We start from the raw sequence: 115343 nt of genomic DNA on the forward strand, positions 1-115343 counted from the left end.
GCCGGGTCCTCGGCAGCAGCCTCGGCGGCACCCGGCAAGGGCGTGTCATGGGTCTACCGCCGTCTACTGCTCGCCGCGACCGTGGCCGGGGCGCTGGCCTACGCGGTGGCGCAGGACGTGGGGGCGCTCGCCGGGACCGCGCGCCCCGGCTCGATGCTGGCCGCCGCGGCCGGGGGCACGGCTCTGGTCGTTGTCTACGTTTTGGCGGCCAAGGCGCTGCGGGTGGCGGAGGTGGAGCAGTTGACGCGGCGGGTGCGGCGCCGGATCACGGGGTTGATTCCCAAGCTGGGATGAGGTGATTGAACCGAAACGTCCTGACCTGCCAACCAAGAAGTTACCCACTCGTCAAAACTCGTTGGTAACTTGGCCTTCACAGGGTCCTGATGGGGTGCCATTCTCTTCCGCAGCGCACCCCCATCCACCCCCACATGGAGGTTTCCTGTGCTCCCTCGTCCCCACAAGCGGACGCGGACGCGACGCCCCGTGCTCAAGCGGACGCTGCTCGTCCTGGCCGCGGTGACGACCGCCTTCACGACCGTCCTGGCGACCAACGCCGCGGCCGCCGGCGGCGTGAACTACGTCGCGCTCGGTGACTCCTACTCCTCCGGCGTCGGTTCCGGATCGTACATCTCGTCCTCGGGCAACTGCCTGCGCAGCACGCTCGCGTACTCCCAGCTGTGGGCCAACGCGCACAGCCCGGCCAGCTACACCTCGGTGGCCTGCTCCGGCGCCACCACCGCGGACGTGCTGAACAGCCAGATCTCGGCGCTGAGCTCGTCGACCAACCTGGTGTCGATCACCATCGGCGGCAACGACGTCGGCTTTTCCTCGGTGATGCAGACCTGCGTCCTGCAGTCCGACAGCGCCTGCCTGAGCGCCATCAACACCGCCACCGCGGCGGCCAAGTCGACGCTGCCGGGCAAGCTGGCGAACACCTTCTCCGCGATCGCCAACGCCGCGCCCAACGCGCAGGTCGTCGTGATGGGCTACCCCGAGCTGTACGACCTGGGCAACTCCTGGATCTGCCCGGGCCTGTCCACCACCGACCGGACCGCGCTGAACAACGCCGCCGACACGCTCGACAGCGTCATCCAGACCGCGGCGCAGAACGCCGGCGACTCCTACGCCGACGTGCGCAGCAACTTCTCCGGCCACGAGCTGTGCGACTTCTTCAACGAGTGGCTGCACTCGGTGAGCGTCAGCGACGTCACCGAGTCCTACCACCCGACGTCCGCCGGCCAGTCCGGCGGTTACCTGCCGGCGATGGACTCCGTCACCGGCTGAGGCGCGCACGCACTCTGATAACAGAACCGCGCCGGACCCCTCCCTTGGGGCCCGGCGCGGTTCTTTGCGTGGTTTGTCGCCAGCGGCTACAGCTCCCGCAGAACGGCCGGCAGCCGGGTGTGCCGCGGCCGGTCCGGGACGTTCGCCACGGCCTGCGGCAGCGCCGAACCCGCGCCGTGCACGATCGACAGGTGCCGCTCGGCCAGCCCGCACAGGCCGTACACCAGGGCCCGGGTCAGGCTGCCGGAGGACGGGCCGTCCAGCACCACCACGGCCGCCGGCCACGTGCCGCCCATCGCCTCGCGCGCGGTCAGGGCCCTGACCTGCTCGGTGCCCAGCCGCTCGCGCAGTGCCCGGGTGACGGTCTCGGCGCCGGCGTCGCCGGTGGCGCGGATGGTCACCACCTGGATGTCGTCCGGCGTCATGCCGAAGGTGCGCGGGATCGAGTCCGCGGCCAGCTGCACGGCGCGCGCCACGGCCTCCGAGGCGTCGCGGACCGGCACGATCACCAGCCGCTTCTCCGGATCGTTCTCCGGCGGCGGCAGCTCGCCCTCGCGCAGCGAGAAGCGCAGGTCGGTGAGCGGGTGCGGCTCGGAGTCGGCGGCGCGCACGCGCGGGACGCGGCCGTCGGAGGTGTACGCCAGCAGCGCCTCCGAGCGGGTCTCGAGCAGGTCGCGGAACGGCTGGCCGGGGCCGGCCGGGCCGGGCTCGGCGGGGTCGCCGGCCAGCAGCACGCGCATGCCCTCGGGGACCGCGTCGAGCAGGGCGGCCAGGTCCTCGGCGTCGATCTGGTGCGCCGCGGAGACGACGACCAGGCCGGGCTGGGGGTCGGCGAACTCGACGGCGGGGGGTTCGGGCGCTTCGGCCTCGGCGCCGGCACCCGGAGCGGCATCCGCGCCGGCTTCGGCATCCGCGTCGGCCGTCGGCTCGGCGGTGTCAGAGCTCGTGGCTTCGGCGGCTTCGGCGGCTTCGGCAGCTTTGGCTTCGGCATCCGCCTCGCCGGTCGGGCCGGGCTCGGCGGCCGCCGCGCCGCCGCGCGGGCCGGGCACCGTCTCGGCGCTCGCCGCCTCCGCGTCCTCCCCGCGCCCCAGCGAGGCCAGGTACTCCCGCACCGACAGCACCGTCAGCTCGGTCCCGCCGAGCTCGCGGTTCAGCGTCCGCACGCTGGCCGCGTTCCCGCCGATTATCGCCACCGGCACCCCGGCCGCCGCCGCGGCCTCGGCGAACCCGGCGATCTGCGCCGTCTTGGCGATCCCCGGCGCGGTCGCGACCAGCGTCAGCCCGGAGGACCCGACGCTGTCGCGCAGCTCGCCGTGGATGCGGTCGCCGGTGACGTCCAGCCGCTCCCAGCCCTCGCCGAGCGGTTCGGGGGTGGCCAGCAGCCGCTGGATCGCCTCGCCGACGCCCTCCTCGGCGAAGGCGTAGCGCTCCCGGCTGATCATCAGACCGGAGGCGCCGCCGGGCTCCTCGGCGGGACCGGCGCCGGAGCCGTCCTCGTCCTCCTCCTCGACCGCGTTGGAGAACGCGAGCATGTCGCCCTCCTCCAGCGCCGCCTGCAGCGCCCCGGCCGGGTCGCCGAAGCCGAGCGTGCCCAGCGCCGAGCACAGCACGTCGGCCGGCTGCGCGGTGTGCCCGTCCAGGGCCGCGCGGTCCAGCAGCCAGGCCAGCACCGCCCGCGCCCGCCGCGGGTCCTGCGGGCCCGCGGTCCCGCCGAGCACGCTGCGTGCGAAGCCGTCGGCGGCCTCGGGGCGCACGCCGGGCACCGACAGGATCAGCCACGGGTCGGCGGCCAGCCGGGCCGCGGCCTGCTCGCCGAGCGTCGCGGCCACCCGCGGGGCCAGGTCGCCCGGCGCCCCGGCGGAGGCCAGGAGCTGGTCCAGGGACGGTGCGTCCGGTTCGGTCATCGTCACTTCTCGTTCCATCCGTATCTGCGGTAGTGCTCTGCGGTGGTGCCTGTCACTGATTGTGCGTGTGCTGGCCGACCAGCCGCGGGCGGGCCGGCTGCCAGGTGTGCTCCGGGTACCCGATGTCGGGCTCGGAGACGTCGTCGAGCGCCTCGCTGATCTCGCGGGGCAGGGTCAGCTGTTCGGCGCTCAGGCAGCCGCGCAGCTGCGCCACGGTGCGCGGGCCGATGATCGGGGCGGTGACGCCGGGCCGGTCGCGCACCCAGGCCAGCGCCACCTCCAGCGGCGCCACCCCCAGGCCGTCGGAGGCGATCATCACCGCGTCCACGATGCCGTCGCCGGGGCCGTCCAGGTAGGGCTCGACGAACGGCGCGAACATCGCCGAGGCGGCCCGGGAGTCGGCCGGCACCCCGGCGCGGTACTTGCCGGTCAGCACCCCGCGGCCCAGCGGCGACCAGGGGAGCAGCCCGATGCCCAGGTCCACGGCGGCCGGCTGGACCTCGCGCTCGATCCCGCGCTGCAGCAGCGAGTACTCCATCTGCGCCGAGGCGATCGGGGCCCGGCTGAAGTCGGCGGACTGCCAGGTCGCGGCGCGGGCCAGCTGCCAGCCGGTGTAGTTGCAGACGCCGACGTAGCGGGCCCGGCCGGAGGACACCGCGGCGTCCAGCGCGGCCAGCGTCTCCTCCAGCGGGGTGGCGGCGTCGTAGGCGTGCAGCTGCCACAGGTCGACGTAGTCGGTGCCCAGGCGCTTGAGCGAGCCGTCCAGGGCGTTCAACAGGTGCCGGCGGGAGGCGTCGAAGCGGCGCGGGCCGAACGGGACGCTGACCGCCTTGGTGGCGATGACCACGTCGGACCGGATGCCCTCGACCATGCGGCCGACGATGTACTCGGCGTCGCCGTCGCCGTAGACGTCGGCGGTGTCGATGAGCGTGCCGCCGGCGTCCAGGAAGGTCTTGAGCTGGTCGGCGGCCTCGTGCTCGTCGGTGTCCCGCCCCCAGGTCATCGTGCCCAGCCCCAGCCGGGACACACGCAGGCCCGTCCGCCCCAGGTGTCGCTGCTCCATGACAGGTGACGCTATCGGTTGCCGGGGACACCGCGTGGGCGGCGTCACCATCGCGCCGCTTCCTACTGGCGAGTAATATCACCGACGACGGTGCCGCGATCGCGCGCGCCGAGGTGGATCTGGCGTCAATCATGCCACCGGCGGGTGGTCCAGCGGACAGGAGTGGGCGATGAAGCTCGGCGTGAACATGGGCTACTGGGGCGCGGGCAACGACGCCGAGAGCCTGGAGGTCGCCAAGGAGGCGGACCGCCTGGGATACGCGGTGTGCTGGGCCGCCGAGGCCTACGGCAGCGACGCCGCGACCGTCCTGACCTGGATCGCCGCCCACACCGAGCGCATGGACGTGGGCTCGGCGGTCTTCCAGATCCCGGCCCGCACCCCGGCCATGACCGCGATGACCGCCGCCACCCTGGACACCCTGTCGAACGGCCGCTTCCGCCTGGGCCTGGGCGTGTCCGGCCCGCAGGTCTCCGAAGGTTGGCACGGCGTCCCCTTCGCCGCGCCGCTGGGCCGCACCCGCGAGTACGTGGCCATCGTCCGCAAGGCCCTGACCCGCGAACGCCTCACCTACGACGGCAAGCACTACACGCTGCCGCTGCCCGGCGGCCCCGGCAAGCCGGTGAAGCTGACCGTCCACCCGGTCCGCGAGACCATCCCGGTCTACCTGGCCGCGATCGGCCCGAAGAACCTGGAGCTGACCGGCGAGATCGGCGACGGCTGGCTCCCGGTCTTCTTCAGCCCCGAGCACGCCGGCGAGCACCTGGAGCACATCCGCGCCGGCCGCGCCAAGGCCGGCAAGACCGGCCTGGACGGCTTCGACATCGCCCCGACCGTCCCGACGGTCATCGGCGACGACGTCCAGCTGTGCGCGGACCTGGTCCGCTGGTACGCGGCCCTGTACATCGGCGGCATGGGCAGCAAGGAACAGAACTTTTACAACCAGCTGGCATGCCGCATGGGCTACGAGAAGGAAGCCGACGAGGTCCAGCAGAAGTACCTGGCCAAGGACTACGCCGGCGCCGCCGCGGCGGTCCCGTTCGAGTTCATCGACCGCACGAGCCTGATCGGCCCGAAGGAGCGCATCGCCGAGCGGATGGTCGCGTACAAGGAGGCCGGCGTGACCACGCTGAGCGTGGCGGCGGCCTTCGGCGACCTGGAGACCCGGATCGGGATCGTGCGCACGGCGGTGGAGGCGGCCGAGGAGGCCGGTATCGGGTGATCCGGCGGTTGGATCCGGTGATCTCGGGGCCTGAGAATCGGGTAAGGACCCTGGCTGTCCAGGAGAAGGTCATCGACGTGCTACCGGATCGTCATTAAAATTTCGATGTGCCGACCGCGAGTTCCCCAGGTGTCGAGTCCGTGATCGACGCGATAGCCGAGTACGAGCTGAGATATCGCGACCGCACCGAGGAAGGGGAGTGCAGCGAGGAGGAGCTCCTGGAACTTCTCGACAGCTACCTGCCGGACCTGGTCTACGCCTTCGATAGTAAGGTCCCCCCGCCGCGCGAGCGCAGGGGGGCCTTGGCGCTGGACAAGGAGTACTACGAGTGGCACAAGATCACCAGCGGCGACCCCGAGACCCGCCGCGCCGCCGTGATCCGCTCCTACCTGGCCACCGAGACAGAGCGCCGGGGGCAGTTCCGCATCAGCCGCTCTCAGAACAGCCGCCTGGCCGACCACTTCGACGCCATGGGCAAGGAGTTCATAGAGCTCGGCATGCCGGGACACGCGGCAGTGGCATATCAGAGCGCGGCCGACCTGTACCTGCCGCTTCAACAGAAGTCACGGCGTGAACGTGCTCTGCTGAACTGGCGCCGGGCCCAGCACCTGGCGCGTCCCAGCGGCTTCCAGCGCTTCTTCGAAGGCATCTACGACGGCGTCTGCGGGTACGGATACCGTCCGTTCCGGATGCTGGGGTGGATGGCCGTCACGCTGGCGGTGTTCAGCGTGGTGGTGTGGCTGTCCGGCGGGCCCGGGTACGTGAGGTCGTTACACGGGTGTCTGATCGACTTCCTGAACCCGCTCTCGTTCGGCGACCTGGACAGTGCCTTCAGTGACCCGGCGCAGGTGTTGCTGATCATCGAGAGCTACGTCGGAAGCATCTCGATGGCCATCTTCTTCGCGTTCCTGGTCAGGGATTAGCAGGGTAAGGATTCTTCACCAGCGACCGGTGCAGCACCTTGCGGGGCTCGCCGGTCCCGTAGTAGTCCGGCTGTTCGTCACCCTGCTGAGCGAACCCGAACCTCTGGTAGAGGCGGTAGGCGGCTTGGTTGTCGGGCCGCACGGTGATGTAGGCATCGGAGACATGTGCCTCCATCATCAACTCCAGCGCCCGCTGCATCAGCTGCCGCCCCACGCCTTTGCCCTGGTCCCGTTCGCTGACCGCCAGGCCCATCAGCCAGGCCTCGGTGTTGTCCGAGTTCGGACACACCAGAGCGTAGCCGGTCAGGTCGCCCTCGTATTCCGCGACCCACCAAGTCCTGCGGAACAGAACATACAGCGACTTCAGATAGACCATCGAGTAGGCCACGTCCTTGAAGACCTCTTTGTCGAGAACCTCAAGGGCGGCCAGATCGTCCTCCGCGACGGGACGTAGGCGTACGTTGCCGGACGTTCTGGGATCGACAGAACTATGCGTCGCGGAGTTGGTGGTCACGCACACCTCGTCTGAAGTCGGACGTTTACAGGTCGCTGATAGGGGGTATGGGACCACCTTCAAGGGCATGCTACCGGCACGCGGCACCGCTGCGTAGGGAAGTCACTCTTTTCAGTGTCCGTGGCTCGGCTCACGCTTGGTTCGCAAGCGTCGCGCCCCTAGAAGCGCCGGGGCGGCCTGATCTTCACCTGGTCCCTGAGGTCGCGGATCCGCGCGACCTGACGCTCGAACAACCGCGTGTAGTGTGTCCGGCTCTCCATAGCTTCCCACAACGCCTTCATATCTGAGTTGAGGTGAGTGGGTGGCATCCAAAGTGGAACCAACTCGTTAAGGGCGAACAGGAGAGAATCCAGCGGATCGCGGTCGCGGGCGATGTCCGTCTCGGCCCGGGGCACGATGACGTCCTGCACGGTGGTCAACAGCCACTCGTGCAGGGCGAACTCCTCGCAGAAGCGGATCAGCGTCGGGAGATCCTCCGGTGCGCCGGTCAGCCGGATGACGTGGAAGTTCGGCAGGTCGCTCTTGGCTATGCCGACCGTCGGCTTGGCGTCCGGCGTCAGGGTCGCGGCCCACCGGACCACGGCGGTGCCGGCCCGCAGCGCGGTGGTGTGGTTCAGGGTCTCGCTCTGCTGCACGTCGTCGATGATGCGGTCGCTGATCGAGGCCAGGTCCAGGCCGCGGGCCGGCGAGATGTCGGCCAGGTAGCCGTCGATGACGTTGTGCGGGCTCGGCGAGCCCAGGACCTCCACGACACCCTGGTGCCGCAGGTAGTGCCGCCACTCGCGGCGTTCCTTGGAGGTCGCCTCGGTGAGCGCCACATGTGCGGTGCCCTGCAGGATCCGGCCGTTGGTGACCACCGCGTGGCTCAATACGGTGCCGATGGCCCGGCCCCGGCCCTCGCGGGCCACGTGCAGCCGGCAGTCCACCCCGGTGACCTGCTCCGGGGAGACGACGCGGCGGACCGGCCGGTCCACCTTGCTCACCGGGGAGCCCGGGGTGAGCTGCATCAGGGCGACGCTCGCCGAGGGGGACAGCGTGCCCAGGTTCTGGATCAGGCACGTGCGCACCTCGCCGAAGCCCAACCAGGGCTGCGTGCCGTCGTCGTGGACGGCCGGGCTCCGGTCCCGATCAGTCGTTGTGCGTGACATGGACGTCATCGAAGAACAAGTGGCTCACCCGACCGACGGGATTGTCGGGTAACGTGACCGGATTCGTCTCATCCCGGGCCCGGTCGGCGGTCTGCTTCAGGACCTTTCCGTCGAACCGCAGGTGGTCGACGATGATCTCGGCGGCGTGTTCGGCCGCCCGGAAGTGCGGCGGGAGTAGGGAAAGCACCTGATACGCGGCGAACGGGGCCGCATCCGGCGTCAGCTGGGTGATGCTCGGCAGCTGCGACCAAAGCTCCGGCAGGGCCTCGTTGGATCCGAACCGGTACGGTTTGGCCACCGCTTTACCGGCGTTGCGCAACAGGCCCAGCCGCAGCAGTTGCCACACCGCCGAAAGCAGTGAACACGAGTACTGCCGTTCGGCTTGCGGCATGGACTTGTCGACGCTCCACAGTTCGATGTCGACGAACACCGAGTGCTTGTACTTTCCGAACTCCTCAGGCGGATCCCAGTCCGGAGCATCCATCGCCACCGCGACGGCGGGGGAGCGTTCGCCGTTGGACAGCCAGCCGGTCTGCGCCGTCGGCGGCCGGGAACCGTTGGCACCGACCGCGGCCTCCTCCACGATCAGCCCGGCGACGATGTCCGCCAGCGCACTCCGGTCGCGCGGCCCGGAGTGCGGCCGCTCGCAGGCGATTGCGCAGCCGGCCTCCCGCGCCAGGTAGTCGATCCGGAATCCGGCCTGGTCGGCGGCGGCGGTGACGATGTCGACCACCTCCGAGGGCTTGGGCTGCTCCAGGCTCGAACTCGACGGCGTGTAGTCGTCGACCAGGAAGCAGGTGCTGATGCGGGCGTTGCGGCCGAACCGCTTGTGGATCCGCTTGCCCGCCGCCTCCAGCCACGGTGCCGCCTGCTCCAGCTGCCGGGCGATCTTGCGGTCGCCGTCGGCGAAGTCGTCCAGATACAGGTGCCCGGTCTCGATCGAGAGGTGGCCCAGCGGCACCGCTTCCACCTTCGTGCTCTGGGTCACCTCGTCGTATCTCACGTCCACGGCCGTCACAGTCCTTCCCAGAATCTCTCGTCCGACAGTTTCGCGGCGAGGTCCTCGAAGGCCTGCACGGTGGCCTGGTTGGCGATCTTCAGTCCGCTGACGTCGGAGTCGTCGATCACCTGCTCGCTCCACTGGAGCATCGGGTCGTAGGGGATCTGCCCGGCCAGGCGAGCCCGGCCCATGCGGAGCTTGTCGGCCTGCTCGCGCAGCCTCTGGTCGTAGCGGCGCAGCCAGGCGCCCTGCGCCGGGCGGGTCACCGACTCCTGATCCACTCCCAGGTCCACGACGGCGGTGCGGACGTAGCGAACGGAGTTGTTCAGCTTCAGGGGATCGTGGCCGCGGCGCTCGCCGGCCTTGAGTAGCCCCTTCTCGCCGAACACCAGGCCGTGCGCGGCCAGGATGTGCTGCTTGGTCCAGCGGTGGAAGACCAGCCAGCGGCTGGTCAGGGCCCTGAGTTCGAGCCGGGCGGTGGCTTCCAGGACCAGGTCGACGGCGTACGAGCGGCCCGCGGACAGGTCCACGATGCACAGGTCGAACTCCCGGTCCAACTTCAGGAACAGCTGCGCGCAGCGGGCCGGCATGTCGGCGCTGATCGAGAACTCCCCGCCGTCCTTGTCTCCGGGCAGCAGGACCAAGCGGCCTGCTCCGGAGATGCGCGGCAGGTCGCGCAGTGTGTCGCTGTCGGAGTGCAGCGCCGTGTCCAGCTGCTGGGCCTCAGTGTGCTTGGTGAAGTACGAGTGCAGACCCGAGGCGTCCACGCCGCGCTCGGCCTTCGGCACGTCGAAGATCGCGCCGGCGGTCGGCGATCCGAAGTCGAAGTCGAGATAGGCGACCGTCTCACCCTGCAACGCCCGTCGGTAGGCCATGTTGCAACTGGTCACCGAACGCCCCGTGCCTCCCTTGTCGGAGGTAGCGAATATCAGCACGTCATGCGCTCCTGCTCGCTGCCTGGCGGGCGAAGGCCAGTTGGTCCAGGTCCCTGAGCACCTTGTCGGCCAGCGCCGCGGCGGTGGCCGGCCGTTCGGCGATCAGCCGTTCGGCGCGGTTCAGTGACTGCTCCGCCTCCCGCAGCAGCTTCTGTTCCTGGGAGCCGCCGGCCGTCGGCGTGGTCAGCCGTTCCTGGTCCAGGATGTGCCGGGCTTCGGCGATCTTGGCAGTGGCCTCGTCGACCTGACCCTGGTCGGCCAGCGGCGGGGCGCTGATCAGCGTCGCGGCGGCGACGAAGACCTCGATGGCACGCTCGGTCATGTCCCAGGCGGGCGTGGCCGGCGCGGTCGCGACGCCGGGGTACAGGTTGGCGGGGTGGTCCCACAGCCCGTCGGGCTGCTGGTGTCGTCGGGCGAGCAGGTGCTCCACCACCGCGTCCGTGATCTCGATGAGGCGGGCCCGGTTGCGCCGGCTGGTGCTGACCCTGGCGACCCGCAGCGCGGTCTTGCCCAGCGTGGCGGCGAAGCCGTTGTAGGACCAGGCCAGCGCCGGCCCTTCCTTCTCCGATCCCTTCAAGGGCATCAGGACGCCGGGTTCGTGCAACAGGACCCCGCGGTCGTCCTCCGCCGCGCGCCGGCTCACCAGACCGCGCTGGCCCAGTTCCTCCAGCACCGCGACACTCTTCCCGATGGTGCCGGTGTTGCCGCCGCCCTGCTGGGACAACGCGACGATGGAGAGCACCAGCTCGGTGAAGTAGGGCGAGCTCTGGCCGTCGGTGGACTGCCACGGCACGTCCTCGATCGGCCAGCGGGGGCCGGCGCCGAAGGTCGCGATCGTGGCCCAGTACTGCAGGGCCAGACCCCAGCGCAGACTCAGGGCCTCACGCAGGGACTGCTGCTCGGACGTCAACAGCCCCTGGCGGGTGGTGCGGACGGAGAAGAGGTCGGACAGACCGTCGAGGGCGTTGACTGTGAAGTGCAGGACCGGACGGGATTCGGCGACGCCGTGCGGCTGGTTCACGCCTTCGGCGGATGGCAGATCGATGTCGGTGGCGTCCTGCGCCACCCCCCAGGCCCAACCGCACTCGAAGAAGCGCTCCGGATAGTCGCGCAGCATCCGCTCGTTCTCCGCCGGCAGCCCGAAGGTCAGCTCCGGGAGCTTGTCGCGCACCGGCTGCAGCTGGTCGCGCAGGTCCTGGGTCAGCGTGCGGCCCACGACCCGGCCCTGGCTGACCGTGCGCAGCAGGACGGCTTCGGCGACCGAGTCGGGGTCCAGGACGTTGACCACGAAGGAACGCAGCAGGCCCACCATGGCCGCGGTCAGGCGGGTGTCCATGGCCAGGATGGCGGTGTCGATCCGACTCTGCAGGTCGCGCCGCTCGACCGTGCGCTGGAACTCGCGCAGGAAGCCCTTCGCCGACAGACAGAGGGTGACGGAGATCGAGTACGACTCGGTGACGTCGAAGTCCAGCTGCTCGGGCTTCACCTCGGCGCCCGGCTCCTCGGTCAGCAGGTAGGAGCCGCCGCTGAAGGTCGGGCCGTCCTCGTCGGTGTAGCGCGCGACGTAGGTCTCCAGCGCCTCCAGCATCCGCATCGGGATGTCCAGGCCGCTGCCCATGGGCCTGAGCACCGCGAGCATGTCGTCCTCGATGGCGTCCGGACGGTCCAGGCGGAAGCCGGGGACTTCGGTGGCGGGGTAGAGCAGGACGAGGATCTGCTCGGCGTCGCTGATGCTGTTGGAGGCGTAGCGACCACCCCAGGCCCACTCCCCGCTGCTGAACGTCGAGCGCGCGAAAGCCCGCCACGTGTCCAGGATGTGTTGTCGTGGGTTCGTTCTCAAAGCTTCCGCCCCTGCCCTGACCTGCCCCGATTGCGCGTGCTCGGCCCCATGTCGCATGCGGGATCAGCACCGCGTTGTCTGCCAGCCAGAGCCCCTACCCACGATGACGAGTTCTGATACATCCAGGTGGCGGGATTCCGGTGAGTCGCGCGGGGCTGCGGCGTGCGCCTATAGCATGGTGACCAGGAAACAGAGCTCTGACATGGTGATCTTCTCGGCTGGGAGGCCGCGGTGCGGATCGAACCACGGAAGCAGATTCTGGATATCTGGCGCTACATGCTGGAGTACTGCTACGTCGACGGCGAGTGGGTTTGGGGCGGTCGCGCCAAATCCAATCCCATCGCCGACGCCGAGCAGTTACTGTGCTTGTTCTGGCCGATGACGCAGATCGCCACGTTCAGCGTGCACGATTCCGACGAGACACAGGCCGACGTGGCCGCCGCGCTGCGGCCGCTGGGTGAGGCGACCCGCATCCCGCGGACGCTCGTCGAGATCGCCCTGGAGTACTTCAAGAACCACACCGATGCGGACGACGAGCCCCGGTTCGGGGCCGGCAGCTATCTCCAGGCCCTGGACCCGAACGCCACGGTGCCGACGGACGCCTCGACGCAGGAACTCGAGGTCGTCGACGCGTATTCGATGTCGATCACTCTGTGCCTGTCGCTGCTGTTCTTCGTGGACTCGCGCCTGGAGCTGGAGATCCAGGCCAAGCACCGGGAGAACCTGCGGGACCTGCAACGCCGGGCCTCGCGGCGGCTGACCGCGGCGATGGTCGGCATGCTGCGCAGTTTCGTCATCAACTCGGTGACCGTCGACTCCGACCCGGGCCGCGCCATCATCGAGATGCTACGGCAGGGCGACAGCACCGACGCCGAGATGGCGAAACGGCTGGCTGAGCGCTTCGAGCGCCTGCGTACCCAGATCACGACCTCCCTGCGCCTGGGTTTGTCCGACGACGCGAAGCCCGAGAAGGACCAACTCTTCGAGTGCGGGTGGACCTGGGGTATCGCCAACGGTTCGAAGCCGATCGAGGAGGACTATGCCGTAGGGCTCAAGGTCTCGGAGAAGACCGGCTACGCGCAGTCCCGACCCTGGCTGTACTTCACCGTGAACGCGCTCGACGGCATCGTCGACTTCACCTCGCGCCGTGCCGCCGCCCTGAACGTCATGGACGACGGCCAGCGCGACCTCGCCGACGCGTTGTCCCTGCGCTGGGAGCTGACACAGCGCTATTGGTCGACGGTCGCCCGCTTCGACGCTGAGCGGTGGCCGCTGGAGGACATCCCCTGGCGTACCAGTGACGGCCAGGAGTCCGACTACTACTCGCTCCTGGTCATGTCCGTGCTGATCCAGGACCTGGTCGCGAGAACCGCCACCGACGCCGACCTGCTCAAGGCGATCGGCATCCTCCAGGAGCTGGCGCAGCGCGGCCGGATCACCCGCCGGATGTCCGAGGGCGACGAGGCGCTCGCGCTGCACTACCCGGGTGTGCCGCAAGGTCTGGGCGGCAGCGACGAGGCCGTCGGCACCGCACTGGTGTTGTTCACTTCGGACTACGCGCCGCTGATCATCAAACGGTCCCTCCAGGCCGCGCAGCTGACCGACGATGTCGAGGCCCGCGAGGCGCTCATGGGCCTGGCCGAGGCGGCGATGGACCACCTGTACGAGCGGCGGATGACGCGCAACGGCGACCCGATCGAGCTCTGGGACGATCTCAGTGCCTTCCCCGGGATGACGGGCGTCAAGTTCGAGCAGCCGTCGTGGTATCTGACCGAGCGCGTGGTCGAGGCGCTGGTCGCCACCGCGATCGCGTTCGAGCAGGAACCGCCGCGCAGCCCGGTGTTGTACGAGCATCTGCTCAGGCTCCTCAACGAGGCGGACCACGTCTACAACCGGGAGCTGCTGCGGTCGAACGTCTTCGAGAAAACGGCACTGCGTGACCGTCTGGAGGAGATCGGAACATTGATCGCGCGAGCTCGTGAGCTCAGCCGACGCCGCACGAGCACCGCGATCGCCAAGACGGAGGAGGCACTGCGGCTGCTGGACGCGCTGGAAGTGGCTCGTCTCGATGCCGGCCGGAGCCGCTGACATGATGGTTTTCGCCTCGTCCGACAAGGGCGGTACCGGCCGGTCCGTGACCAGCTGCAATCTGGCCTACCGGCTTTCGTTGCTGGGTTACGATGTGGCTTATCTGGATTTTGACTTCGGTTCCCCCACCGCCGGTGCGATCTTCGAGATCTCCAGTCTGGAGCGCGGCACTGCCGAGGGTGGTCTGCATTCTTATATCCTCGGCAGAGTCGCGAAGCCGATGCGTGTGGACATCAGGGCTGTCACAGAACGCAATGATATGAAGACGCGTCCTCCGGGTTCGGGTAAACTGATGCTGTATCCCGGCGATGACGGAGGTGCAGAGTTCGCTTTGACGAAGCCGCACATCAAGAAGGCTATAGCGCTCTTCGAGCAGGTCGAAAGAGAATTCGACGTCTGCATCGTGGACCTGAGTGCCGGACGGTCGTCGGCGCTCGACATGTCTTTGCAGGCGGTTTCCCCGAACGTCCGCCCGCGCAGTGCCGATCCGGTAAGGTGGCTGCTGTTCCACCGCTGGACCACTCAGCACGTGATCGCGGCCAGCGGACTGCTGTTCGGAACGAACGGGATCATCTCCTGCGCCGCCAACGCGGGATTCGGCGCGTCGGAATTCACGGATCTGGTCCGGACCATCCGCACCGCGGTACCCGACAGCACTGCCTTCGGCACCAACGCCGTGCCCGAGCAGGAAGCCTGGCTCCGCGAGAGTGATGACATCCTCAAAGGCCTGGCGAAGACCCGCCATCTCGGGCAGGATTTGCTTGCTGGCACCACACCGTTGGAGCCGATGCTGCTCTGGCGGGAGCAGGTCATCTTGGACGTCGACGTCAAGCGCAACCTGGCGAAGCAGGCGACGACCGACGCGTTCGACAAGCTGGCTCACAAGGTGATCAACAGCCACGCCTGGGAAGGCTTCTAAATGGTGACATATACGTCGTCCCAGGCCGCCGAACCGCCAGCTCCGGTCTTTAGCGAACATCATCGGGATATGGCGGTAAAGCAACTGTCGCTTTCTCATCTGTCGGTCGAAGTCGGCCATTTCTACATGGAAGACCTCGAGGGCGATGAAGAGCCGATCCTGACCCAGTTCGAGCGAGTCAAACCGTGGCTGGAAGCGGCCAAGGCATCGGTGATCTCCGGAGACAGCAAGCCGCGCGTCAGTACGTGTTTTCTTATTGACGACTATTTCCAGTCCTGGCCCGATGCTCCCGAAATTATGGAGAGGTTGTTGCGCCTGTCGATGCGGGCGGGAGTGACCATCGACTATGTCGCCAGGGAATCCGCGTGTGCGCGTCGCAAGGACGGGTTCGCCGTGGCCGAGCTGCTGGCCACCAGGCTGCTGGAAGAACCGGAACCGGATCACGACACAGGTGGCCGTCCGCCGACCATCGCCACTGGGTGGCTCTCCAACGGCAGACCCGCCCGTCAGGCCACCATCCTGAACGCGATGGAGGCCCACACCTGGGAAGCGCCGCTGGAGTACGGCAAGCGCAATCACTCGATCTACGTGGACGTCGAACTTTGGCGGGACGACGCGGAACCGGGAGCGGACCGCGAGGACGCTCTGAGTCGGCGGCAGTACTCCTGCCCTTTTCTGGCTGCGGTCTGGCAGCTCGTCCGGCTCGGACTGTTGCGCAAGGACGGCATCCCGGCGTTGGAAGTCACCGATTTCGACGGCGAGTGGAAGGCGGAGTGGAGCCATTTTCCCGACATCATCAAGGTGAACCCCAACGCCGCGCCGTTCTACGCGTATCAATCACTGAGCATCATGCCGCAGAACTTCCTGCCCATCGAGACCGCGGTGCGGAACATCGTCGACCATTTCGTGTTCGAGCGGGACGTCATGGCCAAGCTGGACCGGCGCGCACAGCAGGAGAACGTCTCGGTGCCGGACGTCATCTCCCAGCGGATGAGCCATCACTTCCTGCCAGGCGGGAAGTGATGGCGCGACCCGTTGCGCCGTCGTCAGAAACGACATCGCCGCACCAGCCGCAGGTCGTCCTCGGAGCGGTGACGACCGGCCTCCTGAACACCTCGGAGCCGCTTCCCCTGGATGCCGCTCGACAGGCGCTGGCGCTGGTCCCCGGTGTCGAAGCCGACTGGCGGCAGTATCCCGTGGAGCAGGTGGTGTCTCCTGACTTGTACCTCGGCTTGGACTGCCGGTTGGCCGTCAGCTCCGGTTCCCCACCGAGGATCATCGGGACCGCGCGCGCCCGTGCGGTCCTGACCGCGGGGCACTTCCTGCAAGGCTCGGCGCGCGTGGATGTCCTGCTCGGCGCATCGAAAAGACGACTGCCCTGGTCCCACTACATGGCCCACACCGGGGTTGCTGAAGCGATCAACAAGGCCCGCCCCGCCGACATCGTGACGGGATTCCTGGAGGACCGGCCGGCGAAGTCCATTCTGGACCTCGGCAACACCGGTGCGCACGTGATGTCTCTCCTGGACGAGGTGCCACAGATTGACAGACGGGCCCGGCTCAAGACGCAGACCCACCGGCTGCTGTGGGCGGCGCTGGTTCAGGAGGACGTCGAACCGGACGGTCACGTCGAGGCTGGTGACGACGGCGTTTTCCGGGTCCAGATGTCCATGCCGTCGGAACTGCTGCCGGATTTCATGGAAATGTGCGAGATCCTCGCACTGCACCACTGGCTGCTGGCCGCACTGAAGAATGCCTTCGATCGCTCATCGCGCACGGGACCGAGCGCGGAGCGCGAACTCGAGGCGGCGTTGAGCTATCTCGGGCATGTCTGGAACCCGAAGGCGCATCTGCCCCATGCGATGCGGTGGTTCTGGGACGCGTTGGAAGACGCGGCCCAACTGTCTTGGGAATGGCAGACAACTTTGACGCGTGTTAGGGACAAGGTGTCGCTGTTGACACGAAAAGCCATCGAAGAGACTCTACTCAGAGAGGTTCTATAGGGCTCTATAGTCAGGGGACGGGGTGGGGGACCCGCTGTCAGTACGGACGGCGTGTGAGAAGGATCTGCCGCGAATCGCAGAGCTCGAAGACCTGGTCTTCGAGGGGACCGGCTTCAACCGGTCCACTCTGACGCAACTCTTCGGCCCGTCGGGGGCGACCTGGCTGGTGGCGGAGGACGGGGAGGGCATGTGGGGCTATTCATTCAGCGTTCGGGCCACCGACGACCCCGAGGTCGGGTGGATCCTGGCGCTGGGAGTGCATCCCGAGCGGCGGGGGCTGCACATCGGTCTGCGACTGCTGGACGAGTCCATCCTGGAGTTGCAGAACAAGGGGATCAGCACGATCAAACTCACGGTCAAGCCGCACAACAAGCCGGCGTATGACATGTACATCCGCGCCGGATTCCAGGACACCGGTCAGTGGAAGGACGGCGACCTCGGTGACGGGAGCGTCGCAAGATACTGACCCTGCTTCTACCGGTCGTGTGACCGTGAGTCACCTTCAAAAGTGGCACGGTGGTCAGGGGGCGCGTGACGTGCGTCTTAGCTCTCATCGTCGCGAGGTCTCGACGGGGATACCTCATCTGACGCTTTCGGCAAGCCTGAACCGGGTACACCCGGAGAGGAGATCGTTTGGGCAATGGATGAGGACTCCTGGAGGAGAGACTTCGTGAACGAGCTTCCCTCTCCGCGGCTGCGCGGTGTCAAGAAGAATGACCTGCGCAGGATCGCCGAGTTGGAAGCGAAAGCGTTCGGTTCCTACGGCGTGATCGACAACGATCTCAAGGTGATGTTCGATCCGTCGGGGCCACTGTGGATGCTGGCCGAGGACGACGAGGCGATCTGGGGCTACTCGGTTAACCTCCGAGCCGCAGACCCGACCGTGGGGTGGATCGCGGGGATGGCCATCCATCCCGCCCGCCAACGGCACGGCTGGGGGCAGCTTCTGTTGCAGGCGACCATTGACCGCCTGCATGACTACGACATGAGAGTGATCCGGCTGCTGGTCAAGCCGAGCAACAAGGTGGCCCGCCGGCTTTACGAGAATTTCGGCTTCATCGACACCGGCGAGCGCGACAATCACTTCGGGCCAGAAGAACCGCGGATGCTCATGTCTTTGCTGCTCGACCATCCGGTTGCTTCGCCTCGAATCCGACCGGAAGTGCCGGCGGATCCGGATGCCTTCGCCGTCACAGGCGGAACCACTTGCGAATGAGCAGCACGAAGAACACGTTTCGTAGGATATCGCCGGTATAGGTCTCCACTTCCAGCGGCGTTTCCCACGTTGGCGAGATGCTCTTCACATCTCCCAAGCCTATCGGGTTCACGAAGTTCTGGAGAGTCATGAAAAGCGCGTCGCCGCGCGTGGCTCCCGGATTACGGGTCAGATGCAGCAGATAGACGGCGAACCCGGCGATGACGACCACGATCCAGACTAGCAACCGCATCGGCTTGTACCCATATCCGACCAACCACCGCAATGGCAACCCGACGAAGCGCATCGGATGCCACCACGGATACGTTCTGCGGTGTGCCTCGAGCTGCCAGTACTTACAGCGGTCTTCGGCTTGCGCGTCCCTGATACGCGAGTGGACGGTTGCTGCCTCGTCGAAGGCCCGCTCCGCGAACAGGGAAAACCCCATGGATAGCAGACTTTTACCGGTTCGCTCGAGTGATTCGGCGATGACGCGGCCCTCAGCGCGGCTCAGGAAAACTCGGCCGTTTGCCTCCGAGCGGGCAGCCAGCAAGGTGGCTATCAGGTCGGCGTACGGTTGGCTGAGGCGAGGGGTGCCGTCGTAGAACTCTTCGAGGACGAGTGGCCCCGGGCGGGTGGAGGACGCCGCCCTGGCAAAGCTTTGCTGCACCCTGACGTTGATGTGGTCGAACTCTGCGACCGCCTCCTGCTCCCTGGAGCTGCCGTGTACACGGCTGTAGTCCGCCGGCTCCGACCGTAGGCGCGGCAGCCTCGTCCGTTTGTAGCGCTGGCCGCGCTCCAGATCCTCAGCAATGCTGGCCGCGCGTGACTCGACCGCGGATTTGAACGTGGCCAGCCGTGCTTCGCCGCCCTGCTCGGTAGTCCCTACCACGTCTGGCCTGCGCGTCGCCGATCCACCGCATCCCCCTGCGAACAGCCGTGACCGACTTCGAGTATGTCAGAACCGGTACTCGAAAGGCGTCGTCACGCTCAAAGCCCGGAACCCCAGCCGCTCCAGGATCGGCCGGCTCATGTCCGACGCGTCCACCTGCAAGTACTCGCACCCCAGCTCCACAGCCACCTCCATCCGTCGTGCCACCAGCGCGCGGTAGATGCCGCGGCCGCGCCAGCCCGGGGCGGTGCCGCCGCCCCAGAGGCTGGCGAAGCCGGTGCCGGGGTGGAGGAGCATGCGGGCGGCGCTCACCGGGCGGTCGCCGGCCATGGCCAGCCAGGTCCAGACCGTGTCCGGGTCGTCGGCCAGGCGGGCCAGGGCGCGGGCGCGGGCTCGGTCGCCGCCGCTGCCGAAGGCCGCGTCGGCGGCTTCGGCGACCAGGTCGGCGTCGGCTTCGGTGGTGACCGGGCGGAGGGTGACGCCGTCGGGGAGGGGCACCGCCAGGCCGGCGGCGGACAGCTGTGTGATCTCCGCCACGAACAGGGTCTCGGGGTCGTCGGCCACGAAGCCGGCGGCGCGCAGGCGGGCGTCCAGGTCGGCGGGTTCGTCGTGGCGGTAGTGCTTCCACTCGAAGTCGGCGCCGAGGGTGCGGAAGTAGGCGATCTGCTTCTGGATCGCGGCGTCGGCGGTGGCGGCGTCCAGGTCGCTGTACAGGACTCCGTGCCAGTCCGTGGGGTGTGCTCCGAGCTGGCGGACGACGCCGTCGGCCTTCTCGACGCGCGCGCCGGGTTCGTCGGGTTCGGCGGTGGCCCGCATGCGCACGTCGAAGGTTGCGAGCAGGTCCTTGTCCGGGGTGGGGGAGGTCACGGGGCCAGCCCACCACTGGCGCCGGGCTACGGCAAACGGTTAACGGGATTAGAACAGGCGGTGGTGGCGCTGATACCGTCGTAAGTGCTGACTACCTCGGACGGGAGAGACCCCCCGTGGGGCGCCGAAGGAGCAACCCTCCCCGGAAACTCTCAGGCAAACGGACCGTTCGAGCAGGCAACTCTGGAAAGCAGGGCCGAGCAGCAGGGAAGCCCTCACCGAAGGTGTAAGCCGTGGGCGCGGCAGGACTGCCCGCCCCCGGTGAAACTCTCAGGTTCCATGACAGAGGGGGAGGCCGGATCCGCGGGAGGCGCGAATCCACCACCCGACGTCTAAGAGCGTCCGCCTGAGAGGCCACAACAGTGACCGCAGTGCTCACGGATCTGCACGGCGCGGCCGGAGACGATTCCGCCGCCGGTTCCGGCGGTACGGTGCCGGCCCAGCCCGCGACCGGCCAGGACTCCCACGCCACCGCCACCTCCGCCACCACCTCCGCCCCCGCAGCGCGTCCTACGCTGGTCGAGCTGGAGCAGGGCTCCCCGTTCGCCGACCGGCACATCGGCCCGGACGCCGAGGCCGCCGGCCGCATGCTCTCCCTGCTCGGCTACGACTCGCTCGACGCGCTGACCGAGGCCGCCGTGCCTGGCTCCATCCGCCTCACCGAGCGCCTGAACCTGCCGCCGGCGCGCTCGGAGTCCGAGGTGCTGACCGAGCTGCGCGACATCGCCGGCCGCAACCGCGTCTTCCGCCCCATGATCGGCCTGGGCTACCACGGCACCTTCACCCCGCCGGTGATCCTGCGCAACGTGCTGGAGAACCCGGCCTGGTACACCGCGTACACCCCCTACCAGCCGGAGATCTCCCAGGGCCGGCTGGAGGCGCTGCTCAACTTCCAGACCGTGGTCGCCGACCTGGCCGGGCTGCCGGTGGCGAACGCCTCCCTGCTGGACGAGGCCACGGCCGCCGCGGAGGCCATGACCCTGGCCCGCCGGTCCACCAAGTCCAAGTCGCACCGGTTCCTGGTCGACGCCGACGTCTTCCCGCAGACCCTGGCCGTGCTGCAGACCCGCGCTGAGCCGCTGGGCATCGAGCTGGCGCTCGCCGACCTGTCGGCTGACCAGCTGCCCGAGGGCGAGTTCTACGGCGTGCTGGTGCAGTACCCCGGCGCCTCCGGCCAGGTCCGCGACCTGAAGGCGATCGCCGAGGCTGCGCACGCGCGCGGCGCGCTGGTCGCGGTGGCCGCCGACATCCTGTCCCTGACCCTGCTCACCTCGCCCGGCGAGGCCGGGGCCGACATCGCGGTCGGCTCCACGCAGCGCTTCGGCGTGCCGCTGGGCTTCGGCGGTCCGCACGCCGGCTACATGGCGGTGCGCGAGAACCTGTCCCGCTCGCTGCCCGGCCGCCTGGTCGGGGTGTCGGTGGACGCCGACGGCGATCAGGCGCTGCGGCTGGCGCTGCAGACCCGCGAGCAGCACATCCGTCGCGAGAAGGCGACGTCCAACATCTGTACCGCGCAGGTGCTGCTGGCCGTGATCGCCGGCATGTACGCGGTGTACCACGGCCCCGAGGGCCTGACCGCGATCGCCCGCCGCACCCACCGCTACACCGCGGTGCTGGCCGCCGGGCTGCGCGAGGCCGGGGTCGAGGTCGTGCCGACCGCGTTCTTCGACACCCTGACCGTGCGGGTGCCGGGCCGGGCCGCCGAGGTGTGGCGCGCGGCGCTGTCCTCGGGCGTGAACCTGCGGCTGGTCGACGAGGACACCGTCGGTGTGTCCTGCGACGAGACCACTGACTGGGCCGACCTGCGGGCCGTTTGGTCGGCGTTCGGCGTCACCGGCAAGGAGGCGGCGGGCGTCGACGAGCTCGACCGCGGCACCGAGGACGCGCTCGGCGCGCACGTGCGCGGCACCGAGTTCCTGACCCACCCGGTCTTCCACGCGCACCGCTCCGAGACCGCGATGCTGCGCTACCTGCGCAAGCTCGCCGACCGCGACATCGCGCTGGACCGGTCGATGATCCCGCTCGGCTCGTGCACGATGAAGCTGAACGCGACCACCGAGATGGAGCCGATCACCTGGCCGGAGTTCGGGGCGATCCACCCCTTCGCGCCGCTGGACCAGGCCTCGGGCTACCTGTCGCTGATCGGGCAGCTGGAGGGCTGGCTGGCCGAGGTCACCGGCTACGCGCGGGTGTCGGTGCAGCCGAACGCCGGCTCGCAGGGCGAGCTGGCCGGGCTGCTGGCCGTGCGTGCCTACCACCGCGACCTCGGGCAGGAGCAGCGCGACGTGTGCCTGATCCCGTCCTCGGCGCACGGCACCAACGCCGCCTCCGCGGTGATGGCCGGCATGCGCGTGGTGGTCGTGGCCAGCCGCGAGGACGGCTCGGTCGACGTCACGGACCTGAAGGCGAAGATCGAGAAGCACCGCGACCAGCTCAGCGTCCTGATGATCACCTACCCCTCGACGCACGGCGTGTTCGAGGAGGAGGTCACCGAGATCTGCGACCTGGTGCACGCCGCCGGCGGCCAGGTCTACGTGGACGGCGCGAACCTGAACGCCATGGTCGGCCTGGCCAAGCCGGGCCACTTCGGCGGCGACGTCTCGCACCTGAACCTGCACAAGACCTTCTGCATCCCGCACGGCGGCGGCGGCCCGGGCGTCGGCCCGGTCGGCGTCCGCGCGCACCTGGCGCCGTACCTGCCGAACCACCCGCTGCACCCGATCGCGGGGCCGCGCCCCGAGGGCGGCGGCGTCGGCCCGGTCTCGGCGGCCCCGTGGGGCTCGGCGGGCATCCTGCCGATCCCGTGGGCCTACATCCGCCTGATGGGCGCCGAAGGGCTGCGCTCGGCGACGCAGCACGCGATCCTCGCGGCGAACTACGTGGCCAAGCGCCTGTCCGAGCACTACCCGGTCCTCTACACCGGCCCGAACGGCCTGGTCGCGCACGAGTGCATCATCGACCTGCGCCAGATCACCAAGGACACCGGCGTCACGGTCGACGACGTGGCCAAGCGCCTGATCGACTACGGCTTCCACGCCCCGACGATGTCCTTCCCGGTGGCCGGCACGCTGATGATCGAGCCCACCGAGAGCGAGGACCTGGCCGAGCTGGACCGCTTCTGCGACGCCATGCTCGCCATCAAGGGCGAGATCGACCGCGTCGCCAACGGCGACCTGGACCGCGAGGACAACCCCCTCCGCCAGGCCCCGCACACCGCCGCCACCCTGGTCGGCGACTGGAAGCACGGCTACGAGCGCGCCGAGGCGGTCTTCCCGGCCGGCGTGAACCCGGCGGACAAGTACTGGCCGCCGGTGCGGCGCATCGACGGGGCGTATGGGGACCGGAACCTGGTGTGTTCTTGCCCGGCGCCGGAGGCCTTCGAGGGCTGATGGTTTCGAGGGTTGATGGTTCGGTGAGCGCGGTGGCGTTCAGGTTGTAATGCGAGTGCTTGGCGCGCCGCAGACCGAGTTCGTGGTCTGCGGGGCGCTTTGCTGTCGGCGCGGGCCTCCGACGTGAGTTAGGCGGCCAGGGGCACAGCTTCGCCGTGCGCTTCGGCCGCGTCGACTGGCTGTGCGGCGGTGCTTCGGGCGCGCCAGGCGCGGGTGACGGTGGCGGCTAGGAGTACTGGGGCCGCGGCGATGGTGAAGCAGGCGGAGAGTGGGAGGCGGGCCAGGGCTGGGCCCATGGCCGCGTAGCCGGCGGAGGAGCCGGCGTTGAAGGCGTTGTTGACCCACATGCCGGCGCTGGTGCGGGTTTGGGTGGTGGCGAGTTCGTCGGCGACGAGGTAGGCGCAGGTCATCAAGGGGGAGATGAAGATGCCTGAGGCGGTGGTGATGGCGGTCAGGACCCAGACGTTCGGGGCCAGGGCCGCGGCTGCCACGGTCAGGCCGAGGGCGGCGGTCAGCAGGGGCAGGCGGCTGCGGTTGGGGATGCGCCAGGTGATCGTGCCGTAGGCGAGGCCGCCGAGGATGCTGCCGACGGACATGCCGGCGTCGGCCCAGGCGATCGCCGAGGGTTGGTGGTGGCGCATCGCGAACGCCACGATGGCCAGGCTCTGCGCGCCGAGGCCCAGGCCGAGGCCGGTGGCGGCGAAGACGGGCTCGGCGATGCGGGACAGGGTACGGCGCTCGGTGCGGTGGGGGCGGCCGGCCCTCCGACCGATGCGTGACGCGTCGGCTGGCTTGGGCTGAGTGGTGGCCGTGGTCTGGGCCGCGACCGTGCTGATCACCGGGGATGTCATCAGCGCCACCGTGCCGACGGCGACCAGCACCGCGCTCAGCAGCACGCCGAACGCCGGGTTCGCGACCAGGATCAGCACCCCGACCAGCAGCGGCCCGCTGACGCCGATCACCTCCTCGACGACCTTGTCCAGGCTGAACGCGCGCTGCATCAGCGCCTGGTCGTCGCCGCACATCGTGCGCCACAGGGTGCGCATCGTCGGGCCGAGCGGCGGAGCCGTGGCTCCGGCCGCGAGGGCCAGGGCTTCCAGGAGCCACAGCGGGGCGCCGGGGCGCCAGGTAGCGGCCGTCAGGCTCAGCAGTGCGCCGGCGTACGCCAGCGCCAGGGGGAGCAGGGCCGGACGGATGCCGTGGCGGTCGATCAGGCGGGCACGGACTGGTGCCAGGCCCGCGACCGACAGCGCGAAGACCGCCACCACCGCGCCCGCGCGGCCGACGGAGCCGTGGCCGGCCGCCAGCGCGAGGGTCAGGGACAGGACGACCGTGCCGTAGGACAGCCGTCCGATGAAAGCCGTCGCGAAAGTGCGCGCGGCAAAGGGCAGGCGGAGTACCGCCAGGTACGAAGACAAGGGAGTGGTTCCTCACCGGGAGATCATGTGCAGGGACGCCGACGGACCGCGTCACGGCCGGTGGCCGGGGCGGTTGACGTGGGCCCTTACGCACATGAGGTGTGGAACATGGTGCTGATGATAGCGAACCGCGGTGCGGAAGCGAGTCTTTTTGTCCGCGGGGTGCGCGGTAGCAGGGCTCAGGCATCGTGTCGTCCGATCAGGAACAGTGCGACGGCCAGCGCGACGGCTGCGTAGGCCGCGCACACCAGGAGCGAGACCGTCGGGGAGAAGGTGTCGGCCTGTGGGCGCAGCGACACCGCACTCGTCGCCGCACGTTGCAGCCCGAAGCGCATCAGCTCGTGCCGCATGTTCTGCGGTAGGTGATCCAGAACCTGCGGGAGCAGGAAGACCAGCGTGAACAGCATCGCGATCGCGCCGGCCGTGGCGCGCATGATGGCGCCGAGCGAGGTGGCCAGGACCGTGATCAGCATGAGGTAGAGCACGGCGTACGCCACGCCGCGGAACACCCCCGGGTCGCCGAGGGACACGCCGCCGTGGCCGCCGGACATCAGGGCCTGGCTCAGGCCGAAGGACAGGCCGAGGATGGCCGTGCCGGCTGCCAGCGCGACCGCCATGGCCACTGCTGCCTTGGCGATCAGTACCTTGCGGCGCTGCGGGGTGGTGGCGAAGGTCGTCCGGATCAGGCCGGTGCCGTATTCGGAGCTGATCGCCAGGACGCCCAGGACGCCGATGACCAGCTGCGCGAAGACCGCGCCGAACAGCGGCGCGGACACCGGGTCGAACGCGGCGCGGTCGGCGGCGGTCATCGTCGGCCAGTCGCGGCCGGTGCTGTCGGCCACCGAGTATGCCGTGGCCAGGACCAGCACCGTGGCGGCGGCCAGCGAGAGGTAGGTCGAGCGCACGGAGCGCAGCTTGATCCATTCGGCGTGCAGCAACTCAGGCATGGGTCACTCCTCGGTAGTCGACCGCGTCGCGGGTCAGGTCCATGAACACGTCCTCCAGCGAGGCATGCCGCGCGGACAGCTCGTGCACCGGCAGTCCGGCCGCGGCGGCCGCGTCGCCGATCTCGTCAACGCCCGCGCCGGTGACGATCAGGGCGTCGGCGCCCTCGTACTCGACGCCGGCGCCGCGGGCCCGCAGCAGCTCGGCCAGGCGGCTGCGGGCGGGGGAGCGGACGTGCACCCGGGCCGCGGCGTGCTCGGTCAGGAAGCGCTCGACGCCGGTGTCGGCGATCAGCCGGCCTCGGCCGATCACCACCAGGTGGTCGGCGGTCAGCGCGGTCTCGGCCAGCAGATGGCTGGAGACGAACACCGTGCGCCCCTCGGTCGCCAGCGACCTCATCAGGGTCCGGATCCACACGATGCCCTCCGGGTCCAGGCCGTTGCCCGGTTCGTCGAACAGCAGGACCGCGGGATCGCCGAGCAGGGCCCCGGCGATGCCGAGCCGCTGCTTCATACCCAGCGAGAATTCCCCGGCGCGCCGGGTCGCGGCCTGGGCCAGGCCGACCCGTTCCAGGACCTCGTCGACCCGGCGGCGCGCGACGCGGCCGGCCACCGCCAGCGCGGTGAGGTGCGCGCGGGCCGAGCGGCCCGGGTGCACGGCGCCGGCGTCGAGCAGCGCCCCGACCTGGTGGGACGGGTGCCGCAGGGTGGGGTAGGGGCGGCCGTCGATCAGGGCCGTGCCGTGGTCGGGGCGCTCCAGGCCGAGCAGGGCGCGCAGCGTGGTGGACTTGCCCGAGCCGTTGGGTCCGAGGAATCCGGTGACGCGGCCGGGGTGGACCGTGAACGTCAGGTCCTCGACCGCGGTGGTCCGGCCGAAGCGCTTGGCGAGTCCGATGACTTCGATCATGATGTCTCCCTTCGGATCCCAAGGTCCCAGCCGGATGCGGTCGGCCGCGTCGGAGTGTGGGGCGGTTTTTCTGCGTACCCCCGTGGTCGGATCCGCGGGCCCGTGTACTCCCAGGGGATGACGGCGCGCAGGCCGATGCCCGCCGCCCCCGCCCCGGGCTACTGTCGGATCATGACCAGCACGGCCCTGCCACCCCTGACCCGCCGCATGAGTCTGCGCGACCTCGTCGCCGTCGACTCCGCGGTCGGCGCGCTGGTGTGCGGGCTGGCGCTGCTCACCTGGTTCGAGGGGCACGAGCCGGTGGTCGAGATCCCGGATCCGGTGCGGGTGCTGCTCATCGTGGTCCTCGGCGCCGCCATCGGCGCGCGCCGGCTATGTCCGTGGGCTGCGTTGTGGGCGGTGTCGCTGGGCGCGCCGGTGATGTCGCTGGAGTCGCAGGCCTTTCCGTGGGCGGTGCCGCCGGCGATGATGCTCGTCCTGTACACGCTCGCCGCCGCGGTGCCCCGGCGGCAGGCCGTCCGCGCGCTCGGGATCATGCTCGGCTGCTCGGTCGCGATGCTGGTCGTGCTCGACGTGGGCCTCAGGCGGTGGGCCGCGGATCCGGCGCAGGCCCCGCACGAGATGCGGGCCGCGGTCTTCGCCGTGACCCTCCTGGCCCTGCCGCTGACCGGGGTGTGGATGATCGGCGTGGCGGTCGGCGCGAGCCGCGCCTACACCGCCGGGTTGCAGGCACAGGCCGAGCAGCGGGCCCGGGAGCAGGTCGTGGAGGAGCGGCTGCGGATAGCCCGCGAGCTGCACGACATCGTCGCGCACAGCATGTCGCTGATCACCGTCCAGGCCTCGGTGGCCGGCTTCGTCGGCCGGGAGCAGCCCGACGAGGCGGTCAAAGCCCTGGCCTCGATCGAGCAGACCGGCCGCACGGCCCTGCACGACATGCGCCGGCTGCTCGGCATGCTCCGCGACGGCGACGGCCGGCAACAGGGCCCGGAGCTGCTGCCGGCGCCGGGCCTGACCGACCTCGACGACCTGGTGGCCCGGACCGCCGCGTCCGGGATCCGGGTCGAGCTCAAGGTGTCCGGGGAACGGATCGAGACCTCGACCCCGCTCGAGCTCGCCGTGTACCGCATCGTCCAGGAGGCCCTGACCAACGTGATCAAGCATGCCGACGCGACCCGCGCCCGCGTCGTCCTCGACTACGGCGGGGACGCGATAGGGATCATCGTGGTCGATGACGGTCGGGGCGCACCCGCCGGCGTCGAAGCCGGCGTTGGGGCCGGGACCGGGACCGGGCCCGGGAACGGGGGCGGGGCCGCCGCGGCCGCCGTGCAGCCCGGCCACGGCCTGGTCGGCATGCACGAACGCGTCGCGGCCTACGGCGGCGAGTTCCAGGCCGGCCCGCTGCCCGGCGGCGGATTCCGCGTCGTGGCACGGATTCCCCTGGAGGCGGCCCGATGATCCGAGTCCTGATCGCCGACGACCAGACCCTGCTGCGCGGCAGCCTGCGGCTGCTGCTGGACTCGCAGGCCGACCTGACCGTGGTCGCCGAGGCCGCGAACGGCAACGAGGCCGTCGAGCGGGCCTGCAGCGAGCTGCCCGACGTGGTGCTCATGGACATCCGGATGCCGGAGCTCGACGGCCTGGCCGCGACCCGCGCGATCGCCGAGCGGCACCCTCACGTCCGGGTCCTGGTCCTGACCACCTTCGACCTCGACGAGTACGTCTACGGCGCGCTGCGGGCCGGCGCGAGCGGCTTCCTGCTGAAGGACACCCCACCGGCCGACCTCGTCGCGGCCATCCGCGTGGTCGCGGCGGGCGAGGCGTTGCTCGCACCAGGCATCACGAAGCGCCTGATCGAGGAGTTCGCCCGCATCCCGGAGCCGGGGCGCCGACCGACCACCGAGCTGTCGGTGATCACCGATCGGGAGAAGGACGTCCTGGAACTCATCGGCAGGGGCCTGACCAACCAGGAGATCGCGCTCCGCCTGATCCTCAGCCCGGCGACGGTGAAGACGCACGTCAGCAGGCTGCTGACGAAGCTCGGCGCGCGGGATCGGGCGCAGCTGGTGATCGTCGCCTACGAGAGCGGACTGATCGTCGCCACCCGGTGAGGCGCCGGAGGGCTGAGAAGCCGAGGCCGAGGGTCAGGGCTCAGCGGTGTGGCACGATCTTGGAATGACCGGCGAACCGATGACAGGCGGCGTGAACACGGTCCTCCGCATCGGCGACCGCGTGCACCGACCGGCAGGGGAGTGGACGCCGGCCGTGCACGCCGTGCTGGAGCACCTGGCCGCCAAGGGCTTCAGCGGAGCACCCAGGACCCACGGCTTCGACGCCGAGGGACGCGAGGTCCTCGATTTCGTGCCCGGCGACGTCCCGGGGTCCGAGGCCGTCGTCTCCGACGAAGCGCTGGCCGAGGTCGGAGCCCTGCTGCGCGGCCTCCACGACGCGACCGCCGACTTCGTCCCACCACCGCGAGCCACGTGGTATTTCGAGCCCCGCGAGCCGTCCGAGGTGATCTGCCACGGCGACGTGGCCCCCTACAACACCGTCTTCCGCGACGGCCGTCCCGTTTCCTTGATCGACTTCGACACCGCGCATCCCGCGCCGCGGGTCTGGGACGTCGCCTACGCGGCCTACCGCTTCGTCCAGCTCGTCGAGGACGGCGCACCGCCCAAGGAACAAGCCCGGCGCCTGGCGCTCTTCGTTGACGCCTACGACCTCGGCGCGCGCGACCGGACCGCGCTGCTCGACACCGTCATCGCCCGCCTGGAGCACCTGGTCGGCTTCATGCGCCGGCAGGCCGCCGCGGGCCATCCGGCGTTCGCCCAGCACGTCGCCGAGGGTCACGATCGCTACTACCTGGGGAACATCGCTCACCTCAAGCGGCATCGCGCCGTACTTGAAGGCGCTGTGAAGTAGCGCTATGCAGGGAATCAGAACTCTGATTCTCTATCGGCTGGAGAGCCTCCCATGGACGACCTGAACGCACCGGCGACCGGACAGACGAACGTCAACTCCAGGCGACGATCGCGAACCTGCTCGCCGCCCCCGACGGCGACGTAGCCACCGTCGACGACGTCGTGGCCCGCCTGACGGCCTGGGCCGACACCGGCCCCGGCCGGCGCTCGCAGTGGGTCCTCGGCTTCGGATACGACGACGCGATGCTGGTCGGGAAGAACCATCCCGCCGCCGTCGACCTGGACTTGGTCCCCACCGACAAACCGACCCTGGCCGTCCACCAGTCCTTCCACCTCGGAGCGGTCAACTCCGCCGGCCTGCGGCTGCTGGGCTTCACCCACGAGACGCCGGACCCCGAAGGCGGCGTCATCCGCCGCATCAGCGGTTCCGGCGAACCCGGCTGGGTGCCGCCGCACGGCGTCCCCAACGGCGTGCTGGAGGAATCCGCCTTCAACATCGCCTACGCGCAGGCCGGCGCGGGCATCGCGCTGGAGGACCAGGCCGGGTTCTTCGAGCGCGGGCGCCAGGTGGCGAACCGCTACGGCTTCACCACGGTCCAGGACGGCGGCGTCGATCTGCCGGTGCTGGACTTCATGCGCGACGAGGCGCGGGCCGCGACTACATCCACGGCGGCCTGCGTACCGCCGGCGTGAAGATGTTCCTGGACGGCTCGCCCCAGGGCCGCACCGCCTGGCTGACCAAGCCGTACCGCACTCCGCCGGCGGGACAGCCGGCGGGCTACCGCGGCTATCCGGCCATCGCCGACCAGGCGGCGGTCAACGCGCAGGTGAGGCAGGCCGGGACTCGGCAGCTTTCAGCAGGTCTTTGCGATGTCCAGGATCTGCTGATGAATGCTCGGGGCGGAGAACAAGGCAGTAATGGTGTCTCCGCCCCGACCCTCGGACAGCTCGCTGTAGGCGCCGCCGGCTTCCCGAACGATCGGCACGAGAGGGGCGACGTCCCAGGGCCCTGCGCCCGCCAGCAGGAAGGCATCGAGCCGGCCGGTGGCGACGAGTAGCGCACCGTGGCAGGTCCCGGACCCGGTCGAGGGCTTGCGGATGACGGCGGAAATGACAGAAGAGGCGGAGGCAGTCGGGCCGTCCCATTCCACTGCCGGAACCGTGCTCCGAGCCTGAGCGGCCACGCGCGCGGCGAGCCGCCGGTCGCCAGCGCTCAGCCGCGCGGGCGGAGGCCAGATGCCGATGGCGGCGTCTTGAAGGCTGGTGGCGGCTGTGACGGCGAGCGGGGAGGCCGAGGTGTGCGGGTCCATCGGCAGAGCGGCGCTCCAGGCTCCTGCTCCAGGCACGGCCCACCATCGCCTGGCACAGGCCGGGGCCGAGACCATGCCGAGCAGTACGGTGTCGCCGTCGGCCAGGGCGATCAGCGTGCCCCATTCGGGCTCGCCGGCCAGGAAGCTGGCCGTGCCGTCGATGGGATCGACGATCCAGCGTCGGCGGGACCGGCCGTGCGCGCCGAACTCCTCGCCGAGGAAGGCGTCCGTGGGGCTGGCCGCGGTGATCAGCGTGCGAAGGGTGTGTTCGACCTCGTGGTCGGCGGCGCTGACCGGGCTGCCGCCGGCCTTGGCCCGCTGCCAGGCGACGTCGCCGGTGCGGAAATGGCGCATGGCCACGGCATCGGCGCGGTCCGCCGCCTGATGGGCCAGATGAAGGTCGGTATGGGCGACGTTCATGGCGCTGCCCCCGGATCTGGGCCGTTCACGGATCCACGGGGCGAGCGATCGACGCGTCGAGCCCCGGGCCGGCCTCGAAGGGTGTGTGATCTCGATCGGGGGCGCCGCGGGTCCGTTTCTGGCCGGACCCGGATGTCCCCGAGGAGGTCGTTGCTGTGCGACGAGCTGTGGCGAACTGTGAGTCGAGCGGTAACAACAGTGGATCGATCGACGCGGCCTCAGGACGCGGAGCGGTCCGTCGGGCGGTGCGGCGCGATCGCCTGGCCGTCGGGGAGCAGTTCGCCGGTGTCGTCGAACAGCACGATCCCGTTGCACAGCAGCGACCAGCCCTGCTCCGGGTGCGCGACCACGACCAGCGCGGCGTCCCGGTCGCTGGCGGCGGCGCCGGGACAGCAGGGGTGGTGGTGGCACGCGTGCGCGGAGCCGGGTCGGGAGGCGGTCATCGTCGTCATGGTGGTTCTTCTTCGTCCTCGGGGCGGCCTTGCGGTGGGGCCGCCGTGGTGTGGTCTGAACCTCGGTTTTCGCCGGTGGTCTGAACCAGTGCTCCTAGTGTCGCGCGTCACACGGCTCAGCGCAGGGAAATCCGGTGAGGTGACTCGGGCATTCGGGGAATGTAGTGCTCTGGTGTGGCGCCGGAGCCCGGTCACGTAGTCACTACTGACTAGACGCGACCGAGCTGTCAGCGGTTCGTCGCTCTGAGCTCTCTTTGAGCTTTCTGCTGGTCGGTGTTTGCTCTTAGGGACGGCTTCCCTAAGGGTGATCCTGGGTTATCTGACGGACACACGGCGTGTCGCCGGACGTGCCGGAGGCGCGGGACGGATCGCCGCCCGCGCCACCGGATGGCTCATCCGGAGACACGGTGACACGAGACACGAGACACGGTGACACGAGACACGGCGGCTCGGTGCCTCACTGGTCCGACAGCCGCCCCGCGAAGCCCGCGATGACCGCCGAGCCGATGTCCGCCGGCGTGTCGGCGTGCAGCGCCTGGCCGTTCGAGGCCGCGGTGATCTTCGACAGGGTGGTGAGGTCCACGCCGCTGCCCAGCGCCACGATCATGACCCGCACCGGGTGGTTCGGGTTGGCCGTCTTCAGCGCGTCGAGCTTGGCGATGAGCTGGTCGGCGGTCATCGAGTTCAGACCATCGTCCTTGCCGTCGGTGAACACCACGATCGCGTTGGACTCGTTAGGCGCCCAGCCGGTCAGCACCGTCTTGTACGCGTCCAGGATGGTGTCGTACAGCCCGTTGCGGCTGCCCGGCTGGATCGCGAGCTGCTGCAGCGCCGCGTTCAGTGCCGCGCGCCGGTTCGGGTAATTGCCCACCGGCGCCGACAGCGGGCCCATCGGGACCAGCTCGTTGTGCACGGTGCCGCCGCCGTCGGCGGTGTCCTTGGTGGTGAACGTCCACAGCCCCAGCTGGGAGCTGTCGCCGAACAGCGGCAGCCCGGCCAGGCAGGCCGCGGCGGTGATCTGCAGCCGGCTCAGCGGGGCCTGGGAGGTCGGGTCGACCTGGCCGGGCACGGCCATCCCCATCGAGCCGGAGACGTCCATGACCACCAGGCCGCGGGTCTGCTCGCTGGTCACGTTCCACACCGACAGCGCGGTGCCGGCCGCGGTGTGCGTGGTGTCGGCCGGCGCCAGCGCGGGCACGGCCGGGTTGACGCCGTTCGCGGCGGTCAGGATGCCGCCCGCGGCGCCCTTCGGGTCCCGGAACCCGGCCTTCTGCAGGGTGTTGACGGCCGCCGGGCTCTGCAGCACGCTCTGGAACTCGGCCGCGGCCTTGGCGTGCGCGGCGTCCAGGTTGGCGCTGATCGTGTACGGATAATCCATCATCATCGTGCCCAGACCCGGGTCCGCGGGATACAGCGCGACCAGCGGGGTGGCCGGGCTGGCGGTGTTGTACGCGGCGATCTTCTGCTCCGTCGACGGGAACGCCGCCACGCCGCCGGCGCCCGCGGCGGTCGCGCCGTCCGAGGGCAGGCTGGTGAGCAACGCGCTCATCGAGCTGGACACCGAGGTGCTCATGACCCGGTAGACCAGCGTGAGGTTCTGCAGAGCCTGCGCCTGCTTGGTCTTGTCAGCTCCGGCCGGGCCCAGCACAGCGGCGCGCAGCATGGTGATCGCGGCGAGACCGGGCCCTGAGGTGGTCGGGTCCGGAACGGCGGTCTGGAGCTTGTTGCTCTTGAAGTTGGCGAGCAGGTCGCTCCAGCCGAACGGCTTGCCCGGCCAGCCGTTCGCGGCGGCCACCGGCTTGGGCATGCCGATCACCAGCGGGCTGGTCGCGATCGGCGTCGGGTTGGCCGCCAGCGACTTCACGCCGTTGCCGTGCGCCACGTCGATCCACATGCTGCTGTCCGGGATCCACACGTCCGGCGCGCTGGTGACGTCGCCGCCCTTGGCGGTGCCGGCCAGGAACGCCGCCACGGCCGAGGCCTCGGCGCTGGTGACGTTGACGTGCACGCACGGGTCCGACATCCCGTCGGCGACCGCCTTGACTGCGGTGTAGACGTCGGGGTTGGCGTCGACGTTCAGCGTGGTCGGCGCGGCGCACGACCCGCTGGAAGCCGCCGGGGTGTGACCGCTGCCGCCGGCGTTGCTCGTGGAGTCGTGCTTCTTCGTGTACAGCACGTATCCGCCGCCCGCGGCGAGCACGAGCGCCGCCCCGAGCGCCACGAGCCCGGTCGGGAACGACGATCCGCCGGAGCCGCCCCCGCGGCCGCGGGAGGAGTTGCTGGGGCCCTCATAGGACCGGTGCCTGCCTGCCACGGGGGTCACGATCCCTTTCGTTGCTGAATGTCCGACAGTAGTCTGAGTTTCTGAGTTGGTATGTCGGTGTGATGACGGCGTCCCGCGCTACTACTGCGGGCCAAGACGGCAAAGGGGCGCGCCTGTGGGCGAGCGTGTGGTCGCGACCGAATTCACCGGGGCGGATCGGACACGGTTCCGGGAACGGTTGCGCGCAGGCTTCGAAGTGTTCCGCCGCATGCTGGCCGAGGACCGGTTCGAGCGCGGCCGCACGCTGATGGGCGTGGAGCTGGAGCTGGACCTGGTCGACCCGATCGGCCGGCCGGTGATGGTGAACGAGGACGTGCTCTCGCGCATCGCCAGCCGCGACTTCCAGACCGAGCTGGGCCAGTTCAACCTGGAGGTGAACATCGCCCCGCACAAGCTGGTCGGGACGGTGTTCTCCGAGCTGGCCGAGGAGCTGCGCACCTCGCTGGCCTACGCCGACCGCCAGGCGCGCGCCGCCGGCGCCAGGATCCTGATGATCGGCATCCTGCCGACCCTGGACGAGGCGCACATGGTGGTCGAGAACTTCTCCGCCGAGGACCGCTACTTCCTGCTCAACGACGAGATCGCGCAGGTCCGGGGCGAGGACTTCCTGGTGCAGATCGACGGCGTGGAGCGGCTGCGCACCACGTTCGCCTCGATCATGCCCGAGGCCTGCAACACCTCGGTGCAGTTCCATTTGCAGGTCTCGCCGGAGACCTTCGCCCCGGCCTGGAACGCCGCGCAGGCCCTGGCCGGGGTGCAGGTGGCGCTCGGGGCGAACTCGCCGTTCCTGTTCGGCCGGGAGCTGTGGGCCGAGACCCGGATCCCGCTGTTCGAGCAGGCCACCGACTTCCGGGTGGAGGAGCTGGCGGCGCAGGGTGTGCGGCCGCGGGTGTGGTTCGGGGAGCGCTGGATCTCCTCGCCGCTGGACCTGTTCGAGGAGAACCTGCGGTATTTCACGGCGCTGTTGCCGGTGTCCTCCGACGAGGACCCCGAGAAGGTACTGGCCGAGGGCGGGATTCCGCATCTGCCGGAGCTGAAGCTGCACAACGGCACCGTGTACCGCTGGAACCGGCCGGTCTACGACGTGGCGCGCGGCAAGCCGCATCTGCGGGTGGAGAACCGGGTGCTGCCGGCCGGCCCGACGGTCGTGGACGTGCTGGCCAACGCCGCGTTCTTCTACGGCTGCGTGAAGGCGCTGATGGAGGACCCCGATCCGGTGTGGGGCCATCTGGACTTCGCCGACGCCGCGCGCAACCTGCACCACGCGGCGCGTTTCGGCCTGGCCGCCGAGCTGGCGTGGCGCACGGACCGGTACAGCGGCCCGGTTCCCGTGCGGGAGCTGGTGCTCACCGAGCTGCTGCCGGCGGCGCGCCGCGGGCTGGACGCCCTGGGCATCGATCCGCGCGACCGGGACGAGTTCCTGGGGATCATCGAGGGCCGGTGCGTCACCGGACGCAACGGGGCGACCTGGCTGTCCGGGGAGTTCCACCGGCTGGTCGACGACGAGGGCGTGGAGCGGGCCACGGCTCTGGAGCGGCTGACGATCGCCTATTCGGACCTGATGCTCACCGGCGCGCCGGCGCACACCTGGACGCCGGGCTGAGCCCGGGTCCGGGCCGGTTCGCCGCCGCCGCATAGGTGCGCCTCTCGTCTGGTCTTTCGGTGTGGTCAAGGCCGTGGTCAGAGCTTTAGTCAAGGGGTGTGCGTCCGCATATGCGCCGCTGCTGCGGAACAGTAGTTCGGCCGTGAACCGGCGGACAAGAGACAGCGGGTTTTACCGGTTGTCCGCGCCCACTTTGTTACTTGAAGGTAACCGTGGGTTCGGAAGCGGTGACGTCAGGTCTACCGATCATGGCCGAAGGCCCGTTCAGGGCCGTACAGGTCCGATCGGGCTCGTTCAGCGCTTCGGCTGCGATGATGCGTTACGGCAGTCGAAGTCGGCAGCCGACGACGGCGGTCGATGACGGCGGTCGGATACGTCAGTCGGAGACGACGCAGCGGACGAGGGTGAGGAGCCGGCGTGGCGGTGGTGGACGAGGGCGTGGTGCCCACGGGGGGCGGGCCGGTGTCCGAGGCGCGATGGCGGACGCTGCTGCGGTTCGAGGTCCTGGTGGTGCTGGCGCTGTCGTTCGGCCAGTCGGCGGTGTACTCGTTCGTGTCGATCATCGCGAAGCTGACCGCGAAGCAGGCGCTGAACCAGCAGGCGGCCGGGCTGAACGCCTCGCAGTCCTCGCGGCCCTGGCTGGACTTCACCTACCAGGTGCTCGACCTCGGGTTCAGCGTCGCGATCGTGGCGCTGGTGGCGTATCTGCTGCTGCGGGACAACGCCTCGCTGCGCACGCTCGGGTTCGACCTGTCCGGCGGCTGGCGGGACTGGGCCCGGGGCGCCGTGGTGGCGGCCGGGATCGGCTCGGCGGGGCTGGGGCTGTACGTGGTCGCGCACGCCCTGAACCTCAACGCGACGGTGATCCCGACCACGCTGCCGGACGTGTGGTGGCGGGTGCCGGTCCTGCTGCTGGACGCGTTCCGGAACGGGGTCACCGAGGAGGTCGTGGTCCTGGGGTACCTGCTGCGCCGGTTCGAGCAGCTGGGGTTCTCCCGGACCAGGTCGGAGATCATGTCCTCGCTGGTGCGCGGGTCGTACCACCTGTACCAGGGTTTCGGCGGGTTCGTCGGGAACTTCGTCATGGGGCTGATCTTCTGCCGGGCCTACCGGCGCTGGGGCCGGGTGATGCCGCTGGTGGTGGCGCACGGGCTGATCGACAGTGTGACCTTCGTCGGGTGGCTGTACTGGGCGCACTACCTCGGGATCCCGGGGGCTCCGAAGTGACGCCGGTTCGGCTAATCTGACGCATCGTCAGAAAAGGAGGACGCGATGGCGGACGCAATGGCGGACGAGAAGGCTCTGAGCGTGGCGTCGGTGTTCCCGGCGGCGCGGCTGGCGGACGGCGTGCGGTTCCTGGCGGCGGTGCTGGGCATCGAGCCGACCTTCGTCGACGGCGAGCGCTGGGCCCAGTTCGACCTGGGCGGTGCGCGCCTGGCGCTGGCCTCCGGGGCCGAGTCGTCGGGGGCGGCGCAGGTGATGGTGAAGGTCGCGGACGCGGCGGGGACCGCCGAGCGGCTGGCGGCAGCCGGCTACGACGTCGCCGGCCCGGTCGCCGGTCCGCATGAGGTGCGGTTCTCGGTGACCGGGCCGGATGGGTGGTCGGTGGTCGTCTACGAGCCGGTCTGAGGCCCGCTGTCCGGTCGACGGACCTCTGTGAGGCTCGCCGGTCGTGCTACTGGTGCGTCGAGCTCTAAGCCGCCGGAATGGCTGGCGCTTGTACTACCGGGGCGACCGGGGCGGTCTCGATCGTGGTGTCCAGCGGCAGCGGTTCGACCAGGTGCGGCTCGACGGTCATGACCGCCGGGGCCGGCTCCAGCGTCGGCTCCAGGGCCGCGGTGGTGGCGCGGTCGAGGTAGCGCTGCAGGCGGGCCTCCAGGTTGGCCTTCGCGGCCGGCCACTCGGCGCGGACGATGGAGAACAGGGCGCTGTCGCGCACGCCTCCGTCGGCGGCCGGGAAGTGCGCCCGCTTGATGCCCTCGAACTGCGCGCCCAGGGCGCTGATCGCGGCCCGGCTGCGGGTGTTGCGCACGTCGGTCTTGAGGCTGACGCGGTGCACGTCCCAGGTCTCGAAAGCGTAGGTGAGCATCATCAGCTTGGCCTCGGTGTTGATGCCGGTGCGCTGGGCCGAGGGGTGCAGCCAGGTGGAGCCGATCTCGGCGGCGTCCGGTCGGCCGTCGGGGTTGACGTGCCCGTGCCGGGGCGGCCAGACCCCGGCCCGCCAGTACTCGAGTTCGCGCAGGCGGGAGGTGCCCACGATGCGTTCCTCGCCGGTCAGCGGATCGATCGCGATGGTGGTGAAGGGGACGGCGACACCGGCGGCGAAGTCCGAGGTCGCCAGGGCCACGTACCGGACGACTGCGTCGTGGTCGCGCGGCACGTAGGTGAAGTCGTACGTGGACCGGTCGGCGACGGCCGCGAACAGCAGGCCGTCGATGTGGTCCGGTCGCATGAGCTCCAGGCGGCACAGGTTGCCGTGGAGCGTGACGGGGGAACGCATGCGCATATCATCCACGACCTGACGGTCTGCGTCGTGCGACACGACAGGTTGGCACTCTTGCGGGGTAACGGCGCAGGTCAGGGCGCTGGTTCGCGGGGCCGCCGGGAGCGCTCGGCGGGGGTCGGGGGCGGACCGCGGCGGGGCCGGCCGACCGAGGCATGTCGCGTGGGTTTCGGGTATGCGGCCGGTTGGTGTCCGGGGCGTGATCCGGCGGTACTTGAGGCTTCGGATCGGGGGCTGGCGCGGGGTTCGGCGAAGGTCCAGGTCGGACGCGGGCGGGTCGCGCGCGGGCCGCCGTACGGACTCGGTCCGGACTTGATCCGGTGTGGTGACTGGCGTGCGGCGGGGGTAGTGCCGGATACTCCCGTTGTCGTCCGGTTGTCGGCCGGTGTGATTTTCTTTGGTGGTTCCTCGGCGAGGGTCGCCGGGTGGGGATAGTGGCTCGATTTTTGGGAGAGGCTAGCGTGGCCGAGGTAGAGCAGCAGTTCGGCGGCGGGGCGGATGAGGCCGACGGGCTCCAGGTCGGTGGCGCCGATGCGGTGACGGAACTGGAGACGCAGGCGCCGTCCGCGGCGTTCGACGCCGACCCGGTGGTGGCGGCGGGGTTCGTGGCCTTCGAGGCCGGGGACCTGGAGGCGGCCGAGGCGGTGTTCGCCCCGGCGGCCGGCGGCGGCAGCCGCGCGGCGATGTTCGGCCTGGGCCTGGTGTATCAGGCCCGTGACGACTTCGACCAGGCGGTGCGCTGGTACGCGGCGGCGGCCGAACTCGGCGAGGCCGAGGCCGCGAACAACCTGGGCACGTTGCTGGCGGTGCGCGGCGAGAACGACGCCGCGGTGGCCTGGCTGAGCCAGGCGGTCGCGCTGGGCTCGTCGGAGGCCGCGGTGAACCTGGGGCGCATGAACCACTGGGACAACCCGGCCGAGGCCGAGTTCTGGTACCGCCGCGGCGCCGAGGCCGAAGTCGGCTCGGCGATGGCGAACATCGGCGTCCTGGCCCAGCGCCGCGGCGACCTGGTGCAGGCCGCCGAGTGGTACCGCAAGGCGGTGGAGGCCGGCGAGGTCCGCGCGGTGAACAACCTGGGCAACGTCCTGCTGATGCAGGGCGAGGTCGAGGAGGCGATGGACTGCTTCAAGCGCGGCGCCGAGGGCGGCGACGGCCACGCGCAGGTGAACTTCGCCCTGCTGTCCCTGGCCCGCGGCGAGGTCGAGGAGGCCCTCGCGGCCGCCGAGCGCGGCCGGGAGTCCGACGCGCCGGGCGCCGAGGTCGTCTACGGCCAGGTGCTGCTGGCCACCGGCGACCAGCAGGGCGCCGCGGAGGCCTTCCAGCGTGCGATGAACGCCGGCGACCCGTCGGGCGCCTACGCCCTCGGCGTGGTGGCGGCCCAGACCGGCGCCCTGATCGACGCCGAGCGCCTGTTCCTGGCCGCCGCCAACGCCGGACACGTCCCGGCGATGTGGAACTCGGCGGTGCTGCTCCAGCAGAGCGGCAAGACCGAGGCGGCACTGCCGTGGTTCGAGGCCGCCGCGGCCGCGGGGCACCCGGAGGCGCAGGCGGTGCTGTCGGGGGCGATCTCGGTCCAGCCCGGGGGCGACGGCGGGGGCGTGGCGACGGCTTAGGTCGCTGTCAGACGCGAGGGGCCGGCTGCGCGAGGGTTCGCGCGGCCGGCCCTTGACGTTGTCTCAACAGGCTTAGCCATGAGGGCTTAGGTGAGCTTCGACGCCGAGCGGCCTCGTCCGTTCTTCGTTGAAAGGATGCAATACATGGCAATCTGGGATCAGCGGACGCCCGAAGACGTCATCATGTACGTCGCAATGACGCAGGGCTATCTCAACGAAGCGATCACGCACTACGGAGCTCGGATCAGCTGGGCGGAGGCTGGAAACACCCATATAGGGAACCGCCTGACCTTCGAGCAGATGCAAGCTCTCGTCCCGCAGTTCGCCGCCTCGGCCGCCGATCTGATCAATCGCGACATGATCGAGGTTCGCGAACCGCTCGACGGCAACTGGGACGACGCGCCACAGCTCAGCCGCGCTGAGATCGACGCAGTACTGGCCGATCCCGCCACATGGCTGCAGTCTCCGGACACACACGAGAACATCCGCATGATCTGGGTCTTGACCACCGATCACGCTGACCGACTCATCGCCGAACGAACCCCGGCTCCGGGAGGCGACTCCCTCAGGGCATACGGGGCCGGGGCGGCTCAGGCCGCCGCCTTCCCCTCCTTGACGTCGGAGGCGTAAACCGCCCGGTACTCCTGCCCCGACAGCTTCTGGATCTCCTCGATCACCTCGTCGGTGATCGCCCGGCGCACCAGTGCCGGCTTCCCCAGCGCCTTGGCGGCGGCCAGGTCCAGGGGGGCGCCGATGCGGATGGTCACGCGGCTCAGGCGGGGGATCTTCTTGCCGGGGGGCTGGACGCGGTCGGTGCCGACGATGCCGATCGGGATGATCGGGGCGCCTGAGCGCAGGGCGATCTCGGCGATGCCGGTGCGGCCGCGGTAGAGCTTGCCGTCGGGGGAGCGTGTGCCCTCCGGGTAGATGCCGAACAGGTCGCCCGCCTCCAGGACCGCCACGGCGCCTTCCAGGGCCGCGGTGGTGGCGTTGCGGGTGCCGGAGCGGTCGATGGGGACGGCGCCGGCGAACCGGGCGTAGAAGTACTTGTTCCACATCCCCTTCAGGCCGCGGGTGTTGAAGTACTCGGCCTTGGCGATGAAGGTCACGTGGCGGGGGACCACCACCGGGATGAAGAAGGAGTCTGAGAACGACAGGTGGTTCGCGGCCAGGATGGCGGCCCCGGTGGCGGGGATGTTCTCCAGGCCCTCGACGCGCGGCCGGTAGACGAGCTTCACGAGGGGTTCGACGAAGAATTTCGCCGCCTGGTACACGGACATCTGCGCGCTGACCTCATTCTTCTTCGCCGCGGCGGGTCGGTGGGGACGCCGTCGAGACTAGCGGATCGCCTGGGGCGGTCGGGGCCGACCGCACGTGTGCGGAAAGGGTAGGGCGGGGGTGCTGCGGGGGTTCGGTCGGGGGTCGGTTTGCGGGGCTTGGCGCGGGGTGGTTCGCGGCGGCGTGGCGCCGGCCGGTTCGCGGGCGGATCCGGCGACGCCTCAGGGCGCCGGATGTACCCGCAGCAGCCCCTCCTGCACGACCGTCGCCACCAGCGTGCCCTCCCGCGTGAACAGCCGGCCGGTGGCCAGCCCGCGGGCGCCGGAGGCCGAGGGCGAGGCCTGGTCGTAGAGCAGCCACTGGTCGGCGCGCGCCGGGCGGTGGAACCAGATCGCGTGGTCCAGCGAGGCGATCTGCACCTCTTTGTGCGGCAGCAGCTTGTGCCGGATGAGCGTGGTGGACAGCAGCGTCAGGTCCGAGACGTAGGCGAGGACCGCGGTGTGCAGGTGCGGGTCGTCCGGCAGCGGTGCGGAGGTGCGCAGCCATACCTGCCGCCGTTCCGGGCCGGTGTCCGGGACCCGCCGGATGTCGAAGGCGGTCCAGCGCCGGTAGAGGATGTTCCACAGCGCGTCCTCGCCGTCGTCGGCGGGGCTGGTCGGGATCGCCGGCAGCTCCTCCGGGTCCGGGGCGTCCGGGCGCGGGTCGGCGTGGTCCAGGCCGGGCTCGGGGATCTGGTACGAGGCCGACATGACGAAGATGTTGCGGCCGTGCTGGCGGGCCACGACCCGCCGGGTGGAGAACGACCGGCCGGTGCGCGAGCGGTCGACCTCGTACACGATCGGCGCGGCCGGGTCGCCGGGGAGCAGGAAGTACCCGTGCAGGGAGTGCACGCTGCGGTCCGGCTCGACCGTGGCCGTGGCGGCGGACAGGGCCTGGCCCAGGACCTGTCCGCCGAAGACGCGCTGCACGTCGGTGTCGGGCGAGGCGCCGCGGAACAGGTCGTCCTCGATCCTCTCCAGCTCGAGCAGGTCCATGAGGGACTCGAAGGTGGCCAAGGGGTGACTCCCGGGGGCGGATCCATCTCACCTGACGGTGGCGGTGCGGATTTGAGGGGCGGATTGAGTTTAGGCGCCGGACGGGGCCGTCGTCGGCGTGGCTACTCGGTGAGGTCGGTCACGGGCGGCCCGAACCTCGGCAGCAGGTCCACGATCGGCTCCGGGTCGCCGGTCCAGCCTGCGGCCAGCATCTGGGCCCGGGACCGGCGCCCGATCAGGATGCGGGAGAGTTCGAAGTCGGAGGTGGCCAGTGCCGCCGTGGGCGCGCAGTCCTGCTCCCCGAACCGCCAGCTGCCCGAGCCGGTGGCCAGCTCGATCGGCGGATTCCCGGCTTCCTCCCAGCCGCTGCGCTTGAACTTGGTCAGCAGGGTCGCCACGAACACGGCCTCGGGCGTGTCGCGCGCCTCCCGCCGGCCGAGCGCGCCGCGGATGTCGTGGCTGTGATGGAAGAGGTCGATCACGGCGATCACCGCGGGCCGCCCGGCCGGCTCGTCCAGGAACGCCTCCATCCCGGGCCCGTTGGCGCCCCACTCCTCGACGATCTCGGCCAGCGAGCGCCCCCGGCGCGCCGCGAGGTGTCCGGCGGTCCACGCGGTGCTGTCCGGCTGGGCCGCGATCCCGGCCGGGACGTCGGCGCTGATCCCGGCCAGGTGCGCGTAGGTGTCCAGCACGCTCCAGCCCGGCAGCGCGGGCACCGGCGTGCCGGCCTGCTCCGGGCTCAGATCCGCGGCCAACTCCGTGAGCTCGGCGCGGATGACACGGTAGTGCTCTCCGGCGGTGGTCATGCTGGCCGTCTCGCCTTCTGTAGGGTTGAGGGTGGCAGATCCATCAATAGTCGATGATGTCGTTGGACGGGAGTGGTGCGCGTGTCGTCGCCCTATGACACCTCGGAGCAGGTGCCGTCATTCACGGTGAGCTCCTCCGAATTCAAGCCCGGGGAACGCCTCGCCCCCGAGCACGGCTCGGCGATCTTCGAGGTCCCCGGGGGCCGCGAGACCTCGCCGCAGCTGTCCTGGGGCCCGGTCCCCGAGGGCACCAGGAGCATCTCGGTGACGATGTTCGACCCCGACGCCCCGATCCCCTCCGGGTTCTGGCACTGGGGCCTGGCCGACCTCCCCGCCGACACCACCGAGCTCCCCGCGGGCGCCGGCGCCGGCGACGGCTCGCTCCCGGGCGAGGCGTTCCACGTCCCGAACGAGATCGGCATGCACCAGTACGTCGGCTTCGGCCCGCCGCCCGGCACCGGCCGGCACCGCTACTACTTCGCGGTGCACGCCCTGGACGTGGACTCGGTCCGCGACCTCGGCGTCACCCCGGACACCACGCCGGCGGTGCTGCACTTCATGATGCGCGGGCACGAGCTGGGGCGCGGGATTCTGCAGGGGTGGGCCAGCGCCGACGAGTAGGGACGGAGTGCTGCCGGTGGCTGCCTGGTACGGCGGCACACCGGCGGCGGCCGGATGCGGCGGGCCGGCAGCTGTCGCGAGCGGCGGCGCATCGGCGGCGGCCGGATGCGGCGCGCCGGCACCTGTCGCGAGCGGCGGCACGCTGGTGGCTGCCGGGAGCGGCGGCGCATTGGCGGCGGCCGGATGCGGCGCGCGTCGGCAGCTGTCGCGAATGGCGGCACGCTGGTGGCTGCCTCGTACGGCTGCACGCCAGCGGCGGCCAGGCATGGCGGCGCATCGGCGTCGTCGGCGGCGGCCAGGCGCGTCGGGGCATTGGCGCCATTGCGCGCGGCGCTCGGCACGACCGCCTGCTGAAGCGCCGAGGCGAGCTGGCGCTCGGCGTCGGCGCGGGAGCGCTGGGCCGCGAGGGCCGGTCGGGGCGAAGGTGCCCCGGTCGGCCGATCGCCTGCCGGTCGCGGCGAGGCTTCCCCGGTCGACCGTTCGCCGGCCGGGACCGCAGTCGCCAAGGCGCCAGTTGTCAGCAGCGTGCCGTATACATACATATAAGGGGTGCTTCATCTCCAGCCATATGAGATGACATCACCGCCCCGGCGCCCCAGTCGGCGCCGCCCCCAACGTCCGGAACGTGATCCCGGCCCGCGTCAGCCGCTCGATGAGCGCCTCACCCATCGCAGTAGCCGTCGTCTGCTGCCCTGCGGTCGCCGGCAGGTCGTCGAAGGCCAGGCACAGCGCCGACTCGGCGAGCATCTTCGCGGTCTCGCCGTAGCCCGGGTCGCCGCCGGAGACCTCGGTGACCAGCGTCCGGCCCCCGGCCTCGGCGCGCAGTCGCAGCGTGAACCAGCTGGCCGCGCGGCGTGCCTCGTCAGGGCCCTGTCCCGGCTTGACCACCTTGCCCACCGCCTGTCGCAGTGGTTTGACCTGCGCGGCCAGCGCCAGCCCGGCGACCAGGGACAGGGCGCCCAGCGCGATCGGCAGTCGGCGCACGGCGGCGAAGTGCCCGTAGCGGAAGTCGGGTCCGTACTCCGGAAGTGCGGCGGCGCTGCGCAGCGCGATCTGCGTGTCGATCACCGGCAGCGGTGCGATCCAGGCGTGCGCGGTCGCGTCGTGGCGCGGCGGGCCGGCCAGGACGCCGAAGCGCCGCCCCGGCTGAGCAGGCTCGGCGGACCGGCGGGCCTTGGCCGTGCGCGCCATCGCCTTGGGTCGGGACATCGCCGCCATCGCCGAGGCCAGCGTCCCGCCGGAGAACGTGCCCTTGACCCGGATGAAGCCCGACACCCGCACCGGACCGGTCTGCGGCCCGAGCTCGCGCATCGTGTACAGCACGCCGAGGTCGGTCGGGATGCTGTCGAAGCCGCAGCAGTGGACCAGGCGCGCGCCGGTCTCCACGGCGCGGGCGTTGTGCTTGAGGTACATGGCGTCGACGAACTCGGGCTCGCCGGTCAGGTCGACGTAGTCGCACCCGGCCTCGGCGCAGGCGGCCACCAGCGGCTCGCCGTAGTGCAGGTAGGGCCCGACGGTGCTGATCACCACGCGGGTGCGCTCGGCGAGCTCGCGCAGCGAGACCCGGTCCGCGGCGTCGGCGATCAGCAGGGGCAGGCCCTTGAGCTCCGGCCGGGTCGCGGCCAGCCGGTCGCGCACCGCCTGCAGCTTCGCCGCCGAACGCCCGGCCAGCGCCCAGCGCGTGCCGGCCGGGGCGTGCTCGGCGAGATAGTCGGCGACCAGGGATCCGGTGAAGCCGGTGGCTCCGAACAGGACCAGGTCGAAGGGCTTACCCGGGGTCGGGTCGGGCATCGGGCCCACCTTTCTTACTACCAGTCGGTAACTAGGTGGCTCCACCCTAGAGGGCCGTCGGCCGCGCAGCCAGAGCCGCGCGGCTGAGGATCAAATGGCGAGGATCGAATGCAAACCGTCATCGCTTCCGCGCGACCAGCATCTGCCCGGTCACCAGCGCCCCCAGCGCGACGGCGAACCCCGCGGCCTGCGGCCCGGTCAGCGACTGGTGCAGCACGACGAACCCGGCGACCGTGGCCACCATCGGGTTGGCCAGGCTCAGCAGCGACAGAGACGTCGGCGCCAGACGCTCGATGCCGCGGAACCACAGCGTGTACGCCACTGCGGTGCCCACGACGCCGATGTACGTGAACCCGGCGAGGTTCTTGGCGGTCAGCGTGTCCGGCAGCCCCTCGGAGACCAGCGTCATCGGCAGCAGGATCAGCCCGCCGAACACCAGCTGCCAGGTCGCCAGCACCATCGGCGTGGCGCCTTCCGGCCGTCCCCACCTGCGGCCCAGCACCACGGCCAGCGCCATCAGCGCGGTGGCCACCAGCATCGCCACCACGCCGAGCGGATCCAGCCGGGCCTTGGCGGTCAGCGTCATCAGTGCCACGCCGCCGGTGCCGACGATCGCCGCGCCCAGGACCGCGTTGTGCGGCCGCTGACGCAGGATCAGGATGCTGAACCCCGCCACCAGCAGCGGCTGCACCGAGCCGAGCGTCGAGGCCACGCCGCCGGGCAGCCGGTAGGCGGCGAAGAACAGCAGGGGGAAGAAGGCCCCGAAGTTCAGCGTCCCGAGCACCGCGGTCTTCCACCACCAGCTGCCCTTCGGCAGTCGGCGCACGAACGCCAGCAGGATCAGCCCGGCCGGCAGCGCCCGCATCGTCGCGGCGAGCATCGGGCGGTGGTCGGGGAGCAGTTCGGAGGTGACCACGTAGGTGGTGCCCCAGCTGGCCGGCGCGAGGACGGACAGCAGCAGGTCGCGGGCGGTGCCGGTCGAGGACGACGGCGTGTGCGCGACGGTCGGCGCGGCGGTTGCGGTGGCGATGGCGGTCATGTGGAGTTCTCCCCTGGTTCTTCCACACTAACAATCTTAATCTTGAGAGTGTTAACATTGAGGGAAACTAGCACATTCCCTCGAGAAGGAGCCGTCGATGGCCGACGCCGTGGACGCGATCATCGCGATGTGGGCGCGGGAGAAGCCCGAGCTCGACGCCACGCCGATGGGCATCGTCGGGCGCATCAGCCGCCTGTCACGGCTGCTGGACAAGGAGCTGAAGGACTTCTTCGCCGAATACGGCCTGGAGTTCTGGGAGTTCGACGTCCTGGCGACCCTGCGCCGCTCCGGCGCCCCGTACGAGCTGTCGCCGGGGGCGCTGCTGCGCACCGCGATGGTCACCTCCGGCGCCATCACCAACCGCGTGGACCGTATGGAGGCCAAGGGTTTGGTGGAGCGGCTGCGCGACCCCGGCGACCGTCGCGGCGTCCGGATCCATCTCACGTCCGCAGGGCTGGAACTCATCGACGAACTGATGCCGTTGCACGTCGCCAACGAGCGGCGGCTGCTGGCCGTCCTGGCCGGCGACGACCGCGACACCCTCACCGACCTGCTGCGCACCCTGGCCGCCGGCCTCGGCGACACCTCCCTGGGATAAGCCCGTAACCCTTTTGCGATAATGGGGTATGAGCACCTGGCATGAGCGATTCGCCTCCGGCATCGACAAGCATGTGCGCGATGCCGAGAAGGACGGAGCCTTCGAGGACAACCCTTTGGTCGGCAAGCCGCTGCCCGGCGACAGCCAGCCGTACCGCGAAGACTGGTGGATCACGCAGAAGGTCGCGCAGGAACGCGTCGGCGCGCACGCGCTGCCCCTGCCGCTGGCTTTGCGACGCGAGGCGCAGGATCTGCGCAAAGGGCTGATCGAGGATCGGCTCGCCGCGTCCGAAGCCGTGTTGCGGGCTGCGATCGCGGACTACGACGTGCGCTCCGACGCCGCGCGGCGGACGCCGCAGCCGGGGCCGTCGGTGGTGATTCCGCGGGTGGACGCGGATGAGGCCGTCGAGGCGTGGCGGCAGGCGCGCGACGCGAAGTGAGCGATTCGGTGAGTTTCGAAGCGGGCCCGATGGGCTCGGCGGGCGCGGCGGATTCCGTGGGTTCCGCCGGCTCGGCCGTCGTCGTGTCCGTGGTCCCCGGCGCGCTGGCGGCGGCCGGCCCGCAGGGCGCCGGCCCGAACGCCGAGCAGGTCGCGACGTTGTTCCTGCTCACCTACAAGCCGACCACCGCCTCGGCCTACGCGGTCGATCTGAAGCAGTGGTTCGCGTGGTGCGCGCTGTTCGACGTCGATCCCTTCGACGCGGTCCGCGCGCATGTCGACGCCTGGACCGTGCATCTCGGCGACGACGGCCGGGCGCGTCCGGCGACCCTCGCGCGCAAGATCAGCGCCGTGCGCAACTTCTACGCCTACGCCGTCGACTCCGGCTACGCCGCCAAGAGCCCGGTGCCGGCCAAGGACAAGGCGCTCCACCTGCCCAAGGTCTCGCGCAAGTCGCAGACGCTGGGCCCGGACCGCGAGGAGTCGGCGGCGATGCTCGCGGCGGCGGCGAAGCGTGGGGTGCGGGACGAGGCTGTCGTCGCCGTCCTGCTGTATCAGGGCCTTCGGGTCTCGGAGCTGTGCGGCATCGATGTGGAGGACCTGTCCTCGCAGCGCGGGCACCGCGTCGTGCGGTTGCGGCGCAAGGGCGGCGAGGAGCAGGACCAGGCGATCGCGCCGCCGGCTGCCGGATGTCTGGACGCGTGGCTGGCCGAGCGTGCCGCGGACTCCGCCGTCGCTCCCGGCTCCGGGCCGGTGTTCGTCGGAGCCGAGGGTGCGCGGCTGACGCGGTATCAGGTGGAGTGGATCGTCGAGAGCTGCGCGCAGGCGGCGGGGATCGACAAGAAGATCAGTCCGCACTCGCTGCGTCACGCCTGCACCACGCTGCTGCTTGATGCAGGGGTTCCCCTGCGCGACATCCAGGTGTATATGGGACATGCGAACTCGGCCACGACCGAGCGGTACGACCTTGGGCGTCAACATCTTGATAAATCGCCCGCGTATGCATTGTCCGGGGTGTTTGCGCGAGACTGAGATCGTGATCATGACTGAGGACGTCGTCGAGCGGCTGCGGGCCGCCGGGTGCGTGTTCGCCGAGGACGAGGCGGAGCTGTTGGTGCAGGCCGTGAAGGACGAAGTGGAGCCTTCTTCGCGGCTGGCGGCGCTGGTGGCTCGGCGCTGCGCCGGCGAGCCGCTGGAGCACGTCGTGGGGTGGGCCGAGTTCTGCGGGCTGCGGATCGCGGTCGGGCCGGGCGTGTTCGTGCCGCGGCGGCGCTCCGAGTTCCTGGTCGAACTCGCCCTGGACCTGGGGCGCGAGGCGCGTGCGATCGTGGACATGTGCTGCGGTTCGGCGCCGTTCGCGACGGTGCTGGCGACGCGATTGCCACGTGCCGAGGTGCACGCCGCCGATATCGACGCGGGGCAGCTGGAGTACGCGCGGCGCAATCTCGGGCCGTTCGCGGGGCGGTCCCGGGTGCACGAGGGCGACCTGTTCGAGGCGCTGCCCGAGCGGTTGCGGGGGAGCGTGGATCTGCTGGTGGTGAACGCGCCGTATGTGCCGACGGGGGCGATCGCCACGCTGCCGGCTGAGGCGCGGGCCTTCGAGCCGCTGGGGAGTCTGGACGGCGGGGCCGATGGGCTGGCCGTGCACCGGCGGGTCGCGGCCGAGGCTCCGGCGTGGCTCGCGGCGCGTGGGCATCTGCTGATCGAGACAAGTGAGGCGCAGGCTGAGCCGATGCTGGAGGCGTTCGGGGAGGCTGGGTTGAAGGCGTGGATCGCGCAGGATCAGGAGTTGGAGGCGACGGTGGTTATCGGGCGGCAGCCGGAGTCGGGGAGCTGAGGCGTAAGCCATGATGGCTCTCGTTACGGGTGCCAATCGGCTGCGTACAGACGGCGGTCCGACCGGCGGGTTCTTCCGGGACGGCAAGGCCATCGCCTGGTAGGGCTGTTTCCGGCGAGGGCATAAATGCCGCCTCGGCGGCGCGTGCGGCTCGGGTACGTTCGAGCCGACAGCGTCGTCGCAGGCCAAGGAGGGTCCACTGATGCCGATCTCGGACACGGACCCGGACCTGGACTTGGATGCCGACCCGGGCGAGCGCCTTCTGCGGCTGCTCGACGCGCGGCCGGAGGTCGCACGCACCCTGGACCTGGTCGCCGACTTCGACGTCACCCGCCGCTACCAGGCCGAACGCCTCGTGATCCCGGCCGGCCTGCCCCTGCTCCCGATCGCCGCCGACGGCACCGGCGGCACGTACTACCTGGTCGGCGACCCGAAGGAAGCGCGCCGGCCGGTGCTCTACGCGGACGGCCAGGGCTGCGGCACGCTGATCGCCGAAGACCTCGCCGAGGCACTGGCCATCTTCATCACCCTGGGCTTCTGGCACGAGGCCGGCCACGGCTTCCCGCTGGAGACCACCGAGGAGAACCTGCGCGCCTCCGAACCGGACATCGACACGATCCGCGCCGACCTCTACACGGCGACCGGCATCGCCCCGCTCACCGCCGACCAGGCCCGCGACCGCCTGCTGGCAGCCGCGGCGCGCACCGCCTCGGACTACGTCGCGATGGCCGACTTCCCCGGCGCCCGGCCGTACCACCTGCTGTTCGCGCCGCCGCGGGGGATCGCGGGTATTTCTCGGGCGGTGGGGGCGGCGAGCCAGTAGCTTCGGGCACTGATGGTTTCTGTCGCGCTGCTGCTGACTACCTCATGACCCCGCCGCGGTCGTGGCCGCCGAGAAGTTTCCGCGCGCGCCGAACCTCCCGAACACGTCTGTGGGGCCGCCCGCATCGGGCGGCCCCACAGGATGTCATCGGCGTCCGGGCTCAGACCGTCTTGCGACGGCGCTCCTTCTTGGCGAGGCGCACGAGGCGGGCCTCGGCGGCCTGCTTGTGGAGGTCGGCCAGGCGGGCGTGGGCGGCGGCCAGTTCGTAGGTCGAGGCGAAGTTCATCGTTGACTCCTTGGATCCTTGTGATCGCTTCGGCTGTATGCCTTCGATTATAAGGACTGTGGGGGCTGGAGTCCAATCGATTGAAGGCGAAAATCGGTTGCGCACCTGCGGATATCGATTTGGCGTGAAGTTCGTGCGACGCTGAGGGGAACCAGGGTGGGAAACCGGGCGAAAGGTCGAGCCGTGAGTGGTGCTCAGGCCAGTGGGGGCTTACCCCTGGATGGCGCGTATGCCAACATCCGGCTGCGTCCCGTCGGGGTGGCGGACGTGCCGTTGTTCTTCGAGTACCAGCGGGATCCGCTCGCGGCCCGCATGGCGGCCGCGACGCCGGTCGCGCGACGTGATCACGACGCGCTGTGGCGCGCGATCCTCGCCGACCCGGCGATCCTGGCGCGCACGGTCGTGGTCGACGGGGAGGTGGCCGGCTCCCTCACGTCCTGGACCCAGTGGGAGCAGCGCCAGCTCGGCTACTGGTTCGGCCGCGACCACTGGGGCCGCGGCGTCGCCACCACTGCGCTGGCGCTGTTCCTGGGGGAGATGACGGTCCGGCCGGTCCACGCCTACGTCGCCGGGCACAACGGCGCCTCGCGGCGTGTGCTGGAGAAGTGCGGCTTCCGGCCGGACGGGATCGAGGGGGACGGGAGCCTGCTCGGCTACGTGCTCGAACTCTGAACGATCTGTATCGGGAAGAAAGCGAAACTACTGACCGGCCTCGGCCAGTGCCTTCGCCTCTTCCTCCTCGGTGAACCCGAACGTCAGCGCCGGCGTCCCGCGCTCGCGGTCCCACGCCAGCACGTCGGCGACCGTGGTCTCGAACGGCGTCTGCGGCATCCCGGCCGCCACGGCGCGCGCCGGGTCCCGCTGCATGACGTTCCACTCCTCCCGGTCGCGGATCAGCGGGAAGAACGAGCCCTGCGCGTCCTGTTCCGGCACCGGCACGATCTCCACCTCCGTCCCGGCGGCCCGCGCACAGGTGTGGATCAGGTCGGCCAGCGTGATCGGGGTGGCCGGGCCGATCGCGTTGTAGGCGCCGCCGCGGTCGTCCTCGATCAGGCGCACCATCAGGCGGGCCGAGTCGCGCACGTCGATGAGCTGGATCGGCTGCTCCGGGTGGCCCGGCAGGGCGAGGCGGCCGCCTCGGGTCGCGCGGCGGACGTAGTAGGTCAGGCCGTTCTGCGGATCGTGCGGGCCGGCGGCCTTGCCGAGGCGCACGATGCTCGCGTGCTCGCCGAAGCGCGCCTGGACGTCGTCCTCGCACGCCACCTTCAGCGGGCCGTACGTCTCCTCGAACAGCTCCTCGGTGTCGCGCACCGGCTCGCGGCGCGGCGTGTCCTCGGTCGACCCGGGCGCGACGCCCTGGCGCGGGTAGACGGCGTGGCTAGAGACGAACACGTAGCGGCCGACGCGGTCGCCGAGGGCGTCCATGGCGTTGTTGACCTGGCGGGGGACGTAGCCGGACGAGTCCACGACCGCGTCCCAGTCGCCGCTTGCCAGGGCCGAGTAGTCGTCGGTGTCCCGGTCGCCGACCAGGCGCGGGACCTGCGGGAACAAGGCGGCGCCGGAGCGTCCGCGGCTGAAGATGGTCACCTCGTGGCCGTGGGCGAGGGCGTCCTCGACCACGGCGCGTCCGACGAAGCCGGTACCGCCCAACATCAGAATGCGCATTCTGGCGAGCTTACTGAGGGGTCTGCGGAGCGCGATCTGTTTTTTCGGCCGGGCGGCGGTTGGCGGTTGACGTCCGGAGATGTGAAGCAATACTTTCAGATTATGGTGGGGGAGCGCGAAGAGCGCGAAGAACAGGCGGAACGCGGCCGATTCGGCGACGTGGTCGTCACCGATCCGCGGATGATGCGGGCGCTGGCGCACCCGGCACGCCTGACGATCATGGACATCCTGCGCCGCGAGGGCCCGTCCAGCGCCACGGAACTGGCCCCGCGCGCCGGCATCAGCCCCTCGGCCGCGAGCTGGCACCTCCGGCACCTGGCGAGCTTCGGCCTGGTCCGCGACGGCGAACCGCACCCCGACGGCCGCGCCCGGCGCTGGGAGGCCGCGGTGCCCGGGTTCCGTTTCGACGTGCCCGCCGACGCCGACAACGCCGAGGGCTACACCGCGGCGCGCACGCTGGCGCGGGAGATGATGGCGCACGCGCAGGGCAAGGTGGCCCGCTGGCTGACCGAGGTCGAGCCGGAGCTGGACGCGGAGTGGAGCCGGGTCGCGGGGGTCTCGGACACCGGGGTCGATGTGGACGCCGCGGAGTTGGCGGCGATCATGGACGGGATCGAGACGGTGCTCGCGCCGTATGTGAATCGGGAGGCCGGGGAACGGCCTGCGGGGAGTCGGCGGGTGCGGTTGGTGCGGTTCGTGTTGCCGGAAGGGCAGGGGCAGGGCACTGATACCGAGGCGGAGTCGCGCACTGCGAATGCGGACCCTGATACGGGGTCGACCGGCATCGGCGGCGGCGTATGACGGCCGGCTCCGCGACCGAGGCTGAAGTGCCCGCCGCCGCGCCCCATGACCCCCATGACCCCCAAGACCCCCGCTTCCGTCGCTTCTGGCTCGGCGACACCGTCTCCCAGCTCGGCGACCGGGTCACCGAGCTCGCGCTTCCGCTGATCGCCTCCGTGACGCTGAAAGCCTCCGCCGCCGAAGCATCGGCGCTCGCCGCCGTGACCTGGACGCCGAATCTGCTCGGCGTCTTCCTCGGGGCGTGGGTGGACCGGCAGCGCCGGAAGCGCCGCCTGATGATCGGTGCCGATCTGGCCCGTGCCGTTGTCCTGGTGAGCCTGCCGGTCGCGGCGGCGTTCCATGCCGTGACGCTCGGCCAGCTCTATGTCGTCGCGGCGCTGTGCGGGACTGCGGCGGTGCTGTTCAACACCTCGTATCCGTCCTTCTTCGCGCGGCTGGTGCCGCGCTCGCGATATGTGTCCGCGAACAGCAAGCTCGCCGGCACCCGCTCCGCCTCCTTCATGGTCGGGCCCGCAGCCGGCGGGGTGCTGATCGCGGCGACGTCCGCGCCGTTCGCCGTGCTGGCCGACTCGGTGTCGTTCCTGTTCTCGGCGCTGGCGATCAGCCGCGTCCGGATCGCCGAGCCGCAGCCGCAGCCGCAGCCGCAGCCGAAGCAGCCGCAGGAGTCAGAGCAGGAGTCAGCCGAGCTCTCCCTCGCCCGCCGCGCCAAAGAAGGCATCCTCTACATAGCCCGCGAGCCCATCCTGAGATCCACGCTCGCCTGCGCGACCACGGTCAACTTCTTCACCTTCGTCGCCAACACCAGCCTCCTGGTCCTGTTCGCGAACCGCGTGCTGCACCTGTCCGGCGGCGTCGTCGGCGTCGCCCTGGGCATCGGGGCGAGCGGCGCGCTGCTGGGCGCGGTCCTCGCGCCGAGGCTCGCGCGCCGGATCGGCGTCGGACGCGGCGTCGCCGTCGGCGCCGTGCTGTTCCCGGCGCCGATCGCGCTCGTCGCCGTGGCGCACGGCTCGGTGTGGCTGTGCGCGCTGGTCCTGGGCCTCGCCGAGTTCCTGGGCGGCCTCGGGGTGATGCTGTTCGACGTCAACCTCAACTCGCTGCAGACCGCCGTCATCCACGACGCCGTCCGCAGCCGCGTCTCCGGCGCCTACACCACCGTCAACTACGGCGTCCGTCCCCTCGGCGCCGTCGTCGGCGGCGTGCTGGCCGGCACGGTCGGGATGCGGCCGACGCTGCTCGTCGCGGCCGTCGGCGGGGCGATGTCAGCGCTCTGGCTGCTGACCTCGCCGGTCCTGGGGATCCGTTCTCTCGACCATCTTCAGCCAGGCACGCCTCAGCCAGGCCTGCTTTAGCCAGGCGCGCTCTAGCCAGGCGCGCCGGGCGAGCCCTCGCCGGACCCGGAACCGTCCGCCAGCGACCGGATCGCGGGCCGCAGCAGCCCGACGACCTGCTCCGGGTCGGCCTCCGCCAGCGCGTCCGTCTTCAACAGGTGCCGGGAGACCGTGATGCCGAGCACCACGGCGCTGATGATCGCCGCCCGGAGGTCCGCGTCCTCGGCGGGGATCGCCTGCGCGATCTGCGCCTGGTAACGGACCGCGGCGGTACCGACGGCGTCGGCAGCCTCCGGGTTGGTCAGCATCGAGCGCAGGATGGTCAGCGAGGCGACCGGCTCGTTCGCCAGCCGCTCGGCGAGCCCGGCCAGGATGTGTTCGGCGGCCTGCCCGGGCGCGGCGTCGATCTCCGGCAGCGGGGCGGCGTCGACCACGCGCTGGAAGAGCGCCTGCTTCGACCCGAAGTAGTGCATGACCAGGCCCGCGTCCACCTCCGCCGCGGCCGCCACGGCCCGGATCGTGGTGCGCTCGTATCCGACGTCGAAGAACGACCTGGTCGCGGCGTCGAGGATGCGGGCTTCAGTGCGGCTGCGCTGTTGCGCGCGGGAGCCGGGCGGCGGGGGAGCGGCGGTCATCGCTTCATTCTACGAGCGTTGACCGAAGGCGCGGTCCGGTCGTAGGGTTTCATTGAACAAGCGTTGAACGAACTGCTTGAGGAGAGTTCCATGTCCACATCCCGCACACCTGCCGAGCTCCTGGACCGTCGCCGCCAGGTGATCCTCGACGGCGACGCCGAAGGCTTCGCCGCCCTGTTCGCCCCCGACGCCGTGATCGACATGCCCTTCGAGGGGACGCCGGACGCTCCGCTGCGCATCGAGGGCCAGGAGGCCATCCGCGATTACGCGCAGCGCATGATGAACTCGCCGGTGCGCATCGAAGAGTTCGACGTGACCGCACTCCACCAGACACAGGACTCTGAGGTGCTCGTCGTCGAGATGCGCACGATCGGGACCGTCACCACGACCGGCAAGCCGTTCAGCGTGACGTCGGTCCAGATCCTCCACCTTCGCGACGGCCTCATCACGCTGTTCCGCGCGTACGGCGACCCCCGCGTCCTGGCACAGGCCGGCCGCTAAGCGTCCCGGTATTCGTGGTACCGCTCCCGCAGCCACGGCACCGGCTCGGCCTCGGACCGCTCCGCCTCGCAGGGGCCCCACGCCGGCGGCTCGTCCGCGCCGCTCGTGCTGAGCATGCCGCTGCCGCTCAACGCCCAAGCCGCCTGCATGGCGGCACCGTCCGCGACGTAGTCGGTGGCGCGCGGCACCAGCACCGGCCGGCCCAGAATCGCCGGCGCTATCGCCCGCACCGCCTCCGACCGTGACGCGCCTCCGACCAGCAGGATGCGCTCCACCGGGACGCCGACCGCCGTCAGCGCGTCCAGACCGTCGGCCAAACCGCACAGCACGCCCTCGATGTAGGCGCGGGCCAGGTGAGCGGGGGTGGAGTTGGTCAGGCGCAGGCCGTGCAGGGTGCCGGTGGCGTCCGGACGGTTCGGCGTCCGCTCGCCTTCCAGGTACGGGATCAGCGTCAGGCCGTCGGCTCCGGCCGGGGCCGACAACGCCAGCCGCGACAGTTCCCCGAGGCTCACGCCGAGCAGCGCGGCGGCCGCGTCCAGGACCCGCGCGGCGTTGAGCGTGCAGACCAGCGGCAGATATCGGCCGGTGGCGTCGGCGAAGCCCGCGACCGCGCCGGTCGGGTCGGCCGTCGGGGCGTCGCAGCACGCGAACACCGTGCCGGAGGTGCCTATCGACACCACCACGTCGCCCGGCCGCGCGCCCAGGCCCAGCGCCGCGGCCGCGTTGTCGCCGGCCCCGGCGGCGACCAGCAGCGGGTTCAGTCCGGCCGCGCCGAGCCGGATGCGCGGGGAGTCCGCCGGGGCGAAGCCGGCCGAGGGCTGCAGGATCCGCGCAGGCTCGGACGGGCCGAGGACGGCGGGCACCAGCGGCTGCCGACCGAAGGCCAGTTCCAGCAGGTCCGGGCGGTAGGCGCCGGCGGCCGCGGAGTAGTAGCCGGTGCCGGAGGCGTCGCTGCGGTCGGTGGTCAGGGTCCTGATGTCGCGGCCGTCGGTCAGCTTCCAGGTCAGCCAGTCGTGCGGCAGGCAGACCGCCGCGGTGGACTTGGCGCGCGCCGGCTCGTGCTCGGCGAGCCAGCGCAGCTTGGCGACGGTCAGCGAGGCGACCGGGACGGTGCCGACGGCGTCCGCCCACGCCGCCGCGCCGAGTTCGGCGACCAGGTCGGCGGCGGCGCGCGCGGACCGGGTGTCGTTCCACAGCAGCCCCGGGCGCACCACCGCGCCCTCGTCGTCCAGGCACACCATGCCGTGCTGCTGCCCGGCGATCGAGACCGCGGCGACGTCCTCCAGCCCGCCGGCCTCGGCCACGGCCTGCCCGAGGGCCTCCCACCAGGCCGAGGGGTGGACCTCGGTGCCGTCCGGGTGCGCCGCCGAGCCCCGGCGGACCACGGCGCCGGTGCCGGCCTCGCGGATCACCACCTGGCACCACCGCGTCGCGGAATCGACGCCCGCGACCAGGGCATTACGGGTCATTGACAGGCACTCCCGGCGCGACGTTGCGAATCATTCGACACGTGAACTTAGCATCGCCGCGCGGTGTCCGGCGGGGCCCCCGGCGCCGCGGCCACCGCCGCCGACCAGGTATCAGTCCTCGATGATCATCGGCTACGCTGATCCACACGCGGGACGCCCACCGCGCGAGGCCGCCACCGGGAGGGTCGAAAGTGACCGACGAGTCGATCAGCGAGGACGGCGCCGCGCGGCTGCCGGACTGGACACCTCCGGACATAGACCGCAGCAAGGCCCATCCCGCGCGCATCTACGACTACCTGCTCGGCGGCAAGGACAACTTCGACGTCGACCGCGAGGCCGCCGAGGTCGCGCTGAAGCTGATGCCCGAGCTGCGCGGCATGGCCCGGGTCAACCGCGCCTTCCTGGGCCGCGCGGTCCGGCACCTCGCCGAGGCCGGCATCACGCAGTTCCTGGACATCGGCACCGGCATCCCCGGCCCCGGCAACACCGGCGAGATCGCCCGGAGCATCCACCCCGACGCCCGCGTGGTCTACGTCGACTACGACCCGATCGTCTCCGCGCACTCCCGGGCGCTGCTGGCCGGCGCCGACCCGGAGCTGACCGCGATCGTGCAGGCCGACGTCCGCGAGCCGAAGACCATCCTGGACAACGGCACCGTGCACGCGGTCCTGGACTTCGACAAGCCGGTCGCGGTCCTGATGGTCGCCGTCCTGCACTTCGTCTCCGACGCCGAGGACGCCCACGGCATCGCGGCGCAGTTCGTCGACGTCCTGGCCCCCGGCAGCGCCCTCGCCGTCTCGCACGCCTCCGAGGGCCACGTGCCCGGCAAGTTCGGCGCCGCCCGCAAGGGCTGGAACAACGCCACCTCCCAGCTGGTCCTGCGCGACCGCGAGGAGATCGCCGGATTCTTCACCGGCACCGAGCTGCTGGACCCCGGCGTGGTGATCATCCCCGGCTGGCGGCCGGACCAGGAGCTCACTGATGAGGAGCGGTCGCTGGACTACGGACACGCGGCGGTCGGGATCAAGCGGTAGGGGCGAACAGGGGCGTCGACCGAAAGGCGAACACTTCTTCGCGAACGGGGGTTCGCAAAGAGGCGTTCGCCTTTTATCGTGCGGTGCATGCCAGCCGAACAGCCGGATCCTGATCCCTTGGCGCCGCATCCCGAGCGCGACATCGTGCTCGACACCACGGCGCTGCGCGTCCTGGCGCACCCGATGCGCCTGAGCTTCCTGCACTACCTGCGCGACCACGGCCCGGCCACCGGCCGCAGCCTCGCCGGGCACTTCGCCCTCGACTCCGGCGCGGTCAGCTACCACCTGCGCAAGCTCGCGGCGGGCGGGTTGATCGAGGAGGACGTCGAGCGCGGCACGCGGCGCGACCGGTGGTGGCGGGTCGCGCGGCCGGCGCTGTATCACGATCCTGCCACGCACCCGAGCGGTGACGGTCAGGAGGATAGCCGCACCTATCTGCACTCGACGCTCCTTGCTTACGGTGACGCGCTTCGGCGTTACGCGGCCGAGGTTCCGCATCTCGGCGAGGACTGGCTGAACGTCACGATGACCAGCGAGCGCTCCCTGCGGCTGGCGCCGACCCAGCTCACCGAGCTCAAGAGGGAACTCGTGGCGACGATCGACCGCTATCGCGACCTGCCCGAGCTGCCTGACTCGCGGCCGGTGTCGATCCACATTCACGCGCTGCCACCGCCGGAACGATGACCGCGAACCGCGCGGCGTCCTGCGCTCGGCCACCGGCCGCAGCCTCGCCTGGCCGCACGATGAGCGGCGGCGTCCTGCGCTGGGCCAAGGCCTGCACTCGCGTGGACACGTGATGAGCGGCGGCGTCCTGCGTTGGGTCAAGGCCTGCACTCGCGCGGACACGCGATGAGCGGCGCTGTCCTGCGCTGGGCCAAGGCCTGCACTCGCGTGGACACGCGATGAGCGGCGCTGTCCTGCGCTGGATCGTGGCCTACACCTGCTCGGTCGGCGGCGACTCCGTCTACTTCGTCACCTTGTCCTGGGCCGCCTCGCGGTCGCTCGGGCCCGCGGCGGCCGGGACCGTGCTGGCCATCGGTGCGGTGCCCCGGGCGGTGCTGATGCTCGGCGGCGGTGTGGTCGCCGACCGGTTCGGGCCGTGGCGGGTGCTGATCGGCAGCGATCTCGTGCGCTGCGTGCTGGTCTCGGCGGCGGCGCCGGCGGTCGTCGGGCACGTTCGGCTGGCGGTGCTCGTGGCGCTCGCGGTCGGGTTCGGCGTCGTCGACGCGCTGTTCATGCCCGCCGTCGGAGCGCTTCCGCCGGTGTTGGTCGCGCCGGACCAGCTGGCGCGGGTGCAAGGGACGCGGGTCCTGGCGGTGCGGGCCGCGAACCTGGCCGGGCCGGTGCTGGCCGGTCTCGCGCTCGGCCTCGGCGGGGCTCCCGGGGCGTTCCTGGTGGCCGGCGCGCTGTTCGGCGCGTCGCTGGTGATGCTCATGACGCTGCGCATTTCGCGCCGCGCTGCCGTCGTAGCCGGGCCGGGACAGAGCCTGCGGAGCCAGTTCGGCGAAGGGCTGCGCTACGTCCGGCAGCACGCCGAACTGCGCCGCCTGGTGATCGTCATCGGGCTGAGCGAGCTGTGCTTCAGCGGCCCGATCGCCGCCGCCGTGGTCATGCTGGTCGCCGAGCGGCACTGGAGCGGTGCGACGGCGGGCTGGATCCTCGGGGCGTTCAGCGTCGGCGGCGCGGCGGTCGCGGGGGTCGTGGCGGCGCTCGCCGAGCGGATCGACCGGCCGCGCCTGACGGTCGCCGGCTCGCTGGTACTCACAGCGGTGCTGCTGCTCGTCTGGGGCGCGTTCGGACGCGTCGGCGCGGTCGCGGTGTCCGCCGTCCTCGGCGCGACCACCGGTGTGACGACGGTCGTCGCCAACGCGCGGTTGCAGACGGCGACGGCCCCGCAGTTCCTCGGCCGGGTCACGTCGGTGACGACGCTGTGCACGCTGGGTCTCAGCCCTCTGCTGTTCCCCCTGGTCGGCGTGGTGTCCGCGGCGTGGGGGAGCGGGGCGTTCTTCGCCTTGTGCGCCGTGGTGTGCGTGGTGGCCGCCGCGATCAGTTCCCGGTCTGCGCCGTCTGGGCGACCGACAACCGCTCCCGCGGATGCGCTCCCGACTCCAGCTCGTCCACGAACGCCACCGCGTAGTCCTCGGCGCTGATGCTGCTCGCGTCCGGCAGGAGCTCGTCGCCGATGCCGAGGCGGAAGGCGCCGGTGCGCTCGCCGGGGCCGACTTCCGGGGCGGGAGAGATGTAGGTCCAGGTCGGCAGCGTCGGGTCGGCGCGCAGCGAGTCCAGAACGGCGGCGTGCGCCAGCGCCTCGGGCTTGTACATCGCGGGGAAGTCGGGCAGGTCGCACAGGCGGGTGTCCGGGGCCACCAGCAGGGAGCCGGCGCCGCCGACGATCACCGTGCGGGGTGCGCCGCCGGCCCGGACGCCGGACAGGAAGTCGGCGTAGAGCTGGACCAGGGGAGCGCGCGGGTCCGTGCCGTCGCGCGGCGGCACCAGGGCCGAGGCCACCACGTCGGCGCCCCTGACCAGGTCCGCGACCTGGCTCGGGTCGCTCGCGTCGCCGACCGCCGCGGTCACCTGGCCGTCGACGCCCTCCGGCGCCCGGCCCGACCGCGAGACCGCGGTGACGTTGTGTCCCCGGGACGCCGCCTCCGCGGCGATCCGCGAGCCCATCATGCCGGTCGCGCCGAACACCACGATGTCCACAGCAACTCCCTATCGAACGTCCGTTCCATGGCATGTCCCGTGCCTTCTCAATTGGACATCGGCGCTGCTCGCGGTGCCACCGCGATTGCTGCCGGACTGGCTCCCCCCGGAGATCGACCAGACCAAGCCCCATCCCGCCCGGATGTACGACCCGGACGACCGTGGCGCGAACCCGGGAGGGCTTCAATTTGGCTGGCAGCCCTGACGCCGGCCCCCGGGACCTAATTTTCTGACGCCCCCGCGAGTCGCAACCTCAGCAGAGTGGTGCTCGAGACGGGCAGCCGTTTGAAGACCAGTTCGGCGTGGTTGAGCGGGGCTTCCAGGCCGTCCCGGTGCTTCCCGCCGATGACGTCGAGGACGATGTCGTACGGGTCGTGGTCGGCGAATTCCTTGATGACTACTGCCTTCACGACTGTTCCATTCAGGGAAGGGGCGCAGGACTACCGCGCGGGGTTGTTCGAGTTCTTGAGGTCGGCCACCAACTGGCGGGCCAGGTGGGTGGCGGAGGCGGGGTTTTGGCCGGTGTAGACATTGCGGTCGACGACGGTGAACGGCCGCAGCGGGATGCGACCCTTTTCATAGACGGCGCCGTCTGCGCGCAGCCGGTCTTCGAGCAGCCACTGGGCTCTGCGGCCGAAGCTGTTGAGCTTCTCCTCGAAGTTCGACAGTGCCGTCATCCGGTAGCCGTCGAAGGGCCAGGTGCCGTCGGCGTTCCTCGCGGCGAACGTCGCGGCGGGCCCGTGGCACAGCAGCGCCAGTGGCTTGCCGAAGTGCAGGGCCGCGGTGAGCAGCGCGCCGGACACCGGGTCGGTCGCCAGGTCCTCCATGGGGCCGTGGCCGCCGGGGTAGAAGACGAGGTCGAAGTCGGCCGGGTCCGTGCCGGCCAGTACCTCGGGCTGGTCCAGCCGGGGTTTGATCGTGGCGAGGTATTTGGCGACCTCGCGCAGGGTGGTCGGCCAGCCGGCGGTGAACGACATGGACAGTTTGTCCAGCGTCGGGGTCTTCCCCTCCGGGGTGGCGATCGTGATGTCCCACCCGGTCTCGGTGAAGATCTTGTGCGGCATCGCCAACTCCTCGCCCCAGTAGCCCGAGGGGTGGTGACGGCCCGGCCGTGGAGCCGTGGCCGGCGGAGTTGACCGCTGACCTTCGATCCCTTGAGACTTGTCGCGGCTTGTCAGGGTGGGGTCACGGTCAAAAGGGGGTCGGTATGCGTGCACGCCGGATCACGACCATGTCGATATCAGCGCTCTCCATCGCGGCGCTGGGCGCGCCGATGGCGGCTGCCGCCGACGCCGATCCGACCGCGCCGGTGACGCTTCGCGTGGGTTTCACCGGCACGTGCTCCGACGCCGCGCCGCGCGCCGACGGTGCTCTGTACTGCACGCTCGCCGGTGCGACCGCCGCCGCCCAGCCCGGCGACTCGGTGCTGGTCGGAAAACTCGGAGCGACGGACAAGATCGCCGGCTCGGGCGCACCGGGCAAACCGATCACGGTCTTCAGCCATTACACCGACCAGACGTTCACCGACAACAGCTGGCAGACCGTGGTGAGCGTCACCGGGCAGCACGACGTCGTGGTCCGTGACATCCGGCTGGGCGGCCTGGACGCCTCCGGCTCGTCGGCGCTGACCGTGAACCACGTCCTGGTCACGCCGCACTACTTCGTCTCCGGCGACAACGACTCGGCTCCCTTCGCGATACGGCTTTCCGCGACGACTGACTCGACCATCACCGACAGCCACGTCGAGCCTGACAACAGCGATGGCACCAACCTGACAGTGGGCATCCTCGTCGAGAACGGGTCGGACCGCACGACGGTCAGCGGCACGATCATCGGCGACGTCTATGGAACCGGTGTCCAGGTCACCGACTCGAAAGACGTGCGCCTCGTCTCGGACACGGCCGCCGGCAACATCGCCGACGTCGTCCTGTCCGGAGCCTCGACCGGCGCCGTGGTCGAGAACGACATCCTCGCCGACGGCGACCCCCAGCCGGCCCTCACCGTGGCCGCCACGGCGATCGCCAACACGCTGGTGGGACACAACCTTTTCGGCAGCACTGATCGGACGACGTCGGTTCTTTGGGGAACCAGTGCGTACGCGACCGGCCAAGCTTTCGACACCGCGCATCTGGGGTCGGCGGACCTGGACGGTGCGGCGCAGCTCGACACCTCCAACGACCCGGACTGGCCGGCCACGCCCCAGGAGTACTTCGTCGCGCCTTCCTACGGGCTGACCTGGAATTCCCCGGCGATCGACTCGGCCGACGCGGCCGCCCCCGGTGAGCCGGCCGTCGACCGGGTCGACGACCCCGACGTGACGGACACCGGATCCGGACCGGTCGGCTACGCCGACCGCGGCGCCCGCGAGTTCACGGGCATGCAGACCAGGCCGTTCACCGCCACCGCGGCGCTGGGACTGTCACCGCAGAACTACTTGGACGCCACCGTGTCCACCGACGGGATGTTCCAGTGGTCCGGCCCGGTGTCAGCCCTTTATTCCTACGGCGACGGATCCGCCCCGACGAGTCAGAGCACTCACCACTACCCCGCAGCCGGGACCTACCACGGCACCGTGACGTTCACTGGCGAGAAGGGTGAGACGGCGACAGCGAGTTTCACCGCCTCCCCGGCCCCCACCAAGGTGACGCCGGTGGTGTCGTCCTTCCAGCCGAACGCCAACGATCCGCACGTGGTCACGATCAACGCTTCCTGGGGACCGGGCGCGACATACGACTTCGAATTCGGTGACGGGCAGTCGGACAAGGACAACGGCTCCGGAATCTCCGACCACTACTACGCGGCATCCGGCACCTACACCGTCACTGTCACGGTCCGCGACCAGAACGGCTGGACAGGCACCGCGTCCAAGCAGGTGACCGTCACCATCCCCGGCGAGGCGCCACCGCCGTCGGCCGGAGCGGGCGGGACCGTCACCCGCGTGGGCGGCCGGGACCGCTACGAGACCGCGATCGACGCCTCACTCCGCCAGTTCCCCGGCGGCACTGCGAAGGCCGTCGTCCTGGCCCGCGGCGACGCGTTCGCCGACGCGCTGGCCGGCGGACCGCTGGCCGCACGCGTCGGCGGCCCGCTGCTGCTGACCGACCCCAAGAACCTCGGCACGCCTACCGCGGCGGAGATCGACCGGGCCCTCGGCCGCGACCATTCCCGGACCGTCTACCTCCTGGGCGGGGAGTCGGCGATCAGCCCGGCGGTTGAGAAGCAGGTGCGTGCGCTCGGCTACCGGATCGTTCGTTACGGCGGCGCGAGCCGGTTCGACACCGCGCTGAAGATCGCGCAGGACGGCATGGGCGCCACGGCCACGGTCGTGGTGGCCCGCGGCGACGACTTCGCCGACGCGCTGGCGGCCGGACCGCTCGCGGCCAACCGCGGCGCCGTGCTGGTGCTCTCGGACAAGAACCGCATGGATCCGGCCACGGCTGCCTTCGTGCAGGCCCACCAGACCGTGATCGCGGTCGGCGGGCCGGCTTGGGACGCCGTGGCGAAGCAGGTCCCTGCCGGGGGCAGGCAGATCGAGACTGCCGTCGGCAACGACCGTTACGCCACAGCGGCAAACACCGTTCGGCTTTTCCATTTGAGCGCCGTGACCCTGTTCGGTGTGGCGACCGGTACGACTTTCCCGGACGCCCTGTCCGGCGGCGCGCTGATGGCCGCCGCCGGACAGCCGCTGCTGCTCACGGACCCGCACGCGCTGCCGGCCGACACCGCCCACGAGCTGACCGTCGACGGGAAGCGCACGGAGAACGTCACCCTGTTCGGCGGGCAGGCGGCGATCTCCGACTTCGTCGAGGAGCAGATCGCCGCATTGGTGGAGCCGCGCCCCTGACGCTGCCTCAAGGAGGTCCGGCGATCAGGGCTGGTCGAAGAACCCGGGCACGCCGAACGCGACCTCTGCGTTCCTGCGGGGCTCGGAAATGCGGATAGGTTGGCTGACCTGCGGTTCAGGCGGCAATCTGGTACTCGTGGGTGAGTCCGCCGAGGATGGCCTTCCGGTGGATCCGGTAGTCCGCGAGGTTGACCGGGGCTGGCGGCCCGGTCTCGGCTTGGGCCGGGGTCGACTGGCCGAGTGCACGGTGCGGCCTGGCCTCGTTTCGGTGTGCCGGATAGCTGGTCAGGGTCCGGCGCAGGTGTTCTTCGTTGACGTCACGATGCGGATTCCCTCATCGAACACCGCGTCGAACCCGCGGACACGCCGATCCCGACCATGCTGCCGACTACCTGCTCGTCGTCCGTGACGGCATAGCCATCAAGCCATCAGCGGCGCACTCGGTGACACGGCGTCGCTGCGCGACGCCCGCACGACCGCGTACCCGGCGGCGTCCAGCGCGGCGGCGACAGCACCGCCGAGAGTTCCACTCGCACGGACAACGATGATTTTCATCGTGCCATTGCCGCCCGCGCGTATCGGCGTCCGGCTCAGACGACGATGCCCGCGACGATGGCGATGACACCGGCCAGCACCAGGAAGGCGCCCAGGACTAAGCGGGTCTCCTTGCTGAGCTCGTGGTGTGCGTCGTCGTCGCGGTAGCGCCACTTCCCTTCGCCGACCGAGTACTGCCAACTGCGCTTCGGCGTAAACCGGCCGCCGAAGCTGGTACCGACGAAGCCGCTCCCCACCAGGCATCCCACGACAATCAGCAGGCTTCCGAGATAGATCCCCGTGATCACCACTCCACAGTACGCGCGAGTCGCCCCGGCTACTAGGCCATCGGAGCGAATCTGCGGCATCCGGCGCGGAGAGTGGGACAAAGCCCTGTCACGAGCCCGCTGAGCAGGGTCGCCATGCTGGTCGCGGCGGTTGTGCTGGCCGCGTGGGCGGGTCGGAGAGCACGCACCATCCCGTGTCCCGGCCGACACCGACCGCTGCTGTGAGCGTGCCGCTGCATCTTCGGGTGCTGTCTCGCCCGGCGCCTGAACCGGCGCCGCCGCCTGCGCCGGTCGTCGATCCGGAGACGCTTCCGCAGACGCTCTGGGGAACGTCGCCGGCGACTACGACTACCGCCTGCTCGGGTACTTCGACCTGGACGTGCACGCCGCGCACCGGCTGCTCGGCACGGGTGCGCAGCGCGCTCGGCTGGTCGGGAACTGTTGCGGCGTCTGAGACTCCCATCTTGGCGATGAACTGCAAGACGTGCCTGACGCCGCACGCACCTAACGGGCGAGAGAAGCAGCATCATCACCTTCTTGAACCACGTCCTGCAGCGCCACCGCCGCGACGAGCGCGGCGCAGAGCACCTCTGTCAGTGAGCTGATGCGCCGTCTTCCCGAGCGCCGGCCCGGGGGAGATGCGGCTGAGTCGGACGAACCATGTCTGAACCTTGACATCGGCCGAAACCCTTCGAGGAAAGGGCGAACGCCCACACCCCACCGGTGATCACACACCGCCGACCGTCGAAGGTAACTGCGGCGGGATGACACACGCACGACAATCACCCGTTGATCGCTTCAAATCACTGGCTGTTCGCATCAAAACACCGACCGGGCCGCTGGTTGGCCCCCTGACCCGTGGTTAGAGTGCGCGCTGAGTCTGTTCCGGATCATGAAGCGGCACGGTCTGCGGCCGTGCGCGGTCTTTGGGGGATTGGGTGGCTGACACCGGTCGTTTCATGAGGTCTGACAGGACCCGACGCCGACGGCGTGAGCGGGTCGTGGCAGTCCTGGCGATTGCAGCGTTGGGTGTGGGGGTGATGTCGTCGCCGTCGAACGGCGCGACGCCCGCACCGCCGAAGTCGAAATCGACGTTGGTGAAGTACAAGGGCAAGGCCCGCACGCTGGACTCCACGGTCGCCGGTGCGGCGTGGAAGCCTTCGCCGATCAAAACGCCGCCGCGCCCGAAGACGTTGGCGTTGACGGCTACCGGGTTCCCCGCCGCGGCCACAGCCGACGTTGCCGTTGCCGCGCATGCATCGACGATGGCGACTCAGGATTCGAACGCGGCGTCGCCGAGTCTGGTCCAGGCGGCCGGTACGCCGGTTCTCATCGGTGCCCCGGCCTCGCAGGCGGCCCGTAGCGCGGCCTCGGCGGCTGGCTTGGGCGCTGATGCGACGGCGGTGGTGGCTCCGGCGAAGGTGACGGTGTCGGTCGCTGATCACGCCGCGGCCACCGCCGCCGGTATCAGCGGCGTGGTGGTGTCACTCACTCGTTCCGATGGCCAGACCGGCCCGGCCTCAGTCGCTGTGGGCTTGGATTACTCCACGTTCGCCCGGGCGTTCGGCGGTGACCTGCCGGACCGGTTGCAGCTGGTGGCGTTGCCGTCGTGTGCTTTGACGACGCCGAAGGTGGCTGCGTGCCGTACGCAGACCTCGGTGAAGTTCGTCAACGACGGCGCGGGCAAGAAGCTGACCGCCACGGTGACGCTGCCGGGCGCCGCGTCGCCTGCGGCTGCTTCGAGTTCGTCGTCCTCTGCGGCGCCGAAGGCGCAGGCGATGGTGCTGGCGGCGACCTCGACGCCGGCGGGCTCGACCGGTTCTTACAGCGCCACGTCGTTGTCGGCCTCGAACAGTTGGGGCGAGGGCGGCGATACGGGGTCGTTCACCTACTCCTATCCGATCGTCACGCCGCCGTCTCTAAGCGGAGCCGGTCCGAGCGTCGCTTTGTCGTATGACTCCGGCAGTGTGGACGGTAAGACCGCGGTGGAGAACTCGCAGCCGTCGTGGATCGGTGACGGCTGGGACTACGGTCCCGGCTACATTGAGCGGACCTACACACCCTGCGCCAAGGCGATGCCGACAGCCTTCCCGACCTCGGCTGACAACTGTTTCGCCCGGGACAAGAACGGCAATCTGCTGCCGGCTTTGACGATGTCGTTCGGGTCGCATGGTGGGCAGTTGGTGCCTCTTAACTCCTCCAACACCTCGTTCGCGCTGCCGACCGATGACGGTACCCGGGTCGACGTGCTCTACGGTCAGATCAACAACGGCACCCGGACTGGTGAGTTCTACCGTGTGCGTAGCCCTGATGGTTCGGTGGCGTTCTTCGGCGCCATGATTCTGCCGGATTCCAGTGCGATTACCGCGGCGCCGGGGTCGACGGTTCCGGGCAGCAGTGGTTTGACGGACGGTTCCACGTGGATTGAGCCGGTGTTCAACGATGCTGCCTCGTCGGGGTGTCAGGACCCGACGAAGGTGACCAACCCGCAACCGGCTGGTTCGAACTGTATGCAGGCGTGGCGGTGGAACGTCGACTATGTCATCGACGCGCACACGAATGTCACGAGGTACAGCTACATCCCGGAGACCAACTACTACGGGTTCGGAACCGCCAAGGCTCCGATGTGGTACGAGCGCGGCGGTGTGCTGAAGGAGATCGACTACGGTTTCCAGCTTGCGGATCTGCAGGGCGGCGCTACTCCGACGCCGGCTGCGAGCGTGGCGTTCAATACCGCGACCCGCTGCGTGGACCCCAACACTGACGGCGTTTATGCTTCCACCTACGGTGAGGGCGCGCCTGGTTGTGGCGGCGCGTCGTTCGACACAATCGCCTCGGCCAGCATGGTCGACACCCCGGTGGACTTGAACTGCCCCTCCACCGGAACCGCCAACAACCAGTGTCAGATCCAGTCGCCGTCGTTCTGGACCTCGCGGCGTCTGGCGTCGATCGTCACCCAGGTCGACGTCAACGGCAACCTGCAGCCGGTCGACCACTGGGATCTGTTCAACCAGTTCCACACACTGGACACCGCGAACTCGCCGATGTGGCTGGCGGCGATCCGCCGCTGCGCGGCCTCGGCGGTCGGAAACAACGGCCTGTGCCCGGCGGCGAACGGAACTGCCAACCAGCCGGTGCTGCCGGATGTGCAGTTCATCCCGCAGGTTCTGGCGCAGCGTGTTCCGGGTGTGACCGGTACGAATGTGCCGGCGAACCTGCCTGCCTACCAGCGTGAGCGGATCGCCGAGATCTTCGATGAACTCGGCGCCACCACCGCCGTCACCTACGACGACCCGACGCTGAACCCCTCCACCGGCAAGAGCAACTACGCACCTCTTGGCTGTACCGCCCCGCCGGCGACCACCCCGGACTGGCACAACACCCAGCTGTGCTACCCAGAGTATTGGACCGCACCGGGGACGAGCGGACCGTTCACGGACTGGTTCCAGAAATATGTGGTCACTGGGATCAGCACCCAGGACAACACGCATGCGCAGAACGCACCGGCGGCGGTGACCACTGCCACCTACGTCTATGGCAGCAGCTCCAGCAGCATCTACAACACCCCCACCGCCAACGGTGCCGGCGTGGCGTGGCACTCGAATGACTCGGAGCTGCTGACCGACCCCAACTCCCGCACCTACGACCAGTACCGCGGCTTCGCAGTCGTGACTGTCACCACCGGCTCCTCCACAGACGCCCCCGGACATCCCCAGGCGCAATCCATTACTACCTATCTGCGGGGTATGGACCAGGACCCTGACAAGGCTGCAGCCGCCGCGGGGTCGTGTACGTCGGGAACTCTGACGGTGGTGAAGGACTGCACCCCGTTCAACTTCACCGACGACCTGTCCGGCGTGGCCACCCGCGACGACAACGCGCTGGCCGGGACCGTCTTCGAGACCCAGACGGTCGACACCGTCGGGAAGAACGTGTACTCCACGGTCGCGACAGTGCCGTGGATGTCGACGCCAGTCGCGCAGCACACCCGCGTCAGCCCGCTGCCGACGCTGCGTTCGTTCCAACTCGGCACAGCCCGGTCGATCACCCAGATGCCGTTGGCAGCCGGCGGCAACCAGGTCACCGAGAACCGGTACTGGCACGAGCAGTCGCTCGGCGGCGCCGTCATTGCCTCGGACACCCTGCCGGCGAACGACGCTGATGGCAGCGCCGAGGTGTGCACCACCACCGGATACGCGGCACCTGACCCGAGCAAATCGTGGATGACCAGTTACACCAACCGGACCACCACCACATCCGCTCCGTGCGCTTACGCCTCGCCGGTGTATTCCGGTGAGCCGCCGGCGGCACAGGCCACCGGCGCGGTGCTGTCCGCTACTCGTTCCTACTACGATAATGGCGGCACCTGGCCGACGACCGTGGTCAACGGCAATGTGACGCGGACCGACGCACAGGTGGACAACGCGCCGACCTGGCAGAAGCGCTCCACCAACGGATTCGACGGCTACGGGCGTACGGCGTGGACAACCGATGCAGCCGGGTCGAAGACGACTACCTCGTACAACCCGTCCACCGGTGCGTTGCCGACTGATGTGACGGTCACATCCCCGGCGCCGTTGGCCGGTGGTGCCGGTTGGGTGACCAAGACGCTCTTCGATCCCACACGTTCGTTGCCGTTGTCGGTGACCGACCCGAACGGCCGCGTCACCAACGTTTCCTACGACGCTTTGGGTCGCACCTCGGCGGTGTGGTTGCCGGGTCGGCCGTACACCCCGGGCGGTAGCAGCAACCCGTTGCCGAACAGCCGGTTCTCTTACACGGTCAACGGCATGCCTGCCGGTGTCACCACGGCCACGGCCTCGGCCACGGTGGCGCCGTCAGTGGTGGAGACCGACAGCTTGTTGGAGGACGGCGCTTACGGGGTGTCGACCACGTTGCTGGACTCGCTGGGCCGGACCCGGCAGACCCAGGCGACGCCGCCGTCGGATGACCACGGCCGGGTCGTCACCGACACCACCTACGACAGTGTCGGACGCGTTGAGGCGGTCTCAGGGCCCTACTACGACTCCACGACCAGCCCGTCGGGTTCGATGTGGATCCCGGCCAGCCAGTCGGCGATCCCCAGCCAGACTCAGACCTGGTACGACGGCCTGGGGCGCACCACCGACTCCATTGTCGTTGCTTCCGGGGCTGAGTTGTGGCGCACTCACACCGACTACCACGGCGCCGACCGCGTCGACGTGACACCGCCCGCCGGGGGTGCACGGACCTCCACCCTCACCAACAGCCGCGGCAAGACCATCGCGCTGTACACGTACCACGCCGGTGCGGCATTCGGCGCGACTGACCTGGTCGATGCCGACGCGCTGAACTACAAGTACGACCCGCTGGGGAACCTGACCGAGGTCGACCAGCGTGCGGACAACTCCGGTGACGTCAACAAGTGGACGTTCGGGTACGACATGCTCGGCCGGAAGACCAGCGCCGGTGACCCGGACGCTGGGAACTCCACCTACGGCTATGACCTGGACGGCAACCTGCAGACGACCACCAGCGCCGTCGGCAGCGCGGTGCAGAAGTCGTTGTTCTATACCTACGACCTGCAGAACCGCCGCACCGCCGAATACGCCGGCACCTCCACGTCTGGCACCGAGCAAGCCTCCTGGTCCTACGACAAGGTCCCGGCGCTGACCGCTGCACAGTCCCTGGCGAACCCGGGTTCTGACACGCTCGGCAACGTGGGTCGGGCTGCTGGCTCGATCCGCTATAGCTCCAGCGGCCAGAAGTACACCGAGTCGGTCGGCGGTTTCGATGCTTCCGGCAACCCGCTGAGCAGCAGCGTGGGCATCCCCAACGCTGACGGCAACGGCGCGCTGGCCGGCACCTACACCACCACCAACCACTACACCGCGCTCGGGCAGCTGACCAGGACCGACCTGCCGACCGGCGGCGATCTGCAGCCGGACACCGTCGGCAACGGCTATGACGTGCACGGTCTGCTGGTCGGGACCACCGACTCCTACGCCGACCTGCTCATCGACTCCGCCTACAGCCAGTTCGGCGAGCCGGAGCGCCGGGTGATGGGCGACTACCCCAACCAGATCGTCCAGGACACCATCTACGACCAGCCCACCCGCCGCGTCACCAACTCCACGGTCTCCCAGTTGGCGTGGACCGCGCCGATCGACACCACCACCTACACCTACGACCCCGCCGGCCACATCACCGCCGCGGTCGACATCCAAGGCAAGGCAGCCTCCTACAACAGCACTACCGGGATCGCCTCGGCGAATGTGGCTACTGATGCCCAGTGCTACCACTACGACTACTCCGGACGTCTGGACGCGGCCTGGTCCGACACCGGCGCGGTCAACACCTCGCTGATCACGGTGGTCAACGGCCAAACCCAAACCACCACCACGCCGCTGAACGGCACCGACTTCGGCACCGTCAGCTACCCCGGCGGCGCTCCCGGCGGCTCCGGACAAGCCAACACCACCACCGCACCCACCACCGGCGGCCTGGGATCGTGCGCCAACATCGCCCCCACTCAGGGCGTGAGCTCTGCCACCTGGCAGATCGGCGGGCCGCAGCCCTACGGACAGGTCTTCAGCTACGACGGATACACCGGCAACCGCATCCAGGAGCAGGACTACAACGCCGCCGGTGCGGTCACGAACACCAGCAAGTACAACTACAACGCCCCCGGCGCCAACCAGCCGCACGTCCTCAACAGCGTCACCCATACCGCCGGCAGCAGCCCCGACCAGTACCAGTACGACGCCGCCGGCAACACCACCAGCCGTGCTGTCGCCGGCCAACCCACCCAGAACCTGTCCTGGGACGCCGAGAACCGGATGTCCGGCGACACCGACGGCTCCGGCGCCGCCGCCTCCTATCTGTACGACGCCGACGGCAACCAACTCATCCGCCGCGACGTCACCACCACAACCCTCTACCTCGGCGCCACCGAGCTGCACCTGGACCTGGGCCACAACACGGTCACCGGTGACCGCTACTTCACCTACCCCGGCGCCCCCACCATCGTCGAATCCGGCGGCGCGAGCCCCCACCTGTCCTACGAAGCCGGGAACCTCCAGGGCACCGCCTCCACCACCATCGACGCCTCACCCACCACCGCCGACCAAGCCGTCACCGCCCGCCGCGCCTACACACCCTTCAACACCCCACGCGGCACCAGCCAACCCAACGTCTTCGGCACCTTCCTCGACGACCACACCTTCCTCGGCAAAACCACCGACGGCTCGACCGGCCTGGTCGACATGGGAGCCCGCAAATACGACCCCACCACCGGCCGCTTCATCTCCATCGACCCGATCCTCGAGTCCAACAGCCCGCAAGACATCGGCGGCTACGTCTACGGCAGCAACGACCCCGTCAATTCCACTGACCCGACCGGACTCGACCCCGGCGGCATGGACTGCGTCACGCCCGCCGGCGCACCCATCAAGTGCACCGCCGGCGGCGCGCCCGGCACCTCCAATACCGACTGCTGGCCCACCTTGCAGGGATGCCCCGGATACGTGGCGCCCGCCCCGACGTCGAACAAGACTTCAACAAAGACTTCGACCAAGCACGCATCCGCCGTCGACACCGCGTCGAAGGTCCTGGGCCCGGTCCCGGACGGTGACACCCTCGCGGAGTACGACCTCCGCTACCAGCCGGACGGATCAGGCCTGGACAACCAGGCTGAAGCGTTCGCGCAGTGGTACCTCCAGACACAGTGCGGTGACCCAAACCTCAGCGGCATCGAGTCGGACCAGTGCAAGTACGCGCAGCAGATGGCAAATGCCAACAGGGGCAGCAGCGGCGGCCTCATAGACGGCCTCCTGGAATCTGCTGCCATCGCATTCGCTGTCGTCGAGACAGCAGAAGCGGTCAGCACATGCACTGGTGAAGAAGGCGACCCCGCCGACTGCGCAAATCAGGGAGCCGCTTCCTTCTGCTCGGTCGTCGGCATGGTAGGCGGGGACTGCAGCGCAGCCGGTGCGCCACCGGAAGTGACGGTCGGTCCGGAATGCAACAGCTTCACCGCATCGACTCCCGTGCTCATGGCCGACGACAAGAGCGAGCCCATCGACGATGTCAAGATCGGGGATGAAGTCGAGGGCACGGACACGACATCCTGGGCGAAGGGGCCGCACAAGGTAACGGCTCTGATCCGACACTCCGGACCACACAAGATGGTGGACGTCACCCTTGCCGGCGGCGCGACCATCCAGGCGACAGACCAGCATCCGTTCTGGGACCAGACCACCCACAAGTTCACCTACGCCATCGACCTCCGTCTCGGCGATCTGCTGCGGACTCCGGACGGACAGTACGTCCGTGTTCAGGCGACTCGCACGTATGAAGAGAACCTGACCGCGTACAACCTCACCGTCGACGGGGTTCACACGTACTACGTGGTCGCGGGCGACGCACCAGTCCTCGTCCATAACTCAAGCTGCGTCGTCGACGCGACTGGGTACGCATGGGCGCCTGACCGTGCTGATACATCCGTTCTCGGACCGGGTCAGGCCTGGAGCCCGAGCCAGGGCACGCCAGTCCTCGGCCGCCAGGCGGACACCGCGATAGGGGGAACGATTCCAGGGTATACACACTTGGATATCCCAGACTGGGATCCGGAGAAGAACGACGCATGGGTCCAGACGATCATCGATCAGCGAGGTACGGCCTACACCGGTACGTCCACAGAATCCTATTGGAACAGCGATCGCAATGAGCCGACTGTTTATGCGCGCGAGGTCCAGCAATTTCTGCAAGCCGGATACACTTGGTCTGGAAACTATCTAGTTCCTCCATCGCCCTGAAACACACAATCGCTACATGGAGAGTGGATGGCCGGCATCACAAGACTGCGCGACCGGGAATTTAACGGCTATCTTCGAAGAAGGATCCCGCACTTGCTCGACAATTTGGCTACCTCGGCAGTCGAGGAATACCTCGCAGGAGACGCTACGGTGCGGGAGGCGATCGTCAATGCTGTGGACGCGCGAGTTGCCGGGGTTTTGAGTGCCTTCGGCCAACGGATGGCTGTTGTCGCGGTGCGCCGGAACTCTTCAGAGCCGCTGACTCTCGGGCTGGTCGCGGCAGGGATCAGTAATCCGTTGTTGGAAGATCCGAGAGATAATCTTCGAGTTCTGGCGGCGCTTAACGATGCTGCGGAGCGAGTTGGTCAACAGCTGACAGATGTTCTCCGCCGGGTTCGAAACGATGTGCCTGACGCCAGCTTTCGTGATTTCATGAGTTTCTGCGAAAGGACGCCGAGGGATAAATCGTTGAGGGCTATGGGAATGGGTGCCGCCGGTGTCGGCGAGGCGTTCCTCTATGTCTCGCATCCAACGTGATGGCGGTATCCCGAGCGGTTCTGTGAGGTTGAGAAGCCTCTTCCCGTAAGCCTGGACCAGGGGAGTCGCTGATTTTGACCTCGTAGTCCGGGTTGGGGCCAGGGCTGGGCTGCCTGAGACTTGAACCCCGAACCCGCGGATTAGCAGGAGATCCTCCGAAGTCCGCCGAGTTGGGTTGACCAGGCGCCGGTCGGGTGGCGGGTCACGCCGAGCAGGTAGACGCGGCGAGTGCGGTGTTCGATGACGAATGCTACGTACAGGCGCGTCAACGAGACCGCACAATCGCCGGCGCCGATCCGATGTCCGAGCCGGCGCAGCTCACCCTGGATACGGACAACACCTCAGATGCGGTTCTCCATGGCGAGCCGGACGATCAGGGCGACAAGTTCGTCGGCCAGCGGCGGACGCCCGCAGACCGGGGCTGGGTCCACTTCCTGACCTGAGGCGGAGTTCCTCCAAATCGATGATGTTGTCCGGCAGTGGGCATTTCGGCGCGGCTTGGCCGAGAGAACGGTGGGGCCTGTGGCCGTTGTAGAAAGCCCCATAGTCCCGTGGCAACCGAATGAGGTGCGGGATGTTCCAGATGAGCGTGCGATCTGTGAGTTCGGCCCGCTGGTGAACACGGCGTCGAACGCCGCGCAGGACGAGGCATCCCGGTCGTGTACCAGGAACCGGACCGGTGCGCCCGCATCGTCCAGGTCCATCAGAACGTTCCGGGCCTGCTGGACCACCCACTTCTTGGTCGGGTGCAAGGTGGCGCCGGGGACCCGCACGCGCCGGGTCGCGTGCTCGATCACCGCCAGCACGTATGCCTTGGATCCGTCCAACAAGTCCACGGCCACGAAATCGCAGGCCAAGATCGCCTCGGCCTGGGACGCAAAAACGCCGCCCGGCTCGGCCCGGCATCACGACGAGGCGCCGGATTGATCCCGGCCCGCTTCAGGATCTTCCACGCTGTGGACGGCGCCACCCTGATCCCGAGGCCGGCTGGCTCGCCGTGGATCCTGCGATACCCCCAGGACGGGTTCTCGCGAGCCATTCGAAGAACCAGTGCCTTGATGTTGCGGTGGGTCCGCGGTCGCCCCGCAGGCCGGGCGGATCGGCGGGCCCAGCTGCGGCGCAGTAGATCACGATGCCGACGGATCAGCGTTTCGGGTGTGACGATCCACCGGATGCGGCCGATCCGGCCCCTGGGTTTCAGTCCCGCGAGCAGGGCCGGCCAGGCACGGTCGGCGCAGGTGAGCTTGCGAGCGAGCCGCAGATCCCGGCGCTGCGCGACTGCAAGCTGGTGCCGCAGGATCAGCCTGACCCAAATGAACATACGACTCACCGCGAGGTAGACCAGCTTCAACGCCGCAGCCTTGCATCATCCCAGCTCGCAGCGGTTATCGGCACTCTCAGCGCCAGGCGTTCGCCGAGGCCGACGCGACGCGACGCGGCGCGCGGCGCTGGCCGACGTCTTCGACGGCGCGCTGTCGGACGCGGACGTCCAGGCGCTGGAGGCCGTGTGGGCGATGGGCGAAGCTTGAGGCGGCGCGCTCGTCGCCGGAGTGATGCGCTGTTCGGTCGCGACCGCGGCGCCGAACCGTCACCCCAGCAGTACCCGCGGCCGATCTGGCGAGTCCGACTCGCTCGGGCCGGGAGCCAGCCGCCGCAGCAGCAGCTGCGTCATGCCCCTGTAGGCCGCGGGATTGACCGGATTCAGCCAGTGAGTGGCTCGGACGCCTCTGCCGATGTTCAGATCGAGGTCGCCGAGGACCTCGTCGACGTTGTGCATCGAGAAGGGGATGATCTTGGTTCCCCGGCAGTGGTGGGTGTCGGTCGCGTCGTCCATGAAGGCCAACTGCTCGACGACGGCTGCGCGCATCGCCTCGGGATCGGGCAGTGCCACCGCGCCCGCGAGGTCGGCGGCGATCCACAGGGCTGCCATCTCGGCGTTGAGCGGGCTGAAGAAGGAGGAGTTGTAGCCGTTGAAGTACAGGCCGGGGATGTCGAGGGGCAGGATCTGGCGGTAGAGCATGAAGTTGCCGCGCTCGTCGAACAGCCGGGTCCGGGTGTCCTCGGGGAGGAACGGCACGCCCTGGGTGTAGCCGGTGGCGCACACGACCAGGTCGGCGCGCAGTGTGGTGCCGTCGGCGAGTTCCGCCGTGGGGCCGTCGGCGCCGGCGGACAGGCCGGTGATGACCGTGTCCCGGTGGACGGCGATGGTTCCGTCCTGGACGCCCTCGAAGAAGCCTTCGCTCGCCAGGCCGATGGCTCCGCGGACGATGTCCTCCATGCGGCCGGCGGGGACCAGGTCGAGTTTCGCGAGGCCGAACTGCCGGACCGAGACCGAGCCGATGGAGTTGATCATGCGGCGGCGCAGGCCGTTTCCCGGGCCGTGCAGGAACTTCTCGAAGCCGCGCGGCCGCAGGTAGCGGAACAGGCCCTCGCCCATCCGGGTCAGCAGCAGCATCTTGAAGTTCAGGAAGCCGCCGATCTTGCGCGGCACCTTCCACAGCAGCTGGCGGGCGACGACGTCGGTCCCCGCGGCGACGCCGCTGATCGCCACCGCGATGTCGCAGGCGGACTTGCCGTACCCGACGACCAGCACGTGCCGGCCGCGGGCCTGCTCTGCGTCGTTGAACTCGGTGCCCGCGTACAGGCGTCCGCCCGCTGCGGTGAACTCGTCAAGGCCCGGATATGCCGGGACCGAGGGTTCGCAGAACACTCCGTTCGCGACGACCAGGCGGTCGAACTCCTCGGTGGACTCCCCGGTGAACTCCTCCGTGGACTCCGTGTCCCCGGCGTCGCGGGACTGGAGTGTCAGCGTCCACCGGCCGTCGCCGGCCGGGCGCGCCGCCGTCACCTCGGTGTCCAGGCGTAGCGCGGGGCCGAGGCCGAACTCGGCGGCGTACGCGGCGAAGTAGGCCTGGACCTGCGCTCCGCTGGGCCACTCCGGATAGTCGTTCGGCATGGGGAAGTCCGAGAGCGAGTACTGCGCCTTCGGGCTCTGCGTCGTCACGCCCGGATAGCGCCGAGTCCGGCTCCATACGCCGCCGACGTCCGGGCACTTGTCGAACACCCGCACCTCGTGTCCGGCCTGGGACAGCACCTTCGCGGTGGCGAGGCCGGCGACGCCGGCGCCGATGATCCCGACCTTCATGGCTACCGGACCTCGGGCGGCAGCCGCAGTTCGAGGCCGAAGTCGGCCATGATCTGCTTCATCAGCGAGATGTCCTTGGGGCCGGGAGGCATGTCCGCCAGCGCCTGGTAGTAGCGCTCGAGTCCGGCCGGCGAGACCACGGAGATGACGCGCGACTCCTCCTGGTACGGATTGCGGAAGGCGTGCACCACATCGCGCGGCAGGTAGAGGTAGTCGCCGTGTTCGATCACGAAGTCCTCGCCGCCGAGGTGGACGTCCAGGCGCCCCGCGAGGCAGATGAAGGACTCGTCCTCGCGGGTGTGCACGTGCGGAGGCGGCCCGTCGGTCTCCGGCGGGATCGTGTACTCGAACAGGGAGTACGCATCGCGCGTCGACTTGCCGTCGGTCTTCATGGTGACGCCGAGCCCGATCGCCGCGATCGTATGTCCTTCGCGCGAGGGCAACATGTAGCCGCCGCCTAGAGTCATCGCCGTCTCCTTCAGGTCGCCGCACCGGCACGATGTCGGTGTGTCAGCGGTCACAGCGTGCGGGCCGTCCGGCCGGATCGGCAATCGGGAGTCCCGCTGAGTGGGACTCCTCAGCGGCGCGCGCAGTAGGCCCGGGACGCGGCCGCGGCGGCCAGGCGCACCGCGGGGCCGATCGCCTGCGGGCGGATCATGCCGGAAGGCCCGGTGACGGACAGCGCGGCCGCGGCCTCGCCGAGGGGGCCGAAGATCGGGGCGGCGACGCAGCTGACGCCGATGTTGCCCTCCTCGCGCTCGATCGCCCAGCCGCGCGGCGGGATCGCGGTCAGTTCGCGCAGGATGGCCACCGGATCGGTCAGCGTGCGCGGTGTGCGCTGTGCGAGATCGCCGGAGAGCACGGTGTCGATGGTCGCGGGATCGCTGTAGGCCAGGATCGCCCGGCCCAGCGCCGAGCAGTGTGCCGGGATGATGCCGCCGGTCTGGGAGAGCATCGGCATCGGGCGGTGGCCGGTGATCTTCTCGACGACCAGGATCTGCGCGCCGTCGAGCACCCCGAGCTGGACGGTGGCCTTCGTCGCGCTGTGCAGGTCCTGCAGGAACGGCAGCACGGCCTCGCGCAGCTGCAGCCGGATCGGCGCCAGGCTGGCGATCTCGAACAGGCGGTTGCCGATCCGGTAGCGGTCCTTCGGCTTGTCGAGCCACCCGAGCTCGATCATCCGGCCGGCGGTGCGGTGCGCGGTCGAGCGCGGCAGGCCGGTGCGGGCGACCAGGGTGGCCAGGGTCAGCTCGCGGTGTGCCGCGTCGAAGGCCCCGAGAATCGCCGCCGCGCGGTCGAGCCCGCCCGCGGCCGGCGCGCCGGCGTCCCACTCAGCGGGACTCACCGTTGGTACCCGGCTTCCATGCGGCTCACGATAGACCCGCTGCGGCCGCCCAGCCCAGCACGCGACGACAGGAGGCCACCATCAACGCTCGCAACGCTCTGGTCGGCGGCGGCAGCGCCGGAATCGGATACGCGGTCGCCGAACAGCTGCTGGGGTCGGGGCACCGCGTGGTGATCACGGGCCGGCGGGCCGGGCCGCTGGAATCCGCGGCGCTGCACCTCGCGGAGACGACCGGCGGCACCGTCAGCGCACTGGTGAACGACGTGGCGGAGCCCGCGGCCGCGGCCGCGGCACTGGCCGAGGTCGAGCGCCTGCACGGCACGCTCGACGTCCTCGTGCTCAACGCCGGTGGACCGCCGCCCGGGCGGGTCCTGGACGTCGATGACGAGCAGTGGCAGCGGGCCTTCGAGCTCCTGCTGCGCGGCCCGCTCCGCCTGGCCGGGCTCGCCCTGCCGGGGATGGCCGCACGGGGCTTCGGCCGGGTCGTGTTCGTGACCTCGGGGGCGGTACGCCAACCCCAGCCGGACCTGGCGACGTCGGTGGTCCTACGGTCCGCGGTCACGGCCGCCGCCAAACTGCTCTCCCGGGAGTTCGCGTCCGACGGGGTCACGGTCAACTGCGTGGCGCCGGGAGCCACAGCCACCGAGCGCCGCCGCGAGATCCTCGACGCCCGCGCCCGAACCGGCGGCGTCGCGTTCGAGGACCTCGACGCCGCCGACGCCGCGGGGATCCCGGCCGGCCGCGCCGGGCGGCCCGAGGAGATCGGAGCGGCCGTGGCCTTCCTCGCCTCGGCGGCCGCGAGTTACATCAACGGGACCGTGCTCACGGTCGACGGCGGAAGAACGGAAACCATCTGATGGCCCAATCAGGAGACGAATTCGCACTCGCCGACTTCCTCGGCGCCCTGTCGGACACCGTGCGACCCAGCGCCGCGCGGCCCGTGGTCGTGCACGCCGCAGAGCTCGAAACCCTGCCGGCGGACCAGGTACACAACCCCACCAAGCTGTCCATCGCCGGCAAGCTGCCGACCGCCACCTTCGAGATCTTCCGGCAGACCATCCCGCCGGGGCTCAGCTCGGACATGCAGCGCCACCACCACGAGACGGTGCACTTCGTCATCAGCGGCGAGGGACACAGCGAGGTCGAGGACGAAACCGAGTCCTGGTCTACCGGAGACTTCGTCTACACCCCGCCCTGGACCTGGCACCGCCACTACAACGACTCGGCCACCGAGCCGGTCGACTTCCTGACCATCGAGAACTCCCGCCTGCTCGGTTTGCTCGGCGTCGGCCGGCGGCAGAGCGCGGGCCTGGCGACCGTGGCCGAGGCTCGCGCCCGATTCGGAGAGGACCCGCGATGAGCGCGCTTCCCGAGCACATCAGCGTCTGGGGCGAGCTGGCCGACGTCGACCACGAACTCCGCCACGTGGACGTCGGCGGCGTGCGTACCAGGGTGCTGCGAGCCGGGTCGGGTCCGGACCTGATCCTGCTGCACGGCACCGGCGGACACCTGGAGGCGTACGCCCGCGACATCGCCGGGCTGGCCGCGGATTTCCGCGTCACCGCCTACGACATGGTCGGCCACGGCTGGTCCGACCTCCCCGACCGGCCCTACACCATCGACGTCCTGTCCGAGCACCTGCTCGGACTGATGGACGCGCTCGGCATCGGATCGGCGCACCTGTCCGGCGAGTCGCTCGGCGGCTGGGTCGTCGCCTGGACCGCCGCACACCACCCGGAACGTGTCGAGCGGCTGGTCCTGAACACCCCGGGCAACATCGCCGGCAAGCCGGAGGTGATGGTCCGGATGCGCGAGAGCACCCTGGCCGCCGTCCGGGATCCCAGCGATGAGACGGTGCGCCGCCGGGTGGAGTTCCTGTTCCACCACAAGGAGATGGTGACCGACGAGCTGGTGAACCTGCGCCGCGCGGTCTACAGCCGCCCCGGGTTCCTCCAGGCGATCACCAACACACTGGTGTTGCAGGATCCTGAGATACGCAAGGATTTCGCCTGGCGCCCGGCCTGGGTCGGCCGGGTCACCGCCGCGACGCTGCTGCTGTGGACCGATCACGATCCCACCGGCGGGCTCGACGAGGCCGAGCTGCTGCTGCGCTGGCTGCCCGACGCCCGCCTGCACGTGATCACCGACGCCGGCCACTGGCCGCAGTGGGAGAAGAAGGACGAGTTCCTGCGCGCCCACCACGACTTCCTCATCCTCGGCAAGGACCCGGCATGAGCGAGATCATCGGCCTGGTCGGCATCTCGCACTCGCCGTTCGCGACGATGACGCCGCCCCGCGGCCCCGCCGAGCCCGGCGGCCGGTTCCTCGCCGACGCCGCCCGGGTGGCGGCGGCCGTGACCCGGCTGGAGCCCGACGCCGTCATCGTCATCGGCCCGGATCACTTCCACGCGAACTTCTACGACCAGATGCCGCCGTTCGTCCTCGGCGTGGAGGAGGCCACCGGATTCGGCGACTTCGGCAGCCGGTCCGGGCCGCTGCCGGTCGCGCGGCGGCTGGCCTGGTCGGTCCGGGACGCGTTGGCGGCCGACGGATTCGACCTGTCGCTGTCCTACGCGCTGACCGTCGACCACGGAGTGACGCAGAGCTATGAGATGGTCCGCGGCGCGCGTCCGATCCCGCTCGTCCCGCTGATCGTCAACACCGCCGCCCCGCCGCTGCCGAGCATGCCGCGCTGCGTCCAGCTGGGCCGGGCGCTCGGCGCGGCAGTCCGCGGCGCGGACTTCGCCGGGCGCGTGCTCGTCGTCGCCAGCGGCGGGCTCTCGCACTGGCTGCCGTCCAACGACCCGCGCGACCCCGCCGTGGACGGTGAACGGCGCGCGGCGGTGATTCACGGACGCGCGGACCTCCAAGCCTTCGCCGCGGCGCGCGAACCCCGGGTCCGGGCCATGGGAGGCGATCCGAACGCCCCCGTCAATGCTGTCTGGGACGCCTGGTTCCTCAAACAGCTGACGACCCCGGACCTCGCGCCGGTCACCGCGCTGGGCGACGAAGGGCTCGAAGAGCAGGCCGGGAGCGGCGGGCACGAGATCCGGACGTGGCTCATCGGGTGCGCCGCCGTGGACCGGCCGTTCGTGTGGACCAGCTACGAGGCCGTCCCCGAGTGGATCACGGGTATGGGCATCGCCACGACCTTCGAGGTGGACTGATATGCCCCCGCCCGACACGACGCTCGACGTCAACGCCACCGAGGCGCTGCACCGGCTCAGCGCGGCGCGCGCGACACGGCGCCCTTGTGCCCCGGTGCGCGCCCTGCTGCCCGCCGGCGATGTGGACGCCGCCTATGCCGTCCAGTCCACCTGGGTCGCCGGACAGCAGGCGGCCGGTGCCAGGATCGTGGGACGCAAGATCGGCCTGACCAATCCGGTCGTGCAGCGGCAGCTGGGTGTCGACCAGCCCGATTTCGGCGTCCTGCTCGACACCATGCGATGCCGGCCCGATGCTCCCATCGAGATCGCACGTACCCTCCAACCCAAGATCGAGGCGGAGATCGCGTTCATCCTCGCGCACGATCTGACCGCTCCGGTGATCGGCCCCTCCGACGTGGCCGCTTCCACCGCGTACGTCGTCGCCGCGCTGGAGATCGTGGACAGCCGGATCGCCGAATGGGACATCGACATCGTGGACACCGTGGCGGACAACGCTTCTTCGGGACTGTTCGTCCTGGGGGACCTGCAGACCGACGTCACCGAACTCGACCTGCCCGCCTGCCGCATGTCCCTGCTGCGTGCCGACGACGTGGTCTCGACCGGCTCGGGAGCCGACTGCCTCGGCGATCCGCTCGCCGCGGTCGCGTGGCTGGCGGCGACCGCGCGCGACCGCGGCCGACCGCTGCGGGCCGGGGAGATCGTCCTGTCCGGTGCGCTGGGACCCATGGTGCCGGTCACGCCGGGGGACCGCTTCCACGCGCGGATCAGCGGCATCGGCGAGGTCACAGCGAGCTTCACGGGAGGCGCTTCATGAACGGCGAGAGTGTGGTGCACGACCGGTTGAAGGCAGCCGTCATCGGCTCGGGCAACATCGGAACCGACCTGATGATCAAGATGCTGCGATTCAGCCGGCACCTGGAGATCGCGGCGATGGTCGGCATCGACCCCGGCTCCGACGGTCTGGCAAGAGCCCGCCGGCTCGGTGTCGCGACCACCGATCAGGGTGTCAAAGGTCTGATAGCCATGCCCGGCTTCGACGACATCCGGATCGTCTTCGACGCCACCTCGGCCGGGGCGCACGTGGCCAACGCCCGGGCGCTCGCGCCATATGGCAAACGGCTGATAGACCTGACTCCGGCCGCTCTCGGACCGTTCGTGGTCCCCGCGGTCAACCTCGCGGAGAACCTGGACGCGGCCGACATCAACATGGTCACCTGCGGCGGCCAGGCGACGATCCCCGTCGTCGCGGCCGTCGCGCGAGAAGCGCCGGTGCGCTACGCCGAGATCGTCGCCTCGATCGCCTCCAGATCGGCCGGCCCCGGCACGCGCGCCAACATCGACGAGTTCACCCAGACCACCGCACGCGCCGTCGAGTCCGTCGGCGGTGCGGAGCGCGGCAAGGCCGTGATCATCCTCAATCCGGCCGAGCCGGCCCTCATCATGCGCGACACGGTGCTCTGCCTGGTGGACGCTCCCGACCCCACGGTCCGCGCGCGGATCGCCGAAGCCGTCGAACGCATGATCGCTGACGTGTCCGCCTACGTCCCCGGCTACCGTCTCAAGCGCCCGGTGCAGATCACGGCCGTCGAAGGCCGACCGCACACCCTGGTCGCGGACCGGACGGTGACCCACCAGGTCACCGTCCTGCTCGAAGTCGAGGGCGCCGGGCACTACCTGCCGGCGTACGCCGGGAATCTGGACATCATGACCTCGGCCGCGCTGCGCGTCGGCGAACAGATCGCGGCCCGAACCCCGCAGGCGGTGAAATGAGCACCCGGCTGTTCATCCAGGACGTCACTCTTCGCGACGGCATGCACGCCACCCGGCACTGCATCGACCCCGAACAGGCCGCGCGGATCGCCGCCGCCCTCGACGCGGCGGGTGTCGACGGCATCGAAGTCGCCCACGGAGACGGCCTGGCCGGTACCAGCCTCACCTACGGGCCGGGCAGCCACACCGACCCGGAGTGGATCGAGGCGGTGGCCGAGAGCCTGACCACGGCGCGGCTCACCACCCTGCTCCTCCCGGGCATCGGCACCGTCGAGGACCTGAAGCAGGCCTTCGGGCTCGGCGTGCGCTCGGTGCGGATCGCCACGCACTGCACCGAGGCCGACATCGCGGCGCAGCACATCGCCACGGCCCGCGAACTCGGCATGGACGTCTCGGGATTCCTGATGATGAGCCACATGGCCCCGGCCGCGGACCTGGCGCGCCAGGCCGCCCTGATGGAGTCGTACGGCGCGCACTGCGTCTATGTGACCGACTCCGGCGGCCACCTGACGATGAACGGTGTCCGCGACCGGGTTCGCGCCTACCGCGACATCCTGGATCCGGCCACCGAGATCGGCATCCACGCGCACGAGAACCTCTCGCTGTCGGTCGCCAACTCCCTGGCCGCCGTCGAGGAGGGCGCCACCCGCGTCGACGCCTCGCTGGCCGGCCACGGCGCCGGGGCGGGCAACTGCCCGATCGAGGCCTTCATCGCCGTCGCAGACCTCGAAGGCTGGGAGCACGGCTGCGACCTGCTGGCCCTCCAGGACGCCGCGGACGACCTGGTCCGGCCCCTCCAAGACCGGCCCGTGCGGGTGGACCGCGAGACCCTCACCCTCGGCTACGCCGGTGTCTACTCCAGCTTCCTGCGACACGCCGAGACCGCCGCCGACCGGTACGGCGTCGACATCCGCGCCCTGCTCATCGAGGCCGGCCGACGAGGCCTGGTCGGCGGCCAGGAGGACATGCTCGTCGACATCGCCCTGGGGATGGGAAGATCCGTATAGCGCGCCACCGACCCGAAGCCGACTGCCGAGGAGGGCCATGCCGATGACTGCCTCATGGTCTCCGGAAGACCTACGTCAGCTGGATGCCGCGCGCGAGCTGGAGATCGCCGTCGAACGCTCCGACGGCAGCTCGCGGAAATGGGTACCGGTATGGGTAGTCTGCGCCGATGGCCAGGCGTACGTGCGGACCTGGTATCGACGAGACACCGGCTGGTTCGGCCAGGCCCTGCGGTCCCGCCGAGCTCGCATCCGTGTGCCGGGCCTGGAAGCCGACGTCGCCATCGAGGACATCGGCAACGCGTCGCCCCAAGTCACCGCCAACGTCGACGACGCCTACCGATCCAAGTACGGCCGCGATGCTGCCGGTTCCATGGTGACAGCCACAGCCGCAGTGACCACACTGCAACTCAACCCCCGGTAGAGCGAGGACGCCGAAGCCGCCCGGATGATCATCCGGGCGGCTTCGGCTGGCGACGGCCCACGCGCAACAGACGCCTGCAAGCCACCCGCCCACACACAGAGCAGCAGCGCCGCTCTTTCGTGCGGCAGTAGCCACCACGACAAGTTGCGCACACGGTCAGGCCGTCGGCAATGCCTTTTGGGTATCGGTGCCGTACCCAGACGGTGTTGGTTCGCCGCCGAGCCGCCACCATGCTCGGAGCGAATCAGGGAATTGGATTCGAGATCGCGGCCGGTCTCGGTGCGCTCGGTTGGAGTGTCGGGATCGGTGACCGCGATCCGGGGCGTCAGGAAGACGCGGTGGCCAGGCTGCGGGCCGATGGTGTCGAGGCGTTTCCGGTGCCTATCGACGTGACCGATGACGCGAGCGTGGCAGAGCAGGGCTACCACCTGACTGAGGACCTCGCGGCCCAGGCCGTCAGGATGGTGGTCAACCAGCAGGAGTCGGCGCCCGGCAAGCCGTTCTTCCTCTCCTTCGCCACCGGTGCCATCCTCGGCACCTGGCTGCTCACCTCGGCCACATCGCGCGCCGACCTCATCGTCGGCGGCGCCATCGCGGCCGTGCTGGGTCCGATCCTGCACCCGCATTACACTGACACCGAACCGGGTGGGTCAGGTGAGCTTGGCGTCGATGTCGAGCGAGCCGACGATCAACTGCATGGCCGCGACGAGCGCCGCGATCGATTCGGTGTGGGCTTCGGCGTGGCTGATCGCGCAGATCCGTACTCTGTCGGAGGCGTCGGCGATCGGGCGGAACACGACGCTGGGCACCGGGTTGGTCAACGCGATCGGTCCGGGGTGGACGCCCACGTGTCCGCGCGTGGCCACGTGGACGGCCAGCTCGTCGTAGCGCCCCACTTCCTCGACGTGGGTACGGGGGATGCTGGCGCGGACGATGTCCGCCTGCAGCCGGCTTTCCAGGTAGGGGTTGTCGGCGCGCGGGGTGATCAGGATCTGACGGGTACGCAGGTCCGCGAGCGTCACCTCGCGGCAGCTCGCCAGCGGGTCCGACGCCCGCAGCACGGCGACCAGCGGGAACTCGCCGAGCACGGTGCTGGTGATGCCGGGCTGCTCGGGGACCGACCAGCACAGGCCCACGTCCACCTCGCCGTCCGCCACGGCGGCGAGTTGCTCGGGGGTGTGCATGGAGACCGGGCGCCACCGGTCCCGGGCCTGGTCGTCGCCGGCGCCGGGCCAGGCGTCGACCAGCCTGGGCAGGATCAGCTGTCCCAGCTCCGGGGTGTGGGCGACCACGAGGTCGCGGTGGTGCACCGAGCGCAGGCGGGCGGTCCGGTGGGCCTGGTGCAGCGCCTCGATCGGCTGCCGGATCGCGGCGGCGAACTCGGCGCCGAAGGGCGTCAGCTGCACTCGTCGGCTCGTGCGCTCGACGAGTCGGCTGCCGAGGCTGCGCTCCAGGCCGGCGACAGCTTCGCTGACGCTGGGAGGAGCCAGTCCCAGCCGGTCGGCGGCGCGCCGGAAGTGCAGTTCGTCCGCGACAGCGAGGAAGCACTCCATCTGACGTAGGTTCACTGCCGTCCTCCCGTCGCGCCGCGGTCGCATCGTTCGGCTCAGCCGAACGGTGGCTTCGGCAGCCCGCCGTTGATCAGCCCTTCGATCGGATTGAGAATCTTAGTGGACCACATCCGCCCTGGCTGCGGACTTCGGCGCGACGTCGTAGGTCGAGGGAGGGCAGCGTGACGGAAACCGGTCGGCAGCCGTTTCGGTCGCAGCGGGCCTGGATCGCAGAGCTGAATCCGCGGAGCGAGATCGACCTCGACCAAGCGGAGTGTCCGCGCTCGACCATCGACGACGCCGTCGCGCGCGTCGGTGCGGACCCCGTGCGCTGGGCGATCGAGCTGAGTTCGGCGGTCGTTCGGCGGATCGTCGGCGAGGCGCCGGTCCTCGGCGGCAGCCCGGCCGGGGTCGCGATGCTTCGCCGGGCCAACGAGGCGACGACCCTGTGGGCGTTGTTCGCGCTGGTGGAAGGCCGCGCGGCCGTCCCGCCCACCGATGAGGCGACCCTGGAGGGCATCCGCGAGTTCGTGCACCGTGGCGTCCCGCTGGAGCAGGTGCTGCACGGCGTCCGGATCGGGCACGCGGCGACGACCGAGGCGTTCCTACGGGCCTGCGCGGAGCTGGTCGACCCGGAGGCGGCGGTCGAGGAGGTGACAGCGGTCTCGCGCGAGCTGTTCTCCTACGTCGACGACCTCTCCGACACGATGATCCGCACCTACCTCGCGGAACACGCGGTGTGGAGCACCAGCGCCGCCGCGGCCCGGGCCGACATCGTCCGTTCCCTGCTGGATGACGCCACGACGTCGGACGTGGCCGAGGCTTCGCGTGCCCTGGGCTACGACCTGCGGCGGACCCACGAGGCCGTGGTGGTGTGGTCGGACTCGCCGAACGGCGGCTCGAAGCTGCAGGCGGCGGCGACCGAAGTGCTCCGGGCCCGGGGTGCCACCATGACGCTGGTCGTGCCGGTGGCCTCGGGGCGGTTGTGGGCGTGGGGCTCCGTGCCTCGGGACGGCATGGGCCGGACCGGTTTGTCGCAGGACGTCGCGGAGGCGTTGTCCCGGCAGCGGATGCAGGCGGCCTTCGGGACCCCGGGCGACGGCGTCGCGGGCTTCCGCCGCTCGCACCGCGAGGCCGAGCGCGCAGAGCGCGTCGAGCAGCTGCGTCGCGCGGCCGGGCGGGTTCCGAGGCCCGCGACCGCCTACAGCGAGGTCGCCGCCGTGGCCCTGTTGGCCGCCGATCTCGATGCCGCCGGCGAGTTCGTGCGACGCGAACTCGGCGGGCTGGCCGTCCGCAGCGAGCCCATGGAGGCGCTGCGGACCACGCTCTACCACTACCTCGGTGCCGAGCGCAGCCTCGTGGAGGTCGCCCGGCGGCTGCATGTGGCGCGGGGGACTGTCACCTATCGGGTGAAGCGGGCCCAGGAGCTGCTGGGACACGACCTCGATGACCGCCGCGTCGCCGTCCACACCGCCCTGATACTCGCCGAGGAACTGGGGGACGCGGTTCTCCTGCCGCGGCAGACCAACGGGCGGCCGGGATTCTGAGCCGGCAGACCAAGCAGCCGCCCGGTGGACCGGAGTTGACTTCGTGGTGTCGGACGTGGTGATCGGCCAGGCCACGCATCCCGACTGACCGAGTCGAGCGCACCGGGAGGCCCACGATGATCGACCGAGAAACCTTCGTCGAGCTGATGAGCGGGGTCTGTGCCCCGGTCACCGTGGTGACGGCGATGACCGCCGACGGGCGGCCGCGCGGCAGCACCGTGTCGAGCTTCGCCTCGCTCTCGCTCGACCCTCCGCTGGTGAGCTTCGCCCTGGACCGCGCCTCGCGGCTGCTGCCCTACCTTCCGCCGACCGGCCGGGTCGGGGTGAACATCCTCGGTGCCCACCAGCAGGAGCTGGCGTCGGGTTTCGCCCGGCCGGGCCGGGGACCGGACGGAAAGTTCGACGGCGTCGCGTGGAGGATCCGTGCCGGATTGCCGTACCTGCCCGAGTCCGCCGGCTGGACGGCGGGACGGGTCGAGCGCCACGTGGACGGCGGCGACCATGTGCTGCTCGTTGTACGCGTCGAGGAGGCGGAGTCCACCTCCGCGGCCCCGCTGATCTACGCGCGCCGAGTCTTCGGCACGCATTCCGGCCTCGCTGTCGCGAGCTGACCGTACCCCGCATGATCCCCGACACTGGAGTCAGGACGATGAGTATCTCTATGGATGTTCCGCACCGCACCGACGCCGAACGCGCACTGCGGGCCGACCTCGTCGAGCGCGCCGCCGCGCTGCGGCCGCTGTTCGCCGACAACGCCGAACTGACCGACCGCGAGCGCGGGGTGCCCGAGAAGAACATCGACGCCTTGGCCGAGGCCGGCCTGCTCACGCTGATGCAGCCCGCTCGTTACGGCGGTCTGGAGAGCGACTTCCGCACCCTGCTGGAGGTCGGCCGCGAGGTCGGGCGCGCCTGCGGCTCCACCGCCTGGCTGACCTCCCTGCTCAACGCCAACGCGTGGTTCGTCGGGCTGTTCCCCGCCCAGGCCCAGGACGATGTCTGGGCCCTCACCCCCGGCGCGCGGGTCGCCGGCGTCGTGACCCCCTCGGGCACCGCACGCGTGGTCGAGGGCGGGTTCCGGGTGAGCGGGCGCTGGGCTCCCGCTTCGGGGTGTGCGCACGCTGAGTGGGCGGTGCTCGGAGTGACCCGGCCGGACGCCGAGGGCACGCCGGACGCCGTCGGCATCGTGCTCGCGCCGATGTCGGAGCTGACCGTCGAGGACACCTGGTTCGTGACGGGGATGCGCGGGACCGCGTCGAACACGCTCGTCGGCGAGGACCTGTTCGTGCCGGCGCACCGCTTCCACTCCATCCCCGACGCGGTCGAGGGCCGATACGCGACTCCTTTCTCCGACGAGGCGCTCTACCGGGCGCCGTTCGTGCCGGTGACCGCGCTCGTGTTGACCGGGCCGCAGCTGGGATTGGCCGCTGCCGCCGTCGATCTGCTGGTCGAGCGGGCTCCGCGGCGGGGATTGACGCTGACCGGCTATACCTCCCAGGCCGAGGCGCCCACAGTCCAGCTCGCCGCCGCGAACGCCGCCTCGCATGCCGACACCGCCCAACTGCATGCCTACCGTGCGGCCGCGGACATCGACGAGGCCGCGCGGGCCGGGGTGTTCCCTGACTACGACGCCCGGGCGCGGATGCGGATGGACGCGGGAACGGCCGCGGTCCACGCGCGCGAGGCGGTCCGCATCGTGTGCTCCGCCCAGGGGGCTTCGAGCTTCGGCGAGTCCAACCCGTTGCAGCGCTTCTGGCGGGACATCGAGGCCGGGAGCCGTCATGCCGTCCTCAATCCCGAGGTGGCCGCCGAGATCTACGGCAAGTCGCTGTTCGGCATCCGGGGCACGGTTTCGGCGATGGTGTAGGGCGACCCATGGCGAAGGCCGGTCCACGAGGTCGTGGACCGGCCTTCGCCATGCGCTCCCTGATCACCCGGCTCCCTCACCGCCGTGGTGCAGCCGGTAGTGCTGGGCGAGCAGATCGCGTCCGTAGTCGTTGCCGTTGGGTGCCCGCACGATGGTGTGGACGTGGAAGCGGGCCGGCTCGGGATTGGTGAGGAAGACACCAGGATGGTTGTCGTACTCGACCAGGAGTACGGGGGAGTGGATCCGGTAGTAGAAGGCGCATTCGTCGTCGTGGCCGCCGCGCCAGGCGAACCGCGTCTCGTCGAAGTGCTCACGGACCAGTGCCAGGGTGCGCTCGGCCTGTGAGGTCGGAAGGCGGTCGAGGTAGACCCGGATCAGCTCCACCAGGCCGTCACGCTGGTCGGGCGGCAGGCTCGCCGCGACGATCCCCTCGGGCGGCAGGATGAGGTTGTCGCTTCCCGCGCCGGCGAGATGCCGTCCGTTCCACGGACCGGCGAGCTCGGGTGGGAGGTCCTGCGCGGCCAGCGAGGACCCCATAAGGAACTCGTCCTCTCGGTTGGGATCCAGGGTTCGGCGCAGTGCCAAGGCGACCTCGGTCTCGTCGCCGAAAGCGTGGACGCCTTCGAACCGTCCGGTTCCGGTCGTCGGTTCGGCACCGAGGAACACCGGGGCCAGGACCACGTGTCCTCCGACGAAGACGCAGTGCAGGTCCACGTGGTGGCCCATCAGCTGCCAGCCCCACGGGGAGCCGCCCGAGGGGGTCCCGAAGACGGTGAACCAGTAGGCGAACTCCGTGAGGGTGTCCCGGTAGTCGTCGATGAGCTCGCCCAGGTTCTGGTTGAGCGCCATCGCCGCGCGCACCTGGGCGTAGCCGGCAGGGCTGAGGCTCGCCCCGATGACGGCGAGCGCGCGGTCGCGGGCGCGGGCGTCGAGCCGGTCCAGCCGCATGCCCTTCGGGTGCCAGGTCGGGATCGCGTTCGTCCACAGGCGCCATTCCGGGGCGTCCATCGGCAGGGCGCCGACCGCCTTCTGGTGCGGCGCCAGACCGTCGAGGTAGGCGCGGGCCGCTGTCACGGCGGAGCGCGGGGACGTCCCGGCGCCGTCGAGACGGTACAGGCCGGTGCGCGGCGTGCCGTTCTCGGTGATGCCGACGAAGGGCTCGCGGTGCCGGCGCAGGCCGGCCGTGAGCTCGAACGCCGCCTCGGCGGGAAGCAGGTCGTCGAACAGATGGGAGTCGACGATCGGCAGCTCGCCGGGAGCGGTCGGCACCGGGAGGTCTCCCGGGTGTCGCTGGTGAGACATCAGTCTCCTTATTCGGTGGGCACGGCCAGGACGTCGCCCGGCAGGAGGAAGCGGTTCTCGATCCGCCGTGCGGCGACAAGCCATCGGGGGGCCTCCCCGTCCGGCCCGCCGATCCGCACGAAACGGTCGAACACGTCGGCGACCAGTACCGGAACGGTCGTCGGCACCGGCGGCTCGCCGTCTTGTGCGTGGAGCACCAGGACGGACACGGCTTCGACGAGATCGGTCTCGTGCCGCAGGATGTGGAGGTTGGACATCAGGTGCCGCGAGACGCGCGGCCCGCGCGCGGTGCGGGCGCTGTACACGCCGTCGATCTCGTCGGTGCCGCGGAAGGTCCGGCGCGAGAACGTCAGCTCGGCGTCGGCGGTGAAGAAGCCGGAGGCGGCCGAACCGTCGCCGTGGTCGATCTCGAACCACAATGCCGTCACCAGCATCGAGAGCTCGGTGTGTACCAGGGCGAGGGTCTGTGTCTCGGTGGTCATCGGCCGGCTCCCGTCGTGGCGCTGTGTACACCGCTGACCAACGTGCGTGCGGCCTGGCGCAGCATCGTGGTGTCGGCCCCCAGGACCAGGAAGCTGTATCCACGGTCGTTCAGCAGCTCCGACGCGTTGCCCGAGGCCGTGGTCCCCACAGTGATGTGACGCTCGGCGCAGCGTCGTTCGGCCGCTGCGATGAGGGTTGCCAGAGCGCTGTCGTCCTCGCCGAACCCGGCGGAGACCGCGAGATCGGTCGGGCCGATGAAGACCGCGTCGACACCGGCGACCTCGCCGATCTCGACGATCGCCTCGAGCGCTCCGACACTCTCGGCCTGGACGACGAGGCGAACGTCGTCATTGCCCGTCCGCAGGTAGTCGCCGAGGGCTTCGAGCCCCCACCGGCCGGCCCTGCCGGAGGTGCTCGCCCCGCGTCCCCCGAGCGGAGGGAACCGGGTCGCGTGCACCGCTTTCCGGGCCTGGCCGACATCGCCGACCTGCGGGACGAACAGGCCGGCCGCACCGGCGTCGAGCGGGACCTGCACATCGCGCGGCGCGGTCCCGGCGACCCGGACGAAGGGCGCGAGCCCGCAGCCCCGGGCCATCCCGATCATGGTCGACGCCGTGCGGGTGTCGATCGCGCCGTGCTCGACGTCGATCACGACGAAGTCGAACCCGGCGAGCGCGAGCAGCTCGACGCTCTCCGGTGCCGGGAGCTTGACCCAGGCTCCGAGCCGGGGGAACGGATCGCCCTTCACCGCCGGGCTCCCTGGTAGTCGCCGGCGTTGAGCACCCAGCCCTTGGCGAGGAAGTCCTCGCGCGGCGGGGCGAAGACGTCGATGAGCGTGTGCGGTCCCGGGCCCACGGCCCGGGTGGTGTGCACGACGGTCGGCGGTATCAGGGTCATCGAGGGACTGCCGACCTGGACGTGCTGATCGTCGCGCCACTCGCTCATCCGGGGAGTCCACGGGACCCGGAGGTGGTGGGCGTAGTCCCCGACCAGGGTCACCGACAGCTGCTCGAAGTCCTCGTGGGAATGCGGCGAGAGCCGTTCGGTGTCGCGTGGGCCCTCGTGCACCGGAAACCAGTTCACCATCAGCGAGGCCGTCCTGAAGATCCGGCCGAGGCGTCCCTCCTCGTCCGGTATGTCGCGCAGGCGATGTATTCGGATTCCGTCGCCGCTGTTGTCGCCGTTGCCGTCACTGCCTGCGTTGCCGGGCTCCGGTAGCGGTGCGGTCCGTGGGTCGGCGCCGGCGGCATGGTTGACGGCCCGGCTCATCTGCTCGTCGCAGTGGGCGGTGAACACCCGCGCCACCGTGGTCGAGGCCACCGCGTGCACGGAGCTGGTGCCGGCCGGCACGACGACGAGTGCGGGCTCGGATACGGCCACTGATGCTCGACCGTCGTGCTCCACGCCTACGACGGCATCGTCCTGGACCAGCAGGACGTACTCGTCGGGCAGGTGGTGTGCGGCCAGGCGGTCACCCGCTTCGAGCTCGGTGATCGCCACGACGAAGTTCCGGCCGCACACCGACCACGTCCTGCTGCCACCGGCCGTGACCGAGTCCGGATCACGCTGTGAGATCTCGTCGACGACGGGGGTTCCTACGATTGCGGCGCTGCTCATCGGGCCTCTCCTGGCGTGCTGCGTGGACGACACGAGCCTCCCGCCGGCTCAGCCGGGGATCAATCGCGAGTTTCCGAGCGCACCGATCGGCTGAGCCGAACCATCGGCGGCTCTCACCCCCCTTCGAGCTCCTGGCGCACGGTGGCGGCGATGCCCGTGAGCCCGGCGCCGAGCTGGCGGCGTTGCTTGCGCGGCGCTGAGCGGATCGAACACGAGGCGCTTCACTCGCGCGACGTGCTCCGGTGCGCTCGCGGCGGTCTTCTGCCGGCCGGCATCGGTCAGCGTGGCCAGGGTGTACCGGCCGTTGGCCGGATCGGGCGGGCGCACGACCCGGTCACGGGCCTCGAAGCGGTCCATCACCTTCGACAGGCGAGGCAGGGTACTGCCGAACTCCCGGGCCAGGTCGCCCAGGCGCATCGTGGCCTCGTCGGCCATCGACAGCCGGGCCGGCAGCCACGGCCCAAGCGCCGGGCGATCGAGGGGATCGGTCGCCTCGGACGCCTCCCAGTCATCGTGTTCGGAGCCGTGCGGCAGGAATATCAGGTCACGACGACCGATCGGATAATCTGACGCCGCACGGGTAACCGAAGCCACCCCCGCCGCCACCGATCTGGGAGGGCCACACCGCATGACCGAGGAACTGGGGCCGGATACCGGCCCGCTGCTGCCGGACTGGCTCCCCCCGGAGATCGACCAGACCAAGCCGCATCCCGCCCGGATGTACGACTACATGCTCGGCGGGAAGAACCACTTCGAGGTGGACCGCGAGGCTGCCGAGGTGGCGATGCAGGCCGCGCCCGCGGCCCGGGCCATGGTGCTGGAGAACCGGGCCTTCCTCGGCCGCGCTGTCCGGTACCTCGCCGAGGCGGGTATCACGCAGTTCCTGGACATCGGCACTGGCCTGCCCGGTGTGGGTAACACCGGCGAGGTGGCGCGTGCGGTCCGGCCCGAGGCGCGGGTCGCCTACGTCGACTACGACCCCATCGTCGCCGTCCACTCCCGGGCCCTGCTCGCCGGCGATGAGAACCACACCGCGGTGGTGCTCGCCGACGTGCGCGAGCCCAAGTCGATCCTGGAGCACCCGCAGGTCCGTGAACTGCTCGACTTCGACCAGCCGGTCGCGGTTCTGATGGTCGCGCTGCTGCACTTCGTCGCGCACGAGGAGGACGCCGCCGGCATCGTGGAGACCTTCCGCGACGCCCTGGCCCCCGGCAGCGCCCTGGTGATCTCGCACGGCACCGACGGCGGCCAGCCCGAGGTCTCCGCCGCGGCCCGCAAGGGCTGGGACAACGCGAAGTCGAAGCTCGTGGTGCGGGACCACAAGGAGATAGCGGCGTTGTTCGGCGACTTCGACGTCGTCGAGCCCGGCGTCGTGCAGCTGCCGCTGTGGCGCCCGGACGGCGAGGTGCGCGCGGACTGGGAGACGATCTGGCTGGACGGCGGGGTCGGCTTCAAGCGCTGAGCGCGATCGCGGCGGTTCTTGGATGGATCGCGGCGGTTCTTGGAATAGTGGGTCGGGTCCGGTGTCGAGAACGCCGGACCGGTTCCGTCCCAGGGGTGCAAGCGGCCGACGGAGCCGCGCGACACCGAAGGAGAACCGCCATGACCACCACCCCCACGACGAACGTCCGGAAGATCCGGCGCATGGACCACGTCAGCATCAACGTCGAGGACATGGACGCCGCGAAGCGCTTCTTCCTCGACGGCCTCGGTATGGAGCTGGTCGGCGAGGCACAGGTCGGCGGCGAGATGGTCGGGCGGATCATCGGCCTCGAGAACCCGATGTCCGACGTGGTCTTCGTCCGCACGCCGGACGGCCACAGCCAGATCGAGCTGGTCAAGCACCTGGCCGCCCCCGACAAGCTCGGCCCGCACGCTCCGGCGTCGAACCGCCTCGGGCTGATCCACATCTGCTTCGAGGTCGAAGGCTTGGAAGGGATCCTCGCCGACCTGCGCGCCCAGGGCTACGACACCATCGGCTCGGTCGAGAACTACCAGGACGCGTACCTCATGTGCTTCCTTCGCGGCCCGGAGGGCATCATCGTCGAACTGGACGAGGACATCAGCGCGGGACAGAAGGGCTGAGGGAAACGATCATGAAGTATCTCCTGCTCAAGCACTACCGCGGCGGCCCGGCCCCGGCCGTCGACTTCCCGCCGATGGACCAGTGGACGCCCGAAGAGGTCGACGCCCACGTCCAGTTCATGCGCGACTTCGCCGCCCGGCTGCACGAGTCCGGCGAGTTCGTCGACATGCAGGCGCTGTCCGCCGACGGCACCTTCGTCCGCCACGCCGGGCAGGGCCGGCCGCCGGTCACCGACGGCCCGTTCGCCGAGACCAAGGACCTGATCGCCGGCTGGTACATCATCGACGTCGACTCCTGGGACCGCGCGGTCGAGATCGCCGGCGAGCTGTCCGCCGTGCCCGGCCCCGGCGGCGAGCCGCTGAACGAGTGGCTGGAGGTCCGGCCCTTCCTGGGGGCCGAGGCCCCGAAGTCCTCCGAATGAGCCGAGCGAGCCGAGTGAGCGGACTCGACGAGCCGCTGCTCCGGGACCTCGTCCCGGCGGTGATCGGCGTCCTCGTCCGGCGCGGGGCGGACTTCGCCGCGGCCGAGGACGCCGTCCAGGAGGCGCTGATCCGGGCGTTGCAGACCTGGCCGGAGGACCCGCCGCGCGACCCCAAGGCCTGGCTGGTCACGGCCGCGTGGCACAAGTTCGTCGACGCCGCGCGCGCCGAGACCTCGCGCCAGCGCCGCGAGCTGGCCGTGGACGCCGAGCCGCCGGCCGGCGAGGTCGCCGGCGCCGACGACACGCTGCGGCTGTACTTCCTGTGCGCGCACCCGACGCTCCCGGCGGCCGCGGCCCTCGCGCTGACGCTGCGTGCGGTCGGCGGCCTCACCACGCGCCAGATCGCCCAGGCCTGCCTGGTCCCGGAGGCGACCATGGCGCAGCGCATCGTGCGGGCCAAGCGCCGGATCGAGGGCCTGCCGTTGGACCAGCCCGGCGATCTGGCGACTGTCCTGCACGTGCTCTACCTGGTCTTCAACGAGGGCTACGGCGGCGACGTCGACCTGGCCGCCGAGGCGATCCGGCTGACCCGGCACCTGGTGGTCCTGACCGACGGCGAACCCGAAGTCGCCGGCCTGCTGGCGCTGATGCTGCTGCACCACGCGCGGCGCGCCTCCCGCACCGGCCCCGGCGGCAGGCTGATCCCGCTGGCCGAGCAGGACCGCGCGCGCTGGGACACCGCGCTGATCGCCGAAGGTGTGGAGATCCTGCAGATCGCGCTGGCCAAGGACCGGCTCGGCGAGTATCAGGCGCAGGCCGCGATCGCCGCCCTGCACGCCGACGCGCCAAAGGTCGCCGAGACGGACTGGGTGCAGATCGTGGAGTGGTACGACGAGCTGCTGGCCTTCACCGACAGCCCGGTGGTCCGCCTCAACCGCGCGGTCGCGGTCGGCGAGGCCGACGGGCCGCAGGCGGGCCTGGCGGCGCTGGCGGGCGTGGACGCCGACGTGCCCCGGCACGCCGCGGTGGCGGCGTACCTGCACGAGCGCGCCGGGGATCTGGAAGCGGCCGCCGAGCTGTACGCGGACGCGGCGCGCGCCGCCGCCAGCGTGCCGGAGGTGGAACACCTCACGCGGGAGGCGGCTCGGGTGCGGCAGCTGTCGCGCTCCTAGCTGCCGCACCCGAGCCGGGCTTCGGAATCGGCCTACTGCGCGGCCCAGGCCGCAGCCTGCCGCGCCGCCAGCGCCGTCAGATCCCCGAGCGCGACGTTGTAGTCCACGACGTGCGTTCCCAGATCCGAGGTCTGCGTCGAGGTCGGCAACAGGCCGCCGAGGTCGGTGAGCTCCAGCCACGAGGCGCCGTCCTGGTTCTCGCACTGCCCGAGCAGCTCGCCCCGGAAGTGCGCGAAGCCGGCCGGGACGTCCGGCAGCGTGTACCCGGCGGCGACGACGGCGAGGTTGCCGTTCGGGAGCAGGGCGTTGCCGTCGACGAGCTGGCGCGAGGGCAGGTAGGAGTCCAGGGGTTGCTGGCTGTCGGGCGCGGCGCCGGCCAGCAGCGCGTGCGGGTTCGTGCACGCGATCTGGTACCCGGCGCCGGTGGGCCGGCCGAACACCGCGGTGGCGCCCGGGGCCTGGCCGGCCGGCTCGTTGTAGCTGGAGTAGGCCACCACGCAGCCGAACGTCGTGCCGTTCGAGCACAGCGGGATGTGCTGGAACGTGGACCCGGCGTCGGTGCCGCCGCCGTCGGCCTCGCCGACCGGCACCTGCACGTTCCCGCCGAGCAGGTACGCCCCGACCAGCTGCCGCTGCATCGCCGCGTTCCCGTCGATCTGGTTCTGCATCAGGGTGATGAGGTCGGCGCTGCCCTGCGAGTGCCCGATCAGGATCACGCCGCGCCGCTGGCCGGTGGCCGGGTCGACGTTGTCGTGCGTCCAGTAGTCCTGCCAGGCCTGCGCCACGTCCATCTCGCCGGTGGCCAGGTCAGCCGGGGACTTCAGCACGAGTCCCAGCGCCACCTCGGTCAGCGGCGCCTGGCGGTATACGGGCACGAACATCCGACAGGTGCCGGCGAAGCGCTCGGCCTGGGCCAGCGTCACCGCCATCTCGGCGTCGGTGGGGGTCGGTGGCAGCGAGCCGACCTGGAGCAGCGGGTTCGGCAAGGTGTCGATCGTCGGATAGATGTAGAAGCAGTCCACCGGCGGCGCGGAGGGGATCTGGAAGGGTTCGTCGACCGCTCCGACGTCCTCTGTCTTCCCGCTGGGGTAGTGCACGGTCGGGCCGCAGGGGTCGTTCGTCAGCGCCGGATTGCACAGCCACACCGGTGCTGCCAGGGGAGACGCGGCCGAGGTCGCCGATGTACCCGAGGTGGCGGATGTGCCCGAGGTGCCCGAGGTGGCCGATGCCGGCACCGCGGCCACGAGTCCTGAGATCAGCAGCAGACCGGCGGCGAGCGCCGGGTACGTCCTGGTTCGCATCATGCGTGAACTCCTTCAGGTGAGCGGGACCATGCGCCGACCGGGCGGCAGGCTGACGGGGGGTTGGTCGTCGCGCAGGCTGAGGTCGACGGGGACCGGGGAGTCCACGAGGACCGACAGGTCGTCGACGCGTACTTCGACCGGACCGTGCGGCGTCGGCACGGAGCCGCGGGCCCAGTCGAGGTCGCCGAGGCGGGGTGCGACGCGGACCCGGGCGTACCCGGGCTCCGCGGGGGTGATGCCGAGTACGTACACCAGCAGGTCGCGGCTGGGGGTCGCGGACCAGCCGTGGCAGGCGCTGCCGCCTTCCCACGTCTCGCGCAGGGCCGTGGGCCCGGCGTCCAGGAGCTTGCCCCAGTCGCGGCACAGATCCGGGACGCGGTCGGCCGCGCCGAGCAGCGCGAGCGCGTCGTGCACCAGGTAGCGGAAGAACGGCTGCGCGCCGACGACCAGGTGCTCGGTGTCCCAGTCCGGCACCGGGGCGGCGAACATCGCGGCCGCCGCCGGGGCGCCGTCGGCGTCGCTGCCGTGCGCGGCCACCGGGGAGCGGGTGAACATCGGCGCGCGGTCGAGCAGGAAGGTGCGCAGCCGGACGTGGCGCTCGGTCGGGACTATCTCGGCGCAGACCGCCGCCGCGCTGGTGTGTTCGCTGACCGAGGGCTGCACGACGCCGTCGATCATCTGGTCCCGGTAGGCCCACCGGTCCTCGTCCCAGAACACGTCGAAGCCCTGCGCCAGCCGGGTGTGCAGGGTCCAGGCCCAGCGGGCCCGGCCGGAGTCGCCGAGCCAGTCGGCCATCTCGGCGAAGTCCGCCAGCGCGCGGGCGAACAGCGCGTTCAGCGCGGCGCTGGTGGCGCTGGCCGGGACCGGCGACCAGTCGACGAGGACCCAGCCGGTGACGTCGTGCAGCAGGCCGTCCTTGCCGAGGAAGGGGGTGAACCAGCGTAGGACGTTCTCAACGGTCGGCATCAGGCCGCCGACCAGGTCGGCGTCGCCGGTGTAGCGGTAGAGGTTGTGCACGGAGCGGATCCAGTGCAGCGACCAGTCGGGGATGCTGACGATGCCCGGGTCGGCGGCGTCCCCGGCCGCGACCATCGGCAGCAGGCCGTCCGGGCGCGGCCGCGCGGCCAGCACCGGATGCCAGCGCGCCAGGCTCCAGTCCGGGTTCGCGACCAGGTCGACGGACTGGTGCACGACCGAGTCGCCGGTCCAGGCGCGCTGCTCGCGGGTGGGGCAGTCGATGTAGGCGTCGTGTGCGGTGAGGTCGACGGTCCGCAGGCCGGTGGCGTGCACGCGGTTCAGCAGCGGATCGCTGCACGCGAAGTACGGCCCGGCGGGGCGGGGACGCAGGCGCTCGACGACGGCGAGGTCGTCGAGCGTGAGGGGGCTGGCGGTCAGCAGGAGCAGGTAGCGGCCGCCGGAGGGGTCGTGGGCCTCGAAGGCGTCGGCGCGGCCGCGGGCGGTGTAGTGGAAGGTCTGGGCGCTGGCCAGGGCGGCGGGCTTCGGGGTCTCGACGAGCGCGCCGGTCAGCGTGGTGCCGGCGGGGGCGGTGAGGGCGAAGCGGACGGTGCCGCTGACGATCTTGCCGAAGTCGACGACCAGGAGGTGGCTGCCCGGCGGGACGGTCAGGCCGGGGCGCCAGGCGCCGGGGTCGGTGCGGTTCTCGCCGGTTTCGCGGAGGGCGGTGGTGAGGTGGTCGGCGGCGGTCGAACAATCGCTGTGTTCGACAAGCGCGGTGAGCGATACCGACTCCGGGTACTGCGGCGTGGCCGTCAGCTGCGGAATCGGGCGCGCGAGCACCGCACCGTAGGGATCGGCGGGCGGCCTGCTGCGTCCGGTCCCGCCGACGTGGATCGAGGCGACCACGCGCGCCGCGTCCCAATCCGAGTCGTCGAACTGCGGCGAGGCCCACTCCGGGTCCAGTTCCCGGGCGTCGAAGACCTCGGGGATCTGCGGCGAGATCGTCGTCAGCGGCCGGGACGGGGTCCAGGCCGTCGCCTCCTGGCACAGCCAGCTGTCGTCGGTGGCGATCCACTGCTCGCCGACCCGCAGCTCGGCGACCAGCGAGCCGCCGCCGAGCGTGAACGTCGTCGGCGTCGGCAGCCACCACGCGGTGCGGCTGCCGTAGAAGCGTGCGAACACCGCGACGGTGTTGTGCCCGGCGCGTAGGACCGGGGCCGCGTCGCCGTGGTCGTAGCGCAGCTCCCGCAGGCCGTGGCGGATCGGCCCGCGCGACAGCTCGACTCCGTTGACGTACAGCACGTACCGCGAGTCGGCGGTGATCCGGAACGGTGCCTCGTCCGGTACCTCCGCCAGCTCGAACGACCTGCGGAACAGCACCCGCCGGTCGTAGTACTCCGGGTCCAGTGCGCCGTTCATCGGATTGTCGGGCGCCGGGGCTCCCACGCCGGTCTGCGCGGTCCAGATCCACTGTCCCCGCCACGCCTGGGTCGCCGGAATGCTCATCGTTGTGCCTTTCTCGCAGGGAGGGGACGTTTAACGCACGCCGCGTACCGGCCGTACCGCCAGCGCGCCGGCGATTGCGAACAGCGCCGCGACCACGTACAGCGCGCGGTAGTTGTGACCGCCGCCGATGGCCAGCACGAGCGGGGCCAGCGCGGGCATCAGGATCTGCGGGACGGCGCTGGCGGTGGTGAACACGCCGAGGTCCTTGCCGGCGTCGCCGTCCTGGTCGGGCAGCACGTCCGCGGCCAGCGCCAGGTCGACGGCCAGGTACGTGCCCAGCGCGGCGCCGGCGACGGCGAGTCCGACCTCGAACACGGCCAGGTTCGGCGCGCCGGCGGCGACGACCGCCCCGACCCCGAACAGCGCCGCCGCTACGCCGACGAAGATCTTGCGGCGTCCCTGCCGGTCGGACAGTCGCCCGCAGTAGACCGAGGCGGCGACCATGAAGGCGACCATTACGACCGTCGAGACGCCGACCAGGCCGGTGGAGGTGTCGGAGGAGTAGTGCAGCTCGTCCTGGAGGAAGTACTTCATGTAGAGCTGGATCGCGGCGAAGGCGCCGATCATCAGGAACCTGCTGAGCCAGGCCCACCCGAAGTCGGGGAACCGGCGCGGGTCGACCCAGTAGCTGCGCGCGACGGTCGCGGCCGTGAGCGGCGGCAGCGCCGTCTCGGGCGGCAGACGCCGGTCCGGCAGGCGCTGCGCCAGCCGGAGCGTGAGGGCGGCCGCGATGACGCCGGGCACCAGGAACATCCCGGCCGGCGAGGGCTGGAACACGACCGCGATCCCGGTGCCGAGCACCGGTGCGACCGCGGTGGCCAGACCGACCAGGCCCCCGATCCGGCCGCGCACGTCGGTCGGGAACTGGTCCGGCAGCACCGCGCTCAGGGCGGCGCCGCTGGCGTTGTAGCCGCCCTGCGCGACGCACCACCCGACGGCCAGCAGCCACACGCTCGGCGCGAACGCCATCACCACCAGCCCGGCGAACCCGACGCCCACGCCGCCGGCGATCCACGGCCGCCGCATGCCGCGCCGCGACCGGCAGCGGTCGGTGAGCCGCCCCGACACCGGCGTGACCAGCAACGCGACCACGGCGGCCACCGCGACCACGGCCGCGAGCGCGCCGTCCTTGTGCGCGTGGTCCAGGTGGTCGATGCGGGTGGCCAGCGACGAGGTCAGGACGGTGATGGTGGCCAGCGCGTTGCCGAACACCGCGGCCACGTACAGCGCGGTGAACCGCCCGGCCGGCTTCCGGGTCGCGGCGGGGGTGGAGCTTCCGTCGAGGGCGACAGCGCTCATGGCGGGCCTTCCGGACGAGTTCTGTTTACTTAGGACTCAGTAAAAATTATCCTGGGGCTGTGACGCAAGAGCAACGCCGAAGAAACACGACGGACCACCGACCGGGCTTCGCGACCGGCGGCGGGGGTGGTGGTGATAGAGATGAGCGCGTGACGGACGGCGAACGCGGGGGCAGGCCTGGGCCGGAGCGCGGCGGCGAGCGGGCTGAGCGAGCTGCGCGCGGCGGCAGGCGCGGATCCGGAGACAGCGCGGCTGGCGGCGATCCGGGCGGCGCCGAGCTCGTGGTGCGTGGCGGTGAGCGCGGTTCCGAGGACCGCGCGGCCAGCAGCGCACCTGTCCCCGAGCGAGTCGGCCGGGCCGGCAAAACCGCCCGGGGCGCGCGTCGGCGTGCCGAGATCCTGGATGTCGCCGCGCACCTGTTCGCGCAACGCGGCTATCGGGGTGTGGCGACCGCGGAGATCGCGCAGCAGATCGGCATCACCGAGCCGGCGCTGTTCTACTACTTCCCGACCAAGGCCGCGCTGCTGCAGGCCGTCATCGAACAGCGCGACGCGGCGTCCCGGGGGATCGTCGCGGATCTGGCCGCGCTCGGCGGGCTCGCCGCGATCGACGGCATGCCCGCCTTCGCGCGCCGGAACCAGGCTGATCCGCATCTGGTGCGCCTGTTCGCGGTGCTGGTCGCCGAGAACCTTGATCCCGACGATCCCGCGCACGAACAGTTCGCCGAGCGCTATCGTCGCCTGCGCAACGCGATCGGGGACATGATCCGGACCGCGCAGGCTGCCGGGGAGATGCGCCAGGACGTCGATCCGCATGCGAAGTCGGTCGAGATCGTGGCGTTCATCGACGGGCTGCACACGCAGTGGCTGCTGGACCCGCAGGACATCGACCTCGTCGCGATGGTTCAGGCCTACGCGCGTGAGCTGGTGCTGGAGTTGCGGGTCGGCGGCACGTAGTCAGCGGCCCGTAGCGCGGTCTCCGCGCAGCGTCAGCACCGTGCTGGTGACGGTTGCGACCGCCTTCCCGTCCTCGCGCACCACGTCGCAGACGTAGTGCGTGATGGTGCGGCCGGAATGCGACGGCCGCGCGTGCGCCGTCAGCGTGCCGCGCCACACCGGCCGCAGGAAGGTGGCGCGGAGGTCGATGCTGGTGAACGACTCGCCGGGCGCCATCAGCGTGGAGTGCGCGGTGCCGATCGCGGCGTCGGCGAGTTCGGTGATGAAGCCGCCGTGCACGGTGCCCTGCTGGTTGCCGTGCCTGCCGGCGGCGTCGACGCCGACCTCGACCGCGGCCGTGCCGGCTCCGACGGCTGTGATGCGGAATCCGAGCAGCTGCGAGATCGCCGTCGGATACCGCAGGTGTGTCTGGTCGCCGGGGGAGAGGGTCCCGGCGAGCTGGCGCTGGAGGAATTCCAGCACGGGCATGGTGACCTGTGGTTCGAGCACGCCACCAGGCTAGAAGCCGTATCCTGGGACAATCAACAAATTGTCCTGAGGACGCCGGATGCGCACCGAGCACTACAAGACCATCGCCGACGAACTCGCCGCCGCGATCCGCTCCGGCGACCTGCCCGCCGGCACCCGCCTGCCGACGCACCGCGAGCTGGCCCGCGACCGCGGCGTCGCGGTCGCGACGATCAGCCGCGTCTACGCGCAGCTCACGGCCGCCGGTCTGGTCAGCGGCGAGATCGGACGCGGCACGTTCGTCCGCGACCAGAGCGGCTACAGCGGCCTGGAACCCCGACGGCTTCCGGTGCGCGAACGGATCGCCGACCTGTCGTTCAACCAGCCGCTGGCGCCGGGGCAGGGCGAGGCGCTGCGGCGTGCGCTGCGTGAGCTCGCCAACGAGGGCGATCTGGAGGCGCTGCTGGCGCAGCATCCACCGGGCGGTCGGGAGCGTGATCGGGCCGCGGTGGCAACGTATCTGCTGGAACGCGGGCTGGACGTGCCGCCGCGGAACGTGCTGCTCACGACCGGCGCGCAGCAGGCGATCGACGTCGCAGTCAGTGCGCTGCTGAAACCGGGTGCGGTGGTGGCGGTGGACGCCGTGACGTACCCCGGGATGAAGCTGGTCGCCTCAGCGCGGCACATCGAACTGGCCGCAGTGCGCTGCGACGCAGGCGGGACCGACATCGATGAGCTGGAAGCATTGTGTGCGCGAAGAACCGTGTCAGCGGTCTACCTGATGCCGACCGTCCACAACCCACTCGGATTCGTCCTCGACACCGAGCAAAGAGAGCGGATCGCAGCGCTCGCACGACGCCACGACCTGGCAATCATCGAGGACGCGACCTACGCCTTCCTCGAATCGGCAGCCCCGCCGCCGATCCAGACGCTGGCTCCGGAGCGGACCGTCTATCTCGGCAGCATGTCGAAGAACCTCGCCACCGGGCTCCGATTCGGCTACCTCGTCGCACCCGATCAGCTCCTCGGCGCGGCCACCCGAGCGTTGCGCACCTCGACCTGGGGGACCCCGAGCCTGATCACCGCCCTGGTCACGCGCTGGCTGCGCGACGGGACGGTCGAGAAGCTGGAGGCCGAGCGTCGCGCCGACGCCGAGCGGCGGCAGGCGACGGCCCGCGAGACGTTCGCAGGGCTCGACTACGTCGCCCACCCCGCTGGCTACTCCGGCTGGCTCCCGTTGCCCGAGCAGACGCGCGCCGACCAGGTCGCGGCCCGGCTGGCCGAGCAGGGGATCCTCGTCTCCGCCGCCGAGGCGTTCGCGGTGCCGCCGTTCGCGCCGAACGCGCTGCGCCTGGCCCTGGGCTCGGTCGAGCTCGACCGGCTCGCCACGGTGCTGCGAAGCGTCGCGGATCTGGTCCGCTCGATGGAACCGGTGCCGGTGTGACAGCCGGGTTTGGGGCCTGCGCCGGATCGCGCGGAGGATCCGGAGCACTCGATGTAGCACTCGATGTAGCACTGGACGCAGCATCGGACCGGCATGCCGTCAGATCTCCACCGTAGCGAGATTCCAAGCTCACACTTGTGTCGCGGTTGCTACCGCCGCAGCCAAACGCTGACTCACCGCCTGACAGCCAGCTCCATATCCTCCATCTCGACATCCTCCCCATCAGCGTTCTGCATCCGCACCCGCACCGCCGAGCCGCTCCGCGTGTCGACGACCTTCAGCGGCGCCGCGTCGTCCTGCAGGTACTTGTCGCCCCACTGCATCAGCCCCAGCACCACCGGCAGCAGATCGCGTCCCATCTGCGTGAGCACGTACTCGTACCGCGTCCGCTGCCCCGGTTCCCGATAGGGCTGCTTCGCCAGCACCCCGAGCTCGGTCAGCTCCTTCAGCCGCGCCGCCGCGACCGCCTCGGTTACCCCGACGCGGCGCGCGAAGGCGTCGAAGCGCGTCGTGCCGTAGTACGCCTCGCGCAGCAGCAGGATCGCCGAGCGGGTGCCGATCGCGCTGATCGCCTTGTCGATCGAGCAGTGCTCGGCCTTCCAGCGGTCGCGGTCGGCCAGGACGGGTTCCAGCTGCATCGCCATGTGACCCACCTTACCTTGACTTGAGTCGACCATAGTCAGGATCTATTCTCTAACTATGGTCAACAAAAGCCAGAACGAAGGGGGCAGGGTCATGGCGACAGCACGGGACGCGGTGATCGTGGGGGCGGTCCGCACTCCGATCGGCAAGGGCAAGCCAGGTGGCGCGCTGTCCGGCGTGCATCCGGTGGACCTGCTCGCGCACACGCTGCGCGCGCTGGTGGAGCGGACCGGTGTGGACCCCGCTCTGGTCGAGGACGTCATCGGCGGCTGCGTCGACCAGGCCGGCGAGCAGGCGATGAACACCACGCGCAACGCCTGGCTGGCCGCCGGGCTGCCGGAGACGGTGCCGGCGGTGACCGTGGACCGGCAGTGCGGCTCGTCGCAGCAGGCCGTCAGCTTCGCCGCGCAGGGCGTCATCGCCGGCGCCTACGACCTGGTCGTGGCGTGCGGCGTGGAGTCGATGAGCCGGGTGCCGATGTGGTCGAACGCGGCCGGCAAGGACCCGTTCGGTCCCGGCGTCGCGGCCCGCTACCCCGAGGGCCTGGTCCCGCAGGGGATCAGCGCGGAGTTGATCGCGGCGAAGTGGGGCCTCAGCCGCGAGCGGCTGGACGAGTTCTCGGCCGAGTCGCACCGGCGCGCGGCGGCGGCCCACGCCGCGGGACGCTTCGCTGACGAGATCGTGCCGGTCCCGACCGAGGCCGGCCTGGTCACCACGGACGAGTCGGTGCGTCCGACGACGACCCCGGAAGTCCTGGCCGGCCTGCGCACCGCTTTCGAGGACCCGAACTACGCCGAGCGCTTCCCGCAGATCGACTGGTCCGTGACCGCCGGCAACAGCAGCCCGATCAACGACGGCGCCGCCGCCCTGCTTATCGCCAGCGCGGAGACCGCCGAACGGCTCGGCCTGACCCCGCTGGCCCGCCTGCACAGCTTCGCCGTCGTCGGCGACGACCCGATCATGATGCTCACCGGCATCATCCCCGCGACCGAGAAGGTGCTGCGCCGGGCCGGCCTGAAGCTCGACGACATGGGCCTGATCGAGGTCAACGAGGCCTTCGCCTCCGTGGTCCTGGCCTGGCAGGCCGAGACCGGCGCCGACCTGGCGAAGGTCAACGTCAACGGCGGCGCCATCGCCCTGGGCCACCCCCTCGGCGCCAGCGGCGCGCGCATCATGACGACGCTGGTGCACGAGATGCGGCGGCGCGGCGTGACCTACGGGCTGCAGACGATGTGCGAGGCCGGCGGACTGGCGAACGCGACGATCATCGAAGCGCTCTGATCAGCCCGAGACGCCAAGGGGGCGCCAAGCCTGACCGTCGGCTACAACTCCGCGAGCCAGCGGTGCTCCGGATACACGCCACCAATGAGCCCGGCCAGCCGTTCGCGCTGCGCCGGGCTCAGCTCCGGCACCACGCCCTCGAAGTCCCGCTGATCCTTGCGCCGCGCGTGCTTGGCCTTGAACAGCAGCGCCAGCTCAGGGGCCAGATACGGGATGCCGTCAGCGGTGCGGCAGATGACCTCGTCGTAGGGCAGCCGGATCGTCGGGGTGTGCCGGCAGATCCACGCGCCTCCCTCATGCGGCTCGCGCATCACGTCGACGAGGTAGTCCCCGCTGGCCGGGTCGCGCAGCCAGGTTTGGTGCGTGGCGGCGATCACCTCGGGGGTGGCGTTCTCCCACAGCTGGTTCTGGCCGACGCCGTCGAAGACGTAGCCCGGAAAGAGCCCGCTGATCTGGCCGAAGTCCGCGGCGGGGATCGCGATCTCCAGGTCGGCGTGGCGCCGGGTCTGCCGACCGAGGAACAGGTCCAGCGCCCAGCCGCCCGCCACGTACCAGGGTGTGGTGACGCCGTCCAGCCGCCGCGCGATCTCTGGCGGCGTCCAGGCGCGGGCCCACCTGTCGTCGAGGGCTTCGATGTCGGCGGGGGACAGGTCGATCCAGCCGTCGTTCTCTGATTCGCTCACCAGAGTGAACCTACCAAGGTTATCGGGCCACTCTACAAAACCGTTAAATCAGTAGTCTCCCTCTATCGCCCCGCCGAACACGCAGGTCCGATGCTGGACACGGTAATGCACCCGCCCTGAAAAGGGCGAGGTCGGGCGGCACTGTGTGGGGGGATCCATGACATCGAGCACATCAAAACAACGTTGGCACAGATGGTCCTTAGGCGGCCTGAGTTCCCTGGCGCTGGCCCTCGGGAGCGTCGGCGTGGCCGTCGGCCTCGTCTCCGGGCCCACCGGGACGGCGCACGCTTCCGGCGGCGCGCCGGCGTTCGTCCAGCAGGCCTGGGCGCACGCCGGCGGGGTCAGCGCGCTGACGGTCAAGCCGACCGCAGCCGTCGCCACCGGCGACCGGCTGGTCGTCGAGGTCGGGGTGTGGAGCGTCGGGGCGGCGACGGCCGGCTCCGTGACCGACTCCGCGGGCGACGCCTACACCGAGCTGACGCACTTCACCGCCTCGGACGGCACCGAGATGAGCGTCTGGACCGCGCAGGTCACCTCCGGGGGCGGCACCATCCCCACGCTGACCGCCAAGCCGACCGGCTCCGCCGACGTCGGCGTGGCGATGCTGGAGTACTCCGGCGTCTCCAGCATCGGCGGCGCCTCGGTCGTGGACGTCCAGGGGCACGCCACCGGCAAGACCTCCGCCGCCGGTACCGTCGCGGCCGGTGCCACGGCGCCGACCACGGCCCCGGGGGAGCTCGCGCTCGGCTTCTACGCCGACTCCGGGTTCGGCAACACCCTGACGGCCGGCTCCGGGTTCACCAGCCGGGTGAACGTCTCCCAGGTCAGCGACATGGAACTGGCCGCGGAGGAGCAGCTCACCGGTGCGGCCGGAGCCACCCCGAACGCCGCGTTCGGGACCGGCGCCTCGACGATCTGGCTGGCCGCGACCGTGGTCCTGAAGCCCGAGGGCACCGGGGCCGCCACCGCGCCGGGTACCCCGACGAACGTCGCCGCCACCGCCGGCAACGCCTCGGCCGGCCTCACCTGGAGCGCGCCCGCGGACGGCGGGTCGCCGGTCACCGCCTACACCGTCACGCCGTACGCCAACGGCGTCGCCGGCACCCCGACCGTGGTGACCGGCACTCCGCCGGCCGCTTCGGCGACCGTGACCGGGCTGAGCAACGCGGTGCCGTACACCTTCACGGTCAGCGCGACCAACGCCGTCGGCACCGGCCCGGTGTCGCAGCCCTCGAACACCGCGGTCCCGGACCCGGTGCCCAACGGGCAGTTCGGCGCGCTCCAGACCTGGCCGATCGTCGCCGTGCACTCGGCGGTCCTCGACGACGGCAAGGTCCTGGTCTGGGACGGCTGGCAGAACCCGCAGCCCACCCACGTCTACGACCCCGCGACCGGCACGTTCACCACCGCCACGCCGTCCGACAGCCTGTTCTGCAGCGGCCTGGCCAAGCTCCCGGACGGCCGGGTCCTGGTGGCCGGCGGCTACGGCGCCTCCTCGACCGGCATGCTCGGCATCGCCGACACCAACATCTTCGACCCCGCGACCAACACCTGGACCCGCGCCGCCGACATGCACCTCAAACGCTGGTACCCGGACCTCACCGAGCTGCCGGACGGCCGCTACGTCGCGCTCAGCGGCAACTCCTCGGACGCCAACACCTGGTCGGACACCCCCGAGGTCTACGACCCGACGGCCAACACCTGGACCCTGCTGTCCGGCATCAGCACGCCGCAGGTCCACGAGGTCGAGTACCCGTTCTCCTACCTCGCGCCGAACGGCAAGATCTTCACCATCGGCCCGGAGGAGGACGTCTCCTACTGGCTCGACGCGAACGCCCAAACCTGGACCTCCGTCGGCCCCAGCGGGCTGAAGAACGGCTCGGCGGTGATGTACCGGCCGGGCAAGATCCTCTACAGCGGCGGCGCCGCGAGCGTGGAGACCACCAGCAGCTCGGTCGCCGCGGCGGCCACCATCGACCTGACCGCGGCCACGCCGACCTGGCAGGCCGTCGCGCCGATGCACTACCCGCGGATCTACCACACCCTGACCACGCTCGCCGACGGCCGGGTGCTGGCGGTCGGCGGCGAGGCGACCTCGGACCAGAGCGTCGTCACCACCGGCACCCTGCCGGCCGAGATCTGGGACCCGGCGACCAACCAGTGGACGACGATCGACTCGATCGCGGCCGCGCGCAACTACCACTCCACGGCGGTCCTGCTGCCGGACGGCAGGGTCCTGATCGCCGGCGGCGGGCACCCCACCGGCCTGAGCGACCCGGGCCAGTACAACGCGCAGATCTACTCGCCGTCGTACCTGTTCAACGGCGCGCGCCCGACCATCACCACCGGTCCCGGCTCGGCCACCTACGGCAGCACGATGACGGTGAGCACCCCGGACGCCGCCTCGATCGGCGCCGTCAACCTGGTCTCCTTCGGCTCCGACACCCACCAGTCCGACATGGACCAGCACTTCGTGCCGCTGTCGTTCACCGCCGGCAGCGGGACGCTGTCCGTACAGGCGCCCTCCGGCGGAGCGATCGCGCCTCCCGGCGACTACATGCTGTTCATCGTGAACAAGGCCGGCGTGCCGTCGGTCGCGGCCACGGTGCACCTGAGCGCGTCGGCGCCGACGGCACCCGGCGCCCCGACCGCCGTCACCGCGACGGCGGGACCGTCCTCGGCGACGGTCTCGTGGACCGCCCCGGCTTCCAGCGGCGTGCCGATCACCTCGTACACGGTGACGCCGTACGCCAACGGCAGCGCCCTGACGCCGACGACCGTCACCGGCACCCCGCCGGCGACGTCGACGACCATCAGCGGCCTGACCAACGGGACCAGCTACACGTTCGCCGTCACCGCGACGGACTCGGTGGGCACCGGCCCGGCGTCGGCGCCGTCGAACGCGGTGGTGCCGACGAACGTCGTGGCGCCGGTGTTCGTGCAACAGGCCTCGACACACGTCCCCAGCGGTTCCTCGGCCGGAGTGACGCTCGGTACGCCGATCACGGTCGGGAACCGGCTGGTCGTCGAGGTCGGGGTGTGGAACTCCTCCTCGGCGACGGCCACCGCGGTCACCGACTCGGCAGGCAACGTCTATACCGAGCTGACCCACTTCGCGGCTTCGGACAACACGGAGATGAGCGTGTGGAGCGCGCCGATCACCGCCGGCGGCGGGACCAAACCGACGGTCACGGCCAAGGTCTCGTCGGCAGCCGCCGTCGGGGTCGCGACGGTGGAGTACTCGGGCTTGTCGACGGCGGCGGGACTCGCGGCGGTCGACACGCAGGCGCACGCGAGCGGGACCACCGGTGCGGCCGGGACGGTCTCGTCCGGGGCGACGGCGGCGGCCTCGTCGGCGGGTGAGTTGGCGCTGGGGTTCTACGCCGACTCAGGGTTCGGCGACGCGCTGAGCGCCGGCAGCGGCTACACCCAGCGGGTCAACGTCTCGAACACCGGTGACATGGAATTCCTGGTCGAGGACCAGGTTCCGACGGCCGGAGCCACCTCGGCGGCGACCTTCGGTACCGGTCGCTCGACGGTCTGGCTGGCGGGGACGGTGGTGTTCAAGCACAGCTGAGTCATCGCAGAACGGCGGTGGGCCCCGGAGATCTCCGGGGCCCACCAACACAAGCGAACACATCCGAGGCAGCTCGCCTACAGCAGCGCCGTGTTCCCGTGCGCGGAGGACCCCAGGTAGTACCTGCTCCCCGCGAACGTGGCCTTGTATCCGCCGAGCAGCACTCCGACCGAGTCCAGCAGCCCCGGCGAGGTGCTGCACGCCGCGTGGCCGGCGTTGTCCGTCGTGGCGCTGCACAGGAACTCGCCGGTGTTGTCGGTGAACGTGATCTTCTGCCCGACGATCGGCACGCCGTTGCTGGTCAGGGTGGCGTTCAGGTTCGCCTCGCCGAGCGGCAGCAGGGTCAGCGTCGCGGTTCCGGCGGTCAGCGCCGTCGGCAGCGGCTTGATGACCGACACCGCCAGGTAGACCGGGTTGTTGCCGACCCCGATGGTGGCCGTCACCGAATCGGAGGCCAGATTCACCGCCGACACGCTGGCGGCGCCGAAGTCGGCCACGTAGGCCGCGTCGCCGGTCGGCGCCACGACCAGCGCGATGCCGTGCGGTGCGGCGCCGACGGTGAACGTCGAGGTCACCGTCTCGCTCGCGGTGCCGATGACGGACACGGTGCCGGAGCCGGCGTCGGTGACGTAGACCGTGGAGCCGTCCGGGCTCACCGCGGCGCTGTGCGGGCTGGCGCCGACCGGCACGGTCGCCGACACCGTCTCGGTCGAGGTGTCGATCACCGAGACCTGGCCGCTGCCGTAGTCGGGCACGTAGACGTGCGAGCCGTCGGGGGAGACCGCCAGGCCGACCGGCGTCTGGCCGACCGGGACCGTGGCGACGACCGCGTCGGTGGCCGCGTTGATGACGGTGACCGAGGAGCCGCCGGTGTCGGCGGCGTAGACCCGCGACCCGTCCGGCGAGACGGCTAGGCCCTCGGCGCCGGGACCGGCGTTGACGGTGGCGATCACGGCGTCGGAGGAGGTGTCGACGACCGACACCGTGCCGGCGACGTCGTCGCCGACGTAGAGCCGGCTGCCGTCCGGGGACAGCGCGGCGGACTGCGGCTGGCGGCCGACCGGGATGGTCGCCACCACGGCGGGCCCGGAGGCGGCCTGGGTGTCGATGACCGACACCGACGACGCGCCGGAGTCGGTGACGTAGACCTTGTGGCCGTCGGCCGAGGCGGCGATCCCGGTCGGGGCGGCGCCGACCGCGACGGTGGCGACCACGGTCTGGCTGGCGGTGTCGATGACCGAGACCGAGTTCGACGCCGCGTTCGCGACGTAGACGTAGGTCCCCGGCGGCAGCGCCGAGCCGCCGGCCGCGTGCGCGGTGCCGGCGGCCAGCGCCGGGACCACGGTCGCGGCCAGCACGCCGGCGGCCAGGAGCGCCGAGGCGCGGCGGGGGCGGGTGGACCGGGGTCCGGCGGGCTCGCAGGAGTGCGGGGTGAGCTGGGGGGTCACGCGGGCTCCTTCGGATGCGCTGCCGCCCTGCGGTCGGGCGGCGACGGTGGGTGGGGCGGGCTGAGCGTAGGCGCGAGGTGACTCAAAGCTCTGTTTTATCGCGGTCGGGCCCCACTATCGAGAGGGTGGGGCCTGCGTGAGGGAAAGCCCTCGGGGAGGACCGCAGGAAGTCCGTACGGGGCCTGACGAACTGTCGTTCTGATGCTTTCGCGTTCCGCCGCCGACGCCTACTCGCTCCGGTCGTGCTCCCGCTCCTCGACGCCCCGCGCCCACGTGAGCGCCAGCACGCTCCCCGCGACCCCGATGACGATCAGCGCGATCGCCACGCTCACCCCGCCGGCGCCGGTCCAGTAGACGTCCTTCAGCTCGATGAGCAGCGCCGCCTCGTCCACCACCAGCGCCAGCCCGATGCCGAAGAACAGCCCCATCCACGTGTGCCACAGCGGGGAGCGCTCGACGATCCCGGCGGCGCCCACGCAGATGAGGATCAGGATCCCCCACAGATAGTGGTGGATGTGCACGCCGCCGGCGGTGACGTTGCCGAACCCGCGCACGTGCACGTGGATGGCCCAGGTCAGCAGCCGCAGCCCGCCGAACATGACGGTGAACGACCACCAGGCGAGCACCAGTCCACGGCGGGTGGGGTGCACGTCTTTGAGGGTTCGGATGTGCGCCATCGCCATATCATCGCACCATGACGTCCACGGAGCTCCCGGTCCTGACCATCGACGGCAGCCGCTTCGACGATTTCGAGGGCTTCACCGTCGAGTTCACGAAGCTGCTGACGAACTGGACCTGGCACGGGCACCTCGATGCCTTCAACGACATCCTGCGCGGCGGCTTCGGCACGCCGGAGGACGGCTTCGTGCTGCGCTGGCTGGACTCCGCGCGGTCGCGGGAACTGCTCGGACCGGAGAAGTTCGACAAGCTCGTCGAGATCATCCTGGACCACGGCCCGGGCGGCGATCAGGCCGCCTGCGAGGTGCACCTGGAGCTGCGGTAGCCGTACGGGTGGCGCAGCGCTCAGGCCTCGTCGAGCAACGCCAGGTCCGCGGGCACGTCGATGTCGGTGGGCGAGCCGTCGCAGGGCACTGAGAGCACCTCGTGCCGGGCCAGGAAGTCCCGCGCGCCGCGATCGCCGACGGCCGCGGCCGACGCCTCGGGCCAGTGCCGGGCGGCGATCAGGACCGGGTGGCCACGGCGGCCTTCGTAGGTTGCTGCCGCGAGGTCTGCGCCGGAGGCGGTGACGGCGCGGACGGCCTCGGAGGTGACGAACGGCTGGTCCACCAACAGGATCACGGCCGCGCGGCATGGACCGGGGACCGCTGCGAGCGCCGCCAGCCCGGCGCGCAGCGACGAGCCCATGCCGGTCGCCCAATCCTGATTCACCGTTACCGTGCAGCCGGCCAGGTTCGCGCGGAGCTGGACTTCGGTCGCCTCAGCGCCGAGGACGACGACCACCGTGTCGCAGCCTCCGGCGCGCGCTGTGCGGATCGCGCGCTCGACCAGCAGCTCGCCGCCGTGGGACAGCAGGGCCTTGGGGCGTCCGCCGAGCCGTCGTCCGCCGCCGGCGGCCAGAATGATCGCCGCCACGTCCGCATCCACAGTGTCCTCCGAGGACCTATCGCAGCCGGAGCGCCAGGAACAGGTCGACCTGGGTCTCCAGATCGGCCAGGCTCCGGCCGGTCAGCTCCTCGATCCGGGCGATGCGGTATCGCAGGGTGTTGACGTGGACGTGCATCTGCTCGGCGCAGCGGGTCCACGAGGTCGAGCACGCCAGGAAGGTCTCCAGCGTGGCCTCCAGGTCCGAGCGGTGCAGCGCGTCGTAGGTGCGCAGCGGTCCGAGCAGCCGGTCGCAGTACGCCGCGCGCACGTCCTCGGGCAGCCCCGACAGCAGCAGCACGTGCGAGGCCAGCTCCTCGTGCCCGATGACGCTCACCTGGTCGTTGCGGGCCCGGCCGATGCGCAGGGCGTGGCGGGCCTCGTCGACGGTGGCGCGCAGGCTCTCCGCGCGGCGGCTGCCGACGCCGATCGCCAGGCGTTCGCGGCCGAGGCCCGCGGCCATGCTGGTGAGGAGGTCGCGGATGCGGTCGGTGACGTCCGGCGGCGGGTTCGGGACCAGGGCCACGGCGTGGTCGTCGAACTCGGCGATCGGGAAGTCCGGGTCCGAGGCGCCGCGGTGTTCGGCGGCGCGCCGTTGTTCCGGCAGCTGCGCGGCCTCGGCGGGGGCTGCCTGTTCGCCGTTCCGGGGCGTGCGCTGGGTGACCTCCTCCAGCAACGCCCGCAGTATCGCCGCCGACTGGCCGCCCGGCCCGGCCAGCGCCATCGCCTGCACCTCGGTGTCCGGGCCGACCCCGACCAGGTCGGCGCGCGCGGCTATGTCGGCGACGCCGCCGTCCTCGGCGACCAGGTGCACCAGCTCGGCGCCGAGCTGCCGCAGCGGTTCGCGGCGGGCGGCCAGCCGTTCGCGCTCGATCGCCAGCACCGCCGCCGCCTTCGAGGCCAGGGCCTGGCGCCGGGGGTCCCAGCGCTTGTGGTCGCCGTCGAAGACCAGGTACCAGTCGGTCAGCGGGGAGCCGGAGCTGATGGCGAACACCGAGCGGCGGCGGATCCGGGCCGGG

General features: G+C 70.5%; 107 protein-coding genes, 1 pseudogene and 2 riboswitches (2 of these 110 running past the window's edge). Of the genes and pseudogenes, 59 read left to right on the forward strand and 49 right to left on the reverse strand.

Features of this window, described 5'->3' with window-relative positions; translation table 11 throughout:
• Together murJ and ABH920_RS35890 are read left to right on the forward strand one after the other, a co-directional pair.
• On the forward strand, positions 1-294 hold the 3' portion of the coding sequence (gene murJ, locus ABH920_RS35885) for a murein biosynthesis integral membrane protein MurJ (RefSeq protein ID WP_370353713.1). The gene continues 1770 nt to the left of window position 1, outside the view; only the last 294 of its 2064 coding nucleotides appear in the window; the start codon falls outside the window, past its left edge; its stop codon occupies positions 292-294.
• 147 nt (positions 295-441) lie between these two features.
• The gene (locus ABH920_RS35890; protein ID WP_370353714.1) at positions 442-1284 is read left to right on the forward strand and encodes an SGNH/GDSL hydrolase family protein; all 843 of its coding nucleotides are present in this window, start codon (positions 442-444) and stop codon (positions 1282-1284) included.
• Positions 1285-1370: 86 nt separating this feature from the next.
• Here ABH920_RS35890 and ABH920_RS35895 read toward each other — a convergent pair whose 3' ends face one another.
• Both ABH920_RS35895 and ABH920_RS35900 read right to left on the reverse strand, forming a co-directional pair.
• On the reverse strand, positions 1371-3188 hold the full coding sequence (locus ABH920_RS35895) for a helix-hairpin-helix domain-containing protein (protein WP_370353715.1): 1818 nt from the start codon (positions 3186-3188) through the stop codon (positions 1371-1373).
• A gap of 52 nt (positions 3189-3240) precedes the next feature.
• Positions 3241-4251 (reverse strand): aldo/keto reductase, encoded by a 1011-nt coding sequence (locus ABH920_RS35900; RefSeq protein ID WP_370353716.1) that lies wholly within the window; start codon positions 4249-4251, stop codon positions 3241-3243.
• Positions 4252-4420: 169 nt separating this feature from the next.
• Between ABH920_RS35900 and ABH920_RS35905 the strand changes: the two genes are divergently transcribed.
• Both ABH920_RS35905 and ABH920_RS35910 read left to right on the forward strand, forming a co-directional pair.
• Entirely contained in the window at positions 4421-5470 is a 1050-nt protein-coding gene (locus ABH920_RS35905) for an LLM class F420-dependent oxidoreductase (protein WP_370353717.1), read from the forward strand.
• Between the two features lie 140 nt (positions 5471-5610).
• Positions 5611-6393: a hypothetical protein gene (locus ABH920_RS35910; RefSeq protein WP_370353718.1), complete on the forward strand. Its 783-nt coding sequence runs from the start codon at positions 5611-5613 to the stop codon at positions 6391-6393.
• On the opposite strand, the gene ABH920_RS35915 is transcribed toward ABH920_RS35910, so the two are convergent.
• From ABH920_RS35915 to ABH920_RS35935, 5 genes are all read right to left on the reverse strand, one after another.
• Positions 6383-6907 (reverse strand): GNAT family N-acetyltransferase, encoded by a 525-nt coding sequence (locus ABH920_RS35915; protein ID WP_370353719.1) that lies wholly within the window; start codon positions 6905-6907, stop codon positions 6383-6385. The genes ABH920_RS35910 and ABH920_RS35915 overlap by 11 nt on opposite strands.
• 158 nt (positions 6908-7065) lie before the next feature.
• Positions 7066-8055 carry an SCO2521 family protein gene (locus ABH920_RS35920; RefSeq protein WP_370353720.1) on the reverse strand — a complete coding sequence of 330 codons (990 nt, stop codon included), beginning with the start codon at positions 8053-8055 and terminating at the stop codon, positions 7066-7068.
• Positions 8036-9064 (reverse strand): SCO2522 family protein, encoded by a 1029-nt coding sequence (locus ABH920_RS35925; RefSeq protein WP_370353721.1) that lies wholly within the window; start codon positions 9062-9064, stop codon positions 8036-8038. Before ABH920_RS35925 ends, ABH920_RS35920 begins: the two co-directional genes overlap by 20 nt.
• 5 nt (positions 9065-9069) lie before the next feature.
• Positions 9070-9990, reverse strand: coding sequence for an SCO2523 family variant P-loop protein (locus ABH920_RS35930; RefSeq protein WP_370353722.1), 921 nt, complete (start codon positions 9988-9990; stop codon positions 9070-9072).
• Between the two features lies 1 nt (position 9991).
• Positions 9992-11830, reverse strand: coding sequence for an SCO2524 family protein (locus ABH920_RS35935; protein WP_370353723.1), 1839 nt, complete (start codon positions 11828-11830; stop codon positions 9992-9994).
• A 231-nt stretch (positions 11831-12061) separates the two neighbouring features.
• Between ABH920_RS35935 and ABH920_RS35940 the strand changes: the two genes are divergently transcribed.
• From ABH920_RS35940 to ABH920_RS35965, 6 genes are all read left to right on the forward strand, one after another.
• Positions 12062-13918 (forward strand): SCO2524 family protein, encoded by a 1857-nt coding sequence (locus ABH920_RS35940; RefSeq protein WP_370353724.1) that lies wholly within the window; start codon positions 12062-12064, stop codon positions 13916-13918.
• A gap of 1 nt (position 13919) precedes the next feature.
• Positions 13920-14837, forward strand: a complete 918-nt coding sequence (locus ABH920_RS35945; RefSeq protein WP_370353725.1) for an SCO2523 family variant P-loop protein — start codon at positions 13920-13922, stop codon at positions 14835-14837.
• Entirely contained in the window at positions 14838-15860 is a 1023-nt protein-coding gene (locus tag ABH920_RS35950) for an SCO2522 family protein (protein ID WP_370353726.1), read from the forward strand.
• Entirely contained in the window at positions 15860-16840 is a 981-nt protein-coding gene (locus tag ABH920_RS35955) for an SCO2521 family protein (protein WP_370353727.1), read from the forward strand. The genes ABH920_RS35950 and ABH920_RS35955 overlap by 1 nt, the downstream gene beginning before the upstream one ends.
• A gap of 22 nt (positions 16841-16862) precedes the next feature.
• Entirely contained in the window at positions 16863-17306 is a 444-nt protein-coding gene (locus ABH920_RS35960) for an N-acetyltransferase family protein (protein ID WP_370353728.1), read from the forward strand.
• 204 nt (positions 17307-17510) lie between these two features.
• A complete protein-coding gene (locus ABH920_RS35965) occupies positions 17511-18056 on the forward strand; it encodes a GNAT family N-acetyltransferase (protein ID WP_370353729.1) in 546 nt (181 codons plus the stop codon).
• On the opposite strand, the gene ABH920_RS35970 is transcribed toward ABH920_RS35965, so the two are convergent.
• Both ABH920_RS35970 and ABH920_RS35975 read right to left on the reverse strand, forming a co-directional pair.
• Complete coding sequence (locus ABH920_RS35970) at positions 18031-18927, reverse strand: hypothetical protein (RefSeq protein ID WP_370353730.1); 897 nt, start codon at positions 18925-18927, stop codon at positions 18031-18033. The genes ABH920_RS35965 and ABH920_RS35970 overlap by 26 nt on opposite strands.
• Positions 18928-18993: 66 nt before the next feature.
• Positions 18994-19794, reverse strand: a complete 801-nt coding sequence (locus tag ABH920_RS35975) for a GNAT family N-acetyltransferase (RefSeq protein WP_370353731.1) — start codon at positions 19792-19794, stop codon at positions 18994-18996.
• Positions 19795-19885: 91 nt separating this feature from the next.
• Positions 19886-19972: riboswitch (glycine riboswitch) on the forward strand.
• Positions 19973-20087, forward strand: a riboswitch (glycine riboswitch). It abuts the riboswitch before it with no gap.
• A gap of 222 nt (positions 20088-20309) precedes the next feature.
• On the opposite strand from ABH920_RS35975, the gene gcvP reads away from it, so the two are divergent.
• The gene (gene gcvP, locus ABH920_RS35980; protein ID WP_370353835.1) at positions 20310-23183 is read left to right on the forward strand and encodes an aminomethyl-transferring glycine dehydrogenase; all 2874 of its coding nucleotides are present in this window, start codon (positions 20310-20312) and stop codon (positions 23181-23183) included.
• 128 nt (positions 23184-23311) lie between these two features.
• On the opposite strand, the gene ABH920_RS35985 is transcribed toward gcvP, so the two are convergent.
• From ABH920_RS35985 to ABH920_RS35995, 3 genes are all read right to left on the reverse strand, one after another.
• Positions 23312-24601, reverse strand: coding sequence for an MFS transporter (locus tag ABH920_RS35985; protein WP_370353732.1), 1290 nt, complete (start codon positions 24599-24601; stop codon positions 23312-23314).
• 179 nt (positions 24602-24780) lie between these two features.
• Positions 24781-25548, reverse strand: a complete 768-nt coding sequence (locus ABH920_RS35990) for an ABC transporter permease subunit (protein WP_370353733.1) — start codon at positions 25546-25548, stop codon at positions 24781-24783.
• Positions 25541-26452 carry an ABC transporter ATP-binding protein gene (locus ABH920_RS35995; RefSeq protein WP_370353734.1) on the reverse strand — a complete coding sequence of 304 codons (912 nt, stop codon included), beginning with the start codon at positions 26450-26452 and terminating at the stop codon, positions 25541-25543. The genes ABH920_RS35990 and ABH920_RS35995 overlap by 8 nt, the downstream gene beginning before the upstream one ends.
• 171 nt (positions 26453-26623) lie before the next feature.
• Between ABH920_RS35995 and ABH920_RS36000 the strand changes: the two genes are divergently transcribed.
• The 4 genes from ABH920_RS36000 (at position 26624) to ABH920_RS36015 (ending at position 30063) form a co-directional block, all read left to right on the forward strand.
• Positions 26624-27907, forward strand: coding sequence for a histidine kinase (locus ABH920_RS36000; RefSeq protein WP_370353735.1), 1284 nt, complete (start codon positions 26624-26626; stop codon positions 27905-27907).
• Positions 27904-28560 (forward strand): response regulator, encoded by a 657-nt coding sequence (locus ABH920_RS36005; protein ID WP_370353736.1) that lies wholly within the window; start codon positions 27904-27906, stop codon positions 28558-28560. Before ABH920_RS36000 ends, ABH920_RS36005 begins: the two co-directional genes overlap by 4 nt.
• Positions 28561-28624: 64 nt before the next feature.
• The gene (locus tag ABH920_RS36010) at positions 28625-29371 is read left to right on the forward strand and encodes a phosphotransferase enzyme family protein (RefSeq protein WP_370353737.1); all 747 of its coding nucleotides are present in this window, start codon (positions 28625-28627) and stop codon (positions 29369-29371) included.
• Positions 29372-29487: 116 nt separating this feature from the next.
• Positions 29488-30063, forward strand: a complete 576-nt coding sequence (locus ABH920_RS36015) for an amidohydrolase family protein (RefSeq protein WP_370353836.1) — start codon at positions 29488-29490, stop codon at positions 30061-30063.
• Positions 30064-30224: 161 nt separating this feature from the next.
• Here the strand turns inward: ABH920_RS36015 and ABH920_RS36020 are convergent, their stop codons facing one another.
• From ABH920_RS36020 to ABH920_RS36030, 3 genes are all read right to left on the reverse strand, one after another.
• Positions 30225-31100, reverse strand: a complete 876-nt coding sequence (locus ABH920_RS36020; RefSeq protein WP_370353738.1) for an inositol monophosphatase — start codon at positions 31098-31100, stop codon at positions 30225-30227.
• Positions 31101-31318: 218 nt separating this feature from the next.
• Positions 31319-31552: a DUF5999 family protein gene (locus ABH920_RS36025; protein WP_370353739.1), complete on the reverse strand. Its 234-nt coding sequence runs from the start codon at positions 31550-31552 to the stop codon at positions 31319-31321.
• Between the two features lie 457 nt (positions 31553-32009).
• Positions 32010-33866, reverse strand: a complete 1857-nt coding sequence (locus ABH920_RS36030) for a substrate-binding and VWA domain-containing protein (protein ID WP_370353740.1) — start codon at positions 33864-33866, stop codon at positions 32010-32012.
• 124 nt (positions 33867-33990) lie between these two features.
• Here ABH920_RS36030 and ABH920_RS36035 point away from each other — a divergent pair, with 124 nt between their 5' ends.
• From ABH920_RS36035 to ABH920_RS36045, 3 genes are all read left to right on the forward strand, one after another.
• The gene (locus ABH920_RS36035) at positions 33991-35478 is read left to right on the forward strand and encodes a glutamate-cysteine ligase family protein (protein WP_370353741.1); all 1488 of its coding nucleotides are present in this window, start codon (positions 33991-33993) and stop codon (positions 35476-35478) included.
• A gap of 417 nt (positions 35479-35895) precedes the next feature.
• Entirely contained in the window at positions 35896-36705 is an 810-nt protein-coding gene (locus tag ABH920_RS36040; RefSeq protein WP_370353742.1) for a CPBP family intramembrane glutamic endopeptidase, read from the forward strand.
• Positions 36706-36750: 45 nt separating this feature from the next.
• The gene (locus ABH920_RS36045; protein ID WP_370353743.1) at positions 36751-37107 is read left to right on the forward strand and encodes a VOC family protein; all 357 of its coding nucleotides are present in this window, start codon (positions 36751-36753) and stop codon (positions 37105-37107) included.
• 64 nt (positions 37108-37171) lie between these two features.
• On the opposite strand, the gene ABH920_RS36050 is transcribed toward ABH920_RS36045, so the two are convergent.
• Entirely contained in the window at positions 37172-37978 is an 807-nt protein-coding gene (locus tag ABH920_RS36050) for a GNAT family N-acetyltransferase (protein ID WP_370353744.1), read from the reverse strand.
• 464 nt (positions 37979-38442) lie between these two features.
• Between ABH920_RS36050 and ABH920_RS36055 the strand changes: the two genes are divergently transcribed.
• Positions 38443-39594 (forward strand): tetratricopeptide repeat protein, encoded by a 1152-nt coding sequence (locus tag ABH920_RS36055; protein ID WP_370353745.1) that lies wholly within the window; start codon positions 38443-38445, stop codon positions 39592-39594.
• 90 nt (positions 39595-39684) lie between these two features.
• Positions 39685-40224 carry a hypothetical protein gene (locus ABH920_RS36060; RefSeq protein ID WP_370353746.1) on the forward strand — a complete coding sequence of 180 codons (540 nt, stop codon included), beginning with the start codon at positions 39685-39687 and terminating at the stop codon, positions 40222-40224.
• Here the strand turns inward: ABH920_RS36060 and ABH920_RS36065 are convergent.
• The 3 genes from ABH920_RS36065 to ABH920_RS36075 all read right to left on the reverse strand — a co-directional run bounded on the left by ABH920_RS36065 (position 40185) and on the right by ABH920_RS36075 (position 42712).
• Positions 40185-40874, reverse strand: a complete 690-nt coding sequence (locus ABH920_RS36065; RefSeq protein ID WP_370353747.1) for a lysophospholipid acyltransferase family protein — start codon at positions 40872-40874, stop codon at positions 40185-40187. The genes ABH920_RS36060 and ABH920_RS36065 overlap by 40 nt on opposite strands.
• A 219-nt stretch (positions 40875-41093) precedes the next feature.
• Positions 41094-41906 carry an acyl-CoA thioesterase gene (locus tag ABH920_RS36070; protein ID WP_370353837.1) on the reverse strand — a complete coding sequence of 271 codons (813 nt, stop codon included), beginning with the start codon at positions 41904-41906 and terminating at the stop codon, positions 41094-41096.
• 122 nt (positions 41907-42028) lie between these two features.
• Positions 42029-42712, reverse strand: coding sequence for a maleylpyruvate isomerase N-terminal domain-containing protein (locus ABH920_RS36075; protein WP_370353748.1), 684 nt, complete (start codon positions 42710-42712; stop codon positions 42029-42031).
• Between the two features lie 81 nt (positions 42713-42793).
• Here ABH920_RS36075 and ABH920_RS36080 point away from each other — a divergent pair, with 81 nt between their 5' ends.
• Positions 42794-43333 (forward strand): YbhB/YbcL family Raf kinase inhibitor-like protein, encoded by a 540-nt coding sequence (locus ABH920_RS36080; RefSeq protein ID WP_370353749.1) that lies wholly within the window; start codon positions 42794-42796, stop codon positions 43331-43333.
• A 579-nt stretch (positions 43334-43912) separates the two neighbouring features.
• Here ABH920_RS36080 and ABH920_RS36085 read toward each other — a convergent pair.
• The gene (locus tag ABH920_RS36085) at positions 43913-45124 is read right to left on the reverse strand and encodes a trans-acting enoyl reductase family protein (protein WP_370353750.1); all 1212 of its coding nucleotides are present in this window, start codon (positions 45122-45124) and stop codon (positions 43913-43915) included.
• Positions 45125-45242: 118 nt separating this feature from the next.
• The gene (locus ABH920_RS36090) at positions 45243-46163 is read right to left on the reverse strand and encodes an EamA family transporter (RefSeq protein WP_370353751.1); all 921 of its coding nucleotides are present in this window, start codon (positions 46161-46163) and stop codon (positions 45243-45245) included.
• Positions 46164-46260: 97 nt separating this feature from the next.
• Here ABH920_RS36090 and ABH920_RS36095 point away from each other — a divergent pair, with 97 nt between their 5' ends.
• The 5 genes from ABH920_RS36095 to ABH920_RS36115 all read left to right on the forward strand — a co-directional run bounded on the left by ABH920_RS36095 (position 46261) and on the right by ABH920_RS36115 (position 49859).
• Positions 46261-46761, forward strand: a complete 501-nt coding sequence (locus ABH920_RS36095; RefSeq protein WP_370353752.1) for a MarR family winged helix-turn-helix transcriptional regulator — start codon at positions 46261-46263, stop codon at positions 46759-46761.
• A 28-nt stretch (positions 46762-46789) separates the two neighbouring features.
• Positions 46790-47200 (forward strand): DUF1992 domain-containing protein, encoded by a 411-nt coding sequence (locus ABH920_RS36100; RefSeq protein WP_370353753.1) that lies wholly within the window; start codon positions 46790-46792, stop codon positions 47198-47200.
• A gap of 8 nt (positions 47201-47208) precedes the next feature.
• On the forward strand, positions 47209-48231 hold the full coding sequence (locus ABH920_RS36105; protein ID WP_370353754.1) for a tyrosine-type recombinase/integrase: 1023 nt from the start codon (positions 47209-47211) through the stop codon (positions 48229-48231).
• 10 nt (positions 48232-48241) lie between these two features.
• Entirely contained in the window at positions 48242-49036 is a 795-nt protein-coding gene (locus tag ABH920_RS36110; protein WP_370353838.1) for a putative protein N(5)-glutamine methyltransferase, read from the forward strand.
• A 202-nt stretch (positions 49037-49238) separates the two neighbouring features.
• Positions 49239-49859, forward strand: coding sequence for a hypothetical protein (locus ABH920_RS36115; protein ID WP_370353755.1), 621 nt, complete (start codon positions 49239-49241; stop codon positions 49857-49859).
• Positions 49860-50019: 160 nt separating this feature from the next.
• Here ABH920_RS36115 and ABH920_RS36120 read toward each other — a convergent pair whose 3' ends face one another.
• A complete protein-coding gene (locus ABH920_RS36120) occupies positions 50020-50145 on the reverse strand; it encodes a hypothetical protein (protein ID WP_370353756.1) in 126 nt (41 codons plus the stop codon).
• 183 nt (positions 50146-50328) lie between these two features.
• On the opposite strand from ABH920_RS36120, the gene ABH920_RS36125 reads away from it, so the two are divergent.
• Positions 50329-50817: a GNAT family N-acetyltransferase gene (locus ABH920_RS36125; protein ID WP_370353757.1), complete on the forward strand. Its 489-nt coding sequence runs from the start codon at positions 50329-50331 to the stop codon at positions 50815-50817.
• Between the two features lie 27 nt (positions 50818-50844).
• On the opposite strand, the gene ABH920_RS36130 is transcribed toward ABH920_RS36125, so the two are convergent.
• A complete protein-coding gene (locus tag ABH920_RS36130; protein WP_370353758.1) occupies positions 50845-51810 on the reverse strand; it encodes an NAD-dependent epimerase/dehydratase family protein in 966 nt (321 codons plus the stop codon).
• A 102-nt stretch (positions 51811-51912) separates the two neighbouring features.
• On the opposite strand from ABH920_RS36130, the gene ABH920_RS36135 reads away from it, so the two are divergent.
• Complete coding sequence (locus tag ABH920_RS36135; RefSeq protein ID WP_370353759.1) at positions 51913-52611, forward strand: ArsR/SmtB family transcription factor; 699 nt, start codon at positions 51913-51915, stop codon at positions 52609-52611.
• Positions 52608-53960 (forward strand): MFS transporter, encoded by a 1353-nt coding sequence (locus tag ABH920_RS36140; RefSeq protein WP_370353760.1) that lies wholly within the window; start codon positions 52608-52610, stop codon positions 53958-53960. Before ABH920_RS36135 ends, ABH920_RS36140 begins: the two co-directional genes overlap by 4 nt.
• Before the next feature lie 11 nt (positions 53961-53971).
• Here the strand turns inward: ABH920_RS36140 and ABH920_RS36145 are convergent, their stop codons facing one another.
• Positions 53972-54574, reverse strand: coding sequence for a TetR family transcriptional regulator (locus ABH920_RS36145; RefSeq protein WP_370353761.1), 603 nt, complete (start codon positions 54572-54574; stop codon positions 53972-53974).
• A gap of 90 nt (positions 54575-54664) precedes the next feature.
• Between ABH920_RS36145 and ABH920_RS36150 the strand changes: the two genes are divergently transcribed.
• Complete coding sequence (locus tag ABH920_RS36150; RefSeq protein ID WP_370353762.1) at positions 54665-55075, forward strand: nuclear transport factor 2 family protein; 411 nt, start codon at positions 54665-54667, stop codon at positions 55073-55075.
• Here ABH920_RS36150 and xylB read toward each other — a convergent pair.
• Entirely contained in the window at positions 55072-56544 is a 1473-nt protein-coding gene (gene xylB, locus ABH920_RS36155; protein WP_370353763.1) for a xylulokinase, read from the reverse strand. The two genes, ABH920_RS36150 and xylB, sit on opposite strands and share 4 nt — an antisense overlap.
• 191 nt (positions 56545-56735) lie before the next feature.
• Between xylB and ABH920_RS36160 the strand changes: the two genes are divergently transcribed.
• The 3 genes from ABH920_RS36160 (at position 56736) to ABH920_RS36170 (ending at position 59728) form a co-directional block, all read left to right on the forward strand.
• A complete protein-coding gene (locus ABH920_RS36160; RefSeq protein ID WP_370353764.1) occupies positions 56736-57578 on the forward strand; it encodes an SAM-dependent methyltransferase in 843 nt (280 codons plus the stop codon).
• Between the two features lie 87 nt (positions 57579-57665).
• Positions 57666-58262 (forward strand): ArsR/SmtB family transcription factor, encoded by a 597-nt coding sequence (locus ABH920_RS36165; RefSeq protein WP_370353765.1) that lies wholly within the window; start codon positions 57666-57668, stop codon positions 58260-58262.
• 218 nt (positions 58263-58480) lie between these two features.
• Positions 58481-59728 (forward strand): MFS transporter, encoded by a 1248-nt coding sequence (locus ABH920_RS36170; RefSeq protein ID WP_370353766.1) that lies wholly within the window; start codon positions 58481-58483, stop codon positions 59726-59728.
• On the opposite strand, the gene ABH920_RS36175 is transcribed toward ABH920_RS36170, so the two are convergent.
• From ABH920_RS36175 to ABH920_RS36185, 3 genes are all read right to left on the reverse strand, one after another.
• Positions 59625-60284: an NAD(P)-dependent oxidoreductase gene (locus ABH920_RS36175; RefSeq protein WP_370353767.1), complete on the reverse strand. Its 660-nt coding sequence runs from the start codon at positions 60282-60284 to the stop codon at positions 59625-59627. The two genes, ABH920_RS36170 and ABH920_RS36175, sit on opposite strands and share 104 nt — an antisense overlap.
• A gap of 221 nt (positions 60285-60505) precedes the next feature.
• The gene (locus ABH920_RS36180) at positions 60506-60694 is read right to left on the reverse strand and encodes a hypothetical protein (protein WP_370353768.1); all 189 of its coding nucleotides are present in this window, start codon (positions 60692-60694) and stop codon (positions 60506-60508) included.
• A gap of 30 nt (positions 60695-60724) precedes the next feature.
• Complete coding sequence (locus ABH920_RS36185) at positions 60725-61435, reverse strand: type 1 glutamine amidotransferase domain-containing protein (RefSeq protein WP_370353839.1); 711 nt, start codon at positions 61433-61435, stop codon at positions 60725-60727.
• A gap of 56 nt (positions 61436-61491) precedes the next feature.
• Between ABH920_RS36185 and ABH920_RS36190 the strand changes: the two genes are divergently transcribed.
• Positions 61492-64128, forward strand: coding sequence for a cell wall-binding repeat-containing protein (locus tag ABH920_RS36190; RefSeq protein ID WP_370353769.1), 2637 nt, complete (start codon positions 61492-61494; stop codon positions 64126-64128).
• A gap of 420 nt (positions 64129-64548) precedes the next feature.
• On the opposite strand, the gene ABH920_RS36195 is transcribed toward ABH920_RS36190, so the two are convergent.
• On the reverse strand, positions 64549-64683 hold the full coding sequence (locus ABH920_RS36195) for a hypothetical protein (protein WP_370353770.1): 135 nt from the start codon (positions 64681-64683) through the stop codon (positions 64549-64551).
• 35 nt (positions 64684-64718) lie between these two features.
• Entirely contained in the window at positions 64719-64970 is a 252-nt protein-coding gene (locus ABH920_RS36200) for a hypothetical protein (RefSeq protein ID WP_370353771.1), read from the reverse strand.
• 1019 nt (positions 64971-65989) lie between these two features.
• Between ABH920_RS36200 and ABH920_RS36205 the strand changes: the two genes are divergently transcribed.
• The 4 genes from ABH920_RS36205 to ABH920_RS36220 all read left to right on the forward strand — a co-directional run bounded on the left by ABH920_RS36205 (position 65990) and on the right by ABH920_RS36220 (position 75208).
• Positions 65990-73744 (forward strand): RHS repeat-associated core domain-containing protein, encoded by a 7755-nt coding sequence (locus ABH920_RS36205; RefSeq protein WP_370353772.1) that lies wholly within the window; start codon positions 65990-65992, stop codon positions 73742-73744.
• Positions 73745-73771: 27 nt separating this feature from the next.
• The gene (locus ABH920_RS36210) at positions 73772-74281 is read left to right on the forward strand and encodes a hypothetical protein (RefSeq protein ID WP_370353773.1); all 510 of its coding nucleotides are present in this window, start codon (positions 73772-73774) and stop codon (positions 74279-74281) included.
• Between the two features lie 194 nt (positions 74282-74475).
• Entirely contained in the window at positions 74476-74724 is a 249-nt protein-coding gene (locus ABH920_RS36215) for a hypothetical protein (protein ID WP_370353774.1), read from the forward strand.
• A 295-nt stretch (positions 74725-75019) separates the two neighbouring features.
• The gene (locus tag ABH920_RS36220) at positions 75020-75208 is read left to right on the forward strand and encodes a hypothetical protein (protein WP_370353775.1); all 189 of its coding nucleotides are present in this window, start codon (positions 75020-75022) and stop codon (positions 75206-75208) included.
• A 661-nt stretch (positions 75209-75869) separates the two neighbouring features.
• Here the strand turns inward: ABH920_RS36220 and ABH920_RS36225 are convergent.
• The 3 genes from ABH920_RS36225 to ABH920_RS36235 all read right to left on the reverse strand — a co-directional run bounded on the left by ABH920_RS36225 (position 75870) and on the right by ABH920_RS36235 (position 78771).
• Positions 75870-77426, reverse strand: coding sequence for a flavin-containing monooxygenase (locus ABH920_RS36225; protein ID WP_370353776.1), 1557 nt, complete (start codon positions 77424-77426; stop codon positions 75870-75872).
• 2 nt (positions 77427-77428) lie between these two features.
• Positions 77429-77893: a cupin domain-containing protein gene (locus tag ABH920_RS36230; RefSeq protein ID WP_370353777.1), complete on the reverse strand. Its 465-nt coding sequence runs from the start codon at positions 77891-77893 to the stop codon at positions 77429-77431.
• A gap of 110 nt (positions 77894-78003) precedes the next feature.
• The gene (locus tag ABH920_RS36235) at positions 78004-78771 is read right to left on the reverse strand and encodes an IclR family transcriptional regulator (protein ID WP_370353778.1); all 768 of its coding nucleotides are present in this window, start codon (positions 78769-78771) and stop codon (positions 78004-78006) included.
• Between the two features lie 98 nt (positions 78772-78869).
• On the opposite strand from ABH920_RS36235, the gene ABH920_RS36240 reads away from it, so the two are divergent.
• The 9 genes and pseudogenes from ABH920_RS36240 to ABH920_RS36280 form a co-directional block, all read left to right on the forward strand.
• Positions 78870-79628 (forward strand): SDR family oxidoreductase, encoded by a 759-nt coding sequence (locus tag ABH920_RS36240; protein ID WP_370353840.1) that lies wholly within the window; start codon positions 78870-78872, stop codon positions 79626-79628.
• Positions 79628-80131, forward strand: coding sequence for a cupin domain-containing protein (locus ABH920_RS36245; RefSeq protein WP_370353779.1), 504 nt, complete (start codon positions 79628-79630; stop codon positions 80129-80131). Before ABH920_RS36240 ends, ABH920_RS36245 begins: the two co-directional genes overlap by 1 nt.
• Positions 80128-81006, forward strand: coding sequence for an alpha/beta fold hydrolase (locus ABH920_RS36250; RefSeq protein WP_370353780.1), 879 nt, complete (start codon positions 80128-80130; stop codon positions 81004-81006). The genes ABH920_RS36245 and ABH920_RS36250 overlap by 4 nt, the downstream gene beginning before the upstream one ends.
• Complete coding sequence (locus tag ABH920_RS36255; RefSeq protein ID WP_370353781.1) at positions 81003-81938, forward strand: 2,3-dihydroxyphenylpropionate 1,2-dioxygenase; 936 nt, start codon at positions 81003-81005, stop codon at positions 81936-81938. The genes ABH920_RS36250 and ABH920_RS36255 overlap by 4 nt, the downstream gene beginning before the upstream one ends.
• Before the next feature lies 1 nt (position 81939).
• Positions 81940-82752: a 2-keto-4-pentenoate hydratase gene (locus tag ABH920_RS36260; protein ID WP_370353782.1), complete on the forward strand. Its 813-nt coding sequence runs from the start codon at positions 81940-81942 to the stop codon at positions 82750-82752.
• Positions 82749-83708, forward strand: coding sequence for an acetaldehyde dehydrogenase (acetylating) (locus ABH920_RS36265; protein ID WP_370353783.1), 960 nt, complete (start codon positions 82749-82751; stop codon positions 83706-83708). Before ABH920_RS36260 ends, ABH920_RS36265 begins: the two co-directional genes overlap by 4 nt.
• On the forward strand, positions 83705-84715 hold the full coding sequence (gene dmpG / locus ABH920_RS36270; protein WP_370353784.1) for a 4-hydroxy-2-oxovalerate aldolase: 1011 nt from the start codon (positions 83705-83707) through the stop codon (positions 84713-84715). Before ABH920_RS36265 ends, dmpG begins: the two co-directional genes overlap by 4 nt.
• 37 nt (positions 84716-84752) lie before the next feature.
• Positions 84753-85136: a DUF2255 family protein gene (locus ABH920_RS36275; protein WP_370353785.1), complete on the forward strand. Its 384-nt coding sequence runs from the start codon at positions 84753-84755 to the stop codon at positions 85134-85136.
• Positions 85137-85366: 230 nt separating this feature from the next.
• Positions 85367-85553, forward strand: a pseudogene (locus ABH920_RS36280) (SDR family NAD(P)-dependent oxidoreductase); the annotation flags it as partial.
• 233 nt (positions 85554-85786) lie between these two features.
• Here the strand turns inward: ABH920_RS36280 and ABH920_RS36285 are convergent.
• Positions 85787-86704, reverse strand: a complete 918-nt coding sequence (locus ABH920_RS36285; protein ID WP_370353786.1) for a LysR family transcriptional regulator — start codon at positions 86702-86704, stop codon at positions 85787-85789.
• A gap of 164 nt (positions 86705-86868) precedes the next feature.
• Between ABH920_RS36285 and ABH920_RS36290 the strand changes: the two genes are divergently transcribed.
• From ABH920_RS36290 to ABH920_RS36300, 3 genes are all read left to right on the forward strand, one after another.
• The gene (locus ABH920_RS36290; protein ID WP_370353787.1) at positions 86869-88233 is read left to right on the forward strand and encodes a PucR family transcriptional regulator; all 1365 of its coding nucleotides are present in this window, start codon (positions 86869-86871) and stop codon (positions 88231-88233) included.
• Positions 88234-88349: 116 nt separating this feature from the next.
• Positions 88350-88844 (forward strand): flavin reductase family protein, encoded by a 495-nt coding sequence (locus ABH920_RS36295; RefSeq protein WP_370353788.1) that lies wholly within the window; start codon positions 88350-88352, stop codon positions 88842-88844.
• 38 nt (positions 88845-88882) lie between these two features.
• A complete protein-coding gene (locus ABH920_RS36300; RefSeq protein ID WP_370353789.1) occupies positions 88883-90097 on the forward strand; it encodes an acyl-CoA dehydrogenase family protein in 1215 nt (404 codons plus the stop codon).
• Positions 90098-90160: 63 nt separating this feature from the next.
• On the opposite strand, the gene ABH920_RS36305 is transcribed toward ABH920_RS36300, so the two are convergent.
• From ABH920_RS36305 to ABH920_RS36325, 5 genes are read right to left on the reverse strand one after another with little or no spacing between them, the layout of a single operon-like run.
• Complete coding sequence (locus tag ABH920_RS36305; protein WP_370353790.1) at positions 90161-91399, reverse strand: DUF3500 domain-containing protein; 1239 nt, start codon at positions 91397-91399, stop codon at positions 90161-90163.
• A gap of 8 nt (positions 91400-91407) precedes the next feature.
• On the reverse strand, positions 91408-91881 hold the full coding sequence (locus ABH920_RS36310) for a nuclear transport factor 2 family protein (protein WP_370353791.1): 474 nt from the start codon (positions 91879-91881) through the stop codon (positions 91408-91410).
• A complete protein-coding gene (locus ABH920_RS36315) occupies positions 91878-92630 on the reverse strand; it encodes an HpcH/HpaI aldolase/citrate lyase family protein (RefSeq protein WP_370353792.1) in 753 nt (250 codons plus the stop codon). Before ABH920_RS36315 ends, ABH920_RS36310 begins: the two co-directional genes overlap by 4 nt.
• Positions 92627-93499, reverse strand: coding sequence for a hypothetical protein (locus ABH920_RS36320; RefSeq protein ID WP_370353794.1), 873 nt, complete (start codon positions 93497-93499; stop codon positions 92627-92629). The genes ABH920_RS36315 and ABH920_RS36320 overlap by 4 nt, the downstream gene beginning before the upstream one ends.
• A 48-nt stretch (positions 93500-93547) precedes the next feature.
• Positions 93548-94093 (reverse strand): MarR family winged helix-turn-helix transcriptional regulator, encoded by a 546-nt coding sequence (locus tag ABH920_RS36325; protein WP_370353795.1) that lies wholly within the window; start codon positions 94091-94093, stop codon positions 93548-93550.
• 34 nt (positions 94094-94127) lie between these two features.
• Here ABH920_RS36325 and ABH920_RS36330 point away from each other — a divergent pair, with 34 nt between their 5' ends.
• The 4 genes from ABH920_RS36330 to ABH920_RS36345 all read left to right on the forward strand — a co-directional run bounded on the left by ABH920_RS36330 (position 94128) and on the right by ABH920_RS36345 (position 97178).
• Positions 94128-94961 (forward strand): SAM-dependent methyltransferase, encoded by an 834-nt coding sequence (locus ABH920_RS36330; RefSeq protein WP_370353796.1) that lies wholly within the window; start codon positions 94128-94130, stop codon positions 94959-94961.
• A 140-nt stretch (positions 94962-95101) separates the two neighbouring features.
• Complete coding sequence (locus ABH920_RS36335; protein ID WP_370353797.1) at positions 95102-95584, forward strand: VOC family protein; 483 nt, start codon at positions 95102-95104, stop codon at positions 95582-95584.
• Positions 95585-95595: 11 nt separating this feature from the next.
• Entirely contained in the window at positions 95596-96006 is a 411-nt protein-coding gene (locus ABH920_RS36340) for a YciI family protein (protein ID WP_370353798.1), read from the forward strand.
• Positions 96007-96020: 14 nt separating this feature from the next.
• Complete coding sequence (locus tag ABH920_RS36345; RefSeq protein WP_370353799.1) at positions 96021-97178, forward strand: RNA polymerase sigma factor; 1158 nt, start codon at positions 96021-96023, stop codon at positions 97176-97178.
• A 32-nt stretch (positions 97179-97210) separates the two neighbouring features.
• Here the strand turns inward: ABH920_RS36345 and ABH920_RS36350 are convergent, their stop codons facing one another.
• From ABH920_RS36350 to ABH920_RS36360, 3 genes are read right to left on the reverse strand one after another with little or no spacing between them, the layout of a single operon-like run.
• The gene (locus tag ABH920_RS36350; protein WP_370353800.1) at positions 97211-98482 is read right to left on the reverse strand and encodes a DUF3089 domain-containing protein; all 1272 of its coding nucleotides are present in this window, start codon (positions 98480-98482) and stop codon (positions 97211-97213) included.
• Between the two features lie 12 nt (positions 98483-98494).
• Positions 98495-100945 (reverse strand): alpha-L-rhamnosidase C-terminal domain-containing protein, encoded by a 2451-nt coding sequence (locus ABH920_RS36355; protein ID WP_370353801.1) that lies wholly within the window; start codon positions 100943-100945, stop codon positions 98495-98497.
• A 30-nt stretch (positions 100946-100975) separates the two neighbouring features.
• A complete protein-coding gene (locus ABH920_RS36360; RefSeq protein ID WP_370353802.1) occupies positions 100976-102244 on the reverse strand; it encodes an MFS transporter in 1269 nt (422 codons plus the stop codon).
• Positions 102245-102393: 149 nt separating this feature from the next.
• On the opposite strand from ABH920_RS36360, the gene ABH920_RS36365 reads away from it, so the two are divergent.
• Positions 102394-103200 carry a TetR/AcrR family transcriptional regulator gene (locus ABH920_RS36365; protein ID WP_370353803.1) on the forward strand — a complete coding sequence of 269 codons (807 nt, stop codon included), beginning with the start codon at positions 102394-102396 and terminating at the stop codon, positions 103198-103200.
• Here ABH920_RS36365 and ABH920_RS36370 read toward each other — a convergent pair whose 3' ends face one another.
• A complete protein-coding gene (locus tag ABH920_RS36370; RefSeq protein WP_370353841.1) occupies positions 103201-103602 on the reverse strand; it encodes a PaaI family thioesterase in 402 nt (133 codons plus the stop codon).
• A 145-nt stretch (positions 103603-103747) separates the two neighbouring features.
• Between ABH920_RS36370 and ABH920_RS36375 the strand changes: the two genes are divergently transcribed.
• Positions 103748-105091, forward strand: a complete 1344-nt coding sequence (locus tag ABH920_RS36375; protein WP_370353804.1) for a PLP-dependent aminotransferase family protein — start codon at positions 103748-103750, stop codon at positions 105089-105091.
• 173 nt (positions 105092-105264) lie between these two features.
• Here the strand turns inward: ABH920_RS36375 and ABH920_RS36380 are convergent, their stop codons facing one another.
• Positions 105265-105735, reverse strand: a complete 471-nt coding sequence (locus tag ABH920_RS36380; RefSeq protein ID WP_370353805.1) for a winged helix-turn-helix transcriptional regulator — start codon at positions 105733-105735, stop codon at positions 105265-105267.
• Between the two features lie 91 nt (positions 105736-105826).
• Between ABH920_RS36380 and ABH920_RS36385 the strand changes: the two genes are divergently transcribed.
• Entirely contained in the window at positions 105827-107014 is a 1188-nt protein-coding gene (locus ABH920_RS36385; protein WP_370353806.1) for an acetyl-CoA C-acyltransferase, read from the forward strand.
• 41 nt (positions 107015-107055) lie between these two features.
• On the opposite strand, the gene ABH920_RS36390 is transcribed toward ABH920_RS36385, so the two are convergent.
• Positions 107056-107697: a nucleotidyltransferase domain-containing protein gene (locus tag ABH920_RS36390; RefSeq protein WP_370353807.1), complete on the reverse strand. Its 642-nt coding sequence runs from the start codon at positions 107695-107697 to the stop codon at positions 107056-107058.
• A 244-nt stretch (positions 107698-107941) separates the two neighbouring features.
• Here ABH920_RS36390 and ABH920_RS36395 point away from each other — a divergent pair, with 244 nt between their 5' ends.
• Positions 107942-111274 carry a fibronectin type III domain-containing protein gene (locus tag ABH920_RS36395; RefSeq protein ID WP_370353808.1) on the forward strand — a complete coding sequence of 1111 codons (3333 nt, stop codon included), beginning with the start codon at positions 107942-107944 and terminating at the stop codon, positions 111272-111274.
• Positions 111275-111351: 77 nt separating this feature from the next.
• Here ABH920_RS36395 and ABH920_RS36400 read toward each other — a convergent pair whose 3' ends face one another.
• Together ABH920_RS36400 and ABH920_RS36405 are read right to left on the reverse strand one after the other, a co-directional pair.
• Complete coding sequence (locus ABH920_RS36400) at positions 111352-112722, reverse strand: beta-propeller fold lactonase family protein (RefSeq protein WP_370353809.1); 1371 nt, start codon at positions 112720-112722, stop codon at positions 111352-111354.
• 227 nt (positions 112723-112949) lie between these two features.
• Positions 112950-113399, reverse strand: a complete 450-nt coding sequence (locus ABH920_RS36405) for a hypothetical protein (RefSeq protein WP_370353810.1) — start codon at positions 113397-113399, stop codon at positions 112950-112952.
• 17 nt (positions 113400-113416) lie between these two features.
• Here ABH920_RS36405 and ABH920_RS36410 point away from each other — a divergent pair, with 17 nt between their 5' ends.
• Positions 113417-113725, forward strand: a complete 309-nt coding sequence (locus ABH920_RS36410; RefSeq protein WP_370353811.1) for a barstar family protein — start codon at positions 113417-113419, stop codon at positions 113723-113725.
• Between the two features lie 20 nt (positions 113726-113745).
• On the opposite strand, the gene ABH920_RS36415 is transcribed toward ABH920_RS36410, so the two are convergent.
• Both ABH920_RS36415 and ABH920_RS36420 read right to left on the reverse strand, forming a co-directional pair.
• Entirely contained in the window at positions 113746-114315 is a 570-nt protein-coding gene (locus tag ABH920_RS36415; protein WP_370353812.1) for an NTP transferase domain-containing protein, read from the reverse strand.
• Positions 114316-114343: 28 nt separating this feature from the next.
• Positions 114344-115343, reverse strand: partial view of a PucR family transcriptional regulator ligand-binding domain-containing protein gene (locus ABH920_RS36420; protein ID WP_370353813.1) — the 3' portion only. Its footprint extends 599 nt past the window's final position; 1000 of the gene's 1599 nt are visible here — the last part of the coding sequence; its start codon lies off the right edge, out of view; its stop codon occupies positions 114344-114346.

It is taken from the genome of Catenulispora sp. EB89, assembly GCF_041261445.1.
In the GTDB taxonomy this organism is placed as follows: domain Bacteria; phylum Actinomycetota; class Actinomycetes; order Streptomycetales; family Catenulisporaceae; genus Catenulispora.

Bases quoted from the DNA above. Each gene is read 5' to 3' on its own strand.
- ABH920_RS35895 (WP_370353715.1), bottom strand. From the start codon at position 3,188: ATGACCGAACCGGACGCACCGTCCCTGGACCAGCTCCTGGCCTCCGCC.
- ABH920_RS35900 (WP_370353716.1), bottom strand. From the start codon at position 4,251: ATGGAGCAGCGACACCTGGGGCGGACGGGCCTGCGTGTGTCCCGGCTG.
- ABH920_RS35905 (WP_370353717.1), top strand. From the start codon at position 4,421: ATGAAGCTCGGCGTGAACATGGGCTACTGGGGCGCGGGCAACGACGCC.
- ABH920_RS35920 (WP_370353720.1), bottom strand. From the start codon at position 8,055: ATGTCACGCACAACGACTGATCGGGACCGGAGCCCGGCCGTCCACGAC.
- ABH920_RS35945 (WP_370353725.1), top strand. From the start codon at position 13,920: ATGATGGTTTTCGCCTCGTCCGACAAGGGCGGTACCGGCCGGTCCGTG.
- ABH920_RS35950 (WP_370353726.1), top strand. From the start codon at position 14,838: ATGGTGACATATACGTCGTCCCAGGCCGCCGAACCGCCAGCTCCGGTC.
- ABH920_RS35955 (WP_370353727.1), top strand. From the start codon at position 15,860: ATGGCGCGACCCGTTGCGCCGTCGTCAGAAACGACATCGCCGCACCAG.
- ABH920_RS35990 (WP_370353733.1), bottom strand. From the start codon at position 25,548: ATGCCTGAGTTGCTGCACGCCGAATGGATCAAGCTGCGCTCCGTGCGC.
- ABH920_RS35995 (WP_370353734.1), bottom strand. From the start codon at position 26,452: ATGATCGAAGTCATCGGACTCGCCAAGCGCTTCGGCCGGACCACCGCG.
- ABH920_RS36000 (WP_370353735.1), top strand. From the start codon at position 26,624: ATGACCAGCACGGCCCTGCCACCCCTGACCCGCCGCATGAGTCTGCGC.
- ABH920_RS36005 (WP_370353736.1), top strand. From the start codon at position 27,904: ATGATCCGAGTCCTGATCGCCGACGACCAGACCCTGCTGCGCGGCAGC.
- ABH920_RS36010 (WP_370353737.1), top strand. From the start codon at position 28,625: ATGACCGGCGAACCGATGACAGGCGGCGTGAACACGGTCCTCCGCATC.
- ABH920_RS36020 (WP_370353738.1), bottom strand. From the start codon at position 31,100: ATGAACGTCGCCCATACCGACCTTCATCTGGCCCATCAGGCGGCGGAC.
- ABH920_RS36025 (WP_370353739.1), bottom strand. From the start codon at position 31,552: ATGACGACGATGACCGCCTCCCGACCCGGCTCCGCGCACGCGTGCCAC.
- ABH920_RS36045 (WP_370353743.1), top strand. From the start codon at position 36,751: ATGGCGGACGCAATGGCGGACGAGAAGGCTCTGAGCGTGGCGTCGGTG.
- ABH920_RS36050 (WP_370353744.1), bottom strand. From the start codon at position 37,978: ATGCGTTCCCCCGTCACGCTCCACGGCAACCTGTGCCGCCTGGAGCTC.
- ABH920_RS36065 (WP_370353747.1), bottom strand. From the start codon at position 40,874: ATGTCCGTGTACCAGGCGGCGAAATTCTTCGTCGAACCCCTCGTGAAG.
- ABH920_RS36070 (WP_370353837.1), bottom strand. From the start codon at position 41,906: ATGGACCTGCTCGAGCTGGAGAGGATCGAGGACGACCTGTTCCGCGGC.
- ABH920_RS36075 (WP_370353748.1), bottom strand. From the start codon at position 42,712: ATGACCACCGCCGGAGAGCACTACCGTGTCATCCGCGCCGAGCTCACG.
- ABH920_RS36085 (WP_370353750.1), bottom strand. From the start codon at position 45,124: ATGCCCGACCCGACCCCGGGTAAGCCCTTCGACCTGGTCCTGTTCGGA.
- ABH920_RS36090 (WP_370353751.1), bottom strand. From the start codon at position 46,163: ATGACCGCCATCGCCACCGCAACCGCCGCGCCGACCGTCGCGCACACG.
- ABH920_RS36095 (WP_370353752.1), top strand. From the start codon at position 46,261: ATGGCCGACGCCGTGGACGCGATCATCGCGATGTGGGCGCGGGAGAAG.
- ABH920_RS36100 (WP_370353753.1), top strand. From the start codon at position 46,790: ATGAGCACCTGGCATGAGCGATTCGCCTCCGGCATCGACAAGCATGTG.
- ABH920_RS36110 (WP_370353838.1), top strand. From the start codon at position 48,242: ATGACTGAGGACGTCGTCGAGCGGCTGCGGGCCGCCGGGTGCGTGTTC.
- ABH920_RS36115 (WP_370353755.1), top strand. From the start codon at position 49,239: ATGCCGATCTCGGACACGGACCCGGACCTGGACTTGGATGCCGACCCG.
- ABH920_RS36120 (WP_370353756.1), bottom strand. From the start codon at position 50,145: ATGAACTTCGCCTCGACCTACGAACTGGCCGCCGCCCACGCCCGCCTG.
- ABH920_RS36130 (WP_370353758.1), bottom strand. From the start codon at position 51,810: ATGCGCATTCTGATGTTGGGCGGTACCGGCTTCGTCGGACGCGCCGTG.
- ABH920_RS36135 (WP_370353759.1), top strand. From the start codon at position 51,913: ATGGTGGGGGAGCGCGAAGAGCGCGAAGAACAGGCGGAACGCGGCCGA.
- ABH920_RS36140 (WP_370353760.1), top strand. From the start codon at position 52,608: ATGACGGCCGGCTCCGCGACCGAGGCTGAAGTGCCCGCCGCCGCGCCC.
- ABH920_RS36145 (WP_370353761.1), bottom strand. From the start codon at position 54,574: ATGACCGCCGCTCCCCCGCCGCCCGGCTCCCGCGCGCAACAGCGCAGC.
- ABH920_RS36150 (WP_370353762.1), top strand. From the start codon at position 54,665: ATGTCCACATCCCGCACACCTGCCGAGCTCCTGGACCGTCGCCGCCAG.
- xylB (WP_370353763.1), bottom strand. From the start codon at position 56,544: ATGACCCGTAATGCCCTGGTCGCGGGCGTCGATTCCGCGACGCGGTGG.
- ABH920_RS36165 (WP_370353765.1), top strand. From the start codon at position 57,666: ATGCCAGCCGAACAGCCGGATCCTGATCCCTTGGCGCCGCATCCCGAG.
- ABH920_RS36170 (WP_370353766.1), top strand. From the start codon at position 58,481: ATGAGCGGCGCTGTCCTGCGCTGGATCGTGGCCTACACCTGCTCGGTC.
- ABH920_RS36190 (WP_370353769.1), top strand. From the start codon at position 61,492: ATGCGTGCACGCCGGATCACGACCATGTCGATATCAGCGCTCTCCATC.
- ABH920_RS36195 (WP_370353770.1), bottom strand. From the start codon at position 64,683: ATGAAAATCATCGTTGTCCGTGCGAGTGGAACTCTCGGCGGTGCTGTC.
- ABH920_RS36205 (WP_370353772.1), top strand. From the start codon at position 65,990: ATGTCGTCGCCGTCGAACGGCGCGACGCCCGCACCGCCGAAGTCGAAA.
- ABH920_RS36210 (WP_370353773.1), top strand. From the start codon at position 73,772: ATGGCCGGCATCACAAGACTGCGCGACCGGGAATTTAACGGCTATCTT.
- ABH920_RS36225 (WP_370353776.1), bottom strand. From the start codon at position 77,426: ATGAAGGTCGGGATCATCGGCGCCGGCGTCGCCGGCCTCGCCACCGCG.
- ABH920_RS36230 (WP_370353777.1), bottom strand. From the start codon at position 77,893: ATGACTCTAGGCGGCGGCTACATGTTGCCCTCGCGCGAAGGACATACG.
- ABH920_RS36245 (WP_370353779.1), top strand. From the start codon at position 79,628: ATGGCCCAATCAGGAGACGAATTCGCACTCGCCGACTTCCTCGGCGCC.
- ABH920_RS36250 (WP_370353780.1), top strand. From the start codon at position 80,128: ATGAGCGCGCTTCCCGAGCACATCAGCGTCTGGGGCGAGCTGGCCGAC.
- ABH920_RS36255 (WP_370353781.1), top strand. From the start codon at position 81,003: ATGAGCGAGATCATCGGCCTGGTCGGCATCTCGCACTCGCCGTTCGCG.
- ABH920_RS36260 (WP_370353782.1), top strand. From the start codon at position 81,940: ATGCCCCCGCCCGACACGACGCTCGACGTCAACGCCACCGAGGCGCTG.
- ABH920_RS36265 (WP_370353783.1), top strand. From the start codon at position 82,749: ATGAACGGCGAGAGTGTGGTGCACGACCGGTTGAAGGCAGCCGTCATC.
- dmpG (WP_370353784.1), top strand. From the start codon at position 83,705: ATGAGCACCCGGCTGTTCATCCAGGACGTCACTCTTCGCGACGGCATG.
- ABH920_RS36275 (WP_370353785.1), top strand. From the start codon at position 84,753: ATGCCGATGACTGCCTCATGGTCTCCGGAAGACCTACGTCAGCTGGAT.
- ABH920_RS36295 (WP_370353788.1), top strand. From the start codon at position 88,350: ATGATCGACCGAGAAACCTTCGTCGAGCTGATGAGCGGGGTCTGTGCC.
- ABH920_RS36300 (WP_370353789.1), top strand. From the start codon at position 88,883: ATGAGTATCTCTATGGATGTTCCGCACCGCACCGACGCCGAACGCGCA.
- ABH920_RS36305 (WP_370353790.1), bottom strand. From the start codon at position 91,399: ATGTCTCACCAGCGACACCCGGGAGACCTCCCGGTGCCGACCGCTCCC.
- ABH920_RS36310 (WP_370353791.1), bottom strand. From the start codon at position 91,881: ATGACCACCGAGACACAGACCCTCGCCCTGGTACACACCGAGCTCTCG.
- ABH920_RS36320 (WP_370353794.1), bottom strand. From the start codon at position 93,499: ATGAGCAGCGCCGCAATCGTAGGAACCCCCGTCGTCGACGAGATCTCA.
- ABH920_RS36330 (WP_370353796.1), top strand. From the start codon at position 94,128: ATGACCGAGGAACTGGGGCCGGATACCGGCCCGCTGCTGCCGGACTGG.
- ABH920_RS36335 (WP_370353797.1), top strand. From the start codon at position 95,102: ATGACCACCACCCCCACGACGAACGTCCGGAAGATCCGGCGCATGGAC.
- ABH920_RS36340 (WP_370353798.1), top strand. From the start codon at position 95,596: ATGAAGTATCTCCTGCTCAAGCACTACCGCGGCGGCCCGGCCCCGGCC.
- ABH920_RS36350 (WP_370353800.1), bottom strand. From the start codon at position 98,482: ATGATGCGAACCAGGACGTACCCGGCGCTCGCCGCCGGTCTGCTGCTG.
- ABH920_RS36355 (WP_370353801.1), bottom strand. From the start codon at position 100,945: ATGAGCATTCCGGCGACCCAGGCGTGGCGGGGACAGTGGATCTGGACC.
- ABH920_RS36360 (WP_370353802.1), bottom strand. From the start codon at position 102,244: ATGAGCGCTGTCGCCCTCGACGGAAGCTCCACCCCCGCCGCGACCCGG.
- ABH920_RS36375 (WP_370353804.1), top strand. From the start codon at position 103,748: ATGCGCACCGAGCACTACAAGACCATCGCCGACGAACTCGCCGCCGCG.
- ABH920_RS36380 (WP_370353805.1), bottom strand. From the start codon at position 105,735: ATGGCGATGCAGCTGGAACCCGTCCTGGCCGACCGCGACCGCTGGAAG.
- ABH920_RS36385 (WP_370353806.1), top strand. From the start codon at position 105,827: ATGGCGACAGCACGGGACGCGGTGATCGTGGGGGCGGTCCGCACTCCG.
- ABH920_RS36405 (WP_370353810.1), bottom strand. From the start codon at position 113,399: ATGGCGCACATCCGAACCCTCAAAGACGTGCACCCCACCCGCCGTGGA.
- ABH920_RS36410 (WP_370353811.1), top strand. From the start codon at position 113,417: ATGACGTCCACGGAGCTCCCGGTCCTGACCATCGACGGCAGCCGCTTC.